The 114,779-nt window shown below is 71.7% G+C and carries 98 protein-coding genes, 4 tRNA genes and 1 pseudogene (2 of these 103 cut by a window edge); 21 read left to right on the top strand and 82 right to left on the bottom strand.

What is annotated here, in order from left to right; translation table 11 throughout:
* From ACZ6MA_RS03100 to leuA, 5 genes are all read right to left on the bottom strand, one after another.
* Positions 1-700, bottom strand: the 5' portion of a protein-coding gene (locus ACZ6MA_RS03100) for an isoprenyl transferase (RefSeq protein ID WP_469430588.1). 137 nt of this gene lie to the left of the window's left edge; 700 of the gene's 837 nt are visible here — the first part of the coding sequence; it begins with the start codon at positions 698-700; its stop codon lies beyond the left edge, outside the window.
* A gap of 25 nt (positions 701-725) precedes the next feature.
* Positions 726-1,472: a DNA repair protein RecO gene (recO, locus tag ACZ6MA_RS03105; RefSeq protein WP_469430590.1), complete on the bottom strand. Its 747-nt coding sequence runs from the start codon at positions 1,470-1,472 to the stop codon at positions 726-728.
* Positions 1,469-1,600, bottom strand: coding sequence for a hypothetical protein (locus tag ACZ6MA_RS03110; RefSeq protein WP_469430591.1), 132 nt, complete (start codon positions 1,598-1,600; stop codon positions 1,469-1,471). The genes recO and ACZ6MA_RS03110 overlap by 4 nt, the downstream gene beginning before the upstream one ends.
* A 541-nt stretch (positions 1,601-2,141) precedes the next feature.
* On the bottom strand, positions 2,142-2,879 hold the full coding sequence (locus tag ACZ6MA_RS03115; RefSeq protein ID WP_469431180.1) for a TerB family tellurite resistance protein: 738 nt from the start codon (positions 2,877-2,879) through the stop codon (positions 2,142-2,144).
* Between the two features lie 229 nt (positions 2,880-3,108).
* Positions 3,109-4,872 (bottom strand): 2-isopropylmalate synthase, encoded by a 1,764-nt coding sequence (gene leuA, locus ACZ6MA_RS03120; RefSeq protein ID WP_469430593.1) that lies wholly within the window; start codon positions 4,870-4,872, stop codon positions 3,109-3,111.
* A 316-nt stretch (positions 4,873-5,188) separates the two neighbouring features.
* Here leuA and ACZ6MA_RS03125 point away from each other — a divergent pair, with 316 nt between their 5' ends.
* Both ACZ6MA_RS03125 and ACZ6MA_RS03130 read left to right on the top strand, forming a co-directional pair.
* Positions 5,189-6,247, top strand: a complete 1,059-nt coding sequence (locus tag ACZ6MA_RS03125) for a M4 family metallopeptidase (protein ID WP_469430594.1) — start codon at positions 5,189-5,191, stop codon at positions 6,245-6,247.
* Positions 6,248-6,276: 29 nt separating this feature from the next.
* Complete coding sequence (locus tag ACZ6MA_RS03130) at positions 6,277-6,549, top strand: protealysin inhibitor emfourin (RefSeq protein WP_469430596.1); 273 nt, start codon at positions 6,277-6,279, stop codon at positions 6,547-6,549.
* Between the two features lie 203 nt (positions 6,550-6,752).
* Here ACZ6MA_RS03130 and era read toward each other — a convergent pair whose 3' ends face one another.
* The 7 genes from era to ACZ6MA_RS03165 form a co-directional block, all read right to left on the bottom strand.
* Positions 6,753-7,694: a GTPase Era gene (era, locus tag ACZ6MA_RS03135; protein ID WP_469430597.1), complete on the bottom strand. Its 942-nt coding sequence runs from the start codon at positions 7,692-7,694 to the stop codon at positions 6,753-6,755.
* 48 nt (positions 7,695-7,742) lie between these two features.
* Positions 7,743-8,096, bottom strand: coding sequence for a cytidine deaminase (locus tag ACZ6MA_RS03140; protein WP_469430599.1), 354 nt, complete (start codon positions 8,094-8,096; stop codon positions 7,743-7,745).
* A 58-nt stretch (positions 8,097-8,154) separates the two neighbouring features.
* A complete protein-coding gene (locus ACZ6MA_RS03145; protein ID WP_469430601.1) occupies positions 8,155-8,916 on the bottom strand; it encodes a hypothetical protein in 762 nt (253 codons plus the stop codon).
* 92 nt (positions 8,917-9,008) lie between these two features.
* Positions 9,009-10,316 (bottom strand): hemolysin family protein, encoded by a 1,308-nt coding sequence (locus tag ACZ6MA_RS03150; protein WP_469430603.1) that lies wholly within the window; start codon positions 10,314-10,316, stop codon positions 9,009-9,011.
* Positions 10,313-10,810, bottom strand: a complete 498-nt coding sequence (gene ybeY / locus ACZ6MA_RS03155) for an rRNA maturation RNase YbeY (protein ID WP_469430604.1) — start codon at positions 10,808-10,810, stop codon at positions 10,313-10,315. The genes ACZ6MA_RS03150 and ybeY overlap by 4 nt, the downstream gene beginning before the upstream one ends.
* A gap of 12 nt (positions 10,811-10,822) precedes the next feature.
* Positions 10,823-11,815, bottom strand: a complete 993-nt coding sequence (locus tag ACZ6MA_RS03160) for a PhoH family protein (protein WP_469430605.1) — start codon at positions 11,813-11,815, stop codon at positions 10,823-10,825.
* A 161-nt stretch (positions 11,816-11,976) separates the two neighbouring features.
* The gene (locus ACZ6MA_RS03165) at positions 11,977-13,134 is read right to left on the bottom strand and encodes a PfkB family carbohydrate kinase (protein WP_469430607.1); all 1,158 of its coding nucleotides are present in this window, start codon (positions 13,132-13,134) and stop codon (positions 11,977-11,979) included.
* Positions 13,135-13,206: 72 nt separating this feature from the next.
* Between ACZ6MA_RS03165 and ACZ6MA_RS03170 the strand changes: the two genes are divergently transcribed.
* Entirely contained in the window at positions 13,207-14,532 is a 1,326-nt protein-coding gene (locus ACZ6MA_RS03170; protein WP_469430609.1) for a family 4 glycosyl hydrolase, read from the top strand.
* Positions 14,533-14,656: 124 nt separating this feature from the next.
* Here the strand turns inward: ACZ6MA_RS03170 and ACZ6MA_RS03175 are convergent, their stop codons facing one another.
* Positions 14,657-15,742 (bottom strand): S-(hydroxymethyl)mycothiol dehydrogenase, encoded by a 1,086-nt coding sequence (locus tag ACZ6MA_RS03175; protein WP_469430611.1) that lies wholly within the window; start codon positions 15,740-15,742, stop codon positions 14,657-14,659.
* 189 nt (positions 15,743-15,931) lie between these two features.
* Between ACZ6MA_RS03175 and ACZ6MA_RS03180 the strand changes: the two genes are divergently transcribed.
* Entirely contained in the window at positions 15,932-16,720 is a 789-nt protein-coding gene (locus ACZ6MA_RS03180; RefSeq protein ID WP_469430613.1) for an HAD family acid phosphatase, read from the top strand.
* A 1,026-nt stretch (positions 16,721-17,746) separates the two neighbouring features.
* On the opposite strand, the gene ACZ6MA_RS03185 is transcribed toward ACZ6MA_RS03180, so the two are convergent.
* From ACZ6MA_RS03185 to ACZ6MA_RS03235, 11 genes are all read right to left on the bottom strand, one after another.
* Positions 17,747-18,232 carry an iron chaperone gene (locus ACZ6MA_RS03185; RefSeq protein WP_469430615.1) on the bottom strand — a complete coding sequence of 162 codons (486 nt, stop codon included), beginning with the start codon at positions 18,230-18,232 and terminating at the stop codon, positions 17,747-17,749.
* A 76-nt stretch (positions 18,233-18,308) separates the two neighbouring features.
* On the bottom strand, positions 18,309-18,947 hold the full coding sequence (locus ACZ6MA_RS03190; protein ID WP_469430617.1) for a glyoxalase: 639 nt from the start codon (positions 18,945-18,947) through the stop codon (positions 18,309-18,311).
* Positions 18,948-18,952: 5 nt separating this feature from the next.
* Positions 18,953-19,474 carry a helix-turn-helix transcriptional regulator gene (locus ACZ6MA_RS03195; RefSeq protein WP_469430618.1) on the bottom strand — a complete coding sequence of 174 codons (522 nt, stop codon included), beginning with the start codon at positions 19,472-19,474 and terminating at the stop codon, positions 18,953-18,955.
* A 308-nt stretch (positions 19,475-19,782) separates the two neighbouring features.
* Positions 19,783-20,193 (bottom strand): VOC family protein, encoded by a 411-nt coding sequence (locus tag ACZ6MA_RS03200; RefSeq protein WP_469430620.1) that lies wholly within the window; start codon positions 20,191-20,193, stop codon positions 19,783-19,785.
* A 129-nt stretch (positions 20,194-20,322) separates the two neighbouring features.
* Entirely contained in the window at positions 20,323-20,985 is a 663-nt protein-coding gene (locus ACZ6MA_RS03205; RefSeq protein WP_469430621.1) for a hypothetical protein, read from the bottom strand.
* A gap of 17 nt (positions 20,986-21,002) precedes the next feature.
* Entirely contained in the window at positions 21,003-21,437 is a 435-nt protein-coding gene (locus tag ACZ6MA_RS03210; protein WP_469430623.1) for a hypothetical protein, read from the bottom strand.
* Positions 21,438-22,073: 636 nt separating this feature from the next.
* Entirely contained in the window at positions 22,074-22,982 is a 909-nt protein-coding gene (locus ACZ6MA_RS03215; protein WP_469430624.1) for a ribonuclease Z, read from the bottom strand.
* Between the two features lie 42 nt (positions 22,983-23,024).
* Positions 23,025-23,384, bottom strand: coding sequence for a histidine triad nucleotide-binding protein (locus tag ACZ6MA_RS03220; RefSeq protein WP_469430625.1), 360 nt, complete (start codon positions 23,382-23,384; stop codon positions 23,025-23,027).
* A gap of 107 nt (positions 23,385-23,491) precedes the next feature.
* Entirely contained in the window at positions 23,492-23,980 is a 489-nt protein-coding gene (locus ACZ6MA_RS03225) for a hypothetical protein (protein ID WP_469430627.1), read from the bottom strand.
* 217 nt (positions 23,981-24,197) lie between these two features.
* The gene (locus tag ACZ6MA_RS03230) at positions 24,198-25,331 is read right to left on the bottom strand and encodes a serine hydrolase domain-containing protein (protein ID WP_469431181.1); all 1,134 of its coding nucleotides are present in this window, start codon (positions 25,329-25,331) and stop codon (positions 24,198-24,200) included.
* A gap of 237 nt (positions 25,332-25,568) precedes the next feature.
* Positions 25,569-26,465 (bottom strand): alpha/beta hydrolase, encoded by an 897-nt coding sequence (locus ACZ6MA_RS03235; protein ID WP_469430628.1) that lies wholly within the window; start codon positions 26,463-26,465, stop codon positions 25,569-25,571.
* A 107-nt stretch (positions 26,466-26,572) separates the two neighbouring features.
* Between ACZ6MA_RS03235 and ACZ6MA_RS03240 the strand changes: the two genes are divergently transcribed.
* A complete protein-coding gene (locus tag ACZ6MA_RS03240) occupies positions 26,573-27,607 on the top strand; it encodes a helix-turn-helix domain-containing protein (protein WP_469430629.1) in 1,035 nt (344 codons plus the stop codon).
* A 113-nt stretch (positions 27,608-27,720) separates the two neighbouring features.
* Here ACZ6MA_RS03240 and ACZ6MA_RS03245 read toward each other — a convergent pair whose 3' ends face one another.
* The 4 genes from ACZ6MA_RS03245 to hrcA all read right to left on the bottom strand — a co-directional run bounded on the left by ACZ6MA_RS03245 (position 27,721) and on the right by hrcA (position 32,110).
* Positions 27,721-28,473 carry a 16S rRNA (uracil(1498)-N(3))-methyltransferase gene (locus ACZ6MA_RS03245; RefSeq protein ID WP_469430631.1) on the bottom strand — a complete coding sequence of 251 codons (753 nt, stop codon included), beginning with the start codon at positions 28,471-28,473 and terminating at the stop codon, positions 27,721-27,723.
* Positions 28,470-29,573, bottom strand: a complete 1,104-nt coding sequence (locus ACZ6MA_RS03250) for a nitronate monooxygenase (protein WP_469430633.1) — start codon at positions 29,571-29,573, stop codon at positions 28,470-28,472. Before ACZ6MA_RS03250 ends, ACZ6MA_RS03245 begins: the two co-directional genes overlap by 4 nt.
* Positions 29,574-29,956: 383 nt before the next feature.
* Positions 29,957-31,093, bottom strand: a complete 1,137-nt coding sequence (dnaJ, locus tag ACZ6MA_RS03255) for a molecular chaperone DnaJ (RefSeq protein ID WP_469430635.1) — start codon at positions 31,091-31,093, stop codon at positions 29,957-29,959.
* Positions 31,094-32,110, bottom strand: a complete 1,017-nt coding sequence (gene hrcA / locus ACZ6MA_RS03260) for a heat-inducible transcriptional repressor HrcA (RefSeq protein ID WP_130877872.1) — start codon at positions 32,108-32,110, stop codon at positions 31,094-31,096.
* A 174-nt stretch (positions 32,111-32,284) separates the two neighbouring features.
* Between hrcA and ACZ6MA_RS03265 the strand changes: the two genes are divergently transcribed.
* Entirely contained in the window at positions 32,285-33,022 is a 738-nt protein-coding gene (locus ACZ6MA_RS03265; protein ID WP_469430636.1) for an MBL fold metallo-hydrolase, read from the top strand.
* Between the two features lie 93 nt (positions 33,023-33,115).
* On the top strand, positions 33,116-33,958 hold the full coding sequence (locus ACZ6MA_RS03270; protein ID WP_469430638.1) for a DUF3097 domain-containing protein: 843 nt from the start codon (positions 33,116-33,118) through the stop codon (positions 33,956-33,958).
* Positions 33,959-34,016: 58 nt separating this feature from the next.
* Here ACZ6MA_RS03270 and hemW read toward each other — a convergent pair whose 3' ends face one another.
* The 3 genes from hemW to lepA all read right to left on the bottom strand — a co-directional run bounded on the left by hemW (position 34,017) and on the right by lepA (position 39,386).
* Complete coding sequence (gene hemW, locus ACZ6MA_RS03275) at positions 34,017-35,249, bottom strand: radical SAM family heme chaperone HemW (RefSeq protein ID WP_469430640.1); 1,233 nt, start codon at positions 35,247-35,249, stop codon at positions 34,017-34,019.
* Positions 35,250-35,317: 68 nt separating this feature from the next.
* Positions 35,318-37,207, bottom strand: a complete 1,890-nt coding sequence (locus ACZ6MA_RS03280; protein WP_469430641.1) for an AMP-dependent synthetase/ligase — start codon at positions 37,205-37,207, stop codon at positions 35,318-35,320.
* A gap of 307 nt (positions 37,208-37,514) precedes the next feature.
* Positions 37,515-39,386, bottom strand: a complete 1,872-nt coding sequence (lepA, locus tag ACZ6MA_RS03285; RefSeq protein ID WP_469140394.1) for a translation elongation factor 4 — start codon at positions 39,384-39,386, stop codon at positions 37,515-37,517.
* Positions 39,387-39,589: 203 nt separating this feature from the next.
* On the opposite strand from lepA, the gene rpsT reads away from it, so the two are divergent.
* Complete coding sequence (gene rpsT / locus ACZ6MA_RS03290; protein WP_087928167.1) at positions 39,590-39,856, top strand: 30S ribosomal protein S20; 267 nt, start codon at positions 39,590-39,592, stop codon at positions 39,854-39,856.
* 354 nt (positions 39,857-40,210) lie between these two features.
* Here the strand turns inward: rpsT and holA are convergent, their stop codons facing one another.
* Entirely contained in the window at positions 40,211-41,197 is a 987-nt protein-coding gene (holA, locus tag ACZ6MA_RS03295; protein ID WP_469430643.1) for a DNA polymerase III subunit delta, read from the bottom strand.
* 71 nt (positions 41,198-41,268) lie between these two features.
* On the opposite strand from holA, the gene ACZ6MA_RS03300 reads away from it, so the two are divergent.
* Positions 41,269-41,544, top strand: a complete 276-nt coding sequence (locus ACZ6MA_RS03300; protein ID WP_469430645.1) for a hypothetical protein — start codon at positions 41,269-41,271, stop codon at positions 41,542-41,544.
* 47 nt (positions 41,545-41,591) lie between these two features.
* On the opposite strand, the gene ACZ6MA_RS03305 is transcribed toward ACZ6MA_RS03300, so the two are convergent.
* From ACZ6MA_RS03305 to ACZ6MA_RS03375, 15 genes are all read right to left on the bottom strand, one after another.
* Positions 41,592-42,371 carry an arylamine N-acetyltransferase family protein gene (locus ACZ6MA_RS03305; protein WP_469430647.1) on the bottom strand — a complete coding sequence of 260 codons (780 nt, stop codon included), beginning with the start codon at positions 42,369-42,371 and terminating at the stop codon, positions 41,592-41,594.
* A gap of 3 nt (positions 42,372-42,374) precedes the next feature.
* Positions 42,375-44,966 carry a ComEC/Rec2 family competence protein gene (locus ACZ6MA_RS03310; protein ID WP_469430648.1) on the bottom strand — a complete coding sequence of 864 codons (2,592 nt, stop codon included), beginning with the start codon at positions 44,964-44,966 and terminating at the stop codon, positions 42,375-42,377.
* Positions 44,963-45,658, bottom strand: a complete 696-nt coding sequence (locus tag ACZ6MA_RS03315; RefSeq protein ID WP_469430650.1) for a ComEA family DNA-binding protein — start codon at positions 45,656-45,658, stop codon at positions 44,963-44,965. Before ACZ6MA_RS03315 ends, ACZ6MA_RS03310 begins: the two co-directional genes overlap by 4 nt.
* Before the next feature lie 538 nt (positions 45,659-46,196).
* Positions 46,197-47,042 carry a DegV family protein gene (locus tag ACZ6MA_RS03320; protein ID WP_469430652.1) on the bottom strand — a complete coding sequence of 282 codons (846 nt, stop codon included), beginning with the start codon at positions 47,040-47,042 and terminating at the stop codon, positions 46,197-46,199.
* 77 nt (positions 47,043-47,119) lie between these two features.
* Positions 47,120-47,875, bottom strand: a complete 756-nt coding sequence (locus tag ACZ6MA_RS03325) for a hypothetical protein (protein WP_469430653.1) — start codon at positions 47,873-47,875, stop codon at positions 47,120-47,122.
* Positions 47,876-48,030: 155 nt separating this feature from the next.
* On the bottom strand, positions 48,031-50,877 hold the full coding sequence (gene leuS / locus ACZ6MA_RS03330; RefSeq protein ID WP_469430655.1) for a leucine--tRNA ligase: 2,847 nt from the start codon (positions 50,875-50,877) through the stop codon (positions 48,031-48,033).
* Between the two features lie 327 nt (positions 50,878-51,204).
* Positions 51,205-51,277 (bottom strand) — tRNA-Ala (locus ACZ6MA_RS03335).
* Between the two features lie 198 nt (positions 51,278-51,475).
* Complete coding sequence (locus ACZ6MA_RS03340) at positions 51,476-51,709, bottom strand: hypothetical protein (protein WP_130877703.1); 234 nt, start codon at positions 51,707-51,709, stop codon at positions 51,476-51,478.
* A gap of 267 nt (positions 51,710-51,976) precedes the next feature.
* A tRNA-Ala gene (locus ACZ6MA_RS03345) sits at positions 51,977-52,049 on the bottom strand.
* 126 nt (positions 52,050-52,175) lie between these two features.
* Positions 52,176-52,853, bottom strand: a complete 678-nt coding sequence (locus tag ACZ6MA_RS03350) for a histidine phosphatase family protein (RefSeq protein WP_469431183.1) — start codon at positions 52,851-52,853, stop codon at positions 52,176-52,178.
* Entirely contained in the window at positions 52,850-53,290 is a 441-nt protein-coding gene (rsfS, locus tag ACZ6MA_RS03355; RefSeq protein ID WP_130877705.1) for a ribosome silencing factor, read from the bottom strand. The genes ACZ6MA_RS03350 and rsfS overlap by 4 nt, the downstream gene beginning before the upstream one ends.
* A 120-nt stretch (positions 53,291-53,410) precedes the next feature.
* Positions 53,411-55,096: an LCP family protein gene (locus ACZ6MA_RS03360; protein WP_469430658.1), complete on the bottom strand. Its 1,686-nt coding sequence runs from the start codon at positions 55,094-55,096 to the stop codon at positions 53,411-53,413.
* Between the two features lie 62 nt (positions 55,097-55,158).
* On the bottom strand, positions 55,159-55,770 hold the full coding sequence (gene nadD, locus ACZ6MA_RS03365; RefSeq protein ID WP_469430660.1) for a nicotinate-nucleotide adenylyltransferase: 612 nt from the start codon (positions 55,768-55,770) through the stop codon (positions 55,159-55,161).
* A 55-nt stretch (positions 55,771-55,825) separates the two neighbouring features.
* Positions 55,826-55,987, bottom strand: coding sequence for a hypothetical protein (locus ACZ6MA_RS03370; RefSeq protein ID WP_469430662.1), 162 nt, complete (start codon positions 55,985-55,987; stop codon positions 55,826-55,828).
* Between the two features lie 108 nt (positions 55,988-56,095).
* Complete coding sequence (locus ACZ6MA_RS03375) at positions 56,096-56,266, bottom strand: hypothetical protein (protein WP_469430664.1); 171 nt, start codon at positions 56,264-56,266, stop codon at positions 56,096-56,098.
* A gap of 91 nt (positions 56,267-56,357) precedes the next feature.
* On the opposite strand from ACZ6MA_RS03375, the gene ACZ6MA_RS03380 reads away from it, so the two are divergent.
* Positions 56,358-57,485: a M48 family metallopeptidase gene (locus ACZ6MA_RS03380; RefSeq protein ID WP_469430665.1), complete on the top strand. Its 1,128-nt coding sequence runs from the start codon at positions 56,358-56,360 to the stop codon at positions 57,483-57,485.
* A 195-nt stretch (positions 57,486-57,680) separates the two neighbouring features.
* On the opposite strand, the gene ACZ6MA_RS03385 is transcribed toward ACZ6MA_RS03380, so the two are convergent.
* From ACZ6MA_RS03385 to proB, 5 genes are all read right to left on the bottom strand, one after another.
* The gene (locus ACZ6MA_RS03385) at positions 57,681-58,793 is read right to left on the bottom strand and encodes an SCO2583 family membrane protein (RefSeq protein ID WP_469430667.1); all 1,113 of its coding nucleotides are present in this window, start codon (positions 58,791-58,793) and stop codon (positions 57,681-57,683) included.
* Between the two features lie 163 nt (positions 58,794-58,956).
* The gene (locus tag ACZ6MA_RS03390; RefSeq protein WP_469430668.1) at positions 58,957-59,628 is read right to left on the bottom strand and encodes an SCO2584 family spore wall biosynthesis protein; all 672 of its coding nucleotides are present in this window, start codon (positions 59,626-59,628) and stop codon (positions 58,957-58,959) included.
* Positions 59,629-59,678: 50 nt separating this feature from the next.
* Positions 59,679-60,965: a glutamate-5-semialdehyde dehydrogenase gene (locus ACZ6MA_RS03395; protein WP_469431184.1), complete on the bottom strand. Its 1,287-nt coding sequence runs from the start codon at positions 60,963-60,965 to the stop codon at positions 59,679-59,681.
* Positions 60,966-61,275: 310 nt separating this feature from the next.
* Positions 61,276-61,761, bottom strand: coding sequence for a hypothetical protein (locus tag ACZ6MA_RS03400; protein WP_469430669.1), 486 nt, complete (start codon positions 61,759-61,761; stop codon positions 61,276-61,278).
* A 278-nt stretch (positions 61,762-62,039) separates the two neighbouring features.
* On the bottom strand, positions 62,040-63,119 hold the full coding sequence (proB, locus tag ACZ6MA_RS03405; RefSeq protein WP_469431186.1) for a glutamate 5-kinase: 1,080 nt from the start codon (positions 63,117-63,119) through the stop codon (positions 62,040-62,042).
* A gap of 304 nt (positions 63,120-63,423) precedes the next feature.
* On the opposite strand from proB, the gene ACZ6MA_RS03410 reads away from it, so the two are divergent.
* Entirely contained in the window at positions 63,424-65,487 is a 2,064-nt protein-coding gene (locus ACZ6MA_RS03410) for a hypothetical protein (RefSeq protein WP_469430671.1), read from the top strand.
* Positions 65,488-65,706: 219 nt separating this feature from the next.
* On the opposite strand, the gene obgE is transcribed toward ACZ6MA_RS03410, so the two are convergent.
* From obgE to folC, 15 genes are all read right to left on the bottom strand, one after another.
* Positions 65,707-67,143 carry a GTPase ObgE gene (gene obgE, locus ACZ6MA_RS03415; RefSeq protein WP_469430672.1) on the bottom strand — a complete coding sequence of 479 codons (1,437 nt, stop codon included), beginning with the start codon at positions 67,141-67,143 and terminating at the stop codon, positions 65,707-65,709.
* 127 nt (positions 67,144-67,270) lie between these two features.
* Positions 67,271-67,528: a 50S ribosomal protein L27 gene (gene rpmA, locus ACZ6MA_RS03420; protein WP_116211787.1), complete on the bottom strand. Its 258-nt coding sequence runs from the start codon at positions 67,526-67,528 to the stop codon at positions 67,271-67,273.
* Positions 67,529-67,539: 11 nt separating this feature from the next.
* Complete coding sequence (gene rplU / locus ACZ6MA_RS03425; protein WP_130877714.1) at positions 67,540-67,860, bottom strand: 50S ribosomal protein L21; 321 nt, start codon at positions 67,858-67,860, stop codon at positions 67,540-67,542.
* Positions 67,861-68,204: 344 nt separating this feature from the next.
* Entirely contained in the window at positions 68,205-72,116 is a 3,912-nt protein-coding gene (locus ACZ6MA_RS03430) for an Rne/Rng family ribonuclease (protein WP_469430673.1), read from the bottom strand.
* A gap of 221 nt (positions 72,117-72,337) precedes the next feature.
* Complete coding sequence (locus ACZ6MA_RS03435; protein ID WP_469431187.1) at positions 72,338-73,114, bottom strand: TIGR03936 family radical SAM-associated protein; 777 nt, start codon at positions 73,112-73,114, stop codon at positions 72,338-72,340.
* 177 nt (positions 73,115-73,291) lie between these two features.
* The gene (locus ACZ6MA_RS03440) at positions 73,292-75,217 is read right to left on the bottom strand and encodes a TIGR03960 family B12-binding radical SAM protein (RefSeq protein WP_469430675.1); all 1,926 of its coding nucleotides are present in this window, start codon (positions 75,215-75,217) and stop codon (positions 73,292-73,294) included.
* A gap of 325 nt (positions 75,218-75,542) precedes the next feature.
* Positions 75,543-77,054, bottom strand: a complete 1,512-nt coding sequence (locus ACZ6MA_RS03445) for a CYTH and CHAD domain-containing protein (protein ID WP_469430676.1) — start codon at positions 77,052-77,054, stop codon at positions 75,543-75,545.
* A 260-nt stretch (positions 77,055-77,314) separates the two neighbouring features.
* Positions 77,315-78,514 (bottom strand): rod shape-determining protein RodA, encoded by a 1,200-nt coding sequence (gene rodA, locus ACZ6MA_RS03450; protein WP_469430677.1) that lies wholly within the window; start codon positions 78,512-78,514, stop codon positions 77,315-77,317.
* The gene (mrdA, locus tag ACZ6MA_RS03455; protein WP_469430679.1) at positions 78,511-80,781 is read right to left on the bottom strand and encodes a penicillin-binding protein 2; all 2,271 of its coding nucleotides are present in this window, start codon (positions 80,779-80,781) and stop codon (positions 78,511-78,513) included. Before mrdA ends, rodA begins: the two co-directional genes overlap by 4 nt.
* Before the next feature lie 40 nt (positions 80,782-80,821).
* The gene (gene mreD / locus ACZ6MA_RS03460; RefSeq protein ID WP_469430681.1) at positions 80,822-81,481 is read right to left on the bottom strand and encodes a rod shape-determining protein MreD; all 660 of its coding nucleotides are present in this window, start codon (positions 81,479-81,481) and stop codon (positions 80,822-80,824) included.
* A 6-nt stretch (positions 81,482-81,487) separates the two neighbouring features.
* Positions 81,488-82,420, bottom strand: a complete 933-nt coding sequence (mreC, locus tag ACZ6MA_RS03465) for a rod shape-determining protein MreC (protein ID WP_469430683.1) — start codon at positions 82,418-82,420, stop codon at positions 81,488-81,490.
* A 244-nt stretch (positions 82,421-82,664) separates the two neighbouring features.
* On the bottom strand, positions 82,665-83,684 hold the full coding sequence (locus ACZ6MA_RS03470) for a rod shape-determining protein (RefSeq protein ID WP_130877877.1): 1,020 nt from the start codon (positions 83,682-83,684) through the stop codon (positions 82,665-82,667).
* 284 nt (positions 83,685-83,968) lie between these two features.
* Positions 83,969-84,382, bottom strand: a complete 414-nt coding sequence (ndk, locus tag ACZ6MA_RS03475) for a nucleoside-diphosphate kinase (RefSeq protein ID WP_469430685.1) — start codon at positions 84,380-84,382, stop codon at positions 83,969-83,971.
* Between the two features lie 237 nt (positions 84,383-84,619).
* Positions 84,620-84,964 carry a DUF4233 domain-containing protein gene (locus ACZ6MA_RS03480; protein ID WP_469430686.1) on the bottom strand — a complete coding sequence of 115 codons (345 nt, stop codon included), beginning with the start codon at positions 84,962-84,964 and terminating at the stop codon, positions 84,620-84,622.
* A gap of 1 nt (position 84,965) precedes the next feature.
* Positions 84,966-86,504, bottom strand: coding sequence for a bifunctional tetrahydrofolate synthase/dihydrofolate synthase (folC, locus tag ACZ6MA_RS03485; protein ID WP_469430688.1), 1,539 nt, complete (start codon positions 86,502-86,504; stop codon positions 84,966-84,968).
* A gap of 224 nt (positions 86,505-86,728) precedes the next feature.
* Here folC and ACZ6MA_RS03490 point away from each other — a divergent pair, with 224 nt between their 5' ends.
* From ACZ6MA_RS03490 to ACZ6MA_RS03510, 5 genes are all read left to right on the top strand, one after another.
* Entirely contained in the window at positions 86,729-87,880 is a 1,152-nt protein-coding gene (locus ACZ6MA_RS03490) for a sensor histidine kinase (protein ID WP_469431189.1), read from the top strand.
* On the top strand, positions 87,877-88,596 hold the full coding sequence (locus ACZ6MA_RS03495; protein ID WP_469430690.1) for a response regulator transcription factor: 720 nt from the start codon (positions 87,877-87,879) through the stop codon (positions 88,594-88,596). Before ACZ6MA_RS03490 ends, ACZ6MA_RS03495 begins: the two co-directional genes overlap by 4 nt.
* Before the next feature lie 162 nt (positions 88,597-88,758).
* On the top strand, positions 88,759-89,883 hold the full coding sequence (gene wecB / locus ACZ6MA_RS03500) for a non-hydrolyzing UDP-N-acetylglucosamine 2-epimerase (RefSeq protein WP_469430691.1): 1,125 nt from the start codon (positions 88,759-88,761) through the stop codon (positions 89,881-89,883).
* Positions 89,884-89,965: 82 nt separating this feature from the next.
* Positions 89,966-91,330 (top strand): glycosyltransferase, encoded by a 1,365-nt coding sequence (locus tag ACZ6MA_RS03505; RefSeq protein ID WP_469430693.1) that lies wholly within the window; start codon positions 89,966-89,968, stop codon positions 91,328-91,330.
* A 172-nt stretch (positions 91,331-91,502) separates the two neighbouring features.
* Positions 91,503-92,690 (top strand): hypothetical protein, encoded by a 1,188-nt coding sequence (locus ACZ6MA_RS03510; RefSeq protein WP_469430695.1) that lies wholly within the window; start codon positions 91,503-91,505, stop codon positions 92,688-92,690.
* Here ACZ6MA_RS03510 and ACZ6MA_RS03515 read toward each other — a convergent pair.
* Positions 92,656-95,319 carry a valine--tRNA ligase gene (locus ACZ6MA_RS03515; protein ID WP_469430697.1) on the bottom strand — a complete coding sequence of 888 codons (2,664 nt, stop codon included), beginning with the start codon at positions 95,317-95,319 and terminating at the stop codon, positions 92,656-92,658. The two genes, ACZ6MA_RS03510 and ACZ6MA_RS03515, sit on opposite strands and share 35 nt — an antisense overlap.
* A 252-nt stretch (positions 95,320-95,571) precedes the next feature.
* On the opposite strand from ACZ6MA_RS03515, the gene ACZ6MA_RS03520 reads away from it, so the two are divergent.
* Together ACZ6MA_RS03520 and ACZ6MA_RS03525 are read left to right on the top strand one after the other, a co-directional pair.
* On the top strand, positions 95,572-96,357 hold the full coding sequence (locus tag ACZ6MA_RS03520; RefSeq protein ID WP_469430698.1) for a hypothetical protein: 786 nt from the start codon (positions 95,572-95,574) through the stop codon (positions 96,355-96,357).
* Positions 96,358-96,474: 117 nt separating this feature from the next.
* A complete protein-coding gene (locus tag ACZ6MA_RS03525) occupies positions 96,475-97,434 on the top strand; it encodes a hypothetical protein (RefSeq protein WP_469430700.1) in 960 nt (319 codons plus the stop codon).
* On the opposite strand, the gene ACZ6MA_RS03530 is transcribed toward ACZ6MA_RS03525, so the two are convergent.
* Positions 97,424-97,696: a hypothetical protein gene (locus ACZ6MA_RS03530; RefSeq protein WP_469430702.1), complete on the bottom strand. Its 273-nt coding sequence runs from the start codon at positions 97,694-97,696 to the stop codon at positions 97,424-97,426. The genes ACZ6MA_RS03525 and ACZ6MA_RS03530 overlap by 11 nt on opposite strands.
* A 3-nt stretch (positions 97,697-97,699) precedes the next feature.
* Here ACZ6MA_RS03530 and ACZ6MA_RS03535 point away from each other — a divergent pair, with 3 nt between their 5' ends.
* Entirely contained in the window at positions 97,700-98,038 is a 339-nt protein-coding gene (locus ACZ6MA_RS03535; protein WP_469430704.1) for a hypothetical protein, read from the top strand.
* A 66-nt stretch (positions 98,039-98,104) separates the two neighbouring features.
* Here ACZ6MA_RS03535 and clpX read toward each other — a convergent pair whose 3' ends face one another.
* From clpX to ACZ6MA_RS03560, 5 genes are all read right to left on the bottom strand, one after another.
* Positions 98,105-99,391 carry an ATP-dependent Clp protease ATP-binding subunit ClpX gene (gene clpX / locus ACZ6MA_RS03540; protein WP_469430705.1) on the bottom strand — a complete coding sequence of 429 codons (1,287 nt, stop codon included), beginning with the start codon at positions 99,389-99,391 and terminating at the stop codon, positions 98,105-98,107.
* Between the two features lie 152 nt (positions 99,392-99,543).
* A complete protein-coding gene (locus ACZ6MA_RS03545; RefSeq protein ID WP_130877735.1) occupies positions 99,544-100,212 on the bottom strand; it encodes an ATP-dependent Clp protease proteolytic subunit in 669 nt (222 codons plus the stop codon).
* 56 nt (positions 100,213-100,268) lie between these two features.
* Complete coding sequence (locus tag ACZ6MA_RS03550; RefSeq protein ID WP_437114136.1) at positions 100,269-100,886, bottom strand: ATP-dependent Clp protease proteolytic subunit; 618 nt, start codon at positions 100,884-100,886, stop codon at positions 100,269-100,271.
* Positions 100,887-101,175: 289 nt separating this feature from the next.
* Complete coding sequence (tig, locus tag ACZ6MA_RS03555) at positions 101,176-102,555, bottom strand: trigger factor (protein ID WP_469430707.1); 1,380 nt, start codon at positions 102,553-102,555, stop codon at positions 101,176-101,178.
* A gap of 257 nt (positions 102,556-102,812) precedes the next feature.
* Positions 102,813-102,889 (bottom strand) — tRNA-Pro (locus ACZ6MA_RS03560).
* A 174-nt stretch (positions 102,890-103,063) separates the two neighbouring features.
* Here ACZ6MA_RS03560 and ACZ6MA_RS03565 point away from each other — a divergent pair.
* A tRNA-Gly gene (locus tag ACZ6MA_RS03565) sits at positions 103,064-103,137 on the top strand.
* A gap of 101 nt (positions 103,138-103,238) precedes the next feature.
* On the opposite strand, the gene ACZ6MA_RS03570 is transcribed toward ACZ6MA_RS03565, so the two are convergent.
* A complete protein-coding gene (locus ACZ6MA_RS03570) occupies positions 103,239-103,436 on the bottom strand; it encodes a hypothetical protein (RefSeq protein WP_184731192.1) in 198 nt (65 codons plus the stop codon).
* Between the two features lie 258 nt (positions 103,437-103,694).
* Here ACZ6MA_RS03570 and ACZ6MA_RS03575 point away from each other — a divergent pair, with 258 nt between their 5' ends.
* The gene (locus ACZ6MA_RS03575; protein ID WP_469430709.1) at positions 103,695-104,822 is read left to right on the top strand and encodes an acyltransferase family protein; all 1,128 of its coding nucleotides are present in this window, start codon (positions 103,695-103,697) and stop codon (positions 104,820-104,822) included.
* Between the two features lie 190 nt (positions 104,823-105,012).
* Here ACZ6MA_RS03575 and ACZ6MA_RS03580 read toward each other — a convergent pair whose 3' ends face one another.
* From ACZ6MA_RS03580 to ACZ6MA_RS03610, 7 genes and pseudogenes are all read right to left on the bottom strand, one after another.
* Positions 105,013-106,434, bottom strand: coding sequence for a DUF6177 family protein (locus tag ACZ6MA_RS03580; protein ID WP_469430710.1), 1,422 nt, complete (start codon positions 106,432-106,434; stop codon positions 105,013-105,015).
* A 16-nt stretch (positions 106,435-106,450) separates the two neighbouring features.
* Positions 106,451-110,455: a type VII secretion protein EccCa gene (gene eccCa / locus ACZ6MA_RS03585; RefSeq protein ID WP_469430712.1), complete on the bottom strand. Its 4,005-nt coding sequence runs from the start codon at positions 110,453-110,455 to the stop codon at positions 106,451-106,453.
* Positions 110,452-111,582: a MinD/ParA family ATP-binding protein gene (locus ACZ6MA_RS03590; RefSeq protein ID WP_469430714.1), complete on the bottom strand. Its 1,131-nt coding sequence runs from the start codon at positions 111,580-111,582 to the stop codon at positions 110,452-110,454. Before ACZ6MA_RS03590 ends, eccCa begins: the two co-directional genes overlap by 4 nt.
* Positions 111,583-111,600: 18 nt before the next feature.
* Positions 111,601-112,998: a type VII secretion integral membrane protein EccD gene (gene eccD, locus ACZ6MA_RS03595; RefSeq protein ID WP_469430716.1), complete on the bottom strand. Its 1,398-nt coding sequence runs from the start codon at positions 112,996-112,998 to the stop codon at positions 111,601-111,603.
* Positions 112,999-113,215: 217 nt separating this feature from the next.
* A pseudogene (locus tag ACZ6MA_RS03600) lies at positions 113,216-113,467 on the bottom strand (hypothetical protein); the annotation flags it as partial.
* 39 nt (positions 113,468-113,506) lie between these two features.
* On the bottom strand, positions 113,507-113,929 hold the full coding sequence (locus tag ACZ6MA_RS03605) for a hypothetical protein (RefSeq protein WP_469430719.1): 423 nt from the start codon (positions 113,927-113,929) through the stop codon (positions 113,507-113,509).
* Between the two features lie 539 nt (positions 113,930-114,468).
* On the bottom strand, positions 114,469-114,779 hold the 3' end of the coding sequence (locus ACZ6MA_RS03610; RefSeq protein WP_469430720.1) for a hypothetical protein. Its footprint extends 463 nt past the window's final position; the window shows 311 of its 774 coding nt (coding positions 464-774); its start codon lies beyond the right edge, outside the window — the gene reads right to left on this strand; its stop codon occupies positions 114,469-114,471.

The following is a 114,779-nucleotide window of genomic DNA, read 5'->3' on the forward strand; positions in this document are numbered from 1 at the left end:
GGAAGACCATCTCGGCGTAAGCGCTCTGCCAGATCAGGTAGTTGGACGTGCGCTGCTCGCCGGAGGGCCGCACGAAGAGGTCCACGTCCGGCATGTCCGGGTAGTAGAGGTACTTGGCGAAGGTCTTCTCGTTCACCTTCGACGGGTCGAGCCGGCCCGCCGCGATGTCCCGGCCGATCGCCGCCGCGGCGTCCGCGATCTCCGCGCGGCCACCGTAGTTGACGCAGAAGTACATGGTCATGGCGTCGTTGTTCTTCGTCTGCTCCTGGGCGACCTGGAGCTCCTCGACGACCGACTTCCACAGCTTCGGCATCCGGCCGGTCCAGCGCACCCGGATGCCCAGCTCGTCCATCTCGTCGCGGCGGCGGCGGATGACGTCCCGGTTGAAGTTCATCAGGAAGCGCACCTCTTCGGGCGAACGCTTCCAGTTCTCGGTGGAGAAGGCGTACAGGGAGAGGTTCTTGACGCCCATCTCCAGACAGCCCTTGAGCACGTCCATGACGACGCCCTCGCCGACCTTGTGCCCCTCGGTGCGCGGCAGCCCGCGCTCCTTCGCCCAGCGGCCGTTGCCGTCCATGACGATCGCCACGTGGTTGGGGACCAGCTCGCCCGGGATCTTCGGCGGCCGCGCCCCGGACGGGTGCGGTTCAGGGGTGAGGTACTCGCGTCGGGAACGGCCCAGAATCCCGCGTCGTGCCATGCGTGCCACTTCTCCTCGATACCAGTTACTTTTCCACGTAGCGCAGGGAGCGAAGTCCCCGCTCCAGGTGCCAGTGCAGATACGCCGCCACCAGGCCGCTGCCCTCCCGGACATGGCGCGGCTCGCACGCGTCCGCCGTCGCCCAGTCCCCGGTCAGCAACGCGCCGAGGAGTTCGATCGACTCCGAGGAGGGTACGACGCTTCCGGGCACCCGGCACTCCCCGCAGACGACGCCGCCGGCCGCGACCGAGAAGAATCGGTTCGGCCCGGGCATACCGCACTTCGCGCAGGCCTCGAAGCTGGGCGCGTAGCCGTTGACGGCGAGGGAGCGCAGCAGGAAGGCGTCCAGGATGAGATGCGGCGCGTGCTCGCCCGCGGCGAGCGTCCGCAGGCCCCCGACGAGCAGCAGGTACTGCTGTACGGCGGGCTCGCCCTCGTGGTCGGTGAACCGCTCGGCGGTCTCCAGCATGGCGGTGCCGGCGGTGTAGCGGGCGTAGTCGGTGACGATGCCGCCCCCGTAGGCGGCGATGGTCTCACTCTGCGTGCACAGCGGCAGCCCGCGCCCGACGAGCTCGCCGCCGCGGGCGAAGAACTGCACGTCGACATGGGAGAACGGCTCCAGCCGGGCCCCGAACTTCGACTTGGTCCGCCGCACGCCCCGGGCCACGGCCCGTACGCGGCCGTGACCGCGGGTGAGCAGCGTGATGATGCGGTCCGCTTCCCCGAGCTTCTGCGTGCGCAGGACGATGCCGTCGTCGCGGAAGAGACTCATCGCGCGCCCCCACGGACACCCGGCTGGGGGTACGGGGGTCGCCCCCCGGGAGAACACAGCATGATGCGGTCCGCTTCCCCGAGCTTCTGCGTGCGCAGGACGATGCCGTCGTCGCGGAAGAGACTCATGAAGCCATTGTCCCGTACGTGCGGGGTGGCTCGGGCCGGGGGCGCCTTCGGCGGGCTTCTCTCCCCTACCCGCCCCTTCCCGAACCGGGGGCAAGCCCCCAGGCCCCCTGACCGCACCGCGCACCGCGCGCGGGGTACGGGTCGAACCCGGGGGCCGGGGCCATGCCCCGGCTGGGGCGCGTGCCGGGGGGCGCCCTCGGCGGGCTCCTCCCCCCGCCCCTTCCCGAACCGGGGGCGAGCCCCCAGCCGCCCTGTCCGCACCGCGCGCCGCGCGGCCCGGGGCTGGGCCCCGGTTGAGGCAGGTAGAACCCCGCCCCTACGGGGGGCGCATCCCCCTGGCCGCACCGCGCCCGGGGCCATGCCCCGGTTTCGGGAAGGGGCGGGGTAGGGGGAAGAGAACTGATCGCACCGCACACGGGGTACGGGGCTGGGCCCCGGGGCCGGGGGCCGCGCCCGGACTACGGGGGCCGCGTCCCGGGGTCCGGGGCCATGCCCCGGTTTCGGGAAGGTGCGGGTCGGGGAAGAGGACCCCGCTTCTGCGCTACATGGGCATTCGCGCCGCCGCCAGCAGGCGATCCGTGTCTTCCGGACAGATCAGCAGGGCCCGTCCCACCGTCGAGAGGACTTCCCGCTCCGCGGGCCGGTACGGCCCGTCCGCGAGGGCGATGTGCGCGCCCTGGAGCAGGATCGCCTCGCGCCCCGCGGGGGCGAGGTGCGGGGCCAGTGGTTCCAGGGCCTCGTGGAGTTCGATGGCCAGGGCCGTGCCGCACGGGTCGAAGCCGCCCCGCCCGGCCCCGGGGCCGGCGGGGAACGCGCCGCCGGCGTACATGCCGGGCAGGCGCCCGGTGTCGGCGGCGAGCGCCTCGATCAGGGTGATCAGCTGTTCCTCGCCGCAGTCGGCGAAGCCCGCCGCCCGCACCGCGCCGACGGCGGCCCTGCGGACCGTGCGGGCCTCGGTGCCGCCCGCGGCGAGGACGGCGAGGGCCACGGTGTGCACGGCGTCGCGGAGCATCGCGGAGAAGCGGGTGGTGGTGGGGTGGTCGAGGACATCCATGCCGAACCTGGCGTGACAGGCCGCGCACTCCACGACCGGCCCGACGGGGCCGCGCGGCAGCAGGGGCACGCCGAAGGCGACGAGGCGGCGGTGGCCCGTGCGGCGCTGGTAGTTGCGGTCACCGCCACAGCCGGGGCAGAAGAACTCGCCGTCCCCGACGGTGCGCCACACGGTACGTACGCCCACCACACACCGGTCGGGGCTGTGTCGGCCTTGCGCGTGCATCACGGCGCACCTCCATAACGCCACGGCCTCGTCGCCGCGTTGACGTGATGTTAGCCACATCGATGGGGTGCGTCAGCACCTCCTGCGGGGGGTCTTCGGGCAAGCGTGGGCCGAACATGCCACCGAGTCCACCGGATCCGGTGGTTTCGGCGGCACATGATTGACGAAAGACGGCGGCGGGGCCCGGCACCCCCGAGGTGCCGGGCCCCCACAGACCGGCAGGCCGAGGTCAGTTCCGGTAGGCGCGGTTGACGGCGGAGACGACGGCTTTGATCGAGGCGCGGGTGGTGTTGGGGTCGATGCCGATGCCCCACAGCACCACGCCGTCGATCACACACTCGATGTACGAGGCGGCCTGCGCGCTGGCGCCCTCGCTCATGGTGTGCTCGGAGTAGTCCAGCAGGCGGGCGTCGACGCCGACCGAGCCGAGCGCGTCGAAGAACGCGGAGATCGGGCCGTTGCCCGTACCGGTCAGCACCGTCTCCCGGCCGTCCACGACGGCCTCGACGGTCAGCGCGTCGATACCGTCCCCGGCCGTCGAGGTCTGGGTGTCGCGCAGCGTGATGCGGCCCCAGGGGTTCGCGGGCGTGGGCAGGTACTCGTCCTGGAAGACCGACCAGATCTGCTGCGGGGTGACCTCGCCGCCCTCGGCGTCGGTCTTGGCCTGAATGGTGCGGGAGAACTCGATCTGCATCCGGCGCGGCAGATCCAGCTTGTGGTCGTTCTTCAGGACGTAGGCGATACCGCCCTTGCCGGACTGCGAGTTGACGCGGATGACGGCCTCGTAGCTGCGGCCGACGTCCTTGGGGTCGATGGGCAGGTACGGCACGGCCCATTCGATGTCGTCCACGGTCTTGCCCCGGGCGGCCGCGTCGGCCTCCATGGCGTCGAAGCCCTTCTTGATGGCGTCCTGGTGGGAGCCGGAGAAGGCGGTGTAGACCAGGTCGCCCGCGTAGGGGTGGCGCGGGTGGACCTCCATCTGGTTGCAGTACTCGGAGGTGCGGCGGATCTCGTCGATCTGCGAGAAGTCGATCTGCGGGTCCACGCCCTGGCTGAACAGGTTCATGCCCAGGGTGACCAGGTCGACGTTGCCGGTCCGCTCGCCCTGTCCGAACAGGCAGCCCTCGATCCGGTCCGCCCCGGCCATGAGCGCCAGCTCGGCGGCGGCGACGGCGGTGCCCCGGTCGTTGTGCGGGTGCGCCGACAGGCAGACGAATTCACGCCGCGACAGATTCCGCGACATCCACTCGAAGCGGTCGGCGTGTGTGGAGGGGGTGGAGCGTTCCACGGTGGCCGGCAGATTGAGGATGATCTCCCGGCCCGGCTCGGGCTGCCAGACGTCCATGACGCCCTCGCAGACCTCCAGGGCGAAGTCCAGCTCCGTGTCGGTGAAGATCTCCGGGCTGTACTGGTAGCCGAACGCGGTCTCGTCGCCGAGGATCTTCTCGGCGTACTCCATGACCAGCCGGGTGCCGTCGACGGCGATCTGCTTGACCTGTTCCCGCGAGCCGCGGAAGACGACCCGGCGGAAGACGGGCGCGGTGGCGTTGTACAGGTGCACGGTCGCGCGGTGCGCCCCGCGCAGCGATTCGACGGTCCGCTCGATCAGCTCTTCGCGCGCCTGGGTCAGGACGGAGATCGTCACGTCCTCGGGGACGGCACCCTCTTCGATGATCGACCGTACGAAGTCGAAGTCGGTGGCCCCGGAGGAGGGGAAGCCGACCTCGATCTCCTTGTAGCCCATGCGGACCAGCAGGTCGAACATCTCCCGCTTGCGGGCGGGCGACATCGGGTCGATCAGCGCCTGGTTGCCGTCCCGCAGGTCGGTGGAGAGCCAGCGGGGGGCGGCGGTGACGCGGTTGTCCGGCCAGGTGCGGTCGGGGATGTCCACGGCCTCGTAACGGCCGTACTTGTGGATGGGCATCCCGGACGGCTTCTGGGTGACGGTGGCCGCGGTGACGGGCGTGGGCCTGCCGACGGAAATCTCGGTCATCTGCGTAGGGCTCCTCATGTGTCCGCTGCAACGAGCGGCCGACGGGGGGCGGGGGTAGCGCACCACCGAACTCCGCGGGGAGGGGGTCGGCCTACGACTTACAGACCCTCGCCGCGGCAGCTAAGAAGAAGCAGCCCGTAACGCATGATGCACAGCACACTAACCGACGCGGCCGGTCCCGACAGGCCCCGTATCAGCATGCGGGATGCGGAACGGATCCGTCGGTGGTGCCACCCAAAGGGAGGCCAACCACTCGATTTCATTAATCATGACCGCAAGGAGTGACACGACGGAAACCCAGTGCCACATTCAGGCCATGGACGCCACACCTCACCAGGTCTTCTGCACCATCGTTCCGCCGCACGTCCTCGACAGGCTCGCGCAGTCCGAGGACCCCCGGCTCTCCGAGCCCGCTCGACGCACCCTGGAGCACGACTCCCTCCAGCGCACCCGCCGCCGGATCGCCGCGCTCCGTGGTGTCGCCGCACCGGTCGGCACAGCCTCCGACACCCCGCAGCGCACGATCTACGACGCCGGGCACCAGGAGACGACCCCGGGCCGGAAGGTGCACTCCGAGGGCGACCAGCCGTCCCGGGACGCCACGGTCAACCGCGCGCACGCGGGGCTCGGCGCGACCTTCGAGCTGTACCTCAAGGTGTACGGGCGGCATTCGATCGACGACTGCGGGCTGCCGCTGAACGCGACGGTCCACTACGGCCGGGACTACGACAACGCCTTCTGGGACGGCGAGCAAATGGTCTTCGGGGACGGGGACAACGACCTCTTCCTCGACTTCACCATCCCCGTCGACGTCATCGGCCACGAGCTGACCCACGGCGTCGTCCAGCACACGGCCAACCTGGAGTACTACGGCCAGTCGGGCGCGCTGAACGAGTCCGTGGCGGACGTCTTCGGCTCGCTCATCAAGCAGTACGCCCTCGGGCAGACCGCCGCCCAGGCCGACTGGCTGATCGGTGCGGGTCTGCTGGGCCCCAATGTGGACCGGGGCGAGGCGCTGCGTTCCATGAAGGCACCCGGCACGGCCTACGACGACGACGTCCTCGGCAAGGACCCGCAGCCCGCCACCATGGAGAACTACGTCCGCACCTCACGTGACAACGGCGGCGTGCACATCAACTCCGGCATCCCCAACCACGCCTTCTACCTCCTGGCCACCGCGCTCGGCGGCCACGCGTGGGAGCGGGCCGGGCACATCTGGTACGACACGCTGACCGGCGGCGAACTGGCCACCGACGCCGACTTCAAGGACTTCGCACGGCTGACGGTGGCGGCGGCGCGGGCCCGGTTCGGCGAGGGCGACGAGATTCAGGCCGTTCTCAAGGCGTGGGAACAGGTGGGGGTCGCCACCTCGTAGAGACGGGCGGACGGGGTAAGGATGGCGTTATGCGGATTGCCATCACCCGAACCGGCGGCTTCGCCGGTATCGAGCGCCGGGCCGAGCTGGACACCACCGGCCGGCCCGACGCGACGCACCTCAAGGCGCTGGCCCACCGCGCGCTCGACACGGGCCCGGAGGCGTGCGCCACGGCGCGCGGTGTGCCGGACGGCTTCCGGTACGAGATCACGGTGGACGGCCGGACGGTCCACTGCGCCGACCCGCACGTGTCGCCGGAGCAGCGGGAGCTGATTCGGATGGTGCTGAAGGAAGGGGCCTAGGCCTGGCCGGCAAGTTTTCGGCTGACGGCCGGTTGTGCCGCCTGCGGCGGCGGGCGCCCTGCGGGCGCGTCCTCAATCGCCGGACGGGCTGAATAGCCCGTCCGGCGATTGAGGACAGAGCACAGCAGCCCGTCCGGCGATTGAGGACACCGTCGCGCAGCGGTGGTGCGGGCACAGGATCCGCGGACAGGAATTGGCCGAGGTCAGAAGCCGAGCTTCCGCAGTTGCTTGGGGTCGCGCTGCCAGTCCTTGGCGACCTTGACGTGCAGGTCGAGATAGACCGGCGTGCCGAGCAGGGCCTCGATGTGCTTGCGGGACTTCATGCCGACCTCCTTCAAGCGCGCGCCCTTCGGGCCGATGATGATGCCCTTCTGGCTCGGCCGCTCGATGTAGACGTTGGCGTGGATGTCGAGCAGCGGCTTGTTCTCCGGCCGGTCCTCGCGCGGGAGCATCTCCTCGACCACGACGGCGATGGAGTGCGGCAGCTCGTCGCGCACACCCTCCAGCGCGGCCTCGCGGATCAGCTCGGCGACCATGATCTGCTCGGGCTCGTCGGTGAGGTCGCCCTCGGGGTAGAGCGGCGGGCTCTCCGGGAGCAGCGGGGCGATGAGGTCGGCGAGGAGCGAGACCTGCTTGTCGCCGACGGCCGAGACGGGGACGATCGTCTGCCACTCGAAGCCCAGCTCGACGGCGAGCTGGTCGATGGCGATGAGCTGCTCGGCGAGCTGCTTGGAGTCGACCAGGTCCGTCTTGGTGACGATGGCGATCTTCGGGGTCTTCTTGATCCCCGCGAGTTCCTTGGCGATGAACTTGTCACCGGGGCCGAGCTTCTGGTCGGCGGGCAGGCAGAAACCGATCACGTCGACCTCGGCCCAGGTGGTCCGCACGACGTCGTTGAGGCGCTCGCCGAGCAGCGTGCGGGGCTTGTGCAGCCCGGGGGTGTCGACGAGGACGAGCTGGGCGTCGGGGCGGTGCACGATGCCGCGCACGGTGTGGCGGGTGGTCTGCGGCCGGTTGGAGGTGATCGCGACCTTCGTCCCCACCAGTGCGTTGGTCAGGGTCGACTTGCCCGCGTTGGGGCGGCCGACGAAGCACGCGAAGCCCGCGCGGTGAGGGGCCTGGGAGGGGGAGGCAGCACTGTCCATGTTCGGTATTCTCCCCGATCCCCGGCCCCGCGCCGACCAGTGGTCCGGCTACCCCGCGGTGAGCGCGGTGCGCACGGCCCCGTCCGGGCCCGCGAGCAGTACGGGCGTCGCGGGTCCGCCCAGGTCACGGACGGCGGCGCGGTCCGCGTCGGGCACGGCTTCGGCATCGGAGACGACGACGGCGGCCTCCAGCGACTTCGCGCCGCTGGCCACGGCCATCGCGACGGCGGTGGCGAGGGCGCTGAGCTTCAGCGAGTCGAGGCCGACGGTCCCGGCGACGTAGGTGCGGCCGTTCTCGTCGCGCACGGCCGCGCCCTCGGCGACCGCGTTACGGGCGCGCGTGGAACGGGCGAGCGTGATCAGCTTGCGGTCTTCGGGGTCCAGCGTGGCGTTGTCCGTCATACGGCGGAGCATATTGAACGGTGGTCCGGAGCCGGGCGCGGGGCCCGGTCCGGGCCGGTCAGGACGTCTTCGCCGCCCGCGCGGCCTTCCGCACCTTCTCGACGGCCTTGCGGAGGGCGTCGTCGAAGCCGGCGGCGTCGGCCGTGGTGAAGCTGGTGCGGATGACGGTCACGATCGTGGCGCCGACCCGGGCGGCCGCGATGTCGTGCCGCATGGCCGCCTCGTTCGCGGTCTCCGCGACGGTCACCCGGACGGCACGCGACTCGTCGCCGGCCCCGGCCGCGTCCAGGCGCTCGGCCGTGAAGTCGGCGGCGCGGTCGTCGCCCAGCTTGCCGGTGAAGTGCGCGCACGCCTCGACGTCGAGCGGGCCCCGCATGATCTTCCGGGCGTCGGCTTCGCGGTAGGCGGTGACCCCGTTGATCAGCATGGATCCGCCGTCGCCGTCCTGGACCAGCTCGGCCATGGCGTGCGACTTAGGGTTCGGCCCGCCGCTCCGGCCGACGAAGGCGTCCAGCAGCGGCTGGCAGGGGGGCTTCGTCGTCGTGCCGATCCGCAGCAGTCCCGGGCCGTAGACGTCGCTCGCGTCCATGACCTTCCAGCCGGAGGGCAGGTCCTTGGCGGTGAGCAGCGTGGCCTTCACCTGTTCGCCGGTGAGCGGCTCGGTCTTCGGGGAGCCGTTCGCGGCGTCACGCGTGGCCTGCGGCGGGATGCCCGGCCGGGCCCGCGTCTCCCGGCCGGGCATCCCGCCGCAGGCGGAGACGAGCAGCAGGGCCGAGGCGGCGAGAACGGCGGACGCGCCGCGGCGCGGGTGAGGACGCACAGGGTTCCTTGGTGATCGGGCGGGGCCGATGAGGCGGGCCCGCCGAAGTATCCGCCCGGTGGGCCTTGTGGGCCCACCGGGCGGCGAACCGCTCAGTCCTCGGCCGGCTCCGGGACGCGCACCGGCTCCACCAGGACCGTCACGATGCGGTTGCGTCGGCCCGCCGCGGATTCGGCGGTCAGGCGCAGGGCGTGCAGCGACGGGTCGGTGGTGTCGTCGGTGAGGTCGACCTCGGCCGTGGCGCCGGCGATGGGGACGCGGCCGAGGGACTTGGCGAGCAGGCCGCCGACCGTCTCCACGTCCTCGTCGTCCAGCTCCAGGCCGTACAGCTCGCCGAGGTCGCCGATGTCGAGCCGGGCCGTGACGCGGTAGCGGTCCTCGCCGAGTTCCTCCACGGGCGGCAGCTCGCGGTCGTACTCGTCGGTGATCTCGCCGACGATCTCCTCGAGGATGTCCTCGATCGTGACGATGCCGGCGGTGCCGCCGTACTCGTCGATGACGACCGCGCAGTGGGTGCGCTGCTGCTGCATCTCCCGCAGCAGGTCGCCCGCGTTCTTGGTGTCGGGCACGAAGACCGCGGGACGCATCGCCGTCGAGACCAGCTCGGATTCGGCGTCCCGGCTGATGTGCGTCTTTCGGACGAGGTCCTTGAGGTAGACGATGCCGACGATGTCGTCTTCGCTCTCGCCGGTGACCGGGATCCGGGAGAAGCCCGAGCGGAGCGCCAGGGTCAGGGCCTGGCGGATGGTCTTGCCGCGCTCGATGACGACGAGGTCCGTGCGGGGCACCATGACCTCGCGGACGAGCGTGTCGCCCAGTTCGAAGACGGAGTGCACCATCCGGCGCTCGTCGTCCTCGATCAGCGACTCCTTCTCCGCCAGGTCGACCATGGCCCGTAGCTCCGCCTCGGAGGCGAACGGGCCCATGCGGAAGCCCTTGCCGGGGGTGAGGGCGTTGCCGATGAGGATCAGCAGCCGTGGCACCGGGCCCATGATCCGGGCGAGCGGCAGCAGGACGTACGCGGCGGCCGTCGCGGTGTTCAGCGGGTGCTGGCGGCCGATGGTGCGCGGGGAGACGCCGACGGCCACGTAGGAGACGAGGACCATCACCGCGATGGCGACGGTCAGCGCCTCCCAGGTCTTGGCGAACTCCCGCAGGCAGACGTAGGTCACCAGGACGCCGGCCGCCATCTCGCAGGCGACGCGGACCAGCAGCGCCACATTGAGGTAGCGGGTGGGATCGGCGGCGACGGCCATCAGCTTGGCGCTGCCGCGGCGGCCCGCCCGGACGGCCTCCTCGGCACGGAACCGGGTGGTGCGGGCCAGGCCCGCCTCCGCGCAGGCGGCGAGCCAGGCGACGACCAGGAGCAGGACCGCGGCGGCGATCAGCTGCCCGGTCACGTGATCGTGGGAGCCGGGGAGGCTCCTTCGATCCCGCGCTCGGCACGCCAGCCGTCGATGATCGCCGCCTGGAGGCCGAACATCTCGGCCTTCTCGTCCGGCTCCTCGTGGTCGTAACCCAGCAGGTGGAGGACGCCGTGGACGGTGAGGAGCTGCAACTCCTCGTCCATGGAGTGCCCGGTCGGCGCCTCCTCGCCCTGCTTCTTCGCGACCTCCGGGCAGAGCACGATGTCACCGAGCAGGCCCTGCGGCGGCTCCTCGTCGTCCTTGGCCGGCGGGCGCAGCTCGTCCATCGGGAAGGACATCACATCGGTGGGGCCGGGCAGGTCCATCCACTGGATGTGGAGCTGCTCCATGGCGTCGGCGTCCACGACGATGACCGAGAGTTCGGAGAGCGGGTGGATACGCATCCGGGCCAGGGCGTAGCGGGCGACGTCGAGGATCGCCTGCTCGTCGATATCGGTGCCGGATTCGTTGTTGACGTCGATTGCCATCGCTTCGATTACTTACTTTCCGTTGCGCTCGTCGAACTGCTCGTACGCGTCGACAATACGGCCGACCAGCTTGTGCCGGACCACGTCCGTGCTGGTGAGCCGCGAGAAGTGGACGTCCTCGACGCCCTCCAGGATGTCCACGACCTGCCGCAGACCGCTCTTGGTGCCGCCGGGGAGGTCGATCTGCGTGACGTCACCGGTGATGACGATCTTCGAGTCGAAGCCGAGGCGGGTGAGGAACATCTTCATCTGCTCGGCGCTGGTGTTCTGCGCCTCGTCGAGGATGATGAAGGCGTCGTTGAGCGTCCGGCCCCGCATGTAGGCCAGCGGCGCGACCTCGATCGTCCCGGCGGCCATCAGCCGGGGGATGGAGTCGGGGTCGAGCATGTCGTGCAGGGCGTCGTAGAGCGGCCGCAGATACGGGTCGATCTTCTCGTAGAGCGTGCCGGGCAGGAAGCCGAGCCGCTCGCCCGCCTCGACGGCCGGCCGGGTCAGGATGATCCGGTTGACCTGCTTGGACTGCAGGGCCTGGACCGCCTTGGCCATGGCCAGGTACGTCTTGCCGGTGCCGGCGGGGCCGATGCCGAAGACGACCGTGTGCTTGTCGATGGCGTCGACGTAGCGCTTCTGGTTGAGCGTCTTGGGCCGGATCGTGCGACCGCGGCTGGAGAGAATGTTCTGTGTGAGGACCTCGGCCGGGGTCTCGTCCCCGTCGCCCTCGCCCCGCAGCATCGCGATCGAGCGTTCCACCGCGTCCTCCGTCATCGGCTGTCCGGTGCGGAGCACCAGCATCATCTCGTCGAACAGGCGCTGCACGAGGGCGACTTCCCGCGTCCCCCCGGCGGCGCTGACTTCGTTGCCCCGGACGTGGATGTCCACGTGCGGGAAGGCCTTCTCGATCACGCGCAGGAGCGTGTCCCCGGAACCCAGGACCGTCACCATGGGGTGCTTGGCCGGGACCGTGAACCGGGCTGTCGCCTGCGGTCGTGTGGGTGTCTGAGTCATGGGCCGGCCACTCGGGCCTGCTCATCCCCTCTTTTCCTGCGTTCCGACGTGCCCGGACAGGGCGGCATCCGCCCGATGTCTGCGGACATCCTTGGGATATCAAGGGTACGACGGTGCGCCGACCGGCCCGAGGGGTTTTCCGGCAGGCCCGTGGCGGGCGCTCACGGCTGGCGGAATCCGAGCGTGGGCACGGCCCGGCGCAGCGGCCAGGGGCGGGCGGCGGCGGGCAGGATGCCGTCGAGGAAGGCATAGCGGCGCGCGGCGGACGGGGTGTCGTCGTAGGACCGCACATGCTGCCACCAGGCGGCGATCTCCACCCAGCCGGGCGCGGAGAGCGATCCCCCGAATTCCTGTACGGACAGGGCGGCGGTCAGGCCCGCGAAGGCCAGCCGGTCGGCGAGCGGCCAGCCCGCCAGGGTGCCGGTCACGAAGCCGGCGACGAAGACGTCCCCGGCGCCGGTGGGGTCGAGCGCCTCGACCGCGATGGCCGGCACCTCGGCGCTCTCCCCGGTGCGGCTGTCCACCGCGAAGGCGCCCCGCTCGCCCATCGTGACGACGGCGAGCGGCACCTTCTCGGCCAGCGCCCGGGCGGCGGCGCGCGGACAGTCGGTCCGGGTGTAGCGCATGGCCTCCTCGGCATTGGGCAGGAACGCCTCGCAGTGCTCCAGACCGGCCAGGTCCGAGGGGTCCCAGCGGCCGGTCTCGTCCCAGCCCACGTCGGCGAAGACCCGGCTGCCGCGCCGGGCGGCGCGCGCGATCCACTCCTCCTCGCGCCCGGGCACGAGCAGGGCCACACAGGCACGGGCGGGCGGCGGGCACTCGGGGGCGGGCACGCCCCCCTCACCGTGCGGCGGGGCCTCGTGACCGTGCGAGACCATCGTGCGCTCGCCCTCGTAGGCCATGGAGACGGTCACCGGGGAGTGCCAGCCGGGGACCGTGCGGGAGAGCCCCAGATCGATGCCCTCGCCACGGGAGAGGGCCTCCCAGCAGTACTCCCCGTACATGTCGTCGCCGAACGCGGCGGCGAGCGAGGTCCGCAGGCCCAGCCGGGCGAGCGCGGTGGCCATGTTGGCGATGCCGCCGGGGCTGGAGCCCATGCCACGCGCCCAGGACTCGGTGCCGCGCACGGGGGCGGAGTCCAGGCCGGTGAAGATGATGTCGAGGAAGACGGTCCCGGTCAGATAGACGTCCGTCTCCGGGTCGCCCTCGGCCCGGACCTCGGCCAGCGGGTCCAGGACCGGCGCGGCGCCCTCGAACACCTGGGAACGCTCGCCGGACAGTGCCGTCTGCGGTGCCGCATGAGGCGAGAAAATCGTCATGCTCGCTCGCTGCTCCTCTCCACGGGGTGCGGGTCCCGACAGTCTGCCCGAAGCTGCGGTACGTTCCGGGCCATGAAGCTGACGATTCTCGGCGGTGGCGGTTTCCGGGTGCCTCTGGTGCACCGGGCCCTGTTGGACGACGCGCGACGCGAGGCACCCGGACGCTGCACCGAACTCACGCTGTACGACACCGACTCCGCGAGACTCAAGGTCATCGCGAACGTGCTCGCCGAGCAGGCGCGAGGCGTCCCGGGCGCCCCCGTCGTGACCGCCGTCCCGGACCTGGACGAGGCCCTGCGGGGCGCTGATTTCGTCTTCTCCGCGATCCGGGTGGGCGGCACGGCCGGACGGGTGCGTGATGAAAGGATTCCGCTCGGCGAGCAGGTGTTGGGGCAGGAGACCGTCGGCGCGGGCGGGGTGCTCTACGGGCTGCGGACGATCCCGGTGGCGCTGCGCATCGCCGAGCGGGTCGCGGCACTCGCCCCGAACGCCTGGGTCATCAACTTCACCAATCCCGCGGGCATGGTGACCGAGGCGATGTCGGCCGTCCTGGGTGAACGGGTCATCGGCATCTGCGACTCACCCGTGGGGCTGGTACGACGTGCCGCGCGGGCAGCGGGCGCCGACGCGGCCCGGGTCGAATTCGATTACGTGGGCCTCAACCACCTGGGCTGGCTGCGCTCGTTGACGCTCGACGGGCGGGACCTGCTGCCGGGGCTGCTGGCCGACGAGACGGCCCTGTCCTCCTTCGAGGAGGGCAAGCTCTTCGGCGCGCGCTGGCTCCAGGCCCTCGGCTCGCTGCCGAACGAATACCTGCACTACTACTACTTCCGCCGGGAGACCCTGCACGCGGTGCTGGAGTCCCCGGAGACCCGGGGCGAATTCCTCGACCAGCAGCAGGGCGGCTTCTTCGCGGCGGCCGCCGCCGAGCCCGAACGGGCGTACGCGCTGTGGGAGCGGACGCGGCTGCACCGCGAGGAGACGTACATGGCCGAGAGCCGGGCGGCCAGCGGCGGCTGGCAGCGCGACTCGTGCGACCTCGACGGCGGCGGCTACGACCAGGTGGCCCTGGCCCTGATGCGGGCCGTCGCCCGGGACGAGCGCACCCGGCTGATCCTCAACGTCCCCAACGGCACGACCGTGCCGGCGCTGGACCCCGAGGCGATCATCGAGACGGTCTGCGAGGTGAGCGCGAAGGGCGCACACCCGCTGCCGTGCGCCCCTTTGCGTGAGGACCAGCTCGGGCTGATGCTCCAGCTCAAGGCCGTCGAACGAGCCGCCATCGACGCGGCGGTGGGCGAGAACCACGGCGCCGCGCTGCGCGCCATGGCCCTGCACCCCCTGGTCGACTCCCCGGCCGTCGCGGCCCGCATCCTGGCACGGGCCTGCCCGGTGTAGGGCGTACCGCCGCTGCGCGGCGGTTGTCCTCAAACGCCGGACGGGCTTGATGTGGCCGGCCCCAGCCCAAACCTGTCCGCCGCCGGCGGCGAACGTAGCCGAAAACCGCCGGCCAGGCGAGAGGTCAGAACACGACGACCGACCGCAGCACATCCCCTTCGTGCATCCGCTCGAACGCCTTCTCCACGTCCTCCAGCCCGATCGTCTCGGTCACGAACGCCCCGAGGTCGAGCCGTCCCTGCAGGTGCAGGTCGACGAGCATCGGGAAGTCGCGGGAGGGCAGGCAGTCGCCGTACCAGGAGGACTTCAGCGCGCCACCGCGCCCGAAGACGTCGAGGAGCGGCAGCTCCAGCTTCATTTCGGGGGTGGGCACGCCGACCAGGACGACCGTGCCGGCCAGGTCACGGGCGTAGAAGGCCTGCCGGTAGGTCTCGGGGCGGCCGACCGCCTCGATGACGACGTCCGCGCCGAAACCACCGGTCAGCTCACGGATCGCCTCGACCGGGTCCGTGGTGCGCGAGTTGACCGTGTGGGTGGCGCCCATGGTCAGCGCCGTCTGGAGCTTGCGGTCGTCGATGTCGACGGCGATGATCCGGGCCGCCCCCGCCAGCCGGGAGCCCGCGATGGCCGCGTCGCCCACGCCGCCGCAGCCGATGACGGCGACGGAGTCGCCACGGCCGACCTGTCCGGTGTTGATCGCCGCGCCGATGCCCGCCATGACGCCGCAGCCGAGCAGCCCGGCGACCGCCGGGGAGACGGCGGGGTCGACCTTCGTGCACTGTCCGGCGGCGACCAGCGTCTTCTCGGCGAACGCGCCGATGCCGAGCGCCGGGGACAGCTCGGTACCGTCGGTCAAAGTCATCTTCTGCTTGGCGTTGTGCGTGGCGAAGCAGTACTGCGGGCGGCCGCGCAGACACGCCCGGCACTGGCCACAGACGGCCCGCCAGTTGAGGACGACGAAGTCACCGGGGGCGACCTCGCTCACGCCCTCGCCGACGGCCTCCACGACACCGGCCGCCTCGTGGCCGAGGAGGAAGGGGAAGTCGTCGTTGATGCCGCCCTGCTTGTAGTGCAGATCGGTGTGGCAGACGCCGCACGCCTGGACCTTCACCACGGCCTCGCCGGGGCCCGGGTCCGGCACGACGATCGTCTCCACCCGCACCGGCTGATTCCTGCCGGGTGCGATCACTCCGCGTACTTCCTGCGCCATGGCCGTTCCCCTTCTCGTCGCTGGTCAGTCCACACCGTACGCGCAGCGGGCCGGGCCCGTGGGCAGAGGCCTGACGTGCCGTCACTGCCGCCGGTCGGAGCGGATCTCCGCGCGTAGATTGACGGCGGGGGTCTTCGCGCGTAGACAACTGTTCCTACCGTTCCGCTCACCTGTCCCAGGAGCCCGCACGTGACTCTCTCTTTCTCCTCGAAGCGCGTCCGCATAGCGGCCGCCACCGCCGCCGTGGCCGTCGGCGCCGGTCTGTTCGCGGCCGGTGCGGCCTCCGCCGACCACGCGGCGCCGCGCACGGACAAGGAGATCCCGAACCTCACCAAGGTCACCGACAAGATCAAGGCGTACTACGGCGACACGGTCGACGCGGCGGGCCAGCACTACGCCTCTCCCGACAGCAACTACGCCAAGCAGGTCGCGGACATCGAGAGGAAGGCCAAGGCCCACCTCGAGAACGTCGTGAAGAACAAGGCGAAGAAGGCCAAGCCCGCCATCGTCCTGGACCTGGACGACACGACCCTGCTGACCTACAACTACGAGCTCCAGGTCGGTTTCCACTTCACGCCCGAGTCGCAGGACGCCTATCTGAAGTCCACCGACATGTCCCCGGTCTTCGGCATGCCGAAGCTCGTCAACTGGGCGAAGGCCAAGGGGATCGAGGTCTTCTACGTCACCGGGCGCGGCGAGCACCAGCGTGAGTGGAGCGCGCGCAACCTCAAGAACGTCGGTTACAAGCCCGTCGCCGACCCGGCGCACTTCTTCCTGAAGAACAAGCAGAACCCGCCGGCGTACCTGTCGTGCGGTGCCGCCTGCACGACGGTCGAGTACAAGTCGGGCACGCGGAAGTACATCGAGTCGCAGGGCTACGACATCGTCGCCAACTTCGGCGACCAGCACAGCGACCTGAAGGGCGGGTACGCCGACCGTACGTTCAAGCTGCCGAACCCGATGTACTTCCTCCCGTAGGGTTCGGGTCCGCCGATTCGCGGCCGCGGGCCGTCTTGGCCGCCTGCTGTAACCGAGGGCGGTAGATGGCGGATCACGCCAGCTTCGGCGCAGGTCACGGGTATGCAGGGCAAACCGGTTGGCGAACCTTGAGGGTGATAGTTGGCGGATCACGGAGTAGCCAGCACCCGGTCTGCAGGTGCAGCTGGTCAGCAGGCCTGTCTGCGCAGCAACTCTTCCGCCCCCACTCCCTCCCCGCCGACCGGCGATGGCTGAGCGTCCAGAGCCGGCCGAGCCGGTGGGCGGGCCGGACCCCATACGGCTGCCAGTGCTTCCGCCACCGCGGGAGACAGGCCTCCCCGTCCTGGTGTCCGCGGCTGCTTCGGTTCCCAGTCTTACGCCGACGTCCGGGGAGGACATCGAACGCGACTGGGTGGAGCGCACGGCTGCCGGAGCCGGGTATCTCGGGTGCTGCCCACCTACGCCCAAGTGCGCGCGTACGGGGCCCCGGCGGCCGAGGACAAGAGGAGCGACCCGAGGTGGCTGGCCTTCGCCCACCGCTCCGGGTTCGGCCCCCGCCGCCCCGTGCGGTGGGAGGCCGAAGCCCTGGTGCCGGCCGAGCTCCAGCCTGTTCCTCGCCGCCGTCGCCCCGTACATTGACCCCGGTCGGGGGCGTCCGGGTCACGCAGCGGGCGCAGGCCCTGGCTCGCCGTGGTGTGCTGGCACACCGAGTACATGGGCCTGGCCGTCGGCGAACTGCGCCGCGGTGTCGGCCGCGAGGCGGACGCCGAGGTCCTGGCGCACATCTCCCCGGCCCGCAGCTCGGCGGTCAACTACTACGGCTCGATCACCGTCGACTACGACCGCGAACTCGCTCAGCTCGACGAGAAGGGCCACCGGCCGCTGCGGACCGTGAACGTGGATGAGCCCGGAGCCGGGCTGGAGAGCGGCAGATGGCCCCACCCGCCGACGGGAGGAGGGCGGCCGAGGCCCGCACGGAGGCGTGTTTCACCGGGTCACTTTCGCCGCCGTCTGCTCCGGCCGGCCTCAGCCCACCGCCGTCTTCACGAGCCCGCTGATGAGCTGTTCGTCGGTCGCGGTCAGCTCCTTCAGGGCGTAGGCGGTCGGCCACATGGCACCGTCGTCGAGTGCCGCCTGGTCGCTGAAGCCGAGCGTGGCGTACCTCGACTTGAACTTCTCCGCACTCTGGAAGTGGCAGACGACCTTCCCGTCCCGGGCGTACGCGGGCATCCCGTACCAGAGCTTGGGCGCGAGCTCCGGAGCGGCAGCCTTGATGATCTCGTGGATCCGTTCGGCGAGGACCCGGTCCGCCTCCGGCATCTCGGCAATCTTCGCGAGCACGTCCTGCTCCGCGGCCGCCTCCTTCTCCGCCTTCGACGCGCCGCGCCGCGCCGCCGTCTTCTTCTGCTCGCGTGCGTGCTCCTTCATCGCGGCACGCTCCTCGGCGGTGAATCCGTCGTACTTCTCGGTGGTCGTGCCGGAGCTCTCGGCGGGCGACTTCGTGGACGGCATGGCAGGTTCCTCTCGTACAAGGTGAGACAAGGCGGTGCGGGAATGCGGGGCGGGAGTCAGGACGGCGTGGGGCGGGCTATGCGGCGGCCTCCCAGGCGAAGCCGTCCGGGTCGGTGAAGGTGTCGGCGGTGCCGCCGAGGACGATGCGGTGCGAGCCGGTGCCGTCGGCGGGGACGCCGAGGTCCTTGGCCAGGGCGCGGCGCTTGTACAGCGCCAGCTTGACGGAGCCGGTCGCGCCGGGGGCGAACTCGGCGTACTTGCCGCCGAAGCTCTTGGCCACGGTCAGGCCCCGGTCGACGTAGAACTGCTTGGTGGCCTTCACGTCCTCGACGCCGAGCAGCAGGACCACCTCGTCGATCTCACGGGTGGCCGGGCCGGTGTCCTTCTTAGCTGAGGTCGCGATCTTCCAGATCGTCCCGTCCGGGGCCTGGACGACGCCGCCGTAGCCCCACAGCGACTTCGCGGCGGGCTTCAGCACCGTGGCGCCGGCGTCCACGGCGCCGGCGACGAAGCCGTCGACGGTGGCCGGCCCGGACACCGTCAGCGCCAGGGTGAAGCCGCGGAATCCGGTGGAGTGCGCCTCGGACGCCCGCAGGCGCAGGTACGTATCCACGCCGAAGGCACTGTAGAAGCGGCGGGCGGTCTCAGGGTCGGCCACCTCAAGGGTGACGCACGCGAGGGACGTGTGGGCTCCGGTGGAAGCGGTAGTTGCCATGGTCATCACGCTAGGGGCTGCGCGGCGGCCGGGGCTTCTCGATTCCTGACCGGTCTCGCGACATGCTTCGCCACGCACGCCGGCATCCCCACCACGGTGATCGCCGAGCCCGGCGCGTGGGCCGCGCCCGCGGCATCAATGTCGTCGGGTGCCGCAGCCGCCGCCTGGCGCCGGAAGGCCCCGGGCGGCATGCCGACCAGCTCGGTGAAACGGGTGGTGAACGTTCCCAGCGACGCACAGCCGACCGCGAAGCAGACCTCGGTGACGCTGAGATCGCCCCGCCGTAGCAACGCCGTCGCCCGCTCGATACGACGCGTCATCAGGTACGCGTACGGCGACTCGCTGTACGCGGCACGGAACTGCCGACTCAGGTGCCCAGCGGACATGTGCACGTCGCGGGCGAGCGCCTCCACGTTCAGCGGCTGTGCGTACTCCCGGTCGATCCGGTCGCGGACGCGGCGCAGCCGCGCGAGATCGTCCAAGCGCTGCGCCTGGACGCGTGCACGCCGCCATTCAGGCTTACACATGAGCACCCCCCTCTTATCGTTCATCTTCCCTTGCCATCGACGCCTTCGGGCGTCTGGGGTGCCCGCCGAGGCGGACACACCAGACGCCCGGTGGTGTGGCGGGGTGGACCGGCTCGCCGGACTCGACCAGCCGGTCGGGCAACTACCGGACAGCGGCGGGACGGAGTCCGGGCTCATTGGCCGGTGCAACGAGGCCCCGGAGGCGGCTGGCGGGCGCCATGGCAGGCACATCTGCTCTGGTGCGCCGCCGCGTTTCTCATGGGTGGCCGCGATGTCGGCCCGCACAGCCGCACCGATACCCACAGGGCTCAGCGCAGCTCCTGGATGCGGATCAGGTTGCCCGCGGGGTCGCGGAAGGCGCAGTCGCGCACCCCGTACGGCTGCTCGGTCGGCTCCTGGACAACCTCGGTGTCACCGGCCTGCACCTTCTCGAACGTGGCGTCGAGATCCGGAGTGGCCAGCAGGATCCAGCCGTAGGTGCCCTTGGCCATCATCTCGGTAATCGTGCGGCGCTCGTCCTCCGTAATGCCGGGATCGGCGGCAGGCGGCGCCAGAAGGATCGACGTGCCCGGCTGACCGGCCGGACCAACCGTGATCCAGCGCATCCTGCCCTGCCCGACATCGCTGCGGACCTCGAAGCCGAGAACGTCACGGTAGAAGACGAGCGACGCCTCCGGGTCGTCGTGCGGAAGAGCCGTCGTGTGAATGGTGATCTCCATGGCGAGCAGGCTAGACGCGACTCCGTGGACTGTGCTTCTCCATTCCTGCCCGATCCGGACACGCCCGGACGTTGACGGGTACGTCACGCAGAGCACACTCGCCCCAGCTCCAGTGCACCCGACGCCCCGTCAGCCGCCTTCCAGGAAGGGAATGTATCGCCTTCCTGGAGGGCGGCTCGCGTCACGGGAATGAATGACGACAGAGGCCGCAGCCGTCCAATGAACCCGGACATTCCGGGCGCTGCTGCGGTGCCCACTGCGTCGCCGTGTCCAGCGCCCGTCCGCGCACGCCAGCAGGAGACTGTCGCCCGACAGGCCCGACAGGCGCTCAAACGTTCGATAGTTGAGGTGCTGCAGGCCGAGCCGTACCGCTTCTGGACGGGGCATCGCCTTCGTCTCCGCTGCCTTCGCGTGGCGGCGCTGGGTCAGCGTCGTGCGGTCCGGATCGTAGGCAGACCGGGGCTCACCCGGCAGGGCCCGAGCTGGGTGGCCCTCCCGGAAGCCGGTCTCGGTTTCCAGCACATGCGCTGCCCGCAGCCGGGCCCGCTCCAGCTGGTCCTTGGTCAGGTCGGTCAGTGTCCTCGGCTGCCGGGAGACCGGTGAAGGCCGCCCCGATGCTTCGGCCATCGGGAGGAGCCGCAGGTCACCGTGGTTAATGAGCCAGCGGAACGAGCGGGTCTCCGTTCGGCCGTCGGCGTCCACGAGGACAAGCCGGCCGTGCTGGCCGTGGACCTCTTCGATCGTCCACTCGACCCCGTTGAGCGCGACCCTTCTACCCGGCGCGATCTGCAAGAACCCCCTCGCCGCCATTACGCCGCCCAGATCAGCGAGCTGTCGCGCAGGTCGACGCCGAGTTCACGTCGCCAGAGCAGCCGGATAATATTCGCCCGGCCGACGGAAGGAACGCTGGTCGCGTCCGCCAGCTCGGAGAACGTCATCACGCGCCCCTCCCAGCCGCCGATAGCGGTGAGCAGCTGATCCCTCATGCCCAGCAGATCCCTCGCCGACCGACGGCGCGAGGACAAGTGATCAAGGACGCTCCACACATGCGGGCGCCAGCCCGCGACCACCGAGTACCGCCAGCCGCATGCCGCCGCCACCTCTCTTGCCGCCGCGATCTTCAGCGCATCCTCTTCCATGACCAGCTCCATCGGGCGCACGTCCAGCAGCCACATCCCGCCGCCGATCACGGCCAGAAAGTCCGGGATGTGCCAGGCCTGCCCACCCACGTGCTCGAGGTCCACCGGAACGGCTGCGACAGCACCTCCGATGCCCTCAGGAAGTCCAGCGCGACCAGCAGCCGCATCTCCTCCAACGACTCGAAGCCGTGCTTCCGGCCCGTTGACGCCATCACCTCCAGGCCGGGCCGATGCCGCTGCTTCGCCCGCCACGCGAACCCCCGCACCGGCCGGGACAACAGCACCGGCACGTGAGCCATATCCCGGACGGGCCAACAGACCTCACCGGTACCCACCTGCCACGTCGAACTCCAACGACATGTCCAGCCCTCCCCGAGCCGCAGCCGATCTCGCAGCCGGACATCCCCGTCGTACCCGGTGACAAGATCGTCCAGGTGACTTGAATCCGACGGGATCTTCGCGCTCGCTGCCTCGCTCACTCACCCACAGCAGCGCCCCCGGTCGGCAGCGGGGGCTGGTCCTCGGATCTGATCACAACGCAGCGCTATAAGACCAAGATCCGCCAACTAGCGTGCTCATCCGCCACCTAAAACTCTCGGTCGCACCTGCGGCGGCGGGCGCCCTGCCGCCGATTCGCGCCTGCGGGCCGTCTTGGCCGCCTGCGGCGGCGGGCGCCCTGCGGGCGCGTCCTCAAACGCCGGACGGGCTGATCTGGCTGGGCTCAGGCAAAAGACACAGGCGTCACCGCCTCTTCGGTACCGGTACCCGCATCAGGTCGCGGGCGACCGTCAGTTCGGCGGTGAAGCCCGCCGCCCGGGCCTGGTGTTCGAAGGACGTGGGGTCGGCGTACCGCTGCGAGAAGTGCGTCAGCACCAGGTGGCGGACGCCCGCCTCCGCCGCGACCCGGGCGGCCTGGCCGGCCGTCAGGTGGCCGTGTTCGACGGCGAGCGCTTCGTCCTCGTCGAGGAACGTGGACTCGATGACCAGCAGGTCGCAGCCCCGTGCCAGCTCGTAGACGCCGTCGCACAGCCGGGTGTCCATGATGAAGGCGAACCGCTGCCCGGGCCGCACCTCGCTCACCTCGTCCAGCGTGACGCCCCCGACGACGCCCTCGCGCTGGAGCCGGCCCACGTCCGGCCCGGCGATCCCGCGTTCCGCCAGCAGCGCGGGCAGCATCCGGCGCCCGTCGGGCTCCACCAGGCGGTAGCCGTAGGACTCGACGGGGTGGGAGAGTCTGCGCGCGTCCAGCGTGTACGCGGGGGCCGCGGCCAGTACCCCGCCGGGCCCGGAGACCGGCTCCTGGGCCAGCTTCACCGTCTCGCGGTAGGCGGTGGCGTACCGCAGCCGGTCGAAGAACCGCTGGCCGCTCGCAGGGTAGTGCGCGGTGACCGGGTGCGGCACCCGGTCGAGGTTGATCCGCTGGATCACCCCGGCGAGGCCCAGGGAGTGGTCGCCGTGGAAGTGGGTGACGCACAGCCGGTTCAGGTCGTGCGCGGCCACCCCCGCGCGCAGCATCTGCCGCTGGGTGCCCTCACCGGGGTCGAAGAGCAGGCCCTCGCCGTCCCAGAGCAGGACGTAGCCGTTGTGGTTACGGTGCCGGGTGGGCACCTGGCTGGCGGTGCCGAGGACGACGAGTTCGCGTACGGACAAGGGACTGCTTTCGTCTGTTCGGTGTGGTGCCGGTGGCTGCGGTCAGCCGGGAGGCCAGTTGAGGCCCCGGCCGCCCAGCACATGGGCGTGCGCGTGGAAGACCGTCTGCCCGGCGCCGGCGCCGGTGTTGAAGACGATGCGGAAGCCCTTCTCGTCCACGCCCTCCCCCGCCGCGACCTGGCCGGCCTCGCGCAGTATGTCCGCGGCGATGCCCGGCTCGGCGGCCGCCAGGGAGGCGGCGTCGGGGTAGTGCGCCTTGGGGATCACCAGGACGTGCGTGGGGGCCTGGGGATTGATGTCACGGAACGCCACGGTGGTTTCGGACTCCCGCACGACGGTCGCCGGCACCTCCCCCGCCACGATCTTGCAGAACAGGCAATCGGCCTGCGGTTCTCCCGCCACCGGTGGGCTCCTCCCGGGTCGTCGGCTCGTACGGTCCGGATGCTACCCGGCTGCCCCCGGAGGGTGACGCGTGCACCACCGCTGCGCGGCGATCGGCCCGACGGGCCCTACTTCCCCTGCTGGGAGCCCTGGTTCCCGCCGTGGTGATCGCCGTGCCCGCCGTCGCCGTTCTTGTCGGTGCACGTCGGGGACGGGTGTGGCGAGGGCTTGCCCTGCCCGCCGCCACCGCCGGTCCGCCCGCAGTCACCGAGGACGCCGCCCGCGAAGACGGTCCTGCCGTCGACCTTCACGGTCAGCGAACCCGTGACGCACGACTGGCCGTTGATGCCGGTGATCCTGCCGAAGGCGATGATCCTCTTGTCCTTGTCGGTCCTGCCCTGGCAGTCGACACCGACGGCGGTCACCTTGCGCTTGCCGTCCTTGTCGGTGCCGCCGTCGGACTCCGCCTTCCCGGTGCAGGTCAGCCAGCGCACGGGGATGTGCTCGTGCTCCAGCTGACGGGTGGCCAGCTGATCGGTGGTGACGGAGACGGTCGCCGTGTCGAGCGCGTCGGAGGGCCGGCAGGCGGCGAGCGCCACGACCGCCGTGCCCGTCAACGCCGCGGCTCCCGTAGCGGACAGCACCCGCCGGCCTCGCAGTCGCCTCAATGCCCTCATAGAGGGAGGTTCCCACTCGCACGGGCGGGGCGGAAGGACGCCTCAGGCCACTCGGAACCGGGCCCGGTGAGGCCCGGTCGAGGCCCTCGTCGGACGGCCCGGTCAGGGGCGACGCCGATTCCCCCGCGAACGACGTCGGCCCCCTTCGCGGAGCTTCCTACGGCAGGTCGTGCCCCGAGGACGCCGGCGGTGATGCCGGGTTCTCCCGGGCGTCCGCCGTACCGCACATCGCCTGCCGTTGCAGCGTCTTCAGCGCGTCGTCGATGGGGTGGTGCTGCGGCTTTCCCGAGGAGTCCGGCTTGTTCCACCTCTGGAGGTTGACGGCGACGGACATCTGACGCTTGCCGTCGGCCCGGGTCAGGGAGATCGTTCCGGCCCCCCAGACCGTCCCGTCGTGGCCCCAGAAAGTGCCGCAGTCCCGGGTGCCGACCTTGTGCAGGCCGAGGCCGTAGTCGATCAGCGTTCCGTCCAGGGCGACGACCGGGACCGTGCGCTGCATCTCGGCCAGCGACGCCCGGCCGACGATCCTGCCGTCGAGCAGCTTGCCGTAGAAACGGTTGAGATCGTCCATGGTCGAGACGAGCGCGGCCCCCGTCCCCGTCCAGGACATGTTGTAGACGCTGTAGTCGCGCGGCGGGTCGATCCCGCCCCACAGGGCCTCGTACATCCGCGAGTGCGGTCCCGTGATGCGCGGCCCGCCGGGGAACCCGGTGCGCCGGAGTCCCGCTCGCTCGATGACGTGCCGGGTGATGTACTCCTCGGCCGTGGTACCGGTGACCCGCTCCAGGAGTTGGCCGAGGAGCAGGTAGTTGGTGTTGGAGTACACCCCCGGAGTGGCTCCCGGTTCGCCCGCGGGAGGCGCGTCGACGCCCATCTTGATCAGCTCGGCGGGACGGAACTGTCTGAACCGGTTGTCGTCCAGGCTCTTGGACGACCTCTCCCCCAGGGAAGGGAACGCGTAGCGGATGTAGTCGGGGAGGCCGCTGGTGTTGTTGAGCAGCATCCGGACCGTGATCTTCCGGCCGCGCTCGCCCGGTACCAGCTCCGGCAGATGGTCGCCGATCGGCGCGTCGAGCCGGATCCGGCCCTGTTCGACCTGCTGCATGATCGCGGCGGCCGTGAAGGTCTTGGTGATGCTGCCGACGCGCTGCCGCATGTCGGGCGTGACGGGACGGCCGGTCGTGACATCGGCGACCCCGGAGGCGCCGCGCCAGGTCCGGCCGGCATCGCGCACCTCGGCGTACACCCCCGGGATGCCGGCGCGGTGGACACCGTCCAGGGCGGACTGCAGCGCGCCGGGGTCGAGGCCGGTCGCGGGGCTCGCGCCGGCGGCCGGGGCGGCCCCCGTCCCCTCGGGTGCGGTGGCTGCCGCCGCCGTGCCCGCGCAGACACTCAGCGCGGCCACGGTTCCCCATATCGCCAGTCGGGTCTTCACGACGTCCGTCCTTTCGTGATCAGTGAGTGGAGTGGCGTGATCAATAGGTGGAGTGGACCGGGGGCTTTCCCCGTGCCGGTCGGCATTTCCGGCTCACGCGGCCAGGCCGCGACGCAGAGCGGCGCCGAGTTCGGCGTTCTGCCGCTGCGAGACGTCGGCGGACAGGATCGCCTGTGATCCGTGGAAGGTTCCGGGCCATTGGTGGAGTTCGACCGACACGCCCGCCCGCATCAGGCGCAACGCGTAGTCGATGCCCTCGTCGCGGTTCGGGCAGAACTCGGCGGTGGCGATGTAGGCCGGGGGCAGGCCGGACAGATCGGCGGCCCGCGCGGGGGCGGCGTAGGGCGTGGCGGGTGCGGGGCCCAGGTAGTGCCGCCAGGCCGTGGCGAGCTTGCCGCGGTCGAACCAGGGCGTGTCGGTGAAGTTCCGCGCCGACCACGTCTCCTGCCGGTCGTCCAGTCCCGGCTGGTTGAGCAGTTGGAAGCGGATGGCCGGCCCCTGCTCGTCGCGCGCCCGCAGGGCGGTCGCGGCGGCGATGTTCGCGCCGGCGCTGTGTCCTCCGACCGCGATCCGCGCCGGGTCGATGCCGAGTTCGTGCGCGTGCTCGGCCGTCCAGGCCAGTACGGCGCAGGCGTCGTCGAGGGCGGCCGGGAACGGGTTTTCGGGCGCCAGTCGGTAGCCCACCGAGATCACCACCGCCCCGGAGAGGCCCGCGATCCGGGCGGCCCAGGGATGCTCGGTGTCCAGGTCGCCGAAGACTCCGCCGCCGCCGTGCAGCCAGACGATGGCGCCTTGCGCCCGGTGCGGGCGGTAGACCCGCACCGCCACGTCCGGGTCGGCGGGCACCGTGCGGTCCTCGACTTCCATGGTGGAGGTGTCCGGTGGCGGCGCCGCGGCGGCACGCTCGGCGAAGTCCTTGCGCGAGGTGACGGGGTCGTTCATGTCGAGTCGGGGGAGGAACGGGAGGAAGGCCTCTAGCTCGGGATCCATGACGACCATCCTCACGGCCGTCACCCGGCGGGTCATCCGCCGTCCGTCGCGCGTCCCACCGCGATGACGCGCCGATCGGCGCACCCCGGTCCTTCTATCCTTCTGCCATGGAAGCACTGGCCGTTCGGCTGTCGGGACTGGATCCGTATGTCGACGGCGCGATCCGCATCGTCGCGTTCTACGACACGCTGATGCGCCGACGGGTGGATCTCCCGGCGCTCGCCCGGGGATCGGCGGGCCTGGCCGAGTGCGTGGCGGGGATCCGGCTGCACGGCACGGGCCGGGTGATCCGCTTCGCGCCGGACGGCGACCGGGCGTGCGCACCGTCGGCCCCCGCGTCCACGACGGCGCCGATCACCCTCGACGAGGAGGAGATCGGCACGGTGTGGCTGGAACGCCCCGGCCCGCCGAACCCCCTCGACGACGTGCTCCTCGACCGGCTCGCCATCGCCGCAGCGGCCGTCGCCGAGCAGTACGGCCCGGCCCGTACCACCATGGCCGACCCCGCCCTCGTCGAACTGGCGATCAGCGCCGACAGCGACGAGGCGGCCCGGGCCCGGGCGCTGCGGCTCCTCGGATTCGCCGCCGGCCTGCCGGTCCGCGTCGTCGCCGTACGGTCCCGGCTTCCGCTCGACGCGATCGGCGGCCTGGTGTGCCCGGGCCGCCCGGTGAAGGCGGCACCGCTCGGCGACGTGGGCGTCATCCTGGCCGCCGCCATCGACACGGCCCGGATTCCGGCGGGCGTCCGCGCGGGCATCGGTGCGGCAGAGAACCCCGCCCTCTCCTGGCGGCAGGCCCGCACCGCCCTCCGCTTCACCAGCCCGCGCGAACCGGTCGTCCGCTACGCCGGCCTGGGCGCGCTGGCGCTGCTGGCCGAGATACCCGAGGAGGCCGCGCGCGACAACCCCGACGTGGCCGCCATCGCCCGGATCTCCGGCAACGCGGACGACATGGAGACGCTGGACGCCTACTGCGTCACCGGCTCCCTGCGCCGGGCCGCCGACGTCCTCCATCTGCACCACAGCAGCGTCGCCCGCCGCATCGAGCAGATCGCGAAGACCCTGGGCATCGAACTCACCGAACCCGCCGGGCTGCTGCGGGTCCGGCTCGCGCTCACCGCGTGGCGGCTGCTCGACGCGTGAGGACGACCGGCCTCGCCACGACGACCGGCCTCACCACGACGATTGGCCTCGCCACGGCGGCGACCACGGGTACGCGGCACCGGGGGCATGCTTGCCGTCGGTACGGACCGGCTTCAGGACCAGCGCCCCGTCCGCCCCAGCAGCAGTGCCGTGGCCGCCGTGCCCGCCGTCGACGTGCGCAGGACGCTCGGGCCCAGGCGGTAGGGCTTGGCCCCCGCTTCGGCGAAGGCGGCCAGCTCCTCCGGGGAGACGCCGCCCTCCGGGCCGACGACCAGGACGATGTTGCCCGTCTGCGGGAGCGGGGCCGTGGCCAGGGGGGCACTGCTGCCCTCCTCGTGGAGGACGGCCGCGAACGCGGCGTCCGCGAGCAGGGTCGATACCTGCTTCGTCGTCAAAAGGTCGGACACCGGCGGGAAGCGCAGACGGCGGGACTGCTTTCCGGCCTCGCGGGCCGTCGCACGCCACTTGCCCAGTGCCTTCAGCCCGCGTTCGCCCTTCCACTGGGTGACGCAACGCGACGCCGACCACGGGACGATCCCGTCGACACCGGTCTCGGTCATGGTCTCGACCGCCAACTCGCCCCGGTCGCCCTTGGGCAGTGCCTGCACGACCGTGATGTGCGGCTGGGGCAGGGGTTCGGAGCGGACCGAGGTGACCGCGACGTCGAGGTGGTCCTTGCCCTCGACGGCGGCCACGGTGCCGAAGGCGCCCGTGCCCGCGCCGTCGGTCAGAACGATCTCCTCGCCCGCCCGCAGACGGCGGACCGAGACCGCGTGCCGCCCTTCCGGGCCGTCGAGGGGGAAGACCGTGCCGGGGAAGACGCCCGTCAGGGAGTCCTCCTCGACCAGGAAGACCGGTGCTGTCATGTCTCGCTCCCTCGCAGTTCACTGCCTCGCGTCAACGACGCCCGTGCCGCGCCCAGTTCGGCGGCCAGGACCTCCACCAGCCGTCCCGCCGGAAGGTCCCGCGCCAGACGGTGGCCCTGCCCCGCCCACAGGGCCATGGCCTGCGGGTCGCCCGCCCGCGCGGCGGCCTTGCGGAGGCCGGACGTCAGATGGTGCACCTGCGGGTACGCGGCCGGGGCGTACGGGCCGTGCTCACGGATGAAACGGTTCACCAGACCGCGCGCGGGGCGGCCGGAGAAGGCCCGGGTCAGTGTGGTGCGGGTGAACATGGGATCGGTCATGGCCTGTTTGTGCAGGTCATGTGCGCCCGACTCGGGGCAGACCAGGAACGCCGTGCCCAGCTGGGCCGCCGTCGCGCCCGCCGCGAGGACGGCGGCGATCTGGTCGCCGCGCATGAGGCCGCCCGCCGCGATCAGTGGGACGGTCACCGCGTCGCGGACCTCCGCGAGGAGCGCGAGCAGTCCGGTGCCCGCCCCGTCCGCCCCGTCGTCGTGGTGGGTGCCCTGGTGGCCGCCGGCCTCGACGCCCTGGACGCAGACCGCGTCGGCGCCCGCCCGCTGCGCGGCCCGCGCCTCGGCGGCCGAGGTGGCCGTCACCGCGGTGCGCGTGCCGACCCCGGCGAGGGCCGCCAGGACCTCGGGGTCCGGGCAGCCGAAGTGGAAGGAGACCACCGCGACGGGATCTTCCAGGAGGACCGCGAGCTTGGCCTCGTAGGCGTCGTCACGGCTCTGGCCGGGCTCACCGAGCGGTGCCTCGTACCGGGCGCTCTCGTCGGTGAGCCGTTGCCCGTAGGCGTCCACGGCGGCCTGGTCGGTCACGGGCGGCTGTGGCAGGAAGAGGTTCACACCGAAGGGGCGGCCGGTCCTGGCCCGCGTGTCCGCGATCTCCTCGCGCATCGCCGTCGGCGTCTTGTACCCGGCGGCGAGAAAGCCGAGGCCACCGGCCTCGGAGACCGCTGCGGCGAGCGCGGGGCACGAGGCGCCGCCCGCCATGGGGGCCTGCACGACCGGATACCGGAACAGGCCCGTCAGCGCCGCGGCCCCCCTGGAGTCAAAAGCCATGACCACATCGTGTCACGCCCCGCGCACGGCGCCGAATCGAACCCGGCCGGGCCCCGGGCCGGGGGCGCCCCCCGACTCCACCCGTACGGGTGGGGCCCATCGGCCGCGCCCGGCCACGCCGCGTACCGGCTTACGCGGCACGGGCGTTGACGCCGGGCCCCGCAAACGCGCGTCGGGCCGGGGCGAATGCCCCGGCCCGACGTCCTGACGACTGCACGCAGTGCGAGCCCGACCGCGTTGGGCGCGCAGCGCGAGCCCGCGTCGGTCAAGCCCAGCCAGGCGCCTACCGCCCGTTGAACGCGTTCTTCAAGCGCGAGAACAGCCCCTGCTGCCCCGGCTTACCGCACCACCCGGGGGACAACCCCCGAACCCCCGGCCAGCGCCTACCGCCCGTTGAACGCATCCTTCAAGCGCGAGAACAGCCCCTGCTGCCCCGGCTTGAACTCGCCCATCGGACGCTCCTCGCCGCGCAGCTTCGCGAGCTGTCGCAGCAGGTCCTCCTGCTGCGGGTCGAGCTTGGAGGGGGTGGTCACCTCGACGTGCACGACGAGGTCACCGCGGCCGCCGCCGCGCAGGTGGGTGACACCGCGCTGGTGCAGCGGGATCGACTGGCCGGACTGGGTACCGGGCCGGATGTCGATCTCCTCGATGCCGTCCAGCGTCTCCAGCGGCACCTTCGTGCCCAGCGCCGCGGCCGTCATCGGGATGGTGACCGTGCAGTGCAGATCGTCGCCACGCCGCTGGAACCTGCTGTGCGGGACCTCGTGGATCTCCACGTACAGATCGCCGGCCGGGCCGCCGCCGGGGCCGACCTCGCCCTCGCCCGCGAGCTGGATGCGGGTGCCGTTGTCGACACCGGCCGGGATCTTCACCGTCAGGGTCCGCCGCGAACGGACGCGGCCGTCGCCGGCGCACTCCGGGCACGGGGTCGGCACCACGGTGCCGAAGCCCTGGCACTGCGGGCACGGCCGGGAGGTCATGACCTGGCCGAGGAAGGACCGGGTGACCTGCGAGACCTCGCCGCGACCACGGCACATGTCACAGGTCTGGGCGGACGTGCCGGGGGCCGCGCCCTCGCCGCTGCACGTGGTGCAGACGACGGCCGTGTCGACCTGGATCTCCTTGGTCGTACCGAAGGCGGCCTCGTCGAGGGTGACTTCGAGCCGGATCATGGCGTCCTGGCCGCGCCGCGTGCGCGACCGGGGGCCGCGCTGCGAGGTCTGCCCGAAGAAGGCGTCCATGATGTCGGAGAAATTGCCGAAGCCCGCGCCGAAGCCACCCGCGCCACCGCCGCCGCCCGAGGAGGACAGCGGGTCGCCGCCGAGGTCGTAGACCTGCTTCTTCTGCGGGTCGGAGAGCACCTCGTAAGCGGCGTTGATCTCCTTGAACCGCTCCTGGGTCTTCGGGTCCGGGTTCACATCCGGGTGCAGCTCGCGGGCGAGCCGACGGAAGGCCTTCTTGATCTCGTCCTGCGAGGCATCACGCCGTACGCCCAGGACCGCGTAGTAGTCCGTGGCCACTTACGACTCCGCCAGGATCTGTCCGACGTAACGTGCCACTGCGCGTACCGCTCCCATCGTTCCGGGGTAGTCCATGCGGGTCGGTCCGACCACGCCGAGTTTGGCGACTGCCTCGTCGCCCGAACCGTAGCCGACGGCCACGACCGAGGTGGAGGTCAGCCCCTCGTGAGCGTTCTCATGACCGATACGGACGGTCATGCCCGAGTCCTTGGCCTCGCCCAGGAGCTTGAGCAGCACGACCTGCTCCTCCAACGCCTCCAGCACGGGCCGGATCGTCAGCGGGAAGTCATGCCCGAAACGAGTGAGATTGGCGGTGCCGCCGATCATCAGCCGTTCCTCGGTCTCCTCGACCAGGGTCTCCAGCAGGGTAGCGAGCACCGTGGAAACGGTTCCTCGGTCGTCCTGCTCGAAGGACTCCGGAAGATCCTGCACCAGCTGCGGCACGTCGGCGAACCGCCGCCCCACGACACGGCTGTTGAGCCGGGCCCGCAGGTCCGCGAGCGAGGTCTCGCCGAACGGTGCCGGGCAGTCGACCATGCGCTGCTCGACCCGGCCGGTGTCCGTGATCAGCACGAGCATCACCCGGGCCGGGGCGAGTGAGAGCAATTCCACATGCCGCACCGTCGACCGGGTCAGCGACGGGTACTGCACCACCGCGACCTGCCGGGTCAGCTGCGCCAGCAGCCGGACCGTGCGCGCCACGACGTCGTCCAGGTCGACGGCGCCGTCCAGGAAGTTCTGGATCGCGCGCCGCTCGGGCGAGGACAGCGGCTTGACGCCGGCCAGCTTGTCGACGAACAGGCGGTAGCCCTTGTCGGTCGGAATGCGGCCCGCGCTCGTGTGGGGCTGGGCGATGAAGCCCTCGTCCTCCAGCGCGGCCATGTCGTTGCGCACGGTGGCCGGGGAGACGCCCAGCCGGTGCCGCTCGGTGAGGGCCTTGGAGCCGACCGGCTCCTCGGTGCCCACGTAGTCCTGGACGATGGCGCGCAACACCTCGAGCCTTCGTTCGCTCAGCACCGCGCGCACCTCCCTGTCCAGCCGTCTCACGGGGTCGTCCCTGGCACTCGAAGGTCACGAGTGCCAAATCCCTCCCGCCAGTGTACGGCCGGGTACTACGGCCAGGGCAAGGGCCGTCCCGGCGCGCGCCTCACCGGCGGGCAAACCGTACCGTGCTCCGGCTAGCGTCTCGGTATGGAAAATCTTGGGGAACGGGGCGCGCGGGAGCGCTGGGAGCCGCTGGCGCCGGGCATCGCGCGCCGCAGGATGCCGGTCTGGGACTGCACGATCGGGGCCGTCGCGGGGCCTGACGGGCTGCTGCTCGTGGACACCGGCTCGTCCCTGCGGGAGGGCGCGGAGATCCGCCGGGAGGTCGAGGAACTCTTCGGCCGCCGCGTGACGCATATCGCTCTCACGCACGCGCACTTCGATCACGTACTGGGCACCGCCGCCTTCGCGGGCGCGCAGGTGTACGGGGCGATGGGCATCGACGTGGCGCTGTGCGACGGGGAGGAGGTGCGCACGAGCGCGGTGCGGCAGGGGGTGGACCCCGACGCCGCCGAGGAGGCGGCCGATCTGCTGGTGCGCCCGCACCATCTGGTCTCCGGCGAGCTGACCCTGGACCTGGGCGGCGGCCGCCGGGTGCTGCTCGCCGACGTGGGGCCCGGGCATACGGCGCACGATCTGGCGGTGCTGGTGACGGACGCCGGCGGCGCTCCCGAGGTCGTGTTCTGCGGGGACCTGGTCGAGGAGTCCGGCGAACCGCAGGCGGGCACGGACGCGCTGCCCGAGCAGTGGCCCGCGGCACTGGACGCGTTGCTGGCGCTCGGTGGCGCGGACGCGCTCTACGTCCCGGGCCACGGCGCGGTGGTGGATGCCGGATTCGTCCGGGCGCAACGTGACGCGCTCGCGCTGCGTTTCGGCGTGTCGTAGCCCCTGTCGCGCGCTTTTTCCTATCGTCGGGCTGGTGCGCGGCACGGGCCGCGCGCCTCCGGGCACCCCCGGACCCCCGACCGGAACGGCTTCATGCGCAGCAGACAGTACGGCCCCGACCTGACCCCTCCCTGGAAGAAGACCGCCCCCGCTCCCGAGGTCCCGGCCGACCCCGGCCTGGTGGTCGAGGAGGCCGGCACGGGCTTCTGCGGGGCGGTGATCCGCTGCGAGAAGACGGCGCAGGGCCCGACGGTCACCCTGGAGGACCGCTTCGGCAAACACCGGGTCTTCCCCATGGATCCGCGCGGCTTTCTGCTGGACGGCCGGGTCGTCACCCTCGTGCGCCCCGGCGGACCCGGCCCCGGCCCCAGCGGCCATGGCCCCGGCACGCCCCGGCGGACCGCCTCCGGCTCGGTGGCCGTGCCCGGGGCCCGGGCACGGGTGGCCCGGGCGGGGCGCATCTACGTCGAGGGACGGCACGACGCGGAACTCGTGGAGCGGGTGTGGGGTGACGACCTGCGCATCGAGGGCGTGGTCGTGGAGTACCTGGAGGGCATCGACGACCTCCCCGCCATCGTCCGCTCCTTCGCCCCCGCCCCGGACGCCCGTCTGGGGGTCCTGGTCGACCACCTCGTGCCGGGCTCCAAGGAGTCACGGATCGCGGCGCGGGTCACGGGCGAGGACGTGCTGGTCGTCGGCCACCCGTACATCGACGTGTGGGAGGCGGTGAAGCCGTCCTCGGTGGGCATCCCGGCATGGCCGCGCGTCCCGCGCGGCGAGGACTGGAAGACGGGCGTGTGCCGGGCACTGGGCTGGCCGGAGAACACGGGCGCCGCCTGGCAGCGGATCCTGGGATCGGTCCGCTCGTACAAGGACCTGGAGCCGCAGCTGCTGGGGCGGGTGGAGGAGCTGATCGACTTCGTGACAGCGCCCTGAGAATACTCAGCCCGTCCGGCGCTTGAGGACCGGGGCCCGGGGCGGAGCCCCGGGGCCTTTAGTCCACCAGATCCCGCACCACGGCATCGGCGAGCAGCCGCCCCCGCAGGGTCAGGACCGCGCGGCCCCGCTCGTACGGGCCGGGGTCCAGCAGGCCGTCCGACAGGGCACGCGCGGCCGCCGCCGCTCCGGCCGGCTTCAGCAGGGACAGCGGGCACCCCTCCAGCATCCGCAGCTCCAGCAGGATCCGCTCCACCCGCCGGTCCTCGTCCGGCAGGACCTCGCGGCCCGCTCCCGGGGAGCGCCCCTCGGCCAGTGCCTGCGCGTATGCGCCGGGGTGCTTGACGTTCCACCACCGCACGCCCCCCACATGGGAGTGGGCCCCGGGGCCGGCGCCCCACCAGTCGGCGCCGCGCCAGTACAGCTCGTTGTGGCGGCAGCGGCCCGCGTCGGTGGTGGCCCAGTTCGAGACCTCGTACCAGCCGAAGCCGGCGGCGGTGAGCATCTCCTCGGCGATGAGGTAGCGGTCGGCGTGGACGTCGTCGTCGGTCATCGGGACCTCGCCGCGGCGGATGCGCCGGGCGAGCTGGGTGCCCTCCTCGACGATCAGGGCGTAGGCCGAGACGTGGTCGGGGCCCGCGCCGATCGCGGCGGACAGCGAGGCCCGCCAGTCGTCGTCGGACTCCCCCGGCGTGCCGTAGATCAGGTCCAGGTTGACGTGCTCGAAGCCGGCCGCCCGGGCCTCGGCGACGCAGGCCTCCGGGCGGCCCGGGGTGTGGTTGCGGTCCAGGATCTTCAGCACGTGCTGCCGCGCGCTCTGCATGCCGAACGAGATCCGGTTGAAGCCGCCCTCGCGCAGTTCCGCGAGGTAGCGGGGGTCGACGGATTCGGGGTTGGCCTCGGTGGTGATCTCCGCGCCCTCGGCGAAGCCGAACTCGTCGCGGATCGCGGCCAGCATCCGTACCAGGTCGGCGGCGGGCAGCAGGGTCGGTGTGCCGCCGCCGACGAAGACGGTCTCCACGGGGCGGGGGTCGTCGCCCAGTACCTTCCGCGCGAGCCGGATCTCCTGCGTGAGGGTGTCGGCGTAGTTGTCCCGGGAGGCCAGCGCGCCGCCGGAGCCGCGCAGCTCACTGGCGGTGTAGGTGTTGAAGTCGCAGTAACCGCAGCGTGTCGCGCAGTACGGCACGTGCAGATAGAACCCGAGCGGCCGCTGCCCCGCGCCCTCCAGGGCAGGCCGGGGCAGGGCCCCGTCCTCGGGCATGGGCTCACCATCAGGCAGTACGGAAGGCATGCGTCCATTGTCCGGCATGCCGCCGGTGGGCCCGCCCGGGCCGGACGGCGGCGGGGCGGGCCCGTGCCTCAGCCCTCCCTGGACCCCTCGTACATCTCCTCGATCAGGGCCTTGTACTCCCGCTCCACCACCGGGCGCTTGAGCTTGAGGCTCGGGGTCAGCTCGCCGTGCTCGACGTCCAGATCGCGCGGCAGCAGCCGGAACTTCTTGATCGTCTGCCAGCGCTGGAGGCCCTCGTTCAGCCGCCGCACATAGCCCTCGATCAGCTCCTCGGTCTCCTTGGTGGCGACCACCTCGGCGTACGACTTGCCCTCCAGGCCGTGTTCCGCGGCCCAGGACATCAGCGTCGGCTCGTCGAGCGCGATGAGGGCGGTGCAGAAGTTACGGTCCGCCCCGTACACCAGGATGTTGGAGACGAACGGACACACGGCCTTGAACTGGCCTTCCACCTCGGCCGGCGCGACGTATTTGCCACCCGAGGTCTTGATCAGGTCCTTCTTCCGGTCGGTGATCCGCAGGAAGCCGTCCGGGGACAGCTCGCCGATGTCGCCGGTGTGGAACCAGCCGTCGGACTCCAGCACCTCCGCCGTCTTCTCGGGCTGGCCGTGGTAGCCCTCCATGACGCCGGGCCCGCGCAGCAGGATCTCGCCGTCGTCGGCGATGCGGACCTCCGTGCCGGGCAGCGGCTTGCCGACCGTGCCGGTGCGGTACGCCTCACCGGGGTTGACGAAGCTGGCGGCACTGGTCTCGGTGAGGCCGTAGCCCTCCAGGATGTGGATGCCGGCGCCGGAGAAGAAGTAACCGATATCGGGGGCGAGGGCGGACGCGCCGGAGACACAGGCGCGCATCCGGCCGCCGAACGCCTCGCGGATCTTGGCGTAGACGAGCGCGTCGGCGACCTTGTGCTTGGCGGTGAGCCCGAAGGGGGCGGTCCGGCTGCCGGTGCGGCGGAAGTTGTCCTGCGAGACCTTGGCGTATTCGCGGGCGACCTCCGCGGCCCACTGGAAGATCTTGTACTTGGCGCCGCCGCCGGCGCGGGCCTTGGCCGCGACGCCGTTGTAGACCTTCTCGAAGACGCGCGGCACGGCGGCCATGTACGTGGGCCGGACGATCGGCAGATTCTCGATGATCTTGTCGACCCGGCCGTCGACGGCGGTGACGTGGCCGACGCTGATCTGCCCTGCGGTCAGCACCTTGCCGAAGACGTGTGCGAGCGGCAGCCACAGATACTGCACGTCGTCGGGGAGCACCAGCTCGGTGGCCTGGATCGCCCGGGCCATGTACGACCAGCAGTCGTGCGGCAGCCGTACGCCCTTGGGGCGGCCGGTGGTGCCGGAGGTGTAGATGAGGGTGGCGAGCTGGTCGGCGCGCAGGGCGCCGATGCTCTCCCGCACGGCGTCGGGGTGCTTGCGCAGGTGCTCGGCGCCCCGGCGCTCCAGCTCCGTCAGGGAGAGCACCCAGCCCTCGGGGTCCCCGTCGGCCGGGACGGCGTCCTCGGCGTCGATCACGACGACATGGGCGAGGGCGGGCAGCTCGGCCCGCCGCTGCCGGGCCTTGGCGAGCTGCGCGGCGTTCTCGGCGATGAGCACCTTGCTCTCCGAGTCGGAGAGGATGAAGGCCGTCTCGTCGGCGTTGGTGCTGGGGTAGATCGTGGTGGTCGCGGTGCCGGCGCACAGGACACCGAGGTCCGCCAGTATCCATTCCACGCGGGTGGAGCAGGCGAGCGCGACCCGCTCCTCGGGGCGCACCCCGAGGGCGAGGAGGCCGGCGGCGATGGCGAAGACCCGCTCGGCCGCGCCGCCCCAGGTGAGCGAGGCCCAGGTGTCGGGGCCCGTACCGGAGGCCGCGGGCACCGGGTAGCGGTACGCCTCCGCGTCCGGGGTCGCCCCGACACGTTCGAGGAAGAGGGTCGCCACGGACGGCGGCCGGCTCTCGATCAAGGTCTGTGTCTCGGTCACGGCATCCTCCGGGGGCCCGCACTTCGCTGTGGTGACTCGTGAGTAACCTTCCAAACTGTGATCAGACTAGAGCCCGTGCCGCCACCGCGTAAGGGGCTGTGGACGACGGGTTCAAGCTGTGACCACAGTGGTGAGTGTCATATGCACACACCACTGTGGAGCAGCCTTTTTCCGGTCCGAATCGGGCGCGGATCGTGGACCGTACCGGGGCGCGGGCATACGAAGAGGCGCCCGTCCCCTCGCGGGGGCGGGCGCCTTCCGGCCGGGCGGCGGGAGCCGCCGCGGCTACGCGTCGTTCACGCGGGGGCTACTTCTTGCCCTTCTCCGCGCCGTCGGAGTCCGAGGACAGCACCGCGATGAAGGCCTCCTGCGGGACCTCCACGCTGCCGACCATCTTCATCCGCTTCTTGCCTTCCTTCTGCTTCTCCAGCAGCTTGCGCTTACGGGAGATGTCGCCGCCGTAGCACTTGGCGAGGACGTCCTTGCGGATCGCGCGGACCGTCTCACGGGCGATGACCCGCGAGCCGATGGCGGCCTGGATCGGCACCTCGAAGTTCTGCCGCGGGATCAGCTCGCGCAGCTTGGCGACGAGCCGCACGCCGTACGCGTACGCCTTGTCCTTGTGCGTGATGGCGGAGAACGCGTCCACCTTGTCGCCGTGCAGCAGGATGTCGACCTTGACCAGGCTGGCCTGCTGCTCGCCGGTGGGCTCGTAGTCGAGGGAGGCGTAACCGCGGGTCTTGGACTTCAGCTGGTCGAAGAAGTCGAAGACGATCTCCGCGAGCGGCAGGGTGTAGCGCAGCTCGACGCGGTCCTCGGAGAGGTAGTCCATGCCCAGCAGCGAGCCGCGGCGGGACTGGCACAGCTCCATGATCGCGCCGACGAACTCGTTGGGCGCGAGGATCGTCGACTTCACCACCGGCTCGTGCACCTCGGCGATCTTCCCCTCGGGGAACTCGCTCGGGTTGGTGACGATGTGCTCGGTGCCGTCCTCCATGTTGACCCGGTAGACCACGTTCGGCGCGGTGGCGATGAGGTCCAGGCCGAACTCCCGCTCCAGCCGCTCGCGGATCACGTCCAGGTGCAGCAGACCGAGGAAGCCGACGCGGAAGCCGAAGCCGAGCGCGGCCGAGGTCTCCGGCTCGTAGACGAGCGCGGCGTCGTTGAGCTGGAGCTTGTCGAGGGCCTCGCGCAGCTCCGGGTAGTCCGAGCCGTCCAGCGGGTACAGGCCCGAGAACACCATCGGCTTGGGGTCCTTGTAGCCGCCCAGGGCCTCGGTGGCGCCGTTGTGCAGGGAGGTGATCGTGTCACCGACCTTGGACTGCCGGACGTCCTTCACACCGGTGATGATGTAGCCCACCTCACCGACGCCGAGGCCGTCGGAGGCCGTCATCTCGGGCGAGGAGACACCGATCTCCAGCAGTTCGTGGGTGGCGCCGGTCGACATCATCTTGATGCGCTCGCGCTTCTTCAGCTCGCCGTCCACGACCCTGACGTAGGTGACCACGCCGCGGTAGGAGTCATAGACCGAGTCGAAGATCATCGCGCGGGCCGGGGCGTCCTTGACGCCGACCGGCGGCGGGACCTGCTTGACGACCTCGTTGAGCAGCTCGTCGACGCCGACGCCGGTCTTCGCGGAGACCTTCAGCACGTCGGAGGGGTCGCAGCCGATCAGGTGCGCCAGCTCGGCGGCGAACTTCTCGGGCTGCGCGGCCGGCAGGTCGATCTTGTTGAGGACCGGGATGATCGTGAGGTCGTTCTCCATCGCCAGGTACAGGTTGGCGAGGGTCTGGGCCTCGATGCCCTGGGCCGCGTCCACGAGGAGGATGCAGCCCTCACAGGCGGCGAGCGAACGCGAGACCTCATAGGTGAAGTCCACGTGGCCCGGCGTGTCGATCATGTTGAGGATGTGGGTCTGCCCCGTGTCCTCGCCCTCGGTGGGCGCCCAGGGCAGGCGGACCGCCTGGGACTTGATCGTGATGCCGCGCTCGCGCTCGATGTCCATCCGGTCGAGGTACTGTGCGCGCATCTGCCGCGAGTCGACCACACCGGTCAGCTGGAGCATCCGGTCGGCGAGCGTCGACTTGCCGTGGTCGATGTGCGCGATGATGCAGAAGTTACGGATCAGAGCCGGGTCGGTACGGCTCGGCTCCGGCACGTTGGTAGGGGTCGCGGGCACGCAAGGTCCATTCGGTGACTTCGGCGTTTGAACGCGGTCTCGGCGGGAGTCGCGGTTTATACGTCCCCCCATCGTCCCATGACCGGCGACCTCGGTCCGGTTTGGGAGCCCGTCGGGGCTGCTGGTAACCTGGTCCACTGTGCCTCGTGCCCTCTCGGGCCGGGGTGCTCATCGAAATCCGACGAAGCTGAAAAGGCTCTTTCGTGGCGAACATCAAGTCCCAGATCAAGCGGAACAAGACCAACGAGAAGGCGCGCCTGCGCAACAAGGCCGTCAAGTCCTCGGTCAAGACCGCTGTCCGCGCGGCCCGTGAGGCCCTGCTCGCCGGCGACGTCGAGAAGGCCACCGCCGCGGTTGCCGCGGCCGGCAAGAAGCTCGACAAGGCCGCCAGCAAGGGTGTCCTGCACAAGAACGCCGCCGCCAACAAGAAGTCGGCGCTGGCCAAGCAGGCTGCCGCTCTCAAGGCCTGAAGTTCTTCCGGGGCGTGAGCCCCACCCCGTCGGTACGGACTCCGCGGACCCTCTCTACCGCGCCGTCCCGGCACCTCATCGCAGCCAGGCTGCGATGCGCGCCGCACGCGGCCTGCGTTCGCCACGCGGGTGCGGCGCACTGAGCCTCCGGCTCGACGGCTCGATACCGAAGGCCCCGTGCCTGCCCTTCCCCAGGGCGGCACGGGGCCTTCGGCCGTTCCGGAACCCGGGCCTTCGGCCGTTCGGGGCGGCGTGCGGGCCGTTCGGGGGAAGGGGTACCCCACCCAGGGGCTACCGCTGACGAACGGCCCCGAGGCTGTGAACGGCTTCAGCTCGACGAACGACTACGAACGACTACGAACGGCTGCGGGCCGCTCTTGCGACGGCCACGACGGCCTTCTCCAGTGCGTACTCCGGGTCGTCGCCGCCGCCCTTGACGCCCGCGTCGGCCTCGGCGACGGCGGTCAGGGCCGCCGCGACGCCGTCCGCCGACCAGCCGCGCATCTGCTGGCGCACCCGGTCGATCTTCCACGGCGGCATGCCCAGCTCACGGGCCAGATCGCCGGGGCGCGCACCGCGCGGGGCGGAGGCCAGCTTGCCGATCGACCGCACCCCCTGCGCGAGCGCGCTCGTGATCAGCACCGGGGCGACGCCGGTCGACATCGCCCAGCGCAGTGCCTCCAGCGCCTCGGCCGCGCGGCCCTCCACGGCACGGTCGGCCACGGTGAAGCTGGATGCCTCGGCACGGCCCGTGTAGTAGCGGGCGACGACGGCCTCGTCGATGGTGCCCTCGATGTCGGCGACGAGCTGCGCGCAGGCGCTCGCCAGCTCGCGCAGATCACTGCCGATCGCGTCCACGAGGGACTGGCAGGCCTCGGGCGTCGCCGAGCGGCCGGTCGCCCGGAACTCCGACCGGACGAACGCCAGCCGGTCCGCCGGCTTGGTCATCTTCGGACAGGCGACCTCCCGGGCCCCCGCCTTGCGCGCCGCGTCGAGGAGGCCCTTGCCCTTGGCGCCACCGGCGTGCAGGAGGACGAGGGTGATCTCCTCGACGGGCGAGCCGAGGTAGTTCTTCACGTCCTTGATCGTGTCCGCCGACAGGTCGTGGGCGTTGCGCACGACCACGACCTTGCGCTCGGCGAACAGCGAGGGACTGGTCAGCTGGGCGAGCGTGCCGGGCTGGAGCGCGTCGGGCGTGAGGTCGCGCACATCGGTGTCCGCGTCGGCGGCGCGGGCCGCCGTCACCACCTCCCGCACCGCGCGGTCGAGGAGCAGATCCTCCTGGCCCACGGCGATCGTGAGGGGAGCGAGCGGGTCGTCGGTTGCAGTCTTCCTGGCCATCGCGTCCAGCATCCCACGCCCCACTGACACGCTCCCCGTGCGGCGGACCCGGGATGACGCACAATGGGCGGGTGAGCAGCACTCCCATCTCCTTCCAGTCCTCCGACCCCCTCCGGCACCTGTTGGTGCTCCCCGACCGCGACGCCGCCGAGGAGGTGGCCGTCGAGACCGTGCAGCGCTTCGGTCTGACGGAGGAGCCCCAGATCGTGCGCGACGCCCTCGCCGGGGAGGACGACGCCGAGGACGCCCAGTGGCTCGTGGTCGTCGACGACCCGCGCGGCGCCCTGGACCCCGCCGCGCTGCGCGCGCTCGCCGAGGAGTACGAGGGCTGGCTCGAAGCGCAGTAGCCGACGGAGCGGCGGCGGGACGGTGACGGGACGTCGCCGGTTCGGCTCTACCGGGCCGGCAGGGTGGTGCGGACCTCGGGCACCCGGTCCAGGTCGATGCCGAAGTGCGTCCGGTAGGCGGGCAGGATCTCGTCCTCGGTCAGCGTCCGGTCCCGCCTGCCCGAGGCGCCGGTGATCACGAGCGTACGGCCGCTGATCGTCACCCGGCCGTTCTCGGTGAGCCGGGAGCAGACCAGGTTCTGGGTGAAGTGCGACTTCGGCGAGGTGCGGTGCCACCAGCAGGCGCACTCGAACTCGGCCAGCTGCCGGGGGCGCTGCTCTATCCGGTACTGCAGGGCGTCGCCCTGATAGACATCGAGGTCCCCTTCCTCGGTCTCGGCGATACGGAACACTCCTGCCGGGTCGCTCTGCTCGCCCCGTTCGGTGAGGCTCAGGGGGTGGTGGCTGTTCCGGCCGAAGCCGACGTCGACCAGCCAGGGTTCGGGCGTCTCGACGCGCAGCACCAGGTGGTCGTACGGCACGCCGAGCCCCTCCTCCCCCATGACCCGCCCGGCGAGCAGCGTCACCGGGTAGCCGAGCGCGGTCAGCAGCTCGGCGAAGGCGCCGTTGAGTTCGTAACAGAACCCACCCCGTCGGCCGTGCACGATCTTGTCGACGAGAGCCTTGCCGTCGAGCACGATCTCCTCGCCGAGGTGGATGGAGAGGTTCTCGAAGGGCACCGCTCTCAGGTGACTTAGGCACAGATCACGGAGGGCGTCCGCGTCGGGGGCGGTGGGCCGCGTCGCGCCTATCCGGCGGAGGTAGGCAGCGGTGTTGATTATGTCCATGGGTCAGTTATGCCTTACGTGAGCTGATGTGGCATCAGCCCGCAGACCTACGTCCGGCGGAGATCGCTCCCGGCCGTCCGGGCGGCGCCTGCGCCCCGCCGACCTCGTCTTTCCTCCCCCGGTTCCGCCTCGGACGGCGGTGGCCGCGCCGGTCACCGCGAGCGGGCCGTCGGTGTCGGTGCGCAGGACCACCGCGCCCTGGGCACGCAGGGCCGCGACCGTGCGGGGCGACGGATGGCCGTACGGGTTGCCGGTGCCGGCCGAGATCAGTGCCAGCCGTGGGTGGAGGCCGTGCGTCAACCGCGGGTCCTGGTAGGCGGATCCGTGGTGGGCCACCTTGAGGACGTCCACCGGCGGCAGGCCGGGGTGGGCCTCGGCCAGGGCGCGTTGGGCGGGTGGTTCGAGGTCGCCGAGCAGGAGGGCGGTGAGCCCGGCGGTGCGGACGAGCAGGGTGACGCTGGCGTCGTTGGGCCCCTCCTCCGCCACGAAGGACGCCCCTGGAGGCGGTGGCCACAGGACTTCCCAGGACAGATCCCCCAGGCGGCGCCGCTCCCCCGCCGCCGCGGTGACGACGGGCACCGCGGCCCGGGATGCCTCGCGGCGTACGAACGCGGCCCGGCCCGGCGGCTCCGCGAACGGCGTCGTCTGGATCACGCCGACCGCGCGGCCGCGCAGCACACCGGGCAGCCCGTCGACGTGGTCGGCGTGAAAATGGCTCAGCAACAACAGCGGCACCTTGTCGACGCCCAGTGCGCGCAGGCAGTGATCGACGGCCCGGGGCTCGGGGCCGGCGTCCACGACCACGGCGGTCCCGTGGCCCGCGGCGAGGACCAAGGCGTCCCCTTGGCCCACGTCACAGGCCACCAACCGCCAGTCGGGCGGGGGCCAGCCGGTCACGATCCGCGTCAGCGGGACCGGGCGGACCACGGCGACCACCAGGAGCAGGGCGCAGCCCGCGCACGCCCAGGGGCGGCGGACCACCCTCCGGGCGGCGAGCGCGGCGACGGCGGTAGCCGCGGCCAGGGCCAGCCCGCCCGGCCAGCCGCCGGGCCAGCCCAGCTCCGCGCCGGGCAGTTCCGCACCGCCCCGGGCCACCGTGGCGATCCAGGACACGGGCCAGCCGGCGAGCCGGGCGAGGCCCTCGGCGACGGGCGGGGCGAGCGGGGCCGCGGCGAGGGCGGCGAAGCCGAGGACGGTGGCGGGGGCGACGGCCGGCTCGGCCAGGAGATTGCACGGAACGGCCACCAGGCTGACGCGCGCCGCCAGCACGGCGATCACGGGCGCGCACACGGCCTGCGCGGCGGCCGCCGCCGCGAGGACCTCCGCGAGACGGGCCGGTACCCCCCTTCGCCGCAGGGCGTCGCCCCAGCGGGGAGCGAGGGTCAGGAGGGCCCCGGTGGCCAGGACGGAGAGCAGGAAGCCGTAGCCGCGGGCCAGCCAGGGGTCGTAGAGGACGAGCAGCAGCACGGCCGCCGCCAGGGCGGGCAGCAGGCTGCGGCGCCGGCCCGTCCCGATCGCCAGCAGCGTGATGAGGCCGCACGCGGCGGCCCGCAGCACGCTCGGCTCGGGGCGGCACACGAGGACGAATCCGAGGACGAGCGCACCGCCCAGCACCGCCGTCAGCCGCAGGGGCACCCCGAGCCGGGCGGCGAGGCCACGGCGCTCGGCACGGGTCGCCAGGTGCGGTGGTCCGATCAGCACGACCAGCAGGATCGTGAGGTTGCTGCCGGAGACGGCCAGAAGGTGCGTCAGGTCGGTGCTCCGGAAGGCGTCTTCGAGGTCGGGGGGAACGCGGGAGGTGTCGCCGACGACCAGTCCGGGCAGCAGTGCCCGGGCGTCCGGCGGGAGGTGGTCCGTGGCCTCGCGCAGGCCCGATCGCAGCCGGGCGGCGGCGGTCTGGAGTGGGGAGGGGGGTGCGACGATCCGAGGCGGCCGGTGGTCGGCGACGCGGAGCACGGCGCCGGCACGGTCGCCCTTCCGGGCGGGAGGGGAAAGGCTTGCGTCGGCCCGCACCCGCGTCGACGGGAGCAGTCCGAGCCAGGAGCGCGGGGCGATCAGCAGAACGGGCGTGCGGACGGCCGTCAGGCCCCGCGGGCCGTGGACACGGGTCGCCTGGGCCTCGAACACGACGGCGGGTGCCGCGCGGGCCGTGCCGCGCACGTGCGGGCGCACGGGCCGGGGGTCCGTGGTGACCGTCAGCTCGACGGTGGCCTCCCCGTACCGCCGTGCCAGCTCGGGCAGCGGCCCCCGGTGCGAATCGGCCGCCCGGAGGGCGGCGGCCGCGGCCCCGGCGGCGGCGCCCAGCAGTACGGCCGCCACCGCGACCGCCGCACCCACCCGCGCGACCGCCCGTCGCCGCACCGCGAACACCAGCGCCCCGGCGGCGACCACCGCCACCGCGCAGGCGACGGCCACCGCGCGCCCGTCCGCCGTCAACGCGGCCGCCGCGGCCGGCCATGCCGCGAGCGCGGGCGCCACCAGCCGCAGATCGGCGGGCCCCTCCGGGTGGGCCCCGGCCTGCCCGGCGGCGGGGGAAGCGAGCCGCCCCGGCGCGTTCGTCCCGGCGCCCGGGGCCCGGAGGGGCGACGGGCTCACGGCTGGACCAGGGGTCGGAGATCGGTGAAGCGGCGGTTGCCGATGCCGTCGACCTGGCGGAGTTCGTCGACGGAGCGGAAACCGCCGTGCCGGGTGCGGTAGTCGACGATGTGCTGGGCGAGGACGGGGCCCACGCCGGGGAGGGTGTCGAGCTGGTCGACCGTGGCGGCGTTGAGGCTGACCGGGCCGCTCGGGCTCCCTGAACCGCCCGGTCCCCCCGGTCGGGCCGCGCTCCCCGCCGCCCCGGCAGCCCCGGCGGCCGGTGTGTTCGGCGGGGTGCCGACCACGATCTGTTCGCCGTCCGTGAGGACGCGTGCCCGGTTGAGTCCGGTGGTGTCCGTCCCCGGCCGGGACCCGCCCGCCGCGTTCAGGGCGTCGACCACCCTCGACCCCGGGGGCAGCCGCTGGATGCCGGGCTTGCGCACCTTGCCCGCAACATCCACCACCACGACGCCGCTGGGCCGGACGCTCGCCGGGGCCGCGGGCCCCGCCGGCGGCACGGCCGCCGGTGTCGGGACCGCCACCGCGGCGGGCATCTCCCGTGCGGGCGCCCGCACGGTCTGCGGACGTCCCGTCCAGAAGTGATACGCGGCGAAGACACTCGCGGCGATCAGGACGACGGCCAGCGCGGCGAGGGTCTTGGGCTCGATGCCGCACCGCAGTTGCACCCACATCGGCAGCCGCTCCACCACGGCGACGCGCCAACTCGCCCGCCAGCGCGCGGAATCGGGCGGGTCCGGGCTACCGCGCCCCGGCGGCCGTGCCCCGACCGGACCGTCCGCCCGCGAGGCGGCACCGGCCCCACCGCCGGACACGTGGCGCGCGGCCTCCGCCGCCGGGCCCACACCGGACCCCCCGAAGCCCCCGAGCGCGTCGCCACCATCGGACGTCGCGCCCCGCGCCGGGCCGGCGAACAGCCCCGACGCACGCTCGCGCGCCCCGAGAGGGGCACTCTCGGCAGAGGCACCGGGAACGGTGGGACCGCCAGAGGCGGCGGACATGGCCGAAGCGCCGGGCACGGCAGAGGCAGCGGGCGCGGCAACCACCCCGCCCATCGCGACAAGTGATCGAGTCGTCATGGAACGTGACCGTAGACGTCTTCACGCGCTCTTGCTCAGGCAGCGCAAATCCCGTGGATAACCGGCCGGTTGTGGAAAACCCCGCCCCTCGGACGGGTGACCCGAACCCGGTCGCGAGACGCGGCCCGCCCGGCCGGCGCAGCCCGTCGCGCTACCGGGCCGAGACCACCACGGCCAGCAGCCCCGGCCCCGTGTGCGCCCCGATGACCGCGCCGACCTCGCTCACATGCAGATCCACCAGCCCCGGTACCCGCTCGCGCAGCCGGTCCGCGAGGTCGTTCGCACGGTCGGGGGCGGCCAGATGGTGGACGGCGACATCGACCGGGGCGGCGGCCGCCCGCTCCACGGCGATCTCCTCGAGCCGTGCGATGGCCTTGGAGGCCGTACGGACCTTCTCCCGCATCTCGATCCGGCCGCTCTCCAGCTGCAACAGCGGCTTCACGGCGAGCGCCGAGCCCAGCAGCGCCTGCGCGGCCCCGATACGGCCGCCCCGGCGCAGGTAGTCGAGGGTGTCGACGTAGAAGTACGCGGCGGTGCCCTGGGCGCGCTTCTCGGCGGCGGCCACCACCTCGTCGAGCGTGCCACCGGCGGCGGCGGTGTCCGCGGCGGCCAGCGCGCAGAAGCCGAGGGCCATCGCGACCATCCCGGTGTCCACGACCCGCACGGGTACGGGCGCCTCCCGGGCCGCCAGGACCGCCGCGTCGTGGGTGCCGGAGAACTCGGCGGACAGATGAAGGGAGACGATCCCCGTGGCGCCCGCGTCGGCCGCCGCGCGGTAGGCGGCGGCGAAGACCTCGGGGCCGGGCCGCGAGGTGGTCACCGGTTTGCGCTTCTGGAGCGCCTGCGCCACGGAACGGGCCGAGATCTCGGTGCCCTCTTCGAGCACCTGGTCGCCCAGGACGACCGCCAGGGGGACGGCGGTGATGCCGTGCCGCTCCATCGCCTCCTGCGGCAGGTAGGCCGTTGAGTCGGTGACGATCGCGACATGGCGGGACATGCTCCGGAGATTACCCGCCGAGGCCCGTGGACGGCAGTGCGGGCCGGGCGCCGGCGATCACTTCAGGTCGTGCGCCCTCAGGTCGTGCTCTCGGGCCTGCGGGTCTTCTGCCAGGAGTATCCGGGCTGCCGCCACGCGTCCCGCGCGGTGATCGCGGGCCGCTCGGGCCCCGCGCCGGGCGCGGGCGCGGTACCCGTCGCGCCGTCCGCACCGCTGTCCGCGCCGACGCCCGCTCCCGGTGTGCGGGCACCCGGCGCGGTCCCCGTGGGAGCGGCCGGGGGCTCCTCCTCCGTCGTCCAGTGCCGCAGCGCGCCGGCCTCCATGCGGATCTGCTCGCCGAGCACCGCCAGATCGTCGTCGGCGAACTGCCGCGCCCGGTCCCGCGCCGCCCACCGCAGCGAATCGGCCGAGTGCGTGACGCGCTGGACGCGCTCCCGCAACCCGGGCAGGCTCCCGGCGACTCGGGCCTTGTCCGGCTCGGTCTCCAGGCGCTTGAGGTCCGCGTCGATCTCGTGGCCGTGGGCGCTGAGCCGCTGGAAAAGGGCCTGCGCCTCGGACAGCGACGGGTCCTCCGGCGCCGCGGCCCCCAGCGCCTCCTGGGTGGCGCGCATCGACATCCGCAGCGACAGACGCAGCTCGGCGATCTCGCCGGGCGCCCCGGGCTGCACGTACTGCCTGGCCTTCAGCCGCGTGTCCTCGACGGTGCGGCGCGCCTGGGTGACGGTACGGTCCACGCCCCGTTTGACGGCTCGCACGGACCTGACCACGGCGATCACCCCGAGCGCGACGAAGACCGCGAACATCAACGCGACGATCACGGCCACGGCTTCCATGAGCGCTCCTCAGCGGGGTCGGTCGGACCGGTCTGCGTTACCTCTCCACCGTAAACGGAAAGGGCAGGCCGGGGGTTCCACCGGAACCCCCAACCTGCCCGTAGGGACAAACCCTCAGACCACCCGTGCCGGCCGTGGACCGTCCGGGAGGGCCGTTACGCGGGAACGATGTTCACGAGCTTGGGCGCCCGCACGATGACCTTGCGGATGCCCGCGCCGCCCAGTGCCGCCACGACCGCCGGGTCCGCCAGGGCGACCTTCTCCAGCTCCTCGTCCGAGATGGCCGGGGAGACCTCCAGACGGGCCTTGACCTTGCCCTTGATCTGGACGACGCAGGTCACGGCCTCGTCGACCAGGTACGCGGGGTCGGCCACGGGGAAGTCCTCGTGCACGACCGAGCCGGAGTGGCCCAGCTTGCGCCACAGCTCCTCGGCGATGTGCGGGGCCAGCGGCGCGATCAGCAGCACCATCCGCTCGGCGACGGAGCGCGGGACCTCCGGCAGCTTGGTCACGAAGTTGTTCAGCTCGGTGACCTTGGCGATGGCGGTGTTGAACCGCAGGTTCGCCATGTCCTGGCCGGCGCCGTCGATAGCCTTGTGCAGGGCGCGCAGCGTCGCCTCGTCGGGCTCGGCGTCGACGACGGTGACCTCGCCGGTGTTCTCGTCCACCACGTTGCGCCACAGGCGCTGGAGCAGCCGGTACTGGCCGACGACGGCGCGGGTGTCCCAGGGGCGCGAGACGTCCAGGGGGCCCATGGCCATCTCGTACAGGCGCAGGGTGTCGGCGCCGTACTCGGCGCAGATCTCGTCCGGCGTGACGGCGTTCTTCAGGGACTTGCCCATCTTGCCCAGGACCCGGCTGACCGGCTCGCCCTGGTGGAAGAACTTCCCGTCGCGCTCCTCGACCTCGGTGGCCGGCACGGCGATGCCCCGGCTGTCGCGGTAGACGAACGCCTGGATCATGCCCTGGTTGTAGAGCTTGTGGAACGGCTCGTCGGAGGTGATGTGGCCCAGGTCGAAGAGGACCTTGGACCAGAAGCGGGCGTACAGCAGGTGCAGCACGGCGTGCTCGGCACCGCCGACATACAGGTCGACGCCGCCGTGCGGCTGGCCCTCGCGCGGGCCCATCCAGTACCGCTCGGCGTCGGCGGAGACCAGCTGCTCGCCGTTGTGCGGGTCCAGGTAGCGCAGCTCGTACCAGCAGGAACCGGCCCAGTTGGGCATGGTGTTGGTCTCACGGCGGTAGCGCTTGACGCCGTCGCCGAGGTCCAGTTCCACGTTGACCCAGTCCGCGTTGCGGGACAGGGGGGGCTCGGGGGAGGTGTCGGCGTCGTCCGGCTCGAAGGTGCGGGGCGAGTAGTCCTCGACCTCGGGCAGCTCCAGCGGCAGCATCGACTCGGGCAGCGGGTGGGCGACGCCGTCCTCGTCGTAGACGATCGGGAAGGGCTCGCCCCAGTAGCGCTGGCGGCTGAACAGCCAGTCGCGCAGCCGGAAGTTGATGGTGCCCTCGCCGATGCCGCGCTCGGTCAGGTGGGCGATGACGGTGCGCTTGGCCTCGTCGACGTCCATGCCGTTGAGGTCGATGTCGGCGTTGGCGGAGTTGATCGCCGGGCCCTGGCCGCCGTAGGCCTCGCCCTCCCAGCCCTCGGGGGGCTGGACCGTGCGGACGACGGGCAGCTCGAAGACGGTCGCGAACTCCCAGTCGCGCTCGTCCTGGCCGGGGACGGCCATGATGGCGCCGGTGCCGTAGCCCATCAGGACGTAGTCGGCGACGAAGACGGGGATCCGCTCGCCGGTCAGCGGGTTGAGCGCGTAGGCACCGGTGAAGACACCGGTCTTGTCCTTGCCCTCGGTCTGGCGCTCCACGTCGGTCTTCGACTGCGCCTGCTTGCGGTAGGCGGCGATGGCGTCGGCCGGGGTGCGGGCGCCGCCGGTCCACGCGTCCTTGGTGCCCTGCGGCCACTCGGCGGGAACGATGGTGTCGACCAGCCCGTGTTCGGGGGCCAGCACCATGTAGGTGGCACCGAAGAGGGTGTCGGGGCGAGTGGTGAAGACGGTGATCTTCTCGTCGCGGCCGGCGACCTGGAAGGCGACGCGGGCGCCCTCGCTGCGGCCGATCCAGTTGCGCTGCTGGAGCTTGATGGCCTCGGGCCAGTCCAGGGCGTCCAGGTCGTCGATCAGACGGTCCGCGTAGGCGGTGATCCGCATGTTCCACTGGCGCAGCTTGGACTTGAAGACGGGGAAGTTGCCGCGCTCGGAGCGGCCGTCGGCGGTGACCTCCTCGTTGGCCAGGACGGTGCCCAGCCCGGGGCACCAGTTGACGGGCGCGTCGGAGGCGTACGCCAGGCGGTACTCGCCCAGGACGTCGGCGCGCTCGGCCCCGCTCAGCTCGCCCCAGGTGCGGCCGCCGTCGAGGGCGCGCTCCCCGCTCTCGAACTGCGCGACCAGCTCACTGATCGGCCGGGCCTTGTTCGCGTCCGGGTCGTACCAGGAGTCGAAGATCTGCAGGAAGATCCACTGGGTCCACTTGTAGTAGTCCGGGTCGATCGTCGCGAAGGACCGGCGCTTGTCGTGGCCCAGGCCCAGCCGGCGCAGCTGTGCCTTCATGTTGCCGATGTTGGCCTCGGTGGAGACCCGGGGGTGCGTGCCGGTCTGCACGGCGTACTGCTCGGCGGGCAGGCCGAAGGCGTCGAAGCCGAGGGTGTGCAGGACGTTGTGGCCCGTCATGCGGTGGTAGCGCGCGTAGACGTCGGTGGCGATGTAGCCCAGCGGGTGGCCGACGTGCAGGCCCGCACCCGAGGGGTACGGGAACATGTCCATGATGAACTTCTTGGGCCGGGCGACGGTCCCGGCGTCGCCCGCCAGCGCACCGGTGGGGTTGGGTGCCTCGTAGGTGCCCTCGGCGTCCCAGAAGTCCTGCCAGCGTGCCTCGATGTCAGCGGCCAGCGCGGCCGTGTAGCGGTGCGGGGCAGCCGGCTCGGCGGCGGAAGTGGTCTCGCTCATCGTCCTCAAAGCTCCATCGATCGTCGTCTCTGCACGCGGTCCGGGAAATGAAAAAGCCCCTCGCACAGGAGGGGACGCCGCGCCGATGCCGACCGGACTGTCACCGGTCGGCTTGGATCAGCGCGGCCCGCTAAGCAGAAGGCGTACGGCACGCATGGGGCCAGGTTACCGCAGCGGCCGAAGGGCCCGCACGCCGTTGCCCGGGGGCTTCCGGGCGTGGCGCCACCGCCGCGCCCCGCGCGGACGGGGTCCGCGCGCCCGGCTTCCGGCGGCGGGCCGGGAAACGCCGAACGGGCCGTCCGATGCGGACGACCCGTTCGTTCACTGTGGAGCTAAGGAGAATTGAACTCCTGACCTCCTGCATGCCATGCAGGCGCTCTACCAACTGAGCTATAGCCCCTTGTTCTGTTTTCCCGCCCGGTTCTCCCGGCGACATCGACTACATTACACGGACCTACCCGCCATCTGCCAAATCGATGGCCCGTCAGCGCTTGAAACGAGCCCGCGCGGGGTAGCGTCGTCCGCCTGATGGCGATTTGTCCGAAACGGCGGGCAGGCCCGGGAGCTCGGACCCCGGAGCCTCGGACCTGGCGGAGCCTCAGGCCCTGGCGAAGGAGTAGAAGCGCTTCAGCGCGCAGTGCTCGTCGAGCAGCCGGCCGTAGATCGGCTCGCCCTCGAGTTCACGGTAGGTCTCGATCGGGTCGCCTTTTATGATCAGCGCCCGCGCGCACTCCACACACCAGTACTGGTACGCGGAGTTGAGGGGTTCCATGTCGCGGACGATCGGCGTTCCACTGCCGCACCAGTCGCATTTCCGGCTGTGTGCACCCATCGGTCAGCTCCCACTGTGGCGGCGGGCCGTGCGGAGAACAACATCGCAGCTGTGAACGCGCCCGTGAACGCGTCCCCGCGCCTCGTGCCCGATGTGGGGAGCCGCGCCGCGAGGGATCCAGGCCCCCTTGAGGACGCACAGCGACATGACGCTTTCCCTCCCCTTCGGCCCCGTCCGCACCCGGCCGTCCGATTCTGCCATGGGAAGGTGCCGCAACAGCAAACAATCCCGCCTCCCTCTGAGAGGGAGACGGGATCGTCCGGATTGTGGAGCTAAGGAGAATTGAACTCCTGACCTCCTGCATGCCATGCAGGCGCTCTACCAACTGAGCTATAGCCCCGCTGTTCTCAGGTCTTCCGGCGTTTCCCCCGGCGTTTCCCGCGAACAAGATGAACTTTAGCCTGCGACCTGCCCAGATGTGAAATCCGGTCCCGGCAGGCCGCCGGCGTCGGTCCTGCGGGCCCGCTCAGACGTCGTCGCCCAGCACCGGCTCGGGGAGCGTGCCGGCGTTGTGCTCCAGCAGACGCCAGCCGCGCGCGCCCTCGCCCAGCACGGACCAGCAGCAGTTGGTGAGGCCGCCGAGCGACTCCCAGGTCCCCGGCTCCAGGCCGAGCAGCCGTCCGATGGTGGTGCGGATGGTGCCGCCGTGGCTGACCACGACGAGCGTGCCGCCGTCCGGCAGCTTCTCGGCCGCGTCGAGCACGACCGGGGCGGCCCGGTCGGCGACCTCGGTCTCCAGCTCGCCGCCACCGCGCCGCACGGGCTCGCCGCGCTTCCACGCCGCGTACTGCTCGCCGTAGGCCGCGATGATCTCGTCGTGCGTCAAGCCCTGCCAGGCGCCCGCGTACGTCTCCCGCAGCCCGGCGTCGGAGGCGACCTCCAGACCCGTGACGGCCGCCAGCTCGGCGGCCGTCGCCGCGGCGCGGCGCAGGTCCGAGGCGACGATGGCGTCCGGCCGCAGCGCGGCCAGCAGCCGGGCGGCCCGGCGCGCCTGGGCGACACCGGTGTCCGTCAGCTCGATGTCCATGGAGCCCTGGAAGCGGCGCTCCAGATTCCAGGCGGTCTGCCCGTGCCGCCACAGGACGATGCGGCGGCCCCGGTCGGTCCGGGCGGGTGCCGTGGTGCCGGTGTCCGCGCCGTTCAGCTCAGCTCACCGTCCAGGTCGGCCGCGGCGGCCTGGCTCTCGGCGTGCTCGGCGGCCTTGCCCCGGGTGGCGACGGCGTCGGCCGGCAGCTCGATCTCGGGGCAGTCCTTCCACAGCCGCTCCAGGGCGTAGAAGACGCGCTCCTCGCTGTGCTGGACGTGGACGACGATGTCGACGTAGTCGAGCAGCACCCAGCGGGCGTCGCGGTCGCCCTCACGGCGGACCGGCTTGGCGCCGAGTTCCTTGTTGAGGTGCTCCTCGATCTCGTCGACGATCGACTTGACCTGGCGGTCGTTGGGGGCGGAGGCGAGCAGGAAGGCGTCGGTGATCGACAGCACGTCGCTGACGTCGTACGCGATGATGTCGTGCGCGAGCTTGTCGGCGGCCGCCTGGGCGGCGGCCTTGATCAGCTCGATGGAGCGGTCCGTGGCGGTCACAAGCCATGCTTTCGATAAAGAGGGTCAGTACCTCTCAAGGGTCTCACGACCCGCCAAGCGCTTTCCGGGCCGTTTCCGCCGGGCCCGGGGCCCGGCGGCGAAACGGCCCGGAACAGCGGCTCAGCCCTTGTAGTCCTTGCCCAGGGTGACGGTGATGTCCGCGTTGGGCGCGCCCACCGCCTTCTTCACCGCGCCGGCCGGCAGGCCCAGCGTCTTGGCGACCTCCTTGGCCTCGGCCGCCCGCTTGTCGTCCGCGTACGTCACCGTCGAGGCGGCGGCCACGGCCGCGGCCGTTCCGGCGTCGACGTGGGTGTAACCGCTGTTGACCAGCGTGACCTGGGCGGACTGGGTGGCGGCCTTGCCTCCGGTGGCGTTCTTCACGCTCACTCGGGGCGTCGCGTCCGGGTCGGTGTTGCGCACGGTGCCGCCGAGGACGTCCTTGACCACGCTCCCGGCCGCCTGCGCGCCGAGCGTCCCGTCCTTCTGCACGGGCAGCACGGCGGTGTCGTACGAGCCGTTCTTGGCCAGCGCCGCGAGCTGGGCCAGCGAGGCGCCGAGTTCCTTGACCGGCAGGGAGGGGTCGGGGATCTGGGCGAGCGATTCGACCGTCGTGGTGGCGGGGCCGGGGTCGCTGGGCATCTTTTTCAGCACGGCCCGCATGACCTGGCCGAACCGGGCCAGCTGCTTGTCCGGGGCTTCCCCGGGCGCCCGGTGGGTGGCGTAGCCGACGGCCATCTGGCCGCTCAGGTCCTGCCCCTTCCCCTGCCGGACGAGCGGGCGGTCGCCGGACTTCGCGCCGGGGACGGTGACGTCCGTGTCGACGACGATGCCGCCGACCAGGTCGACGAGGTTCTCCAGATACGGGGTGTCCAGCCGCCAGCTGCCCTTGATGTCGGCGCCGAGCAGGGCGTTCAGCGCGTCCCGGGTGGCGCCGGTGCCCTCGTCCTGGACGGACTTGCCGAGCGTCGTGGAGCCGCCGCCCTCCTTGGAGACGGCCAGCGCGTTCGGCAGCAGGACCGTGGTGCCCTTCTTGGTGGTCTCGTTGTCGACGAGCAGGGCGGTGGAGCTGAGCCCGCCCTTCGTCTGCCGCAGGTGCACCACGATCACGTCGCGCTTCTGTCCGCCGCCGCTCGCGGTCGTGCCCTTCTTCGCGTCGGAGCCGCCGAGCAGGAGGTAGCCGATCCCGCCGCCGAGGGCCAGGACGAGCACGACGACGAGGGCGACGACGCGGTTGCGCCCCTTGCGCTTGCGCTCGTCGCGGCGCTCGGTGCGGCTCTCGCTGAACTTCAGCCAGTCGATGACGTCCTCGGAGTCCTCGTCCGGCTCCTCGATGAAGGAGAACTGCTCGGTGCGGTAGTCCGGCGCCGGGGCTTCGGCGGCGTCCGGGGCCCGTCGCGGCTCCGGCATCGGCACCGGCTCGGGTGCCTGCTCCGGCGCCCGGTGCCCCGGCTCCTCGTGGGTGGGGGCAGCCGCCTGCCGGGGGATCCACTCCTGCTGGCGGGTCTGCGGCTGTGCGGCGGGGTACCCGTCATAACCCTGCGGCCCGGTTGCACCGTACGGGTCATGGCCGTAGCCCTGCTGCTGTCCCTGTGGTCCCGCCGCGCCGGTGCCGTAGCCGCCGTCCTGCCCGTACTGCTGCCCGCCGTCGTACCCGTACTGCTGCTGCGGCAGCGGCTGCCCGTGCTGGTCGTACACGCGCTCCGGGGCGTTCGGCTGGTACACCGGCTGTCCGTATGCGTCGTAGCCGTACAGCCGCGGCTGCTGTGCGTACGGGTCGTGCGCGTACGGGTCCTGTCGGTCGTTCACCAGTGCCCCTCAGTGCCCTGTAGATCCGGAGGTCGGTCCGGTGGCCCCGGAGTCGATCCGGTTCAGCCGCTGTGCCGGTAGAGCTTGCGCTTGTCGATGTAGCGCACCACACCGTCGGGCACCAGGTACCAGACCGGCTCGCCCTCCGCCACCCGGGCGCGGCAATCGGAGGAGGAGATCGCGAGCGCGGGCACCTCGACGAAGGACACCCGGTCCTCGGGCAGCCCCGGGTTGGCGAGTATGTGGCCGGGCCGGGTGACGCCGATGAAGTGGGCGAGGGAGAACAGCTCGTCCGTGTCCCGCCAGGTCAGGATCTGCGCCAGCGCGTCGGCGCCGGTGATGAAGAACAGGTCCGCGTCGTCGTTGAGGGCGCGCAGGTCGCGCAGCGTGTCGGTGGTGTACGTCGGACCACCGCGGTCGATGTCGATCCGGCTGACCGAGAACTGCGGGTTGGACGCGGTGGCGATGACCGTCATCAGATAGCGGTCCTCGGCCGGTGACACCGCCTTGTGGCTCTTCTGCCACGGCTGCCCGGTCGGTACGAAGACCACCTCGTCCAGGTGGAACTGCGAAGCCACCTCGCTGGCGGCGACCAGGTGGCCGTGGTGGACCGGGTCGAAGGTCCCGCCCATCACGCCGAGCCGCCGCTTCACGGGCCCTGTCTGCTCTCCCATGCGTGCAGACCCTACTGGGCGCGGCTCGGCGCCGAGCCCGCAGGGACCGGTGGGGTCAGCGGTCGCGGTTGAAGCGGGTGGTGATCCAGAGCAGGAGCAGCAGGATGACCAGGGCGGCGCCGCCGGTCATGTACGGGCTGAGGCTCTCGTGGGTGTCGACGTGCTCGCCCTCGGAGGCGAGGGTGGCGACGGCGGCGTGGGCGGTGATGAGGTTCATCGTCGGCAGGACCTATCCGGGATGGGATCCGGGGATCGGGGATCGGGTGGAGACTTCTGCCACATCGTATGCGGGGGCCGTTCGCAACCCCACGCCGACTCCGGCGCGTCAGTCCTTGTTGCCGTATCCGCGCAGCAGGAACCAGGCGAGGAGGGCGATGCCCACCACGGCGACGATGAGGACCGTGCGCAGCATCGTGCCCGGTCCGGTGTCGCTCCTGGACACGGCGAGCAGCTCGGTGAACCCGGGTTGTGCGGCGAAACCATTGATATAGGGCATGTCCCCACGGTAGCCATGCCGGTGCCACCGCCTAGGGTGGGGTCCGGCAAGCCGGGGGACGAGCCATGATCAGCCCATTGAGGGGGTCTCGATGAGTGACAACAGCTCCGACCACGACGCCGACGGCACGCCCGGGGACGGGAAGCGGCCGCCGGGCAACGGGCGCAGGCGGTTCCCGGACATCTCCTCGCGGGCGTACGAGCACCCGGCGGACCGTTCGGCCCTGGTGGCCCTGCGCAAGCTGAGCGGCTTCGACACCGTCTTCAAGGCGCTCAGCGGGCTGCTGCCGGAGCGGAGTCTGCGGCTGCTGTTCCTGTCCGACTCGGTGCGGGTGAGCGACCGGCAGTTCCCGCACCTGCACGCGATACTGCTGGACGCCTGCTACATCCTGGACCTGCCCAAGGTCCCGCCGATGTACGTCACCCAGGACCCGCAGCCGAACGCCATGTGCATCGGCCTGGACGAGCCGATCATCGTGGTGACCACCGGCCTCGTCGAGCTGCTGGACGAGGAGGAGATGCGGGCGGTCGTGGGCCACGAGGTGGGGCACGCGCTGTCCGGACACGCGGTCTACCGGACGATATTGCTCTTCCTGACCAACTTCGCCCTCAAGGTCGCCTGGATCCCGCTGGGCAACATCGCGGTGATGGCGCTCGTGACGGCGCTGCGCGAGTGGTTCCGCAAGTCGGAGCTGTCGGCGGACCGGGCGGGTCTGCTGGTGGGGCAGGACCTGCGGGCCTCCATGCGCGGTCTGATGAAGATCGCGGGTGGTAACCATCTGCACGAGATGAACGTGGACGCGTTCCTCGCGCAGGCCGAGGAGTACGAGGCGGGCGGCGATCTGCGCGATTCCGTGCTCAAGATCCTCAATGTGCTGCCGCGTACCCATCCCTTCACGACCGTGCGTGCCGCCGAGCTGAAGAAGTGGGCCGAGAGCCGCGACCACCAGCGCGTCATGGACGGCCACTATCCGCGCCGCGCGGAGGACAAGGACACCTCGGTGTCCGACTCCTTCCGGGAGTCGGCGAACCACTACGCCGAGTCGGTGCGCTCCAGCAAGGACCCGCTGATGGGTCTCGTGCGGGATCTCGCGGGCGGAGCGTCTGGCCTGGGCGGCCGGCTGCGGGACGCGTTTGGCGGTGGCCCTGGGCCCTCCCCCAAGGACGGCCCCGGGGGCCCCGGGAAGGGCCCGGAGGACCCCGACGAGCCGCGGCCCTAGCCGGGCCCGGCGTCCCCTTCGGCTGCGGCCGTCGTTGCCGCCTGCGGCGGCGAGCGCCCTGCGGGCGCGTCCTCAATCGCCGGACGGGCTCAAATTGAGCCCGTCCGGCGATTGAGGACACAGCACAGCAGCCCGTCCGGCGATTGAGGACACCACCGGGCAGCGGGGTGCCGCGCACCCCGGCTCAGGGCCAGGTCAGGTCGCCGGCAGGCTCGGTTGGGCGCTGGGGGCCATGACGCCGCAGAGCGCGGCCGATTCGCGGCCCGTGGCGTACGGGTCGGTGTCGGCCGGGCGGCCGGTGCCGGCCGACTGGCCGGCGAGCAGCGGGCGCAGATAGCTCGCGTCGTCGGCCGAGCAGGACTGGGGGCCGGCCTGGACGTGGCTCTGCAGGACCTCCACGTGATGGCTCTGGAGATCGTCCCGGTCGAAGCGGAAGCGCATCTGCCGTCGCACGGTGAACAGCGACACCTGGTCCTCGCCCCGCCCCGGCTCCCCCGCGTGCTGCCCGGTGCCGGACCGCACGGCGTGCACGGCGTAGACGAAGGTGTGGTCGGCGGCGACCTCCAGCGTGCCGGGCGTCGTCTCGGTGAGGGAGAACGTGCCCTGGGTCCGTACGGGGACGTCGGCGAGCGCGGTTTGCGTCGGGTCGAAGCGCACCAGCCAGCCCGTGGCGGCATGCCTGCCGTCGTCGACGGGCTGGGTGAAAGTGCGGTCGAACTGGTCGAGTTGGGACGGATCGAGCAGCAGCCGGATGCCACGGTGGGCGCCGCCGGTGAGCGCGGCGCGGTCGAGCGCCGACTTCAGCGTGTACTCCTTGGCGGTGGCGAGGGCGGTCATCACCAGGCTCTCGGAGAAGTGCTGGGTGCGCCGGGCGGACGGCAGATTGATCCCTTCCTCGCCGTCGCGGAACTGTGCCGCGGGGCTGTGGTCGAGCAGCTCCCGCGCCGAGGTCCCGCCCGGCACCCGGTCGCGTGGCGCGAGGGGCACGAGCGTGGTGCGCAGCGCCTCGGCCGCCGGCGGCCTGGGCTCCTCGTAGGGGTGCCGCAGGCCCATGTACACGGCGGTGCCGAAGGCCATGGCGATCAGCAGTATCAGGACGAGGACCTGCCGGGAGGCGCCGATGCGCGCCCAGACGTGCCGGCTGCGGACGGGGTGGGCGTGGTCGGCCATCCGCTCCCGGGCCGAGTACTCCTGGAGCCGGGCAGCGCGCACGAAGGACTCGTCGAAGACGACCGAGCGGTACTCGTCGTCCCCGCTGCCCGGAACGCCCTCGGGCGGCCCCTCGGGTGGGTCTCGCGGCCCGTCCATACTCCAAGAGTAGGTCTGCGGGGGCTTCGGTAAACGCCCTGGTACACGACAAGTTCCACGGATCGTGCGGATCGCCGGGCAGCGGCACCCCATGCCTTGGCCCATGCTTCGGCGACCGGTCACCACTCGACCGGCGGTCACGGTGGGTGACCGGTCGGTGGGATCAGCCGCGGCCCGGTGCGGCGGAGGCCACCGGGGGCTCGGAATCGGCGGACACGGAGGGCAACGGGCCGGGGCGCCCGGCCGCCGGAGCGTCCACGCCGGTGGTCGCCGGGGGCGGCGCCGGGTCGCCCCGGTCACCGGCGGAGGCGCCGCGGTAGACGGCGGCGAAGGCCAGGGCGACCACGCCGATGCCCATCAGCACGGCGAGCAGCCAGGCCACCGGGCGGTGCCAGCGGGCATGGCCGCGGTAGGGGCGCCGGGCCGTGCCGTAGCGCCCGTACGGGCCGTAGGCGTCGTCGGGGTCGAGGTCGTGGACGAGCCCGTGCCACTCCCCCGGCCGGGCCGAGGGCTGGCCGGTCACGGGGCGGCCGTCGGGGCCGTACCCGTCGTGACCGTCGTAGCCCTCGTACCCGTCGAAACCCTCGAAGACGTCGTCACGCGGGTCGTCGTCGGCGGGGCCGCCGCCCGCCCGGGCCCGGGCGGCGTCGGCCTCGGCACGCGCCCGTTCGGCGGCGAGCATCCGCTCGGCCGCGGAGGGTTCGTGGATCACGGCGGACCGCACGAACTCCTCGTCGAAGACCACGGAGGCGAACTCTTCGTCCGCGCCTCCGTGGCGGTGGCTGTCGGGCTCCTCGCCGTCCGGGAACGGCCTGCCCCCCACATCGTCCGGCACCCGTCCAGATTAGCCCCGAACCGCTCAATCCGCGCAGCCGCTACGGGAATTCAGGAGGCGACGGGTCCGGCACCACCGCGCACATGGCCGTCACCCGTGACGATGTACTTGGTCGACGTCAGCTCCGGCAGGCCCATCGGGCCCCGGGCGTGCAGCTTCTGCGTGGAGATGCCGATCTCCGCGCCGAAACCGAACTGGCTGCCGTCCGTGAAGCGGGTCGAGGCGTTGACCGCGACCGTGGTGGAGTCCACCAGCTGGGTGAACCGGCGGGCGGCGGCCTGCGAGGTGGTGACGATCGCCTCGGTGTGGCCGGAGGACCACAGCCGGATGTGGCGGACGGCCATGTCGAGGGAGTCCACGACGGCGGCGGCGATGTCGTACGAGAGGTACTCGGTCTCCCAGTCCTCCACGGTCGCGGGCACGACCGTCGCGGGCCCGCCCTCCGCCAGCGCCTGGAAGCGCTCGTCGGCGTGCACGGTCACGCCCGCCTCCGCCAGGGCCGCCAGGGCCCGCGGCACGAACCGCTCCGCGATGTCCTGGTGGACGAGCAGGGTCTCGGCGGCGTTGCAGACGCTGGGGCGCTGGGCCTTGGAGTTGACGAGGATGTCCACGGCCATGTCGAGATCGGCCTCGGCGTCGACGTAGACGTGGCAGTTGCCCGTGCCGGTCTCGATCACCGGAACCGTGGACTCCTGGACGACCGTGCGGATCAGGGAGGCGCCGCCGCGGGGGATCAGCACGTCGACCATGCCCCGCGCGCGCATCAGCTCCCGGACGGACTCCCGGCTCTCGCCCGGCACCAGCTGCACGGCGTCGGCGGGCAGCCCGGCACCGCCGACGGCGTCGCGCAGGACCCGCACCAGGGCGGTGTTGGAGGCGTACGCGGAGGACGAGCCGCGCAGCAGGACGGCGTTGCCGGACTTCAGGCAGAGCGCCGCGGCGTCCACGGTCACGTTCGGCCGGGCCTCGTAGATGATCCCGACGACACCGAGCGGCACCCGCACCTGGCGCAGGTCGATGCCGTTGGGGAGGGTGGAGCCGCGGACGACCTCGCCGACCGGGTCGGGCAGGGCCACCACGTCCCGGACGTCCTTGGCGATGGCCCGCACCCGCTCGGGGGTGAGGGTCAGCCGGTCGATGACGGTCTCGCTGGTGCCGGCGGCGCGGGCCTTCTCGACGTCCTCGGCGTTGGCCTCGACGATCTCCCGGGTCCGGACCTCCAGCGCGTCGGCGATGGCCAGCAGCGCCTCGTCCTTCACCGAGCGCGGCAGTGGCGCCAGGTCGGCGGCGGCGGCGCGGGCGCGGTAGGCGGCCCGCAGCACCGGGGACTGCGGCATCGGGTCGGCGAGGGGGGAGGGGAAGACACTGCTGCTCATGGCGGGCAGCCTAGTCGCGCGGGGCGCGGTCACCACCCCGTATTCCACAGTGCGGACGCCGTGGCCGGCGGCTGGTCGGCTCTCGGCCTCGGCCGTGTCGGTGCGCACCACCGCTGCGCGGCGGTGTGTCCTCAATCGCCGGACGGGCTCGATTTCGAGCCCGTCCGGCGATTGAGGACAAGGCACAGCGAGCCCGTCCGGCGATTGAAACGCGCCCGCAGGGCGCCCGCCGCCGCAGGCGGCTCAGGCGGGCCGCAGCCTGGAACGCGGCCTAGAACGGGTGGACACCCACCGGCGTCGCCGGCAGCGGGCCATACCCCTCCGCGATGCGCTGGTGATAGGTCTCGCGGTCGATGACCTCCAGGCCGACGATCTCCCACGGAGGCAGCCGCGCCGTCGAGCGGTGTTCGCCCCACAGCCGCAGTGCCACCGCCGCCGCGTCGTGCAGATCACGCGCCTCTTCCCAGTAGCGGATCTCGGCGTGGTCGTTGGCGTAGCGGCTGGTCAGCAGGAAGGGGTGGTCGTGGGCGAGCTGTTCCAGTGCCCGCCGCACCTCTCCCAGCGGTGCCTCGGCCCCCGAGACGCTGAGGGTGACGTGCCACAGCCGGGAACCCTCGTCGCGGTCCCGCACGGTCCCGCCCGCCCCGTCCGGCCCCGTGGGCCCCGTCGTCCCGTCCGCCGCGTCACCCGTCCCGACGCTGGTCAGCGTGCGCTCCGCCGTCCCCCGGGGCAGCGCCCCGGGACGCCCTCGTCTCACCACCGACGGCCTCCTGTTGATCGCTGCTCCGCGCACGTGCGGCGGAGCGGTGTGGTGCCGGTTCCCGCTCCGGGTCCCGCCGTGCTGGTCCGGCCGCGGTCACGTGACGCGCACCGTGCCCGGTGGTGCGGACCACGTGCCGCCCGCGGGCACCGCCCGTCCGCGACGGCCCCTTGCTCAAAGTTGACCAGCCGACGGGCGGCCGTGTGGCGGTTTTACGGAAGGTCTCCATGGAAAGGCTGGACTTACCTCACCCTCTCGCCCGGGGATGACGGTCGTCAGGGGCGCAGCACGACCAGGTCATCGCGGTGGACGACCTCACGCTCGTACGCGGGTCCGAGGTCCCGGGCCAGGTCACGGGTGGAACGGCCGAGCAGCCGGGGGATCTCCCGGGCGTCGAAGTTGACCAGCCCCCGGGCGACGGCCCGCCCCGAGGAGTCCCGCAGCTCGACCGGATCACCCGCGGTGAATTCACCCTCGACGGACGCGATGCCCGCCGGGAGCAGCGACGCCCGCCCGTCGACGACGGCCCGCACGGCGCCGTCGTCCAGCGTCAGCGACCCGCGCGGGGTCGAGGCGTGGGCGAGCCACAGCAGCCGGTCGGCGGAGCGGCGGCCGGTGCGGTGGAAGAGCGTGCCGACCGGGCGGCCGCCGAGGGCGTCGGCGGCCCGGCTGGCGGAGGTGAGGACGACCGGGATGCCGGCGGCGGCCGCGATCCGGGCGGCCTCGACCTTGGTGACCATGCCGCCGGTGCCCACGCCCGCCTTGCCCGCGCTGCCGACGGAGACGCCGTCGAGGTCCTTCTCGCCGGTGACCTCGGCGATCCGCGTGGTGCCCGGGATGCTGGGGTCGCCGTCGTAGAGGGCGTCGACGTCGGAGAGCAGGACCAGCAGGTCGGCCCGGACGAGATGGGCCACGAGGGCGGCGAGGCGGTCGTTGTCGCCGAAGCGGATCTCGTCCGTGGCGACGGTGTCGTTCTCGTTGACGACCGGGACCGCGCCCATGGCGAGCAGCTGGTCGAGCGTCCGGTAGGCGTTGCGGTAGTGCGCGCGGCGGCTGGTGTCGTCGGTGGTCAGCAGCACCTGGCCGACGCGGCGGCCGTAGCGGGCGAAGGAGGCGGTGTAGCGGGCGACCAGCAGGCCCTGCCCGACGCTGGCGGCCGCCTGCTGGCGGGCGAGGTCGCGGGGGCGCCGCTCCAGGCCGAGGGGGGCGAGCCCGGCGGCGATGGCGCCGGAGGAGACCAGCACGATCTCCTTCTCCCCGCCCGCCTTGGCGAGGGTGTCGACCAGTGCGTCGACCCGGTCGGCGTCCAGCCCCCCGCCCGCGGTGGTGAGTGAGGAGGATCCCACCTTGACCACGATCCTGCGGGCGTCCAGGACCTCCCGCCGGAGCCCGCCCGCGGCCTCCGGGCCGACCGCCCGGCCGGTCTCTTGCCCTGTCCCTGCCCCTGTCACGTACGTACACCCCTGTGATCGCCGCTGCTGTGCCTGCTTCCGGCCCGCAAATCTACCGCCTGAGGATTGTGGTCGTTCGGCCCTGTTTTGCGATGATTGCCGTCGAGGAAGATTGCTCCTGGCCCAGCCGCCGTCATACGGTCGGTAGCCGACCGTTGTCCATCGCGGTCTCCCTCACCCCCTAGCCCTCCTGCCAGGAGCCCGCCCAGTGCCTTCTGCCGGATCCGCCTCCCGCCGAGTCGTACAGCTCGCGGCGCTGCTCGCGATGCTGGCGTTCTTCGCCGCCCAGCTCGTGGGCGCGCTGCTGCCCAACGTGCCGCTCTTCGTCACCGCCTCGGCGGCGGGCCTCGCGCTCGACCTCTATCTGCAGCACCGGGACCCCGGTCTGCTCTCCCTGCTCGGCAAGGTCCGCTTCGACGTCACCGTGCGTCAGCTGCTGCGCGACATGCTGATCATGGTCGGGCTGCTGCGCGTGCACGGCGACGGCCCGCTGCACGAGTACACCCCGCTGTTCGTCGGACTGCTGCTCTTCTACGGCGCTCACTTCGGCTGCCAGGCCGTCGCGATCCTCGTGCGCCGCAGCCGCACCCTGCCGTTCCTGACCCGGAACGTCGACACCTCCGGCCTGCGCCTGTCGGCCGCGCCGCCGCGTCTGCTGGCCCGCCAGCAGGGCCGCCGGCTGCTGCGCTTCGCCGCCCCCGCCACGGCGGGCACGCTGCTCACCGCGGCCACCGAGAAGGCCCTGTGGGGCGAGATCGGCGTCGGCGTCGCCTTCGCGCTGTCCCTCGGCGGCGCCCTGTACCTGGCCACGTGGCTGCGCCCGAAGAAGCGCATCGCGAACGAGCAGCAGGCCCTGGAGTGGCTGGACACCTGGCTGGCCGGCTACAAGCCGACCGTCGGCATGTACTTCTCCGGCGGCACCAGCTCGGCCTACCAGGCCAACATGTGGCTCTCCACCCTCGCCGAGCTGGACGGCAACCCCGTCATCGTGCTCCGCGAGCGCTTCATGGTGCAGAAGATCGACGCCACCGACGTGCCGATCATCTGTATCCCCAAGGTCGTGCATCTGATGGCCCTGGAGAAGTCCTCGCTCAAGCTGCTGCTGCACCCGGCGAACTCCGGCAAGACCTCGCAGGTCCTGCGCATGCCGTCGATCAAGCACGCCTTCACCAACCACGGCGAGAGCGACAAGCTCTCCAGCTGCAACCCGTACTCCAAGGCGTACGACGAGATCTGGGTCGCCGGCCCCGCCGCCCGCGAGCGCTACCAGCTCGCCGACATCGGCGTGGACGACCGTGACGTCGTCGAGGTCGGCCGTCCGCAGCTCGCGCCGATCCAGCCGTACACCGCGCCGCGCGGCAAGGCCGCCGCCGAGGGCTTCACCACCGTGCTGTACGCCCCGACCTGGGAAGGCTGGGACGGCCAGCCCGGCAACACCTCGGTGATGCTGGCCGGCGAGAACATCGTCCGCGAGCTGCTCGCCGACCCCAAGGTCCGACTGCTGTACAAGCCGCACCCGATGACGGGCTCGGTCGATCTGCGCGCGGGCCGCGCCAACGAGCGCATCCAGGCCATGATCCGCGAGGCCAACGCCCGTCGCGAAGGCCCGCGCCCCGGCCCCGAGGCCGCCGCCGAGCTGGCACGCCGCACGGCCGAGCTGGAGCGGCTCACCACGAGCACCTTCCGTCCCAGCGCGGACGAGGTGGAGCGCATGCTCCTCCAGGGCACCCCGGAGAGGGGCCGCGCGGCGACCGTGGCGGACGCCACCGCCGCCTGGGAGGCCGCGTACTGGGACTCGCTGCCGGTCTGGGAACACCAGATCATCACGGCCGCCCGGCCCGCCCTCTACACCTGCTTCAACCAGGCCGACCTGCTGATCAGCGATGTCTCCAGCGTGGTCTCGGACTACCTGATCAGCGAGAAGCCGTACGCGGTGGCCAACACCAGCGGCATGACCGAGGAGGAGTTCCGCGCGGGCTTCCCGACGGTCGGCGCGGCCACGATCCTCGGCCCCGGTGCGGAAGGCGTCCCGGCGCTCCTCGCGGCCGTCCGCGCCCCCGGCCGGGACGCCCTCGCGGCGGCCCGTGCGGAGCTGAAGGTCGAGCTGCTCGGCCCGTCCGACCCGCCGTCGCTGGTCCGCTTCAACCAGGCCGCCCTGGCGCTCTGCGCGAAGGCCGACGAGCGCCGCGTCCGGATGGAGGCCCGGATGGCCGCCGAGATCCCGGCACAGCGCGACACGCTCGCCGCCGGGCCGACGGTCGGCGCCGTCTGAGCCGTCCGCTGAGCGCATGGGGAAGGCCCCGGGAGGAATTTCCTCCCGGGGCCTTCTTCATGCGCTATACGGGGCCGTACGGGCCTGTACGAAGGCCCTCAGGCGCCGGGGCAGGCTTATGACAAGCCTGCCCGGCGCCTGGGGGCACCTACGACTCGCGCGGCTGCCCGGACTCCGCCCCGGACGCGGGGCGGCCTCGCAGCCACCCCGCAGCGTCCGCTAGAACGGCTTGAACTTCTCGAACTCCGTGTCCGCCTCGTCCCGCTCCGCGTCGCGGTCGCGGCGGCGCACGGCGGCCGGGCGCGGGGCGTCCAGGCGGTGGTCCTCGCCACGGCGGCCCAGCATCTCCGCACCGGCGGCCATCGACGGCTCCCAGTCGAAGACGACCGCGTTCTCCTCGCTGCCGATCGCGACGCCGTCGCCGGACCGGGCACCGGCCTTGAGCAGGGCGTCCTCGACACCGAGGCGGTTGAGCCGGTCGGCCAGGTAACCGACGGCCTCGTCGTTGTTGAAGTCGGTCTGCTTGACCCAGCGCTCCGGCTTCTCGCCGCGCACGCGGTACAGGCCGTCGTCCCCGAGGGTGACGGTGAAACCGGCGTCGTCCACGGCCTTCGGGCGGATGACGATGCGGGTCGCCTCCTCCTTCGGCTTCGCGGCACGTGCCGCGCCGATGATGCCGGCCAGCGCGAAGGAGAGTTCCTTCAGGCCCGTGCGGGCGACGGCGGACACCTCGAAGACCTGGTAGCCGCGCGCCTCCAGATCCGGGCGGATCATGTCGGCGAGGTCCTGGCCGTCCGGGATGTCGATCTTGTTGAGGACGACGATGCGCGGCCGGTCGTCGAGACCGCCGTACTGCTTGAGCTCGTCCTCGATGACGTCGAGGTCGGTGACCGGGTCGCGGTCGGACTCCAGCGTCGCCGTGTCCAGGACATGCACGAGCACCGAGCAGCGCTCGACGTGCCGCAGGAACTCCAGGCCGAGGCCCTTGCCCTGGCTGGCGCCCGGGATGAGACCGGGGACGTCCGCGATGGTGTAGACGGTCGAGCCGGCCGTCACCACACCCAGGTTCGGGACCAGCGTCGTGAACGGGTAGTCCGCGATCTTCGGCTTGGCGGCGGAGAGCACCGAGATCAGCGAGGACTTGCCCGCGCTCGGGTAGCCGACCAGCGCCACGTCGGCGACGGTCTTCAGCTCCATGACGATGTCACGGGACTCACCGGGCTCGCCGAGCAGCGCGAAGCCGGGAGCCTTGCGGCGGGCCGAGGCCAGCGCGGCGTTGCCGAGGCCGCCGCGGCCGCCCTGGCCGGCGATGAAGGTGGTGCCCTCGCCGACGAGGTCGGCGAGCACGTTCCCCTGCTTGTCCAGGACGACGGTGCCGTCCGGCACCGTCAGGATCAGGTCCTGGCCGTCCTTGCCGGAGCGGTTGTCACCGGCACCGGGCGCGCCGTTGCCGGCCTTGCGGTGCGGGCTGTGGTGATAGTCGAGGAGCGTGGTGACCGACTGGTCGACGACCAGGATCACATCGCCGCCACGGCCGCCATTGCCGCCGTCCGGGCCGCCGAGCGGCTTGAACTTCTCACGGTGAACGGAGGCGCAGCCATGGCCTCCGTTACCCGCGGCGACATGCAGCTCGACGCGGTCCACGAAGGTGGTCATTGCGGTGCCTCCAGATGAATACGGGGATGTCTCTGTTACTAAACACGCCGAGGGCGGGCCGGCTTCCCCGTCACCGGAAAAAGCAGGCCCGCCCTCGGAAAGGTGTTATGTCGTACCGAAAGGCTGATTACTCAGCGATCGGGACGATGTTCACGACCTTGCGACCACGGTGGGTGCCGAACTGCACCGCACCGGCGGCCAGCGCGAACAGGGTGTCGTCGCCACCGCGACCGACGCCCGTGCCCGGGTGGAAGTGGGTACCGCGCTGGCGGACCAGGATCTCACCGGCGTTGACGGCCTGGCCGCCGAAGCGCTTGACGCCGAGCCGCTGAGCGTTGGAGTCGCGACCGTTCCGAGTGGACGATGCGCCCTTCTTGTGTGCCATGTCTCAGTCCCTTACTTCGCAGCCGTGGGGATGCCGGTGACCTTGATCGCCGTGTACTGCTGGCGGTGACCAATGCGCTTGCGGTAGCCGGTCTTGTTCTTGTACTTCAGGATGTCGATCTTGGCACCCTTGTGGTGGTCCACGATCTCGGCCTGGACCTTGATCCCGGCCAGCACCCACGGGTCGCTGGTGACGGACTCGCCGTCGACCACGAGCAGCGTGGAGAGCTCGACAGAGTCGCCCACCTTGCCGTCGGAAATCTTGTCAACCTCGACGATGTCGCCGACAGCAACCTTGTGCTGGCGACCACCGCTACGCACAACTGCGTACACGCGGATCTCACTCTCTCGCTGGTAATCGGGACCTCTGATGCCAGCCGCTCACGCGGGCGTGAAGCCCACGCATATCCGAAAGGACGAGCGGCCTCTCCCGGAATGCACCGGAAGGGATGTGCTCAGGGGTTGGCGTACAGACGCCGAAGGACAAGGTTACGGGGCCCTGTCCGGGGGGTCAAACCGGGCCCCTCGCCGTGGCGGGCCCTTCCGGGACGAGCCCGGGAAGAGCCCGGGAAAAGGCTGTCCGGTGAGGTGACCGGCGGGGGCGGGCCATGGCCGGGGGGCCGGGGCCGGCCCGCTGTGGGCCGGCCCCGTTCCCTCGGTATCAGCGGCTCGCGCGCTCAGTCCTCGGCGGAGGAGGCGGCAGCCGCCGTCTTCTTCGCCGTCCGCTTCGCGGGGGCCTTCTTGGCCGCCGTCTTCGTGGCGGTCTTCTTGGCCGCCGTCGTGGCGGTCTTCTTCGCGGCCGTCTTCTTGGCCGTCGTGGCCTTCTTCGCGGTGGCGGCCTTCTTCGCCGGTGCCTTCTTGGCGGCCGTCTTACGGGCCGTCTTCTTGGCGGGAGCCGCGGTCTCGGCTTCCTCGGCGGCCGGGGCCGCCGTCTCGGCCTGCTCGACCTGCTCGGCCTCGGCCACCGGCTCCTCGCCGACGGGCGCGGGCTCCGGCTCGGCCGTCACCTTCGCGGGCGTCTCCACGACCATCACGGCCGCTTCCTCGGCCGCCTTGGGCGAACCGGCCGGGGACGTCGCCTTGCGGACCGCACGGCGACGCGCACGGACGGGCGCCGCCGGGGCGGGCGCCTGCTCGACGTCCGCCGCGACCTCGGCCCGCGGCTCCGGGGCCGCCTCGACGACGGGCTCCGCGACCGGCTCGGGGGCCTCGGCCGGGGCGGCCGGCGCCACGACGATCTCGGGCTCCGGCTGCTCGGCGGCCTTCGGCGAACCCGCCGGGGCGGACGCCTTACGGGTCGCCCGACGGCGCGTACGACCACCGCGCGACGCCGCGGCCTTCGCCTCGGTCGGGCTGCCGAACCACTCCTCGTCGCCGCCGACCGCCTGCTGGAGCTCCGCCTCGGTCACCGCGACGGGCTCCAGCTCGGGCAGCTCCGCCTCGTGCTCGGCCTCCGCCTCGACGGACGAAACGGCCTCGGCCGGCTCCTCCACCGCGTACTCGTGGACGTGGTCGTGCTCGGGCTGACCGGCACCGGCCTTGCCCTTCTTCTTGCCGCGCTTGCCACCGCCGCCGCCACCGACGGACGTCGGCTGGTCCATGTGGACGATCACACCGCGGCCGTTGCAGTGCACGCACGGCTCGGAGAAGGACTCCAGCAGGCCCTGGCCGACCCGCTTGCGGGTCATCTGGACCAGACCGAGCGAGGTCACCTCGGCGACCTGGTGCTTGGTGCGGTCCCGGCCCAGGCACTCCAGCAGACGCCGCAGCACCAGGTCCCGGTTGGCCTCCAGCACCATGTCGATGAAGTCGATCACCACGATGCCGCCGAGGTCGCGCAGCCGCAGCTGGCGCACGATCTCCTCGGCCGCCTCGAGGTTGTTCTTGGTGACCGTCTCCTCCAGGTTGCCGCCCTGGCCGGTGAACTTCCCGGTGTTGACGTCGACGACGACCATCGCCTCGGTCCGGTCGATCACCAGCGAGCCACCGCTCGGCAGCCAGACCTTGCGGTCCAGCGCCTTCATCAGCTGCTCGTCGATCCGGTACGTGGCGAAGACGTCGACGTCCGACGTCCACTTCTGCAGCCGGTCCGTCAGGTCCGGGGCGACGTGCGCGACATAGCCGTGGATGGTCTCCCAGGCGCTGTCACCACTGACGATGACCTTGGAGAAGTCCTCGTTGAAGATGTCGCGCACGACCCGGACGGTCATGTCCGGCTCGCCGTACAGCAGGGTCGGGGCGTTGCCGCTCTTCGCCTTCTTCTGGATCTCTTCCCACTGCGCCTGCAGCCGCTGCACGTCACGCGCCAGCTCGTCCTCGCTCGCACCCTCCGCGGCGGTACGGACGATGACGCCCGCGTCCTCGGGGACGATCTTCTTGAGGATCTGCTTCAGCCGCGCGCGCTCGGTGTCGGGCAGCTTCCGGCTGATACCGGTCATCGAGCCCTCGGGCACGTAGACCAGGTAGCGGCCGGGCAGCGAGACCTGGCTGGTCAGGCGGGCGCCCTTGTGACCGATCGGGTCCTTGGTGACCTGCACCAGCACGGACTGGCCGGACTTCAGCGCGGACTCGATGCGGCGCGGGCCGTTGCCCATGCCGAGCGCCTCGAAGTTGACCTCACCGGCGTACAGGACGGCGTTGCGGCCCTTGCCGATGTCGACGAACGCGGCCTCCATGGACGGCAGCACGTTCTGGACCTTGCCCAGGTAGACGTTGCCGACGTAGCTGGTGGCCTGCTCCTTGTTGACGTAGTGCTCGACGAGGACGTTGTCCTCCAGCACGCCGATCTGGGTGCGCTCACCGCTCTGGCGCACGACCATGACGCGCTCGACGGCCTCACGGCGGGCCAGGAACTCGGCTTCGGTGATGATCGGCACGCGTCGGCGGCCCTGCTCGCGCCCCTCACGGCGGCGCTGCTTCTTGGCCTCCATCCGGGTCGAGCCCTTGATGGACTGCACCTCGTCGAAGCCGGTGCCCGGCTCGCGCTCCTCCCGCTTGCGGGACTCGCGCGGCTCGCGGACCTTCACGACCGTGCGCTCCGGGTCGTCACCGGTGGCCTCGGCCTCCGCGGCGTCGCCACTGCGGCGACGGCGGCGACGGCGACGGCGGCTGCTGGAAGAGCCGTACGCGTCCTCGTCCTCGGTGTCGTCCTCGGCGGACTCGGGCTCCTGCTCGGCCTCCGGCTCCTCGTCGGCCTCGGCGCGGCGCTCGGTCTCCTCCTGGCCGGCCTCGTCCTCGGCGGACTCACCGCGACGACGACGGCGGCCACCACGGCGACGACGGCGCGAGGGGCGGTCGCCCGACTCCTCGTCGTCCTCGGCCGTTTCCTCGGCCTCCTGGGACTCCTGGACGTCCTGGACCTCGGCCACCGGCTCGGCGGCGGGCACGCGCTCCTCGGCCACGGCCGGCTCGGCTTCGGCGGGCTCACCGCGACGGCGGCGGCGACGGCGGCCTCGGTCGCGGTCGGCGGCGGGACGCTCGGTCTCGACGCGCTCCTCCTCGGGCCGCTCCTCCTCCACCACGGGGGTGGCGGCGGCGGCCGCGGCGGCGGTCTCCGGGGTCTGGAACATGGGCTCGGCGAACACCGGTGCCTGGAACACGGCGGTCGGCGGACGCACGGCACGGCGACGGCCCCGCGCGGGGGCCTCCGGCTCGGCCTCGGCGGCACGGCGACGGCCGCGGCCACCGGTGGCGGCGGGCTCGGCCTGCTCGGCGGCGGGCTCGGCGGCCTCGGCGGCGCGACGGCTCTCGGCCTTCGCGGCCTCCAGGGCCTGGGTGGCGGCCTCGGCGTCACCGGGGGCGACCCGACGGCGGCCACGGGTACGGGCCGGCTTGGCGGGCGCCTCCTCGACGACCGCCTCCACGGCGGTGTCCTCGGCGTCCTCGGTCTCCTCGGCCTCGTCGACAGCGGCCTCGGTCACGACCGGGGCCGCCTCGACGGGCTGCGCCTCCGGCGCGGCGGCGGAGCCGGCCTTACGGGTGGCGCGACGGCGGGCACGGGCGGGCTTCGCGGCCGGGGTCTCCTCGGCGGCAGCCTCGGCGACGGGTTCGGCGGCGGCCACGGCCACCGGCAGGGGCACCTCGGCAGCGGCGGCGGCAGCGGTGACCGGAGCGGCCTCGGCGGTCTGCGGGGCACCCGCCGGGGCGGTGGCCTTGCGGACCGCACGGCGGCGCGTACGGGCCGGCTTGCTGTCCGGGACCTCGGCGGCGGTCTCCGCGGCGGCCGGGGCCTCGGCAGCGGGGGCCGGGGCGGCCTCGGGTGCGGCGGTCTCCGCGGCCTCGGCGGCACGCGGCGCACCGGCCGGAGCCGTCGCCTTGCGGGTCGCGCGGCGGCGGGGACGGGCCGGAGGTGCCGCCTCGGGGGCGGCGGGGGTCTCGGCGACGGGCGCGGCGGCCTCGGCCGGGGCCGTCTCGGTGACCGTCACGGCCTGCTGCGCGGCGGCGGTCTCCGCGACCGGCGGACCGGCCGGGCGGGACGCCGCACGGCGACGGCGTCGCGGCGGCAGCGTGTCGCTGGGACTCGCGTCGGAGTTGTTCCCGGGTGCGCTGGGCGCGTTCTCGGGCTCGGTGGGCTCAATAGCTTCGAGCATGCGGGCGGTTCTCCCGTCACGCTCCCGGGCGCCGCGTCGTGATCCGACCCGGCGGACCGCGTGTTGTGCGCGGTACCGCCGTCCGGGGCGCGGTCGCCGCACGGGAGCTGTCGTCTCGCTCGCCGGGGCCGAGTTGTCGGCACCGGCGAAAGTCTCCTGGTCAGTGCGCCTGCCGGACCCGGGTGGCTCCCTGGTGGATCGGCGGCGCTACGACGGCCGTCCTACGCGGAACCTTCCGGCACCTTCGCGGCGCTCGGCCCGGCGGCCGTGGATGGGGCGGCCGGGGCGGCGTCGCGGTCGGGCGCGAGCGGATCGGTCACCGTGCCGGACTCCTCATCGAGCAGCCCCTGCGCCAGCCTGGTCACCGCGGCGGGGACCGGCGGCGCCAGGTCGGCCGTAGCGCGGAGACCGGACAGGACGTCGTCGGGTCGCACGGCAGGTGTCAAATGCCGAACAACCAGCCGCAGTATCGCACAGGCACGGTCGCCGGGCCTATCGGCCGGGGCCGCCAGCGCTTCGAGTCGGGCGACGGCGCCACGGGCGTCGAAGGTCCGCAACCCGTTTTTCGTCCGGCGCTGGACCTCGACGGTCTCCTCGGCGAGGAAGGCCGCCACGGCCCGCTCGGCGTCCGCCGGCTCGACGCCGTCGAGCCGCAGCTCCCAGAGGGAGGCCTGCAGCCGGTCGGCGAACGAGGAGGTGTGGGCCTCCACCGCGTCCGTGATGTCGAGCCCGTCGGGCAGCGACTCGTCGAGCAGCTCCCTGAGCTGCTTCGGGTCGCGGAACTCGGCGAGCTGGATCTCCAGGAACTCGGCCTCACTGCCCGTGCCGGTGGGTGCGGCATTGGCGTACGACACCTTGGGATGCGGGGAGAAGCCCGCCGAGTACGCCATGGGGACGTCGGCGCGGCGCAGGGCCCGCTCGAAGGCGCGCTGGAAATCGCGGTGGCTGGTGAACCGAAGGCGGCCGCGCTTGGTGTAACGCAGACGAATGCGCTGCACCACAGGTGCGGGCGGCGGACCTTCGGGCTGTCGCTTGCCCAGTGTCGTTCAGTCCTTCGTGAGAGCGGTCGTACTGCTACCTAGAGTACGTGCCTCACCCGGGAGCGCGCCCCGGTGGGTCGGAACGCGTGAAGGCCCCACCGGGGCGGTGGGGCCTTCACGGGATGTCGCGGCGGGCTACTTGACGACCGTCAGCGGCAACAGTTTCTTGCCCGTCGGGCCGATCTGGATCGAGGTGTCCATCTGCGGGCAGACCCCGCAGTCGAAGCACGGCGTCCAGCGGCAGTCCTCGACCTCGGTCTCGTCGAGGGCGTCCTGCCAGTCCTCCCAGAGCCAGTCCTTGTCGAGACCGGAGTCCAGGTGGTCCCAGGGCAGGACCTCCTCGTACGTGCGCTCACGCGTGGTGTACCAGGCGACGTCGACGCCCTGCGGGGGCAGCGTCTTCTCGGCGGACTTCATCCAGCGGTCGTAGGAGAAGTGCTCGCGCCAGCCGTCGAAACGGCCGCCGGACTCGTAGACCTCGCGGATCACGGCGCCGACGCGGCGGTCACCGCGCGAGAGCAGGCCCTCGATGATGCCGGGCTTGCCGTCGTGGTAGCGGAAGCCGATGGAGCGGCCGTACTTCTTGTCGCCGCGGATCTTGTCGCGCAGCTTCGCCAGCCGTGCGTCGGTCTCCTCGGCGGAGAGCTGCGGCGCCCACTGGAAGGGGGTGTGCGGCTTGGGCACGAACCCGCCGATGGAGACGGTGCAGCGGATGTCGTTCTGCCCGGAGACCTTGCGGCCCTCGGCGATGACGTTGACCGCCATGTCACCGATCTGGAGGACGTCCTCGTCGGTCTCGGTGGGCAGGCCGCACATGAAGTACAGCTTCACCTGGCGCCAGCCGTTGCCGTACGCGGTGGAGACCGTACGGATCAGGTCCTCTTCCGAGACCATCTTGTTGATGACCTTGCGCATGCGCTCGGAGCCGCCCTCGGGGGCGAAGGTGAGGCCCGAGCGGCGGCCGTTGCGCGTCAGCTCGTTGGCGAGGTCGACGTTGAAGGCGTCCACGCGGGTCGAGGGCAGGGAGAGGCCGATCTTGTCCTCTTCGTACCGGTCGGCGAGGCCCTTGGCGATGTCACCAATCTCGGTGTGGTCCGCGGAGGACAGCGACAGCAGGCCGACCTCCTCGAAGCCGGTCGCCTTGAGACCCTTCTCGACCATCTCGCCGATGCCGGTGATGCTTCGCTCCCGCACGGGGCGCGTGATCATGCCGGCCTGGCAGAAACGGCAGCCGCGGGTGCAGCCGCGGAAGATCTCCACCGACATCCGCTCGTGGACGGTCTCCGCGAGCGGGACCAGCGGCTGCTTGGGGTAGGGCCACTCGTCGAGGTCCATGACGGTGTGCTTGGAGACCCGCCACGGCACGCCGGAGCGGTTGGGCACCATACGGGCGATACGGCCGTCCGGCAGATACTCCACGTCGTAGAAGCCCGGGACGTAGACGCCGCCGGTCTTGGCGAGGCGCAGCAGCAGCTCCTCGCGGCCGCCGGGGCGGTCCTCGGCCTTCCAGGCCCGGATGATCTCGGTGATCTCCAGGACGGCCTGCTCGCCGTCGCCGATGACCGCGCAGTCGATGAACTCCGCGATCGGCTCGGGGTTGAAGGCCGCGTGGCCGCCCGCGAGGACGATCGGGTCGTCGACGGTGCGGTCCTTGGCCTCCAGCGGGATGCCCGCGAGGTCGAGGGCGGTGAGCATGTTGGTGTAGCCCAGCTCGGTGGAGAAGCTCAGCCCGAAGACGTCGAAGGCCTTGACGGGGCGGTGTGCGTCCACGGTGAACTGGGGCACCTTGTGCTCGCGCATCAGCTCTTCGAGGTCCGGCCAGACGCTGTAGGTGCGCTCGGCGAGCACGCCCTCGCGCTCGTTGAGGACCTCGTAAAGGATCATGACGCCCTGGTTGGGCAGTCCGACCTCGTAGGCGTCGGGGTACATGAGCGCCCATCGGACGTCACAGCTGTCCCAAGGCTTAACGGTGGAATTCAGCTCTCCACCGACGTACTGAATGGGCTTCTGCACGTGCGGGAGCAGCGCTTCGAGCTGTGGGAAGACGGACTCGACAGACATCTCGACCTTCGGAGGCTGGCAGGGGGCGACTCTCTAGCGTACGCGAGCGAGCGGTGGAGCATGCCGCAGGCGAATCGGACCCCTGGGTGCCCCCCGTCCCGGGGCTCCGCCCCGGCCCCCGGGGGTGCCCGCCGTTGCGGGGCTCTGCCCCGGCCCTCCGGGGTGGCGCGCCGTTGCGGGGCTCCGCCCCGAGCCCCGGTCCTCAATCGCCGGACGGGCTTGATGGGGGCGGGCCCAGCCAATCCAGCCCGTCCGGCGATTGAGGACGCGCCCGCAGGGCGCTCAGCCGCCGCAGGCGGCCAGGACAGGACCCTAGGGGAACCGGTCACCGCTTGGCGGACGCCTTCCGCCAAGCGGAAGGCAGTTCCCGCTCGCACGCGCCAGCAACGGCTTCCTCGCGGCCGTGCAGCAGTCCGAGCGTGTACGTGCTCTCCCCCGCCGCGTGCGCCTGGATGGCCAGCGCGCGCAGTGCCTCGCGGGCCATGACGCTGTCCTGGTGTTCGCCCAGCAGGCTCTGGACGGTCTTCATCCGCCGAGCCAAGCGCTTCGCCCGCTTGCCGAGGGCCGGTTTCGCGGCTTCGGCGGCGTAGCGGGCGCGCTTGGCCGCCTTGCGGGCGTCGTGCAGGGCGGTGTCGCGGCCGGGGCCCGCCTCGGTGGCCAGGGCGTGGTCGACGCGGCGGGCGAGGCGGCGGTAGTCGCGCAGGACGGCCTTGGCGAGGGTCTCGCGCGGCGGGCCGGCGGCGGCGGGGAGCAGGGGCGGGTCGGCGAGGAGCGCCTCGAGAGTGCCCAGAAGGGTGAGGTAGCGCTCGCTGTCGAGGACGGCGAGCAGGCGTTCGCGGGCGTCCGCGTGACGGCCGGCGGCCCAGCGGCGCAGCCGGGCGTGGACGGGGCCGAGCACGAGGGTGTCGGGGACCTCGTCGAGGCGTTCGCGCAGGCGGGCGGAGAGGACCTCGCCGTCCCGGTCGAGTCCCAGTTCACCGGCGAGCCACTTCAGCTCCGCGCCGACCGGGTCGGTGACCCGGCGGTCGAGCACCTTGGTGAAGGTGCGGAAGGCGCTGCGCAGCCGGCGGGTGGCGACGCGCATCCGGTGGACGGCGTCGTCGGCGTCGCGCCGGACGCCGGCGTCGCCCGCGACGACGGCCTCGGCCTGGGTGCGGACGTAGGCCAGGACGTGGTCCCCGGCCGTGGCCGGGCGCCGCTTCCGTTCGCGCCCGGGCTCCGGCGCGGGCGCGGGGCCGGTCTCGGCGAGCGCGCGGGACAGCTTGGAGGGGGCCTTCGACGGGCGCAGGCCCGCTCCGAGCAGATGGGGCTCGACGACGTCGAGGAAGGCGGGGACGGTGTCCTTCCCGAGTTCCAGCTCGTATTCGGTCCAGTGCGCCGTGCGGCCGCCGGCGAGCCGGGTGGCGGTGACCGCGTCGGCGCATGCCTCGGCGAGGACCGAGCCGTGCTCGTCGAGGAGGTGATGGGCCTCGCGGCGGGAGACGATCCGTACGAGGGGGACGAGTTCCGCGTCGCGGGTGCGGGCGCGGACGAGGGTGGCGAGGGCGCGGGGCACCGCGGGTGACAGGGGTGCGTGGATCTCGTCACGGGTGCCGGGGGCGACGGGGAGCTTGAGGTGCCAGCCCGCGTCGGGGCCGCCCGTGCGGCGGCGCAGGGTGATGCCGGCGGCCGCCAGCCGGTGGTCGGCCGTGTCGTAGTAGACGGCGTCCAGCTCCGCCGGTTCCCGCGTGGTGACGGCGGCGACGCCCTCGACCCGGCGCAGATCGGGCAGCCGGGCCGCGCCCGCGCCGTCCCCGGCTTCGTATTTCCGCTCGATCTCTCGCACGGTTTCCGCCATGGACCGAATCTAATGCGCGGTCGGCCGGGCCGACAGGCCGCGGGCACCTCCGGCGGGTGTGCGGGCGCGTCCTCAAGCTCCCCCGGCTACCGCTGGGAGGTGCCCCCAGCGGGCTGGATTGGCTGGGCTCAGCCCAAACCCGCCCGGACGGGCTGATGAGGACAGGCTCAGCCAAAACCAGCCCGTCCGGCGCTTGAGGACACAGCACACCAGCCCGTCCGGCGCTTGAGGACAGAGCACAGCAGCCCGTCCGGCGGACACTAGGCCGACACGGGGCGCTGCACCTTGATGGACTGGAGGAGTCCGACGGCGATCCAGGCGGCGAACATGGACGAGCCGCCGTAGGACACGAAGGGCAGGGGCAGTCCGGTGACGGGCATGATCCCCAGCGTCATGCCGATGTTCTCGAAGGACTGGAAGGCGAACCAGGCGATGATGCCGGCGGCCACGACCGTGCCGTACAGCTCGGTGGTCTCCCGGGCGATGCGGCAGGCGCGCCACAGGACGACACCGAGCAGCACGATGATCAGGCCCGCGCCGACGAAGCCGAGTTCCTCGCCCGCGACGGTGAAGATGAAGTCGGTCTGCTGCTCGGGGACGAACTGGCCGGTGGTCTGGCTGCCGCGGAAGAGTCCGGAGCCGGTGAGGCCGCCCGAGCCGATGGCGATGCGGGCCTGGTTGGTGTTGTAGCCGACGCCCGCCGGGTCGAGGGCGGGGTTGGCGAACGCGGCGAAGCGGTTGATCTGGTATTCGTCCAGCACGCCGAGCTGCCAGATGAGGACGCAGCCGAGGACGCCGGTGCCGAGCAGTCCGGCGATCCAGCGGTTGGAGGCGCCGGAGGAGAGCAGCACGGCGAGCACGATCACCACGAGCACCATGACGGAGCCGAGGTCGGGCATCAGCAGGATGATGACGATGGGCAGCGCGGCGAGGCCGAGGGCCTCCATGACGGTGCGGTGGTCGGGGTGCAGCCGGTCGCCGGCGTCGACCTTGGCGGCCAGCAGCATCGCCATCCCCAGCGTGATGGTGATCTTGGTGAATTCGGAGGGCTGGATGGAGAAGCCGCCGCCGAGCTGGATCCAGGACCGGGCGCCGTTGATGGTCGCGCCGAGCGGGGTGAGCACGGCGGCGGTGAGCAGCACGGAGATGCCGTACAGGATGGGGACGGCGCCGCGCAGGGCGCGGTGGCCGAGCCAGACCGCGCCGACGGCGAGCGCGAGCCCTATGCCGGTGTTGAGGATGTTGCGCAGCAGGAAGTAGTACGGGTCGCCGTGGTTGAGTTCGGTGCGCCCGCGGGTGGCGGAGTAGACGAGCAGGGTGCTGATGCCGGACAGGGCCAGCGCCGCGAGGAGCATGACCCAGTCGAGCCTGCGGACGACGGAGTCGCGGGCGGTGAGCTTGCCCCAGGTGCCGCGTTCGGGGCTGTAGCGGCGGACTTTGTAGCCGTCGGCGGTGGTCACTCGTCCTGCCCCCCTGCCGCTGCCGGGCCGGGTTTCTCCGTGGCGTCGGGGTCGTCGGGCTTCCTGGTGGCGTCGGGGTCGTCGGGCTTTTCCGTCGAGTCCGCCGTGCCGGGCTTCGCCGCGCCGTCCTCCTTCTTGGCCCCGTCCTCGTCCTCCTTGCGGGCGGGCGGGCTGGGGAGGGGCTGGGCCTCGATGGTCCCGTCCTTCTGGATCTTCGGGAGCTTCGCCTCGGGCTTGGGCAGCAGCGCCTTCTTGGCGTCGATGCCGCCCTTCTCGTCGACGCCGTAGAGCGCGTTGTAGATCTTGCGTACGGCGGGGCCGGAGGCGCCGGAGCCGGTGCCGCCCTGGGAGATCGTCATGACGACGGTGTAGTCCTCGGTGTACGTCGCGAACCACGAGGTCGTCTGCTTGCCGTAGACCTCCGCGGTGCCGGTCTTGGCGTGCATCGGGATCTGCTTCTGCGGCCAGCCGCCGAACCGCCAGGCGGCGCTGCCGTTGGTGGCGACCCCGGCCAGGGCGCGGTCGAGCTGGTCGCGGGTCTTGCGGTCGAAGGGCAGCTTGCCGTGCGAGCGGGGCTTGATCTCCTCGACCCGCTTGCCGTCGGGGCTGACGACGGCCTTGCCGACGGTGGGGTTGTACAGGGTGCCGCCGTTGCTGATGGCGGCGTAGATGGTGGCCATCTGGACGGGGGTGACGAGTGTGTCGCCCTGGCCGATGGAGTAGTTGACGGAGTCACCGGCGCGCATCCGCATGCCGGACTCGCAGTTCTCCTTGGCGATCTTCCCGGCGTAGCTGTCGTCGTCCTTCTTGCCCTGCTTGCACCAGGAGTCCTTGTTGGACTTCCAGTAGTTCTTCTTCCAGTCGCGGTCGGGGACGCGGCCGCGGACCTCGTTGGGCAGGTCGATGCCGGTCTGCTTGCCGAGGCCGAACTGGTGGGCGGTCTTGTAGAACCAGTCCGCCGGGTGCTTGGGGTTGTTGCCGCCGTCCTTCTGCCACTGGCGGTAGGCCAGGTCGTAGAAGACGGTGTCGCAGGAGACCTCCAGGGCCCGGCCGAGGTCGATGGGGCCGTAGCCCTTGGACTCGAAGTTCTTGAAGACCTGGCTGCCGATGCTGTACGAGCTGGAGCAGTTGTAGTTGTCGGTGAAGGAGTAGCCGGCGTTGACGGCGGCGGTCGCGGAGATGACCTTGAAGACGGAGCCGGGGGCGGCCTGGCCCTGGATCGCCCGGTTGAGCAGCGGGAAGTTGGAGGCCTTGCCGGTGAGCCGCTGGTAGTCCTTGGCGGAGATGCCGCCGACCCAGGCGTTGGGGTCGTACGTCGGGTTGGAGGCCATGGCGACGACCCGGCCGGTCTTGGACTCCATCACCACGACGGCGCCGGCGTCGGCCTTGTAGTTGACGCCGGTGTTGCGGTCCAGCTCCTTGCGGGCGTCCTTCATCGCCTGGTCCAGTTCGCGTTCCGCTATGGCCTGCACGCGGGCGTCGACGCTGGTGACGATGTTGGCGCCGGGTTCGGCCTTGTCGCTCTTGGCCTTGCCGATGACCCGGCCGAGGTTGTCGACCTCGTAGCGGGTGACACCGGCCTTGCCGCGCAGCTCGGTGTCGTACTGGCGCTCCAGGCCGGAGCGGCCGATCTGGTCGGAGCGCAGCAGCGGGGAGCGGCTGTCCTTGGCCTTGGTGATCTCGTCGTCGGTGACGGGCGAGAGGTAGCCGAGGACCTGGGCGGTGTTGGAGCCGCCGGGTCCGGCGTAGCGGCGGACGGCGGTGGGTTCGGCGGTGATGCCGGGGAAGTCCTCGGCGCGCTCGCGAATCTGCAGGGCCTGCTGGGTGGTGGCCTCGTCGGTGATGGGGATGGGCTGGTAGGGCGAGCCGGCCCAGCAGGGCTGGGGGGTCTTGGCGTCGCAGAGCCGCACCTTGGCGGCGACGTCCTCGGGCTTGAGTTCGAGGATGCCGGCGAGGCGGGTGAGGACGCGCTTGCCCTTGTCCTTCATCTTCATCAGGTCGGTGCGGTTGGCGGAGACGACGAGACGGGTCTCGTTGTCCGCGAGCGGCACTCCGCGGGCGTCGAGGATCGAGCCGCGGGTGGCGGGGGCCACGACCTGCTGGATGTGGTTGTTGGCGGCCTCGGCCGTGTACTGGTCGCCGCTGCGGATCTGGAGGTACCACAGCCGCCCGCCGAGGGTGAACAGCAGGGAGAAGACCAGGATCTGGATGACGACGAGCCGGATGGTGACGCGCGAGGTGCGCCCGGTCTCGGGGAGGTTGCTCATGGCGTTCCCGCCTCCCGCCGGCTGCCGGTGAATCGCTGCGTCACAGTCGCTTGACCCCCTTGATGCGTCCGGACCTGTTCTTCGCCGACTTGGTCAGCAGACCGCCGCGCTGGCTGCCGATGCGGTTCGCCCTGCCGCCGGAGAGCCAGCCGTAGGCGCCTTCACCGCCCGCGGGGGTGCCGTCCCCGGCGAGCGGGTCGTTGTGGGTGCGCCGCGCCAGCGCCATGATCAGCGGCACGGTGAAGGGCGCGAGCAACAGGTCGTACACGGCAGCGGTGAGGACGAGGCCGGTCAGTCCCACGTGCCGGGCGGCGGTATCGCCGACGAGAGAGCCCACGCCCGCGTAGAGCAGGGTGGAGCCGACGGCCGCGGCGACGACGACGAGCATCGGGACGGTGGCCGACCGCATACGGCCGGTCTCGGGGCGGGCGAGGCCCACCAGATAGCCGACGAGGCACAGCACGAGGGCGTAGCGGCCGGTGGCGTGGTCGGCGGGCGGTGCGAGGTCGGCGAGGAGGCCCGCGGCGAAGCCGATCAGGGCTCCGCTGGTGTGGCCGTAGACCAGGGCGAGGCCGATGACGACGAGGAGCAGCAGATCGGGGACGGCTCCGGGGAGGTGGAGCCGGGCGAAGACGCTGACCTGGACGACGAGGGCGACCACCACGAGCACGGTGGAGAGCAGGATCCGGTTGAGGCGCATCGGTCTTCAGTCCCTGGGCTTGGCGCTCGCGGAGGGGGTGACCGTGACGGTCACCGTGGGGGCCGGTTTCGGGGCTTCCGGCTTGGGCGGCAGGACGGTGTCGCGCGGGTCGGTGCGGGGCGGCTGGACGACGACGCCGACGACGTCGAGCTTGCTGAAGCCGACGAAGGGGCGGACCTGGAGGGTGCGGGTCAGTCCGCCGCCGGCGGGCTCGACGCGGGTGACCTCGCCGACGGGGACGCCCGGCACGAAGGGCTTGTCCTTGCTGGAGCCGAAGGTGACGAGGCGGTCGCCCTCGCGCACCGCGGCCTTGCCGTTGAGGAGTTCGACGCGCAGGGAGCGGTCGCCCTGGCCGTTGGCGAAGCCGATCTCGCCGGTCTTCTCCATCCGGGTGCCGACGGTGAACTTGGGGTCGTTGGCGAGGAGGACGGTCGCGGTCGACGGGGCGACGGTGGTGACCCGGCCGACGAGTCCGTCGCCGTTGAGGACGGTCATGTCGCGCTTGACGCCGTCGTTGGCCCCGCAGTCGATGGTGACGGTCCAGGAGAAGCCCTGGGCCGCTCCTATGGCGATGACCTGGGCCCCCTTGATGCCGTACTGGCCGGCGCCGGCGGTCTTGAGCATCGCGTCCAGATCGCGGACGCGGCCGCGGTTGCGGTCGTCGCTGCCGAGCCGCTGCTTCAGGGCCGTGTTCTCGCGCTCCAGTTCGCTGATCCTGGTGTGGCGCTCGCCGGAGTCGCGGACGGCGGCGATGGCGTTGCCGACCGGGTCGACGGCGGTGGCGACGCCCTCCTCGACCGGGCCGAAGACGGAGGCGGCGGCATGCCGGGCACCGTCGAGCGGGGACCGCTCGCCACCACGGATGTCCACCGTGATCAGCGCGAAAGCGATGGCGACCAGCAGCACCAGCAGCAGCCGGCTCTCTCGTGTGTCCCTCACGTGCGGCGGCGTGCCCTTCTCATCGGACCGGCCGGGCTGCGGGTCCGGGCCGGTCATCGGGAGCGTTCTGCCTGTATATCAGGTTGTTTCCCGGCGGTGCCGGTGCGCCGGGGCGCGGTCGGCCAAAGACCGCCGGCGTTCCCCGGCACGTCCGGCGGTGCCCCCCGGCTCGGAGGTCCGGGGAGCCGCTCCGGGGGGCGGGGCAACGTTCCTCCCCGCCGCGGCGGGAGGTCTCAGCCGGGCGTCATCGGCGCGGCTGGGCGTCCAGCACCTGCTGGAGCGCCTCGAACTCCTCGACACACTTGCCCGAGCCGAGGGCGACGGAGTCCAGCGGGTCCTCGGCGATGTGGATCGGCATACCGGTCTCCCGGCGCAGCCGCTCGTCGAGGCCGCGCAGCAGGGCACCGCCGCCGGTGAGAACGATGCCGCGGTCCATGACGTCACCCGACAGCTCGGGCGGGCACTTGTCGAGGGTGGTCTTGACCGCGTCGACGATGGAGTTGACGGGCTCCTCGATGGCCTTGCGGACCTCCGCGGCGGAGATCACCACGGTCTTCGGCAACCCGCTGACCAGGTCACGGCCGCGGATCTCGGTGTGCTCGTCCTGTTCGAGGTCGTAGGCCGAACCGATGGTGATCTTGATTTGCTCGGCGGTGCGCTCACCCAGGAGAAGGCTGTACTCCTTCTTGATGTGCTGGATGATCGCGTTGTCCAGCTCGTCGCCCGCGACCCGGATGGACTGCGCGGTCACGATCCCGCCCAGCGAGATCACGGCGACCTCGGTGGTGCCGCCGCCGATGTCCACGACCATGTTGCCGGTGGCCTCGTGGACCGGCAGGCCCGAGCCGATCGCGGCGGCCATGGGCTCCTCGATGATGTGCACCTGCCGGGCGCCGGCCTGGGTGGAGGCCTCGATGACGGCGCGCCGCTCGACACCGGTGATACCGGAGGGCACACAGACCACGACCCGTGGCCGGGCCATCCAGCGCCGCTTGTGGATCTTGAGGATGAAGTACCGGAGCATCCGCTCGGTGATCTCGAAGTCGGCGATGACGCCGTCCTTCAGCGGGCGGACGGCGACGATGTTGCCCGGGGTGCGGCCGATCATCTTCTTCGCCTCGGAGCCGACCGCGAGGATGCCGCCGGTGTTGGTATTGATGGCGACGACGGACGGTTCGTTGAGGACGATTCCGCGACCTCTGACGTACACCAGCGTGTTGGCGGTCCCGAGGTCGACAGCCATGTCACGGCCGATGAACGACATGTTGTTCCCCATGAGGATACGTCTGGCCTTCCCAGCTGGAGCGAATGCTTACTTGAGGTCGGCAGGTGTGGTGCGCTGCGGGCGCGGAAGCTTCATCGTAGTCTCGACCGCCGGAACGCGGCGCGAGGGTTCCTCCGCCATTGTCGGCGGAACACGAGCGCGCCCCAGTAATGGTGACGTCGTGTCGGAGTGAGAGGTTCCCTCGTTCGCCGCGCATATGCCGGAGGGCGACCGAAAAGAAATCGGTCGCCCCTGATCAGAATGGGCGCGGGCCTGATGCGGTATCAGGCGAGGCCGGGAAAGAAAATCTTGATTTCCCGCTGGGCGGACTCCTCGGAGTCCGAGGCGTGGATGAGGTTCTCCCGGGTGATGGTCCCGAAATCGCCACGAATGGAGCCCGGAGCCGCCGCGATCGGGTCGGTGGGGCCGGCCAGCGCGCGCACGCCCTCGATCACCCGCTCGCCCTCGACGACCAGCGCCACGACCGGGCCGGAGGCCATGAAGCCCATCAGCGGCTCGTAGAAGTCGCGCCCGACGTGCTCGGCGTAGTGCTGCTCCAGCGTCGCCCGGTCCAGGGTCCGCAGTTCCAGCGCGCTGATCGTCCAGTTCGCCTTGCGCTCGATCCGGCCGACGATCTCGCCGATCAGGCCGCGGCGGACCGCGTCCGGCTTGAGGAGGACGAGGGTGCGCTGGCTCATAATGCGGCTCCTTGCGAGCAATCGATTGTGGTGGGCCAGAGGCTACAGGGGCGCGATGGTGCTCCCGCACCAGGGCCGGGGGCGACCCGTGCAGTCCGCGCTCCCGGGTGGCGGCTCACCCGCCGTCTTGTCCCGCACCACCGCTGCGCGGCGGTTGTCCTCAATCGCCGGACGGGCTGGTTTTGGCTGACCTCAGCCCGATCCAGCCCGCCGGGGGAGCTTGAGGACCGCCCGGGCCTACGCCTCGGCCGAGGCCTGGCCCGCGAAGCGGGCCTTCGCCTCGTCGACCTTGCGTCCGAAGTGCACCGAGGCCCACCACAGACCGGCGAAGACCACCCCGAGGATGAACATCATCGGGACCACGAAGCCGCTGGCGATCAGACCGATCTGCAGCAGCCAGCCCAGCTGCACGCCGCCGGGCCGGGTGAGCATGCCGCACAGCAGCACGCTCAGCAGCATCGCGGTGCCGCTGACCGCCCAGACCGTGCCGGTGGACAGGTCGGAGGTCTGCATGGCGACCAGACCGGCGAAACCGATGACGAAGAATTCACCGATCAGGGTGCTCGCGCAGAGCGTTCTCATGTCAGCCCTTTCCCAACAGCAGCCGGGCCTCGCCGACCGTGATCACCGAGCCGGTCACCAGCACACCCGCGCCGGCGTACTCGGCCTCTTCCTCCGCAAGGGTGATCGCCGCTTCCAGAGCGTCGTCCAACCGGGGCTCGACCTGCACCCGGTCCGCGCCGAAGACCTCGACGGCCACGCCCGCCAGCTCGTCGGGGTCCATGGACCGCGGGGTGGAGTTCCGGGTCACCACGACCTCGTTGAAGATCGGCTCGAAGGCCTCCAGCAGACCCCGGACGTCCTTGTCGGCGCTGGCGCCGACCACGCCGACCAGCCGGCTGAATCCGAACGCCTCGGTGACCGCCTCGGCCGCGGCCCGCGCGCCCGCCGGGTTGTGCGCGGCGTCCAGCACGACGGTGGGGCTGCGGCGCACGACCTCCAGCCGGCCCGGCGAGGTGACCGAGGCGAAGGCCCTGCGGACGGTGTCGATGTCGAGGGTGCGGGCGTGCTGGGAGCCGATCCCGAAGAACGCCTCGACCGCGGCCAGGGCGACCGCGGCGTTGTGCGCCTGGTGTGCCCCGTACAGCGGAAGGAAGACCTCCGGGTATTCGCCGCCCAGCCCGCGCAGGGTCAGCAGCTGTCCGCCGACCGCCACCTCGCGGGCGGTGACGCCGAACTCCATGCCCTCGCGGGCGACCGTGGCGTCCGCCTCGACCGAGCGCTTGAGCAGCACCTGCGCCGCGTCGACCGGCTGCTGGGCCAGCACGACGGTGGCGTCGGTCTTGACGATCCCGGCCTTCTCGCCGGCGATCTCGCCGGGGGTCGTGCCGAGCCGGTCGGTGTGGTCGAGGGAGATGGGGGTGACCACGGCGACGCCGGCGTCGATGACGTTCGTCGCGTCCCAGGTGCCGCCCATGCCGACCTCGACGACCGCCACGTCCACGGGCGCGTCGGCGAAGGCCGCGTAGGCCATCGCGGTGAGCACCTCGAAGAAGGACAGCCGGTGTTCCTCGCGGTCGTCGACCATCTGGACGTACGGCTGGATATCGCGGTACGTCTCGATGAAGCGCTCGGCCGCGATCGGCGCGCCGTCGAGGCTGATCCGCTCGGTGACGGACTGCACATGCGGGCTGGTGTAGCGGCCGGTCCGCAGATCGAAGGCGCCCAGCAGGGCCTCGATCATGCGGGCGGTGCTGGTCTTGCCGTTGGTGCCGGTGATGTGGATCGAGGGGTAGGCGCGCTGCGGCTGCCCCAGGATGTCCATCAGGGCCTCGATGCGCGCCCGCGACGGGTCGAGCTTGGTCTCGCCCCAGCGTCCGGCCAGCTCGGCCTCCACCTCGCGGAGCTCCCGGTCCACCTCGGGGTCGGCCGGGCGGGCCGGTACGCCGTCGCCCTGCGGCTGCCCGCCCTGGGCGCGCAGGGTCCGGCTGCCCGCCTCGATCACGGCGAGGTCGGGGTCGCGGTCGGTCTCGGCATCGACGATCTCGGTGAACTGGTCGTTTCCGCCAGATTCACCGAATTCCGTGTCGCCATGGTCGTCGTTCAGGGGGCGCTCGCTCACGCCGACCAGTCTACGGAGCCGGGGCGGCGCGCGGGGCCGGGGACGGGCTGGCGCGGCAGGGGTCACACCCGCCGGGTGCGCCGGGCGCCGCCCGACTGGCCGCCACCGGGGGCCGGTTCACACCAAGCGGGGCCGGGATCGGTGACATACGGTTTTTCCGAAATCTCCGTTGACCGCGGTACCGGGGCACCGGCCCCCGCCCCGAGGAGAGCTGGGTGAGCGACATGGCGTCCGAGGACCGGGAGCGGCTCGCCGCCGTCCTGGGGGCCCTGCCCCCGGGTGCGCTGCTGCAGAGCCCGGACGACCGGGTGCTCGCCGTCAACCGGAAGTTCGTCCGCATGTTCGATCTGGCGGGCCGGGTCGACCTCTCCCCCGGCGCGCCCCTGCGGCCATTGCTGCCCCTCGTACGGGCCTTCTTCGCCCCGGACCACACCGGCCCCCGCACCCTCGACGGGATACCGGCCCACCGCCGCATCCACCGGGTGGCCGAGATCCCCCTCGACGACGGGCGCGTCATCCGCCGCGAGGTCGAACCGCTGCGCCACGAGGGCGCCTACCTCGGGGCCCTGTGGCTCTTCGACGACATCAGCGAGCGCAAACGGCACGAACGCGATCTCGAACGCGACAACCTCGCCCTCACCGAGCTGGCCCGGCAGCGCAACGCCTTCACCGCCGCCGCCTCCCACGAGCTGCGCACCCCGCTCTCCTCCATCAGCAGCTTCTGCGAGCTGCTCGCCGACCCGGCCTTCGGCGGGCTCACCGGGGACCAGCGCTCCTTCCTCGACGCCATCGGGCGCAACGCCGAGCGGATGCAGCGGGTGATCTCCGATCTGCTGCTCACCACCCGGATGCGGGCCGCCGGGCCGCGACTGGAGTTCGGCCCCGTCGAGGTGGACGGGATGCTGGAGGACGCCGTGCTGGACCGGATCGGCACGGGCCGGGAGCCGGGGGTGTTCACCGTGCTGGACTGCGCCCCCGGGCCCGTCCTGCACGGCGACCGGCACCGGCTGCGGCACGTCGTCGTCAATCTGCTGGAGAACGCCGCGAAGTTCACCCCGCCGGACGGCCGGATCACCGTCACCGCCGCCCCCCGGGACGACCACTGGGAGATCGAGGTCGCCGACACCGGCATCGGGATCCCCCGGAAGTACCGGGAGGAGATCTTCACCGGCTTCGTCCGGGCCCCCAACGCGCAGGACGGCGGCTACCCCGGCACCGGCCTGGGCCTCGCCATCAGCCGCACCGTCGTCGAACTGCACGGCGGCACGATCACGGCGGAGGGCCGGGAGGGCGAGGGGGCGGTGTTCCGGATCCGGCTGCCCGTCGCCGGCCCCGGCCCCCGCCCCGCGTCCGCCACCGGAGAGGCACCGGCATGACCCGCGTACTCGTCGTCGAGGACGACGCCGATCTCGCCCTCGCCCTGCGGACCCTCCTCGCCCGGGCCGGCCACGAGGTCATCCACGCCGACAACGGCCGCGACGGGCTGCGGCTGCTCTTCGCCGAGCGGCCGGCGCTGATGGTCCTGGATATCGGGCTGCCGCAGCTCAACGGCTGGGAGGTGCTGGAGCGCACCCGGGACCTGAGCGATCTGCCCGTCCTGCTGCTCACCGCGCGCGGCGCCGAGAGCGACCGGGTCCGGGGCCTGCGCGCGGGCGCCGACGACTACCTGCCCAAGCCCTTCGGCAACGACGAGCTGCTCGCCCGCGTCGAGGCCCTGCTGCGCCGCAGCGCACCCGCCCGCTGGGCCGGCGACTCCTTCGACGACGGCCTGCGGCTGGTGCCCGACCGGCGCTCGGCGGTCTGGCAGGGCCACGAGGCGCGGCTCAGCGACATCGAGTACCGGTTGCTCCAGGTGCTCGTCCGCAACCGGGGCCGGGTGATCACCACCGACCAGTTGCTCGACCGGGTGTGGGACGACCCGGAGGGCACGGGCCGGGAGCGGGTGAAGTTCGCGGTGCTGCGCCTGCGGCGGAAACTGCGCCAGGCGGCCGGGGACGAGGCGGCGGACCCGCTGGAGGCCGTCCGGGGGCTCGGCTACCGCTACCGCGCGAACGGGGAGGGCGAGACGCCGCCGGGGGCCGAAGGTCCCTGACCCCCGGGGGCCGAAGGTCCCCGGGCCGCGGGGGCCCGAAGTCACCACTTGGCGCGCCGGCCGCGGTCGCAACCGTCCGGCAACCGAAGGCCGTCCCGACCCGCAACCGACGCACCACAGGCTCTGGAGCTGTCATCGCCTGCCAGCCCCGGGAGTCCTCTCGTGTCCCTGCCCCCGCGCAGCATCGCCCTCGTCCTCGGCACCCGCCCCGAGCTGGTCAAGCTCACCGACCTCGTGCGCCTCCTCGGTCCCGCCGCGCACCTGGTGCACACCGGGCAGCACTACGACGAGGAGCTGTCGGGCCGCTTCCTGACCGAGCTGGGCCTGCCCGAGCCGACCTTCCTGACCGGCATCGGCGGGCGGCCCCGGGCCGTGCAGATCTCCGCGGCGCTCGCCCAGCTCGACGCCCTGTTCACCGAAGAGCCGCCGCTGGCCGTCGTCGTCCAGGGCGACACCAACGCCGCCCTGGCCGGGGCGCTCGCCGCCAACGCCCGCGGCATCCCCCTGCTGCACGTCGAGGCCGGGCTGCGCAGCCACGACCGGAACATGCCCGAGGAGCACAACCGCGTCCTCATCGACCGGATCGCGGACGTGCTGTGCGCGGCCACCGGGGAGAACCGCGCCAATCTGCTCGCCGAGAACATCGCCGACGAGCGGATCGCCGTCACCGGCAACACCGTCGTCGAGGCCGTGCGCAACCAGCTCCCCGACGCCGCCGAGCGGGCCGCGCTGCTGGCCCGCCACGGGCTGCGTGCCGACGGCTTCGTCCTGGCCACCGTGCACCGCCCGGAGAATACCGACTCCCCCGAGGCGCTGCGCGCGATCCTGACCGAGCTGGGCGCCCTCGCCGGTGACCTCCCGGTCGTCCTGCCGCTGCACCCGCGCACCCGGGCCCGGATCGCCGCCGCCGGGCTGGCGGAACTGCTGGCGCCGCTCTTCGTGACCGCGCCGCTGGGCTACGCCGAGTTCCTGGCGCTGGCCGCGCACGCCGCGCTGCTCGTCTCCGACTCGGGCGGCCTCCAGGAGGAGTGCACGGTCCTCGGCCGTCCGCTGGTGGTCGTCCGCCGCTCCACCGAGCGCCCGGAGGCGATGGGGGACTTCGCGGACCTGGTGGAGCCGGGGCCGGGCATCGGGCACGCCGCCCGCCGCCGCCTGGCGGAAGGCCCGGCGGGCCTGGCGCGCCTGGCGGCCCTGCCCAGCCCCTTCGGGGACGGGTCGGCTTCGGAGCGGATCGTCGCGCTGCTGACGGCCGTCGCCGCGCCGCGGCAGCTGGCCGCCGCGGCCTGACATCGCCCGAACCGGGGCTCCGCCCCGGGCCCCCCGACCGCGCTACGCGCGGTGTCAGCACCTCTCACGGAGCCGCTTCCGCATGTTCGACAACCCCCTGCTGCTCGTCTTCCCCTTCTTCCTCCTGCTCTGCTTCCTGCTGTACTGGGCCGGCGCCCGCCACGCCTACACCCGCCGGCCCGAAGCCCCCAGCGGTGACCCCGCGAGCCACGACTGGCACTTCTTCGTGCCGTGCCGTGACGAGGAAGCCGTCGTGGCCACGACCGTCGGCCGGATGCGGAGCGACTTCCCCGGCGCCCACGTCTGGGTCATCGACGACGACAGCGACGACCGGACCGGCGCCATCGTCGCGGAACTGGCCGAGACCGACCGCCGGGTCCACCTCGTGCGCCGGCACCGCCCCAACGCCCGTACCGGCAAGGGCGCGGCCCTCAACGCCGCCTACGACGAGCTGAACCAGTTCCTGGGCGAGGACGCCGACCGTGAGCGCGTCGTCGTGTGCGTCGTCGACGCCGACGGCCAGCTCGACCCGCACGCCCTGGCCCGGGTCAGCGGCCCGAGCGGCTTCGGCGACCCGGAGATCGGCGGCGTGCAGGTCAGCGTCCGGATGCGGAACACCGACGACCCGCGCCCGCTGCCCGACCGCGGCCGGGTCCGCAACGCCTTCGCCCGGCTGCTGGTGCGCATGCAGGACATGGAGTTCTCGGTGTCCAACGCCGGGATGCAGCTGCTGCGCGGCCGCACCGGCTCGGTCGGTCTCGGCGGCAACGGCCAGTTCACCCGGCTCTCGGCCCTGGACCGCATCGCCGCCGCCGAGCGCCGCCCGTGGCAGCGCGGTGCCCTGCTGGAGGACTACGAGCTGGGCCTGCACATGATCCTGAACGGCGACCGAATAGCCCACATAGCCGACACCTGGGTCTCCCAGGAGGGACTGCCGCACGGCCGCCGCTTCCTCACCCAGCGCACCCGCTGGGCCCAGGGCAACCTGCAATGCGTCCGCTACGCGCCGCGCATCGTCTCCTCGCGCCACTACAGCGGCAAGGGCGTCCTGGAGACGCTCTACACCTTCCTCCAGCCGGTCGCCCACCTGGTCACGCTGGCCCTGTGCGCGGTGATGTTCGTCCTCCTCGGCCTGTCCGTGGCCGACGAGGGCGCGGGCAGGACGCTCGACGGCATCCTGGCCCTGTGGCCGCTCGTCCTCACACTGGCCGTCGTCTCCGTGCTGCCGTTCGTGCTGTGGGGCCCGGTCTACCGCCGGGACCGCGCCCCGGGCCGCTCGGCGCTCGTCGCGCTGCTGTGGGGCCTGGCGCTGTGGCTGTACGCGTACCACCTGTTCCCGGCGTCCGCCCGGGGGTTCGTCCGGATGCTGCGGGGGCGCAACGGCTGGGCCAAGACGCGCCGCAACGCCGAGCAGGTCCTCTCCGGCCCGGTGGCCGTGGAGAGCTGACGGACCGTTCTGTGGGCCGTCACCGACAAACCATGAGCTGAGTCACACAGCCCGCGCACAGCACAACCTCCCGGCGCCCGTAGCCATCTGACGACCCGGGGAAACGAGCCCGGAAGCCGTTCCGGGCGGCGGACACGGGAGCGTCGTGCGGGTACCTGAAGTCAGCACAAGGATGCACCTGCTGCTGCTCACCGCGTGGACCGTCCTGTGGTTCGCGGTGGTGGAGCCGAACGGCGGATTCTCCTGGCACTACCTGCGCACCGGCGGCGAGCTGATCTACCAGGGCTCGTCCGGTGACGGCACCGGCGGGCTCAATCTCTACGCCCACCACCCCGAACTCCAGATGGGCCCGATCAGCTTCCTGGTGGCGGGGCTGTTCAACCCCTTCTCCGAGCACACGGGCCAGTTCCTGGCGGCGGCGTTCATGTCCGCGCTGGGCCTGGTGATCCTGGTCCTCGCCGGGCGCAGCGCCGCGACCCACTTCCTGGGCACCGGCACCAACCACCAGCGGCTGCGTCAGCGGGTCCTGGTCGCGGGGCTCGCCTTCATCCCCATGTGGATCGAGGTCTCGGTTCGCTTCGGGCACCTCGACGACGTGCTCGCGCTGTTCTTCACCGCGCTGGCCGTATGGTTCCTGACCCGCTGCAACCCCGCCGCCGTCGGTGCCTGTCTGGCCCTGGCCATGGACTCCAAGCCGACCGCGCTGACGTTCGTGCCGCTGATCCTCGCCCTGCCCAAGACGCTGTGGCTGCGCGCGGGGCTGTGGTGCGCGGGGCTGGTGGCGGTGGCCTGGCTGCCGTTCTTCCTCGTCGACCCGCACTCCTTCGCCGCCGCGAAGTTCACCATCCCCAACAACCCGGCGTCCGCGCTGCGCTGGCTGGGGGCGAACGACCCCCAGACGCCCGGCTGGGCCCGGCCCGCGCAGGCCGCGCTCGGGCTCACGCTCGGCGCGGTCGCGGTGTGGCGCGGACGCTGGGCGGGAGTGGTCCTGCTGGGCGCGAACGCCCGTATCCTCCTCGACCCCAGCGTCTACACCTACTACACGGCGTCCGTGCTGCTCGGCACCCTGCTGTGGGACGTGTGCGGGCAGCGGCGGCTGGTGCCGTGGTGGAGCTGGATCGCGCTGATCGTGCTCTACGGCAGCGTGTTCGCCGTGCCCGACGAATCGGCCAAGGGCCTGGTCCGGCTCGGTTTCGTGGCCGTGTCGACGGCGTATGTGCTGTGCTGGCCGATGCGCGACCGCCGGAGCCGGCACAGGCCCCTCGACCGGATGGACGAGGGGCCTGTGGAAGGGCCGTGGGGTCCCATGTGGGACCCGGACCGGACTAGGCCTTGGGCAGGCCCGCCAGCTGGGCGGTGAGCCGCTCGATGTCGGCCTCGGCCGTCTCCAGCCGCTTGCGGATCTTCGCCACGGCCACCTCGGCGGCCTTGGCGAGGAACGCCTCGTTGCCGAGCTTGGCCGTGGACTGCGCCTTCTCCTTCTCGGCGGCGGCCAGCGCCTTGGTCAGCCGCTTGCGCTCGGCCTCGACGTCGATGGTGCCGGAGAGGTCGAGCGCGACGGTCGCGCCGGCGACCGGCAGGGTCGCGGTGGCGTTAAAGCCGTCCTCGGCGGGCTGGAGCCGCAGCATCTGACGGATGGCGTCTTCGTGCGCGGTCAGCGCCGTACCGCTCAGGTCGAGCCGCGCCGGGACCCGCTGACCGGGCTGGAGACCCTGGTCGGAGCGGAACCGGCGGACCTCGGTGATCAGCTGCTGGAGGGCGGCGATCTCCTGCTCGGCGGCCTCGTCGCGGAAGCCGCCCGGGGCATCGGCCCCGGGAACGGACACGGCCTTCGGCCAGTCCGCGATGACGACGGACTCCTTGCCGGTGAGCGTCGTCCACAGCGTCTCCGTGACGAAGGGGACCACCGGGTGGAGCAGCTTGAGGGTGACGTCCAGGACCTCGCCCAGGACCCGCGCGGAGACCTCGGCCTGCTCGCCGCCCGCCATGAAGGTGGTCTTGGACAGCTCGACGTACCAGTCGAAGACCTCGTCCCACGCGAAGTGGAAGAGGGTGTCGGCCAGCTTCGCGAACTGGTAGTCGTCGTAGAACGCGTCGACCTCGGCGACCGTCGCGTTCAGGCGCGACATGATCCAGCGGTCGGTGGCCGACATCCGCTCGACGGACGGCAGGTCGCCCTCGACGGTCGCGCCGTTCATCATCGCGAAGCGGGTCGCGTTCCAGATCTTGTTCGCGAAGTTCCGCGAACCCTGGACCCAGTCCTCGCCGATCGGGACGTCCACGCCGGGGTTGGCACCACGGGCGAGGGTGAAGCGGACGGCGTCGGAGCCGTACTTGTCCATCCAGTCCAGCGGGTTGACGGCGTTGCCGAAGGACTTCGACATCTTCTTGCCGAACTGGTCGCGGACCATGCCGTGCAGGGCGATGGTGTGGAACGGCGGCTTGCCGTCCATCGCGTACGTCCCGAACATCATCATCCGGACGACCCAGAAGAAGAGGATGTCGTAGCCGGTGACCAGGACGGAGTTCGGGTAGAACTTCTCGACGCTCTCGGTCTTCTCGGGCCAGCCGAGGGTGGAGAACGGCCACAGGCCGGAGGAGAACCAGGTGTCCAGGACGTCGGTCTCCTGGTGCCAGCCCTCGCCCGTGGGCGCCTCGTCGTCCGGTCCAACGCAGACCATCTCGCCGTTCGGCCCGTACCAGACGGGGATGCGGTGGCCCCACCACAGCTGGCGCGAGATGCACCAGTCGTGGAGGTTGTCGACCCAGCCGAAGTAGCGGGACTCCATCTCCTTGGGGTGGATGGCGACGTCGCCGTCCCGGACCGCCTTGCTCGCGCTCTCGGCCAGCGGGCCGACCTTGACCCACCACTGCATGGACAGCCGCGGCTCGATGGTCGTCTTGCAGCGCGAGCAGTGCCCGACGGAGTGCTCGTACGGGCGCTTCTCGGCGACGATGCGGCCCTCGGCGCGCAGGGCCGCGACGATGGCGCTGCGGGCCTCCAGCCGGTCCAGGCCCTGGAAGGGGCCGTGGGTGGTGATGACCGCGTGGTCGTCGAGGACGGTGATCGACGGCAGGTCGTGGCGCCGGCCGATCTCGAAGTCGTTGGGGTCGTGGGCCGGGGTGACCTTGACGGCACCCGTACCGAACTCCGGGTCGACGTGCTCGTCGGCGACGACGGGGATCCGGCGGCCGGTGAGCGGCAGCTCGATCTCGGTGCCGATCAGGTGCTTGTACCGCTCGTCCTCGGGGTGGACGGCCACGGCGGTGTCGCCGAGCATGGTCTCGGCGCGGGTGGTGGCGACGACGATGGACGCGTCGCCCTCGCCGTAGCGGATCGAGACCAGCTCGCCCTCGTCGTTCTGGTACTCCACCTCGATGTCCGAGATGGCGGTCAGACAGCGCGGGCACCAGTTGATGATGCGCTCGGCGCGGTAGATCAGCTCGTCGTCGTAGAGCTTCTTGAAGATGGTCTGGACGGCCTTGGAGAGGCCCTCGTCCATGGTGAACCGCTCACGGCTCCAGGCGACACCGTCACCCAGGCGGCGCATCTGCCCGGAGATCTGGCCACCGGACTCGGCCTTCCACTGCCACACGCGCTCGACGAACGCCTCACGGCCGAGGTCGTGGCGGGACTTGCCCTCCTTGGCCAGCTCGCGCTCCACCACGTTCTGCGTGGCGATGCCGGCGTGGTCCATGCCGGGCTGCCACAGCACCTCGAAGCCCTGCATCCGCTTACGCCGGGTGAGGGCGTCGATCAGCGTGTGCTCGAAGGCGTGGCCCAGGTGGAGCGAGCCGGTGACGTTCGGCGGCGGGATGACGATGGTGTAGGGCTCTTTGTCGCTCGAGGCGTCGGCCTCGAAGTAACCGCGCTCTACCCAGCGCTCGTACAGCGGCCCCTCTACCTCGGCCGGCGCGTACTGGGTCGGCAGTTCGGGGTTGCTGTTCGTCGGCCCGCGGTCGGGGCTCTGCTGAGTGTTCTCGGTCACGAGGCGATTCTACGGGGCCGCGCCGCCCGCCCACGAACCCGTTTGACGCCCCGGGGCGGGGCGCCGGGCGCGCCGTCCGGAAGGATGTCGTGAACCGATCAGCCACAGCGGCATCCGTAGACACATCCGCAGACCCGGGGGACGACGATGACCCAGCACCAGCCAGGCCCGTACGGGCCGCCGCAGCAGCCCTGGCCATCGCAGCGAGAGCCGGGTCCGTACGGCCCGCCGGGGGGCGGCTGGGGGCCGGGCATGCCGCCCCCGTACCCGCCGCCGGTACCACCGCCGGTACCACCGCGGGGCGGCGGCAAGGGCAAGGCGGCAGCCCTCGCGGTCGGCGCGGTCGTCGTGGTCGGCGCGATCGTGGGCGGCATCGTCGTCCTGAAGGACGGCGGCCGGGAGAGACACCACCGGGCCGGCGGCGGGGCCTCCCCCACGGCTCCGGCGAGTGCCTCCCCCGGCACCGCCGCTCCGGCCGCGAAGCGCTACAAGCTCATATCGCCCGAGACGGTCGCGGGTGAGTACAAGAAGGACACCACCCAGCCCGCGAGCGGGTTCGGTACGAAAGAACTGGCCGAACTCCAGATCCTGGGGCTCACCAACCCCCAGGGCGCCTCGGGCGTGTACGTGTCCGGTACGGACAAACTCACCCAGAAGCAGCTGAGATTCACCGGCGCGTGGGGTGATGACGTACGCGACCCCGAAATGCTGGTGGACGGCTTGTTCATGAGCCTGACCAGAGCCACCGGGAACGAGAAGAACCCCGCCTCGAAGGCCGAGTTCGAGGGCAGCCCCCAGCGGATGACCCCGGAGGGGCTCGGGGACGCCGTGTTGAAGTGCCAGCTCACCAAGTGGGCCAACGAGGGTGTGCCCACGGTCTCCATGCCGCTGTGCATCTGGGCGGACAAGCACACGATCGGTACCGTGTTCGCCCTGGACATGACGGTGCTCGCCCGCGGTGAGGACCTCGGCCTGGAGGAGGCCGCCGCCCGAACGGTGAAGCTCCGTCAGGACGTACGCGTCGAGGCCGGCCCGTGACGGCGGACGGCAACTGTTCCGAAACCGTTGCGGCCCCGCGGTAAACCGTTGGTAAGTCATCGGGAAGGATGACGGGCATCTGACGCGAGAGTCCCCCCGCATTCGAAGAGAGTCACCATGAGCTACCCCCAGCCGGGCCCGTACGGCCAGCAGCCGCCCCAGCAGCCGGGCCCCTACGGTCAGGGCGGCGCCGCCGGGCAGCCCGGCTACGGCTACCCCCAGCAGCCCCCCGCGGCCCCGTACGGCCAGCAGCCCCCCTACGGCCAGCCCCAGGCCCCGTACGGCGCCCCCCACCAGCCGGGCCCCTACGGCCAGCAGCCGTACGGCCAGCCGGGCATGCCGGGCCAGTACGCGCCGCCGGTGCCGCCGCAGGGCGGCGGCAAGGGCAAGACGATCGGCATCGTGATCGGTGCGCTGGTCGTGGTGGGCGCCCTCGTGGGCGGCGCGGTGTTCTTCATGAACGGGAGCGGCAGCGGTGGCGCGGTGGCGCCGTACAAGTTGGTGCTGCCGGAGAAGTTGCTGGACGGAAAGTTCACCAAGAGTGGTACGACCGGTACCTCGACCGACAAGACCGAGAACATCGCCAACGACAAGGACGCCAAGGAGATGGGCATCTCCAACGGCACCGGCGTCAAGGCGGGCTACACCAGCGCGGAGAAGCAGTCCCTTTCGGTGATGGGCGCGTACGGCGATCTCGCCGATCCGCACAAGACCGTCGACGCCATGATCGCGAAGATGGAAGAGGGCTCGAAGAAGACCGAGAACAGCTCGGGAATGAAGGTCGAAACGGTCTCGCCCTGGAAGGAGTACTCCCCGGGCGGCTTCGACGGAGCGGTCATGAAGTGCGAGACCAAGAAGTCCACCTACTCGGTGGGCACCATCAGCGGCTCGGCCGAGGTGAGCGTCTGCATTTGGGGCGACTCGAGCGCCGTGGGCGTGGTGCGGCACTCGGTCCCGAAGAGCAGCTCCCCGTACGGGGCGAGCTCCTCCGCCACCGGCAACGTGATGTCCGCCCAGGAACTCTCCGAGGCCACGGTCAAGGTGCGTAACGAGTCCCGCCAGGAAATCAAGAAGTAGCCCGCTGAACCGGCGCCGGATCCTCGTCCCCGCCGCGGCCGTCGCACTCGGCGTCGCGGCGGCCGTCGTCGCTGCCGTCCTGCTGCTCGTCCGGAAGGACGACGGGGCGGTCACGCTCGTCACCCCGCCGGCCCTGGCCGGCGGGGCGTACCGGCTCGATGCCGGGACCGAGGAGCTGGAGAAGGAGGGACTCGGCGTCCAGGGCGGCCTGCCCAAGGGCGCCGTTTCCGTACTGGCCCGCTACCACCGGGTGGCCGACCACGCGGTGACGCTGTCGCTTTCGGGCGCGTACGGCGGTATCGGCGAACCGGACGCCGTCCTGGACGGCATGTTCAAGGGCTTCGAGAACGGCCCGGGCAAACCGTCCGTGAGGGGCGGGCGCCATGTCTTCACCCCGGACGGCCCCGACGGACCGGCCGTCACCTGCGAGATCGTGAAGATGTACGACCGCGCCTACGCCCCGGCCTGCGCGTGGGCAAAGGCGTCGGACGCGATGCTGGTCCTCGACTTCGATCCCGGCCGGCGCTCGGCGGACTCCGTGGACCTCGCGGCCTTCGCGAAAATCACCTCAGGCATCCACCGGGACGTACGCAAGCCCGCCTGATCGACGAAGGGGGCCGCCCGGCCTTGTCCAGGCCGGGCGGCCCCTTCTGTGCGTACGGACAGCGCGCTACGCGCTCTTCTCGTGCCGTTCGTCCTTGCCCACGATGCGGGGCTCGCGCGGCACCAGGGTGGGGTTGACGTTCGAATGGACGACGTCTTCGGTGATGACGACGCGGGCGACGTCCTTGCGGGACGGGACCTCGTACATCACCGACATCAGGACCTCTTCCATGATGGCGCGCAGACCTCGCGCACCCGTGCCGCGCAGGATCGCCTGGTCGGCGATGGCCTCCAGGGCCGGGCGGTCGAAGTCCAGCTCCACACCGTCGAGTTCGAACAGCCGCTGGTACTGCTTCACCAGGGCGTTGCGCGGCTCGACGAGGATCTGGAGGAGGGCCTCGCGGTCCAGGTTGTGGACGGAGGTGATGACCGGGAGGCGGCCGATGAATTCGGGGATCATCCCGAACTTCACCAGATCCTCCGGCATGACCTCCTGGAACTGGTCGCTGGCCTCGATCTCGCGCTTGGAGCGGATCGTGGCGCCGAAGCCGATGCCCTTGGCGCCGGCCCGCGACTCGATGATCTTCTCCAGACCGGAGAAGGCGCCGCCCACGATGAACAGGACGTTCGTCGTGTCGATCTGGATGAATTCCTGGTGCGGGTGCTTGCGGCCGCCCTGCGGCGGGACGGAGGCCGTCGTGCCTTCCAGGATCTTCAGCAGGGCCTGCTGGACGCCCTCGCCGGAGACGTCTCGTGTGATCGACGGATTTTCGCTCTTTCGGGCGACCTTGTCGATCTCATCGATGTAGATGATGCCGGTCTCGGCCTTCTTGACGTCGTAGTCGGCGGCCTGGATCAGCTTCAGCAGGATGTTCTCGACGTCCTCGCCCACATAGCCCGCCTCCGTCAGCGCGGTCGCGTCGGCGATGGCGAACGGGACGTTGAGCATCCGGGCGAGCGTCTGCGCGAGCAGGGTCTTGCCGGAGCCCGTGGGGCCGAGCAGCAGGATGTTGGACTTCGCCAACTCGATGCCGTCGTCGCGGTTCCCCGAGCTCTCGCCGGCCTGTACGCGCTTGTAGTGGTTGTAGACCGCCACGGAGAGCGCCTTCTTGGCGGCTTCCTGGCCCACTACGTAGCCCTCGAGGAACTCGTAGATCTCACGGGGCTTGGGAAGCTCCTCCCAGCGCACCTCGGAGGTCTCCGCGAGCTCTTCCTCGATGATCTCGTTGCAGAGGTCGATGCACTCGTCGCAGATGTACACACCAGGACCCGCGATGAGCTTCTTCACCTGCTTCTGGCTCTTGCCGCAGAACGAGCACTTGAGCAGGTCGCCGCCGTCACCGATGCGTGCCACGAGGTGCTTCCCCTTCGCCTGGGATCCGCCTTGCTCTGCGAACCCGGGTGCTTGCCTATCGACGGTACCTTGCCGGGCCCCCTGTGCGGGCCCCCCTTGGACGTACTCGGTCCAAGGGGGTTGCCACCCGGCACCGGTGCCCGGACCGGAACTCAGACCGAAACAGACGTCTTGCGCGTCGAAACGATCTGGTCGACGAGACCGTACGCGAGCGCGTCCTCGGCAGTGAGGATCTTGTCGCGCTCGATGTCGTCGCGGATCTTCTCGATCGGCGTGCTGGAGTGCTTCGCCAGCATCTCTTCGAGCTGCGTACGCATGCGCATGATCTCGTTCGCCGCGATCTCCAGGTCGGAGAGCTGCTCACGGCCCGTCTGGCTGGACGGCTGGTGGATCAGGACGCGGGCGTTCGGCAGTGCCATCCGCTTGCCGGGGGTGCCGGCGGCCAGCAGGATCGCGGCCGCGGAGGCGGCCTGGCCCATGCAGACGGTCTGGATGTCGGGCTTCACGAACTGCATCGTGTCGTAGATCGCGGTCAGCGCGGTGAACGAGCCGCCCGGCGAGTTGATGTAGATCGAGATGTCACGGTCGGGGTCCATCGACTCCAGGCACAGCAGCTGCGCCATGACGTCGTTGGCGGAGGCGTCGTCGACCTGGACACCCAGGAAGATCACGCGCTCCTCGAAGAGCTTCGCGTACGGGTCGTACTCACGGACGCCCTGGGAGGTGCGCTCCACGAAGCGCGGCACGACATAGCGGGCTTCGGCCTGCGGGCCGGTGTAGAGGCCGCTGCCGGGGAAGTTGTTCATGCGGGTGTTCACCATCCTGATGGCGATCGGTGGGCTGGTATTCGGCTTCGAGGCAGTGCTGCCGGGGGGTATCAGGCCCCGGTGCCGCCGCCGCCCGGAACGCCGGAGGCGTAGGTGATGATCTCGTCGATGATCCCGTACTCCTTGGCCTCCTCCGCGGTGAACCAACGGTCACGGTCGCCGTCGCGGATGATCGTCTCCACGGTCTGGCCGGTGTGCTCGGCGGTGATCTGCGCCATGCGCTTCTTCGTGCGGAGCAGCTGCTCGGCCTGGATCTTGATGTCCGAGGCGGTGCCGCCCAGGCCCGCGGAGCCCTGGTGCATGAGGATGTCCGAGTTCGGCAGCGCGAAGCGCTTGCCGGGGGTGCCCGCGGTCAGCAGGAACTGCCCCATGGAGGCCGCGAGGCCCATCGCGATCGTGACCACGTCGTTCTTGATGTAACGCATGGTGTCGTAGATCGCGAAGCCGGCGGTCACCGAGCCACCGGGCGAGTTGATGTAGAGGTAAATGTCCTTGTCCGGCTCCGCGGCCAGCAGCAGCAGCTGCGCACAGATCTTGTTCGCGATCTCGTCGTCGACCTGCTGGCCGAGGAAGATGATCCGCTCCCCGAGCAGCCGGTTGTAGACCTGGTCGCCGAGGCCACCACCGAAGGCAATCTCACCGGCGGCGGAAGGCATCAGATTCGTCACGTATCCACCTGCTCGTCTCTGACGGCAACGGGCCGTCTCCGCGTCTTCTACCTGAGGTAGGGGGTGGGGCGGCCAGTCTGCCCGGCCCGCTCCGATGTCTCCCCTGCCCTCGTATCTACGGACCCTAACGCGCTGCCCGGCGGGCGCCATCCCGCATCAGGAACTGTTCGCTCTGAGCGCATGTTCCCGGGGCCGTGACAGGCCCGTGAGACCACGGACGGGCCCGTACGTGCGAAACACGTACGGGCCCGTCCGTAAGGGGTTCTGCGGGTCGCGCAGAGGCCGTGGATCAGGCCTCGGTCTTCTCCTCGGCGGCCTCGGCCGTCTCGGTGACCTCGACCGTCTCGGCGGTCTCGTCCTCGTCGTCGAGGTCGACGACCTCGCCGTTGCTGTCCTTGACCGTGGCGGCCTCGACGACGGTCGCGAGGGCCTTGCCGCGGGCGACCTCGCCGACGAGCATCGGCACCTGGCCACCCTCGACGACGGCCTGGGCGAACTGGTCGGGGCTCATGCCGGAGGACTGCGCACGGCGCATGAGGTGCTCGGTGAGCTCCTCCTGGCCGACCGACAGCTTCTCCTTGTTGACGATCTCGTCGAGGACGAACTGCGTCTTGATGCCCTTCTCGGCCTGCTCCTTGAGCTCGGCGTCGAAGTCCTCGGCGGACTTGCCCTGGATCTCCAGGTACTTCGCCAGGTCCAGGCCCATCTGGCCCAGCTGGTGGTGCTCCAGGTTGTGCTTGCGGGTGTTGACCTCGTCCTCGAGAAGCTTCTCGGGCATCGGGACCTCGACGAGCTTCAGCAGCTCCTCGAGCACCTTCTCCTGGGCCTGGGTGGCCTGGTCGTACTTCTTCATACGGCCCAGACGCTTCTCGCTGTCGGCGCGAAGCTCCTCCAGCGTGTCGAACTCGCTCGCCAGCTGGGCGAAGTCGTCGTCCAGCTCGGGCAGTTCGCGGGCCTTGACGGCGGTGACGACGACCGTGACCTCGGCCTCCTTGCCCTCGGCGCTGCCGCCCTTGAGCTCGGAGGTGAAGGTGGCGGTGCCGCCGGCCTCGAGGCCGGTCACGGCCTCGTCGATGCCGTCCAGGAGCTGGCCGGAACCGATGGTGTAGTCGACGCCGGTGGCGACGCCGTCCTCCAGCACCTCGCCGTCGACCTTGGCCTCCAGGTCGACGGTGACGATGTCGCCCTCGGCGGCGGCGCGCTCGACCGGGGAGGTGGTGGCGAAGCGGTCACGGAGCTGCTCGAGCGACTTCTCGATGTCCTCGTCCGACACCTCGACGGCGTCGACGGTGACCTCGATGCCGGAGTAGTCCGGGATCTCGAGGGCCGGACGGATGTCCACCTCGGCGGTGAAGGCCAGCAGCTCGCCGTCCTTCAGCTCCGTGATGTCCACCTCGGGCTGGCCCAGCGGGTTCAGGTCGGCCTCGTTGACCGCCTCGGTGTAGAACTTCGGCAGCGCGTCGTTGACGGCCTCCTCGAGCACCGCACCACGGCCGAACCGCTGGTCGATGACGCGGGCCGGGATCTTGCCCTGACGGAAGCCCTTCACCGTGACCTGCTGGTTGATCTTTTTGTACGCCGCGTCGAGGCTGGCCTTGAGCTCCTCGAAGGGCACCTCGACAGTGAGCCGAACCCGAGTCGGGTTCAGGGTCTCCACGGCGCTCTTCACGGTTCGGTCTCCTTGGGGCTGACTGCTGGGTTTCTGCTGAGGTTCAGCGGACCGCGCCCGGCAGAGAGGCACACGGGCGCGCAGCTTGCATAGTAACCGCAAGCGGGTTGAGCCCCACAATGTGATCTTCGCTGTGCGGCGCGTACAGCTGATCGGGACGCGCCGGAAAACCTCCCGGCGCCCCGGAAAACACCGGAAAACGTCCGGAGACGGCGAGAGATCTCAAGAAGCCGGGAAACCCGGAAAACAAGTCGTGCTGGTCGGGGTGGCCGGATTCGAACCGACGACCTTCCGCTCCCAAAGCGGACGCGCTACCAAGCTGCGCCACACCCCGTCGGTGCGAGACGTAGGGTACATGGCCGAAGACCCCTTGGTGCACGCGATTTCCGCGCAGGTCACCCCGGCGGGTCCTGGGGGCGGTCCCGGGTCCGGGGATGCCCACAACACCTCGCCGCTCACCCCTGATACGATGACCGCGGTCTTCGCCGCACCGGCGGAACACCGCCCGGCGGGCGTAGCTCAATGGTAGAGCCCCAGTCTTCCAAACTGGCTACGCGGGTTCGATTCCCGTCGCCCGCTCCAGCAACGCCCTCGGCTCCGGCCGGGGGCGTTTCGCATGCCCGGGAGGTTTCGCCTGCCTGGGGGTTTCGCATGTCCGGCAGGCGCCCCGGGCGCGCCCGGGCTCAGAATCTGATGTTGTTGATCGTCTCCGCGATCGAGTTGAGGAACCGCTGGATCGGCTCCGCCATGCTCGTGTTCTTGAGGAAGAAGCCGAAGAGTATGGCGACGATCGCGGGCCCGGCCTTGATGTTGCCCGCGCGGTACATCACCACCAGGATGATCGCCAGCAGTAACACCACAGACAGTGAAACAGTGGTCACGACTGATCACACCCTCGGTCGGAATCCCTGGCCGCCCCCCGGAGGGCATGCTGCCCCCCGGACCCCTCTCGGCAACCATCGTGCCATCAACTCGCCCGCCAGTGGAGCCGCGTGACGATTCGCCAGTGGAATCCGCAACGTTGCGCGGAGGCGGCTTTTGGGGCGGTTTACCGAGTATCGCGGAGGTAAGCCACGGGCCGTGTACGTACGTACAGGCAAGGTTTTACGCGTTCCGCTTCCGCCGCTAGGGTGCCTCGAATGTCCCCCACCGCCACGCCTCCCGCGCGCCCCGTGGCCTCCGCTTCCGCCGCTTCCCAGCCGGTTTCGACGCCTTCGCCGGAACCCGGCCAGGGCGCCGCCCCGCAGCGTGACCCGTTCTTCGACAACGCGAAGTACCTGGCGATCGTCCTGGTCGCGCTGGGCCACGCCTGGGAGCCGCTCACCCATGGCGGCCGGGCGGCGACGGCGTTGTACATGACCGTGTACGCGTTCCACATGCCGGCCTTCATCCTTGTCTCCGGCTACTTCTCCCGTGGCTTCGATATGAGCCCTGCCAAGCTCAAGCGACTCCTCACGGGTGTCGTCGTGCCGTACCTGATCTTCGAGGTCGCGTACACGTACTTCCAGCACTGGGCGGAGGACGACGCCCCGAACGAGCCGGTCTCCCTGCTCAACCCCTGGTACCTGAACTGGTTCCTGGCCGCGCTGTTCGTCTGGCGACTGACCACCCCGATCTGGAAGCTGATCCGGTGGCCCGTGCCGGTCGCCTTCGTCATCGCGATCCTCGCCGGGCTCTCCCCGGAGGTCGGCACGGACTTCGACCTCCAACGAGTGATGCAGTTCCTGCCGTTCTTCGTGATCGGGCTGCACATGAAGGCCGAACACTTCCGGCTCGTGCGCGGGCGCTGGGTGCGGATCGCGGCGGTGCCGGTGTTCGCGGGCGCGGTCGCGGTCGCCTACTGGCTGGCGCCGACCATGGACACCGCGTGGTTTTACCACAACGACAGCGTGCAGGAACTGGATGCCCCGCTGTGGGCCGCGCCCGTCATGCAGCTCGCCCTCTTCGCCTGCGCGGCCGTGCTGATCGTCTGCTTCTTCGCCTGGGTGCCGGGGCGGACGGTGTGGTTCACGACGCTCGGCGCGGGGACCCTGTACGGGTATCTGCTGCACGGCTTCCTGATCAAGCTGTCGCGCTGGTGGGAGTGGTACGACGCGTACGCGTGGATCCGGCAGCCGGTGGGCGAGGTCGTCGTGACGCTGCTCGCGATCGCCGTGATGACCGCGCTGTGCAGTGGGCCGGTGCGGAGGGTTTTCCGGTTCGCGATGGAGCCGCGGATGGAGTGGGCCTTCGTCAAGACCCCCCTCCGGGGGAAGTCCTCTACCTAGTCGCCTGCGGCTCTGCGGGCCGTCTTGCCGCCTGCGGCGGCGGGCGCCCTGCGGGCGCGTCCTCAATCGCCGGACGGGCTGGTTTTGGCTGAGGTCGGCCATATCAAGCCCGTTCGGCGATTGAGGACACAGCACAGCAGCCCGTCCGGCGATTGAGGACACCGCCGCGCAGCGGTGGTGCGGGCGGAGACTACAACGGCGGCGCACCCCGAAGGTGGCGGATGAGTTTCTCCAGGGCGGCCCAGCCCTCCGGGCCTTCGCCGAGTGGGTAGTAGTAGCCCGGCCGGGCGTTCGGGCCCAGTTGGACCGGGCGGTCCTTCAACGGAGTCCGGCTCGCCGTGTCGCGGCCCGCTTCCCGGACCTCGGCGGGGCCCAGGACGAAGGCGTACGGCATGGGCGGCTGCTCGAAGTGGGGCGGGGCGTTCAGGTCCCGGCGTGCCTCGCGCAGCTGGACCATCATGGTCTTCAGGCCGTGCCGGGTCACCAGCTCGCCGGCCAGGCCCGGCAGTGCCTCCAGGGGCGGCTGCTCGTCGGGGCCGTAGCCGAGGGTGAGGGTGATGTCCTCCTCCACCCCCTCCGGGGTGCGGATCACGCGCAGCGTGGCGATGGCCGGCCGGTCCGGGGTGCCGACGACGACCGTCCAGGTGGGCTGGGGGGCGCGCTCGTAGGCCAGGTCGGTCAGCTGTCGCCGCGACCAGGTGAGGCCGGCGGGTTCGGACGTGCCCCAGCCGGCCGGGGGGCCGCCGGTCAGTGCCTGCCAGGCGGCTTCCAGCGCGCCGCCGAGCACGAGGTCGGCCTCGGGCTGGTGCAGGGTGCGGAAGGAGACGACGAGCTGGCGCTCGCCGGTCGGCCGGATGTCCTGGAAGGCGTCCGCCACCGGGCTCTCGCCGTTCTCGTCCCGGTCCGGGGAGAAGGCGCCGTCCTGCCAGCGCAGGACCGCGCCGGTCAGCCCGTCGTAGTAGCCGCACCGCTCGTCGCGCACCACCCAGCGCGAGGGGGTGGACTGCAGCAGCAGGCGGGTGGGCAGGGAGAGTCGGCAGTGCGGCGGGGTGACGATCTGCAGGGACCGGTCGCTGTCCACGGTGGCGCGCAGGGCCTCGGAGAGCCAGCTCGTCATGGGGACGACCGGGCGGTCCTGGAGGACGACGGCGGCCTCGTCGGTGAGCATGTCGACGGCGGGCTGGGCGGCGGCGGGGGTGGGGACGGCCGTGACGCCCGAGACGTCGACGGGGCGGGCCGCGCCGACGGTGCCGGGGGCGTCCGGCGGCCAGACCCGGCCGCCCAGGAGCATCGTCAGACGGGCCGCGAAGGCACCCGCGAGCTGCTCGGCCTGGGGGACGCCCGTGGTGGCGCGGGCCTCGATCCACCATCCGGGGCCGTCGCCGGAGGGTTCGGCGCCGGGCCCCAGCAGCCGGGCGGCCTCGCCCGGCACCTGGAGCAGCAGGGGCGCCTCGATCGAGACGAGCGGCCGGCCCTCGTCGTCGCAGAGCTGGACCACGGCGCCCTCGCCGGTGGTCGCGATGTGCAGGTCCGGGCCGCCCGCGAGGAGGCCCGCCACGACGCTCAGCGCGTCGGGCATGCGCTCGGTGAGCGCGATCACGTCCTTGGTCATTCGGTGTTCCCCCTGGTCATGCGTGGTCGGCCGGTGTCTCGGTGTCGCCGTCCGCGGCGGCGAGCGCCGTTTGGATCAGCCGGGTGGACTCGCCGCGGCGCAGCAGCGTGCCGCGGCCGGGCGGCTGGGGGCTCGCGTAGACGCCGGGGAAGAGCTGGCCCTCCTGCCGGTCGCCGGTCATGACGACCGCCGTCGTACCGCTCTCCCGGAGTGTCATCAGGAACGGCTCGTACAGGGCCCGCGAGGCGCCCGCCACCCTGCGGGTGACGACGAAGTGCAGGCCGATGTCCTGTGCGGAGGGGATGAACGGCAGGAACGGCGCGAGCGGTTGCTGGCCGGCGGTGGTGAGGATGTCGTAGTCGTCGATGAGGATGACGATGCGGGGGCCGGAGTACCAGGTGCCGGACGCGAGGGCGTCCTGGGCGGCGAGGTCGTCGGGCATGCGCTTTTCGAGTTCGGTGGCGATGCCGGTGGCCAGGGCGCCGCAGAGCTTGGAGTTGTGGGCGTAGCCGCCGCGGTACTCCTCGGGCACCAGCTTGCGCAGGCCCCGGCGCGGGTCCATGACCGCGAAAACGATCTCCTCGTCGGAGTAGCGCTCCATGAGCCCCTGGGTGACCAGGCGCAGCAGGTTGGTCTTCCCGCACTCGCTGTCGCCCAGGATCATCAGGTGCTGGTCGCGTCGGAACAGATCGAGCAGGACGGGTGCGAGCGCCGTCTGGTCCAGGCCGAGGGGCACCCGGTTGGGTTCGGCCGTCACGGACGGCAGGGAGGCGGCGGGGATGCGGGCGGGCAGCACCCGGACCCGCTGGGCGCCGTCACCGGACCAGGACGAGCGGATCACCATGGCCGCCTGTTCGACGGCCGGGCCGAGGTCGGCCACCGAGGCGAGGGAGTCGATGCGGGGCAGTGCCGTCTGGGCGAAGAGCTTGCCGTCGGTCAGGACGCGGCCCTTCTCGTCCGGGGCCAGGGTCTCGGCGAGCTTGCGGTCGATGCTGGAGTCGCCGGGGTCGTTCAGGCGCAGCTCGACGCGGGTGCCGAACAGGGACTGGGTGGCGATGCGGACGTCGTTCCAGCGCAGCATGCCGGCGACGACGTGGATGCCGTAGCCGCCGCCGCGCTTGAGCAGGTCGGTGACCGCGTCGTCCAGTTCCTCGAAGTCGTCGCGCAGGGCGCCGAAGCCGTCGATGATCAGCACGATCTCGGTGGAGGACAGCTCGGGGAGCCGGCCTTCGGCGCGCAGCGAGCGCAGTCGCTCGACGGAGTCGATGCCGTGTTCGCGGAAGAGTTCCTCGCGGGCGGCGAGCATGCCGCGAACCTCTTCGACGGTGCGGGCCGCGCGTTCGCGGTCGGCACGGCCGGCGATGCCGCCGACGTGCGGGAGTCCGGAGAGGGCCGCGAGGCCGCCGCCGATGAGGTCGAGTCCGTAGATGCCGACCTCGCGCGGGGTGTGCGTCATGGCGAGGGACAGCGCCAGGGTGCGCAGCAGGGTGGTCTTGCCGGACTGCGGGCCGCCGATGACGGCGGCGTGGCCGCCGGCGACGGTGAGGTCGAGGACCCATTGGCCCTGCCACTGCTTGGCCGGGTCGTCGAGGAGGCCGAGCGGCACCTTGAGCGGGCCGGGCCGGACGGCGAGCTGCATGCCGCGTTCGCCGGCCCGGAGCGGGCCGGCGGAGGTGTCCAGGGCGATGGCCCGGGGCAGCGGCGGCAGCCAGATGGCGCGGGTGGGCGGGGCGGCGTCGCGGAGCTGGTCGACGACGACGGACATGACGGTGGGGCCGGGGTTGCGGTGGCGCATGGCCGGTTCGGCCTCGCCGGGGGCCGTCTCGGGCCGGCCGAGGGTGTTGAACTCCGGGTAGGGGTGGACGGCCGGGCCCTCGTCCTCGACGTCGCGGGCGACGGGGCCGCGGTAGGGGCCGGAGACGAAGCTGGCCTTGAACCGCTCGTAGGCGCTGGTGTCGACCTTGAGGTAGCCGAAGCCGGGGATGGGCGGCAGGTGGAAGGCGTCGGTGGTGTCGAGCACCGTGCGGGACTCGTCGGCGGAGAAGGTGCGCAGGCCGAGCCGGTAGGAGAGGTAGGTGTCCAGGCCCTTGAGCTTGCCGCCCTCGATGCGCTGGCTGGAGAGCAGCAGGTGCACCCCGATGGAGCGGCCGATGCGGCCGATGGAGAGGAACAGGTCGATGAAGTCGGGTTTGGCGGTGAGGAGTTCGCCGAACTCGTCGATGACGACGAAGAGGTGCGGCAGCGGTTCGAGGTCGGGGCGGGTCTCGCGCAGGGCGGCGTAGTGGCCGATGTCGGCGATGTTGCCGGCGTCCTTGAGGACCTGCTGACGGCGCTGGACCTCGCCGGCGAGGGAGGAGTGGACGCGCTCGACGAGGCCGGCCTGGTTCTCGAGGTTGGTGATGACGCCGGCGACGTGCGGCAGGTCGGCGAAGGGCGCGAAGGTGGCACCGCCCTTGTAGTCGACGAGGACCATGGCGAGGTCCTCCGGCGGGTGCGAGGCGACGAGTGCCAGCACCAGGGTGCGCAGCAGTTCGCTCTTGCCGGAGCCGGTGGCGCCGACGCACAGGCCGTGCGGGCCCATGCCGAGTTCGGAGGATTCCTTGAGGTCGAGCAGGACCGGCTGGCGGGAGTCGCTGAGGCCGATGGGCACGCGCAGGAAGGCGCGTTCGCCGCGGGGCCGCCACAGTTGCCGGACGTCCAGGGCGGCCGGGTCGTCGACGCCGAGCATCTCGGCGAAGTCGACGGGGCCGGAGAGCGGGGCGTCGCCGAGGGATTCGGCGGACAGCCGCAGGGGGGCCAGCAGGCGGGCGAGGCCCTCGGCGCCGGCGGCGGTGGCCCGGTCGGCGGTGCCGTGGGAGGTGACGGTCTCGGCGGGGCGCAGGTCCTCGATGTGGACCTGGTCGCCGTCGACGGTGATACGCAGGGAGACCTGGCCGGGCTCCTGGACACGCTCGGCCACCAGGTGCAGCACGGTGACGCCCATGTCCCGCAGGGACACGGCGTCGTCGGGGCGGGGCAGTTCGTGCGCGTCCTCGCCGTACTCGTCGCTGACGACCAGCAGCCGGCCGGCCATCTCCAGGGCGTCCTTGCCGGACAGGCCGCGGCGTACCTCGGCGGCGTAGGAGGCGCGGGCGCGCAGGTCACGGTTGATGAGCCGGGCGAGCTGGGCCGGGGTGGGGGCGATCCGGCGGGCGCTGACCGGGCCGTCCTGCTCGTCGGGGTCGAGGGTGTGGGGCAGCCATTTGACCCAGGCCCAGTCGGTCATGCGGTCGCCGGGGCAGGCGAGGGCGAAGGCGACGTCGTCGGGGGCGTGGGCGACGGCGGTCTGGGTGAGCAGGGCGCGGACGACGCGCAGCACACCCTCGCGGTCGCCGACGACGCTGACGTTGCCGACGCGGTCGAGGGGGACGGTCAGGGGCAGGTCGGTAGCGGTGGAGAATCGATTCTTCAGCGCCCCGGCCTCGTTGAGCATGAACCGGTCGGGCGGGGTGAGGACGTTACCGCCGGTCTCGCCGACCGTCAGCGGCCGTACGGGCATCTGCCCGGTTCCCACGCGCACGCGCAGGAAGTCGCCGTCGAGGCGGCGCCGCTCCCACAGCCGGGCGGGGTCGCGCACGATGTCGTACAGCGCCTCGGGGGGCGGGTCGAGGACCCGGGCCGTCTCGCGGCGCTCGCGCTCCTCGGCGCCCAGCTCCTCGCGGAGCTCCTCCAGGTACTCCAGGTAGCGTTCGCGCTGCTGGCGCCGGGTGCGCTGGGCCTTGCCGCGCTGGGACAGCAGCATGCCGACCGAGCCGATGACGGTGACGAGGAGCACGATCGCGCCGAGCCCGGCGAACTGGCTGTTGCGCACCATCGTCATCATCACGACGGAACTCATCACGCCGGCGATGGGCATGAGGGTGTGCAGGGCGCCGCCGGTCTTGCCCTCGGGCAGGTTGGGCGGCGGCTCGATGGTGCGCGCCTCGGGGGTGGGCAGCGGCCGGGTGGCACGGGCGGGGCGGTGGACTATGCGGGTGCTCATCGGTTGCTTCGCCTGCTCATGGCTCGGGTGAGGACGTCGGCGGCCAGCTCGGTGACGGCCTCGCGCGTGACCTGGCCGAGCAGGTCGGTGCGGATGGGGCCGCCGGTGGCGAGGTGCCGGTCGTACGGGAGCATCAGGACCTTCACGCCGTCGAGCTGGAGATGCTCTCTCGCCGCGGTCACATCAAGCGTCATGTGCGGGGACGACGCGGCGACGACCACCACGGTTCCCTCCAGCATCCTGGGTCGCGACAGTGACGCCATCCAGTCCAGTACCGAGCGGGTGGTGGTGACGCCCTCGACGGTGGCGGGGGTGACCAGCACCCGTGCCTGGGCCGCCGACAGGGCGGTGCGGGACAGCTCGCTCGGAAGGGTGTCGCAGTCGACGACGGTGATGCCGAAGTAGCGGCGCAGCGCGACCATCACCGAGCGGTACTCGGCCAGTTCCAGCCGGTTGCCGACCCGGCCCTGGCTGCCGGGCAGCAGCCAGCCCCGGTCGGGCAGCTGGACGAGGTAGCCGACGACGTCGGTGAGCTGCATCGACGGGTCGATGAGCTGCGCGACGTCGCTCGTGGTCCAGCGCACCTTGGTGACGCCGAGCCGGGCGGGGAGCGTGCCGAGCGCCGGGTCGGCCTCCAGCATCAGCACCGGGTCCTGGCGGTAGTGCGCGTAGGTGCGCCCGAGCAGCGCGGCGACGGTGGTCTTGCCCGCGCCGCCGCGGATGCTGGTGACGACGATCTGCCGGCCCGTGGTGAGCGGCTGCTGCAGCGCCTGGGCGACCCGGGTCGCCTCCTCCACCTCCCGGGTGGCCGAGGAACCGACGAGCCGGCGCAGCGAGCGGGAGGTCCGCTTGGCGGCGGAGTCCCCGCTGAGCGGCTTGCCCTTGATCAGCTCCTCGGGGAGCGGGATCTCCATGGTGACGGGCGTGGGCAGGGGCCTGGGCGCGGGTGCGGGCGCGGGGCGGGGGCCGGCGGCGGGCTGCCCGGGGGCGCCGGCCCGCGGCGGTGGCCCGGCGGGTCCGGCCGGGGGCCGGCCGGGCAGGTCGCCGGGCCGGCCCGGCGCGCCGGGGTCGTCGGTGAGGTCACGCAGGTCGCGCAGTACGTCGCCCTGCCAGTCGTCCTGGGACATGCGGTCTCTCCTGGAAGCTCAGAACTGGTGGAGCAGACGTCCGTAGACGCCGAACATCCCGACCGCGAGCGGGAACAGCGCGATCACGCCGATGGTCTCGACGAGGTCCACGGCACGGCGCAGCCGGACGCCGACGTGTTCCGGCAGCCGGACCGCCAGCACGGCGAGCGGCACGACCGCCACCGCGCCGAGCGCGAGGAGCGGCCCGGAGGGGGTGCCGGGGATGTGGCCGATCCACAGCACCACGAGGCGGACGAGCAGCACCAGGGCCGCGGCCAGCAGCGTGACGACCTCGGCGATCAGGGGGAACGCGCGGGAGCGGGAGAGCAGCACGACCACGAGCACGGACGCGAGCAGGACCGTCCACCACGAGGGCGCGGTGACGGCCAGCAGCCCGCCGGCCGTGGCGGACACGGCGACGGCGGCCGTGGCCAGGACCAGCCCGCGGTGGGTGGCGGCCAGGGCGGTCTCGACCTCGTGGCGGCTGACGGAGGCACCGCCGGAGCGGCGGTCGTCGAGCCCGGTGAGACCGGCCGCCATCAGCGCGAGGCGGGGCAGCAGGCCGAGGACGACGACGGAGACGACGGCCATGACGGATCCGACGCGTGCCGGGTCGTGCTGGAGCGCGGCGACGGCCTCCCACACCGCGGTGGTCGCGGCGACGGCTCCGGCGCCGATCAGGCCGCCCTTGCCGAGCTGGGAGAACAGCCCGAGGAGCGCGAGGGTCACGGTGAGCGCGGCGGCCACGGCGGCGAGCCGCGCGGGGCCGGTCCAGTCGTGCGCGTCGGCGGCGGTCCACGCGGCGAGCAGACCGAGGGCGCCGCCGGTGAGCATGAGGGTGGTGCCGAGGTCACGGCCGGCCTGGCCCGCCCGGTCGTCCGTCCGGGCGCGCTGTGCGGCCCGGGTGCCGATCCGGGCGGCGACCGCGCCGACGGCCGCGACGAGCGCGGCCGTCACCGCGAGAGCGGCCGCGACCGCGGCCGGGCCGAGGCTGGTGCGCGCGAGCACACCGGCGGTCACGGCCAGTGCGATCGTGGCCAGGCTCGCGGTCCACCGCCGGGCCTCGGGCCGCCAGCGCCAGGCGCGTACGTCCAGGTCCTCGGCGAGTTCGTCGGTGACGTCGTGCACGACGGGCGCGGAGGGCGCGTCGTGGACCCGGACGAGCCGGAGCACGGCACCGTCGGGCACGGCGGCCTCGGCGAGGGTCCCGTCCTGCGGCAGAACCGTTCCCTCAGCGGTGATCAGATGCCGGGCGGCCGGTCGTTCACCGATCCTGTCGTCCAACAGCCGCAGGACGTCGGGCAGGAGCCGCCCGATGGGCTCGTCCGCGGGCAGCACGAGATCCACCCGCCGGCGGTCGCCGACGAGAGTGATCCTGCTCAATTCCGTACGCTGCTTTTCCCCCACATTCACCACGCGGCAGAACCTATCACTGGACCGGCTCCGTCACTTTGTGCGTTCCTTTCGGGCTTTTCGCCGATTTCGTATGCGAGGCGGACGGCTTCACCCGGGAAGCGACCGGCTTGGCATGCGTAGCGGTGGGCAACACATGCGCGGCAGGCGGCTTGGTATGCGAGCCGGACAGCTTCCTGTGCGAGAGGGACGGCGAAGGCGACAACGACGGTGACGGCGTCACCTGCGGCGCATAGCGCTGCTGTTGCTGTTTCTGCTGTTCTTTCTGCTTGGCCAGGGTGTGCTGGATGAACGACCACCCCACACAGCCGGCGCACAGCACCGCCGCCACGGCGATACCCGCGAATATCTTCCCGAGCTTTTCGTCCGCCGTACGACGGGCGCGCTGGGCACCGAAGTGCAGCGCGTCCCGCATCCGCCGGCGCCGTACAGACACCGACTCCAGCAGCTGACTGTCGTAATCCTTCGCCATCATTCCCCGATCGGCCGGGCTCGTTGAGCCGGTATGGACCTACGAACCCCGGGCGATCTGAAAGGCCATGAACAGCAGCCAGGACACCGGGATCAGCAGACCCCAGACGGCGGCGCGCCGGCGCAGCGGCAGGCCGGGATCCAGCTGCGGGCCGGGCTGGCCGGGGACCGGGGGCGGGAGTTTGTTGAGCTTGACCCTGATGAATACGTTCCACAGCAGGGTGAACGGGGTCAGCAGGACCAGCGACAGCGGGCTCCACCAGCCCTGCAGCAGCGTCTTACCGGTCATGTCGCGCCACACGGCCGTTCCGCAATTACGGCAGAACGGGCCCTTGAGGGACAGGAAGCGCATCATGATCAGAATGCCCTGATGCCCGCGCACGGTGGCCTCGACGGCGGGGAATCCACCGCAGAGCCGGCAGTGCACCTGTCCGGTCGGCGGCGGAAATCCCTGCTGCGGCATGCCCTGCTGACTCCAGCCCTGTTGGGGCGGGAATCCCGGCTGCTGCTGGAACGGCTGTTGCGCCGGAAATGGCTGCTGTTGCGGCGGAGTAGCCACAAAAGTCCCCCGAATCAATCACTGCACTATGGAACGGCGCGGTCATGACACACACCGGTCGCTATGCCTATCAACTTTTGCCGGGGGAACGCAAAGTGCCGTCGACATTCCCCCCGCAGCCGGGCGGCCTCCGCCGCCGGTGACCGAGGGCGGGGGACCCGGGGTGCCGGCCCCGGCTCAGGCCGCGAGCGGCGCCTTGCCGCGGAGGAAGATGCCGTCGTCCGCCGGCTTCACGGCCGCCGCCCCGATATCGGCCACGATCCGCCGCGCTTTCGCCGACCAGCCGGCTCGACGACGAACGTCCGCATGCGGACCACCGCGTCACCCCGCTCGGCCGACGGCGGACGGCCGGCGCCGGCGGCCGAGGCCGGGGCGCCGGCCCCCTATGTCCAGGCCGCGAGCAGGGCCTTGGCGCGGAGGAAGCGGCGACTCGTCGTCACCGGCTATTCGGCGCGGGCCAACGCCTCGGCGACCTCCGCGCGTACCTTGTCGTCGCCGACCGAGGTCAGGTACTCGGCGAATTGCCGGGCCTCCGGCCCCTTGGCGCGGTACACGATGCCGACGGCGTGGTTCAGCGTGCGGGGGGAGGAAGCGACGGTCAGCACGCTCATGGCCAGGTCCACGCCCAGCGGGCCGTCGAGGACCGACACCGCGCTGGCCAGGTCGACCAGCTGCGTGGGCAGGTCGAAGCGGGGCTTCTCCCCCGCCGCCAGGGCCCGCACGCCCCGGTCGATGACCTCCTTGATGTCGTCCA

Source organism: Streptomyces sp. NPDC042259, assembly GCF_055582085.1.

What these genes read in the sequence shown, in the direction of transcription:
- recO (WP_469430590.1), bottom strand. Translation starts at nt 1,472, where the DNA reads ATGAGTCTCTTCCGCGACGACGGCATCGTCCTGCGCACGCAGAAGCTC.
- ACZ6MA_RS03110 (WP_469430591.1), bottom strand. Translation starts at nt 1,600, where the DNA reads ATGAGTCTCTTCCGCGACGACGGCATCGTCCTGCGCACGCAGAAGCTC.
- ACZ6MA_RS03115 (WP_469431180.1), bottom strand. Translation starts at nt 2,879, where the DNA reads ATGCACGCGCAAGGCCGACACAGCCCCGACCGGTGTGTGGTGGGCGTA.
- leuA (WP_469430593.1), bottom strand. Translation starts at nt 4,872, where the DNA reads ATGACCGAGATTTCCGTCGGCAGGCCCACGCCCGTCACCGCGGCCACC.
- ACZ6MA_RS03125 (WP_469430594.1), top strand. Translation starts at nt 5,189, where the DNA reads ATGGACGCCACACCTCACCAGGTCTTCTGCACCATCGTTCCGCCGCAC.
- ACZ6MA_RS03130 (WP_469430596.1), top strand. Translation starts at nt 6,277, where the DNA reads ATGCGGATTGCCATCACCCGAACCGGCGGCTTCGCCGGTATCGAGCGC.
- era (WP_469430597.1), bottom strand. Translation starts at nt 7,694, where the DNA reads ATGGACAGTGCTGCCTCCCCCTCCCAGGCCCCTCACCGCGCGGGCTTC.
- ACZ6MA_RS03140 (WP_469430599.1), bottom strand. Translation starts at nt 8,096, where the DNA reads ATGACGGACAACGCCACGCTGGACCCCGAAGACCGCAAGCTGATCACG.
- ybeY (WP_469430604.1), bottom strand. Translation starts at nt 10,810, where the DNA reads ATGGCAATCGACGTCAACAACGAATCCGGCACCGATATCGACGAGCAG.
- ACZ6MA_RS03160 (WP_469430605.1), bottom strand. Translation starts at nt 11,815, where the DNA reads ATGACTCAGACACCCACACGACCGCAGGCGACAGCCCGGTTCACGGTC.
- ACZ6MA_RS03165 (WP_469430607.1), bottom strand. Translation starts at nt 13,134, where the DNA reads ATGACGATTTTCTCGCCTCATGCGGCACCGCAGACGGCACTGTCCGGC.
- ACZ6MA_RS03170 (WP_469430609.1), top strand. Translation starts at nt 13,207, where the DNA reads ATGAAGCTGACGATTCTCGGCGGTGGCGGTTTCCGGGTGCCTCTGGTG.
- ACZ6MA_RS03175 (WP_469430611.1), bottom strand. Translation starts at nt 15,742, where the DNA reads ATGGCGCAGGAAGTACGCGGAGTGATCGCACCCGGCAGGAATCAGCCG.
- ACZ6MA_RS03185 (WP_469430615.1), bottom strand. Translation starts at nt 18,232, where the DNA reads ATGCCGTCCACGAAGTCGCCCGCCGAGAGCTCCGGCACGACCACCGAG.
- ACZ6MA_RS03190 (WP_469430617.1), bottom strand. Translation starts at nt 18,947, where the DNA reads ATGGCAACTACCGCTTCCACCGGAGCCCACACGTCCCTCGCGTGCGTC.
- ACZ6MA_RS03195 (WP_469430618.1), bottom strand. Translation starts at nt 19,474, where the DNA reads ATGTGTAAGCCTGAATGGCGGCGTGCACGCGTCCAGGCGCAGCGCTTG.
- ACZ6MA_RS03200 (WP_469430620.1), bottom strand. Translation starts at nt 20,193, where the DNA reads ATGGAGATCACCATTCACACGACGGCTCTTCCGCACGACGACCCGGAG.
- ACZ6MA_RS03235 (WP_469430628.1), bottom strand. Translation starts at nt 26,465, where the DNA reads ATGGATCCCGAGCTAGAGGCCTTCCTCCCGTTCCTCCCCCGACTCGAC.
- ACZ6MA_RS03240 (WP_469430629.1), top strand. Translation starts at nt 26,573, where the DNA reads ATGGAAGCACTGGCCGTTCGGCTGTCGGGACTGGATCCGTATGTCGAC.
- ACZ6MA_RS03245 (WP_469430631.1), bottom strand. Translation starts at nt 28,473, where the DNA reads ATGACAGCACCGGTCTTCCTGGTCGAGGAGGACTCCCTGACGGGCGTC.
- ACZ6MA_RS03250 (WP_469430633.1), bottom strand. Translation starts at nt 29,573, where the DNA reads ATGGCTTTTGACTCCAGGGGGGCCGCGGCGCTGACGGGCCTGTTCCGG.
- ACZ6MA_RS03265 (WP_469430636.1), top strand. Translation starts at nt 32,285, where the DNA reads ATGGAAAATCTTGGGGAACGGGGCGCGCGGGAGCGCTGGGAGCCGCTG.
- ACZ6MA_RS03270 (WP_469430638.1), top strand. Translation starts at nt 33,116, where the DNA reads ATGCGCAGCAGACAGTACGGCCCCGACCTGACCCCTCCCTGGAAGAAG.
- hemW (WP_469430640.1), bottom strand. Translation starts at nt 35,249, where the DNA reads ATGCCTTCCGTACTGCCTGATGGTGAGCCCATGCCCGAGGACGGGGCC.
- holA (WP_469430643.1), bottom strand. Translation starts at nt 41,197, where the DNA reads ATGGCCAGGAAGACTGCAACCGACGACCCGCTCGCTCCCCTCACGATC.
- ACZ6MA_RS03305 (WP_469430647.1), bottom strand. Translation starts at nt 42,371, where the DNA reads ATGGACATAATCAACACCGCTGCCTACCTCCGCCGGATAGGCGCGACG.
- ACZ6MA_RS03320 (WP_469430652.1), bottom strand. Translation starts at nt 47,042, where the DNA reads ATGTCCCGCCATGTCGCGATCGTCACCGACTCAACGGCCTACCTGCCG.
- ACZ6MA_RS03325 (WP_469430653.1), bottom strand. Translation starts at nt 47,875, where the DNA reads ATGGAAGCCGTGGCCGTGATCGTCGCGTTGATGTTCGCGGTCTTCGTC.
- leuS (WP_469430655.1), bottom strand. Translation starts at nt 50,877, where the DNA reads ATGAGCGAGACCACTTCCGCCGCCGAGCCGGCTGCCCCGCACCGCTAC.
- ACZ6MA_RS03340 (WP_130877703.1), bottom strand. Translation starts at nt 51,709, where the DNA reads ATGGGTGCACACAGCCGGAAATGCGACTGGTGCGGCAGTGGAACGCCG.
- nadD (WP_469430660.1), bottom strand. Translation starts at nt 55,770, where the DNA reads ATGGGAGAGCAGACAGGGCCCGTGAAGCGGCGGCTCGGCGTGATGGGC.
- ACZ6MA_RS03370 (WP_469430662.1), bottom strand. Translation starts at nt 55,987, where the DNA reads ATGAACCTCATCACCGCCCACGCCGCCGTCGCCACCCTCGCCTCCGAG.
- ACZ6MA_RS03375 (WP_469430664.1), bottom strand. Translation starts at nt 56,266, where the DNA reads ATGCCCTATATCAATGGTTTCGCCGCACAACCCGGGTTCACCGAGCTG.
- ACZ6MA_RS03380 (WP_469430665.1), top strand. Translation starts at nt 56,358, where the DNA reads ATGAGTGACAACAGCTCCGACCACGACGCCGACGGCACGCCCGGGGAC.
- ACZ6MA_RS03385 (WP_469430667.1), bottom strand. Translation starts at nt 58,793, where the DNA reads ATGGACGGGCCGCGAGACCCACCCGAGGGGCCGCCCGAGGGCGTTCCG.
- ACZ6MA_RS03395 (WP_469431184.1), bottom strand. Translation starts at nt 60,965, where the DNA reads ATGCCGCAGTCCCCGGTGCTGCGGGCCGCCTACCGCGCCCGCGCCGCC.
- obgE (WP_469430672.1), bottom strand. Translation starts at nt 67,143, where the DNA reads ATGACCACCTTCGTGGACCGCGTCGAGCTGCATGTCGCCGCGGGTAAC.
- rpmA (WP_116211787.1), bottom strand. Translation starts at nt 67,528, where the DNA reads ATGGCACACAAGAAGGGCGCATCGTCCACTCGGAACGGTCGCGACTCC.
- ACZ6MA_RS03430 (WP_469430673.1), bottom strand. Translation starts at nt 72,116, where the DNA reads ATGCTCGAAGCTATTGAGCCCACCGAGCCCGAGAACGCGCCCAGCGCA.
- ACZ6MA_RS03440 (WP_469430675.1), bottom strand. Translation starts at nt 75,217, where the DNA reads ATGTCTGTCGAGTCCGTCTTCCCACAGCTCGAAGCGCTGCTCCCGCAC.
- ACZ6MA_RS03445 (WP_469430676.1), bottom strand. Translation starts at nt 77,054, where the DNA reads ATGGCGGAAACCGTGCGAGAGATCGAGCGGAAATACGAAGCCGGGGAC.
- mrdA (WP_469430679.1), bottom strand. Translation starts at nt 80,781, where the DNA reads ATGAGCAACCTCCCCGAGACCGGGCGCACCTCGCGCGTCACCATCCGG.
- mreD (WP_469430681.1), bottom strand. Translation starts at nt 81,481, where the DNA reads ATGCGCCTCAACCGGATCCTGCTCTCCACCGTGCTCGTGGTGGTCGCC.
- ACZ6MA_RS03470 (WP_130877877.1), bottom strand. Translation starts at nt 83,684, where the DNA reads ATGTCGTTCATCGGCCGTGACATGGCTGTCGACCTCGGGACCGCCAAC.
- ndk (WP_469430685.1), bottom strand. Translation starts at nt 84,382, where the DNA reads ATGAGCCAGCGCACCCTCGTCCTCCTCAAGCCGGACGCGGTCCGCCGC.
- ACZ6MA_RS03480 (WP_469430686.1), bottom strand. Translation starts at nt 84,964, where the DNA reads ATGAGAACGCTCTGCGCGAGCACCCTGATCGGTGAATTCTTCGTCATC.
- ACZ6MA_RS03490 (WP_469431189.1), top strand. Translation starts at nt 86,729, where the DNA reads ATGGCGTCCGAGGACCGGGAGCGGCTCGCCGCCGTCCTGGGGGCCCTG.
- ACZ6MA_RS03495 (WP_469430690.1), top strand. Translation starts at nt 87,877, where the DNA reads ATGACCCGCGTACTCGTCGTCGAGGACGACGCCGATCTCGCCCTCGCC.
- ACZ6MA_RS03505 (WP_469430693.1), top strand. Translation starts at nt 89,966, where the DNA reads ATGTTCGACAACCCCCTGCTGCTCGTCTTCCCCTTCTTCCTCCTGCTC.
- ACZ6MA_RS03510 (WP_469430695.1), top strand. Translation starts at nt 91,503, where the DNA reads ATGCACCTGCTGCTGCTCACCGCGTGGACCGTCCTGTGGTTCGCGGTG.
- ACZ6MA_RS03520 (WP_469430698.1), top strand. Translation starts at nt 95,572, where the DNA reads ATGCCGCCCCCGTACCCGCCGCCGGTACCACCGCCGGTACCACCGCGG.
- ACZ6MA_RS03525 (WP_469430700.1), top strand. Translation starts at nt 96,475, where the DNA reads ATGAGCTACCCCCAGCCGGGCCCGTACGGCCAGCAGCCGCCCCAGCAG.
- ACZ6MA_RS03545 (WP_130877735.1), bottom strand. Translation starts at nt 100,212, where the DNA reads ATGGTGAACACCCGCATGAACAACTTCCCCGGCAGCGGCCTCTACACC.
- ACZ6MA_RS03575 (WP_469430709.1), top strand. Translation starts at nt 103,695, where the DNA reads ATGTCCCCCACCGCCACGCCTCCCGCGCGCCCCGTGGCCTCCGCTTCC.
- ACZ6MA_RS03580 (WP_469430710.1), bottom strand. Translation starts at nt 106,434, where the DNA reads ATGACCAAGGACGTGATCGCGCTCACCGAGCGCATGCCCGACGCGCTG.
- eccCa (WP_469430712.1), bottom strand. Translation starts at nt 110,455, where the DNA reads ATGAGCACCCGCATAGTCCACCGCCCCGCCCGTGCCACCCGGCCGCTG.
- ACZ6MA_RS03590 (WP_469430714.1), bottom strand. Translation starts at nt 111,582, where the DNA reads ATGTCCCAGGACGACTGGCAGGGCGACGTACTGCGCGACCTGCGTGAC.
- ACZ6MA_RS03605 (WP_469430719.1), bottom strand. Translation starts at nt 113,929, where the DNA reads ATGCCGCAGCAGGGATTTCCGCCGCCGACCGGACAGGTGCACTGCCGG.